This window comes from Pseudomonas sp. PsB, from assembly GCF_043658375.1.
Lineage (GTDB): Bacteria > Pseudomonadota > Gammaproteobacteria > Pseudomonadales > Pseudomonadaceae > Aquipseudomonas > Aquipseudomonas putida_Z.
On sequence record NZ_JBIGLU010000013.1, the window covers coordinates 1 to 114,628 of the forward strand.

At 59.8% G+C, this 114,628-nt stretch carries 95 protein-coding genes, 1 tRNA gene and 5 pseudogenes (1 of these 101 cut by a window edge); 52 read left to right on the top strand and 49 right to left on the bottom strand.

Features of this window, described 5'->3' with window-relative positions; all coding sequences use genetic code 11:
• Positions 1–92: 92 nt before the first annotated feature.
• Positions 93–1,709, bottom strand: coding sequence for an inorganic phosphate transporter (locus ACGLHT_RS16695; protein ID WP_137164429.1), 1,617 nt, complete (start codon positions 1,707–1,709; stop codon positions 93–95).
• A 125-nt stretch (positions 1,710–1,834) separates the two neighbouring features.
• On the opposite strand from ACGLHT_RS16695, the gene ACGLHT_RS16700 reads away from it, so the two are divergent.
• The 7 genes from ACGLHT_RS16700 (at position 1,835) to ACGLHT_RS16730 (ending at position 6,600) form a co-directional block, all read left to right on the top strand.
• Positions 1,835–2,221, top strand: a complete 387-nt coding sequence (locus ACGLHT_RS16700; protein WP_015271039.1) for a DUF488 domain-containing protein — start codon at positions 1,835–1,837, stop codon at positions 2,219–2,221.
• Positions 2,222–2,405: 184 nt separating this feature from the next.
• On the top strand, positions 2,406–2,837 hold the full coding sequence (locus tag ACGLHT_RS16705; RefSeq protein WP_025339910.1) for a GNAT family N-acetyltransferase: 432 nt from the start codon (positions 2,406–2,408) through the stop codon (positions 2,835–2,837).
• Between the two features lie 117 nt (positions 2,838–2,954).
• A complete protein-coding gene (locus ACGLHT_RS16710) occupies positions 2,955–3,344 on the top strand; it encodes a helix-turn-helix domain-containing protein (RefSeq protein WP_025339909.1) in 390 nt (129 codons plus the stop codon).
• A gap of 63 nt (positions 3,345–3,407) precedes the next feature.
• On the top strand, positions 3,408–4,037 hold the full coding sequence (uvrY, locus tag ACGLHT_RS16715) for a UvrY/SirA/GacA family response regulator transcription factor (protein ID WP_274121176.1): 630 nt from the start codon (positions 3,408–3,410) through the stop codon (positions 4,035–4,037).
• A 6-nt stretch (positions 4,038–4,043) separates the two neighbouring features.
• The gene (gene uvrC, locus ACGLHT_RS16720) at positions 4,044–5,867 is read left to right on the top strand and encodes an excinuclease ABC subunit UvrC (protein ID WP_013973365.1); all 1,824 of its coding nucleotides are present in this window, start codon (positions 4,044–4,046) and stop codon (positions 5,865–5,867) included.
• Positions 5,868–5,899: 32 nt separating this feature from the next.
• Positions 5,900–6,460, top strand: a complete 561-nt coding sequence (gene pgsA / locus ACGLHT_RS16725; RefSeq protein ID WP_025339908.1) for a CDP-diacylglycerol--glycerol-3-phosphate 3-phosphatidyltransferase — start codon at positions 5,900–5,902, stop codon at positions 6,458–6,460.
• Between the two features lie 64 nt (positions 6,461–6,524).
• Positions 6,525–6,600 (top strand) — tRNA-Gly (locus ACGLHT_RS16730).
• Between the two features lie 439 nt (positions 6,601–7,039).
• On the opposite strand, the gene ACGLHT_RS16735 is transcribed toward ACGLHT_RS16730, so the two are convergent.
• The 25 genes and pseudogenes from ACGLHT_RS16735 to tssB all read right to left on the bottom strand — a co-directional run bounded on the left by ACGLHT_RS16735 (position 7,040) and on the right by tssB (position 35,187).
• Positions 7,040–7,471 carry a hypothetical protein gene (locus ACGLHT_RS16735; RefSeq protein ID WP_274121177.1) on the bottom strand — a complete coding sequence of 144 codons (432 nt, stop codon included), beginning with the start codon at positions 7,469–7,471 and terminating at the stop codon, positions 7,040–7,042.
• 345 nt (positions 7,472–7,816) lie between these two features.
• On the bottom strand, positions 7,817–8,422 hold the full coding sequence (locus ACGLHT_RS16740; protein ID WP_274121178.1) for a hypothetical protein: 606 nt from the start codon (positions 8,420–8,422) through the stop codon (positions 7,817–7,819).
• Between the two features lie 154 nt (positions 8,423–8,576).
• Positions 8,577–8,765, bottom strand: a pseudogene (locus ACGLHT_RS16745) (hypothetical protein); the annotation flags it as partial.
• A 100-nt stretch (positions 8,766–8,865) separates the two neighbouring features.
• On the bottom strand, positions 8,866–9,363 hold the full coding sequence (locus ACGLHT_RS16750) for an Imm26 family immunity protein (RefSeq protein ID WP_274078695.1): 498 nt from the start codon (positions 9,361–9,363) through the stop codon (positions 8,866–8,868).
• Between the two features lie 470 nt (positions 9,364–9,833).
• Positions 9,834–10,247 carry an SMI1/KNR4 family protein gene (locus ACGLHT_RS16755; RefSeq protein WP_274078696.1) on the bottom strand — a complete coding sequence of 138 codons (414 nt, stop codon included), beginning with the start codon at positions 10,245–10,247 and terminating at the stop codon, positions 9,834–9,836.
• Positions 10,248–10,766: 519 nt separating this feature from the next.
• On the bottom strand, positions 10,767–11,294 hold the full coding sequence (locus ACGLHT_RS16760; protein ID WP_274078697.1) for a hypothetical protein: 528 nt from the start codon (positions 11,292–11,294) through the stop codon (positions 10,767–10,769).
• 9 nt (positions 11,295–11,303) lie between these two features.
• Entirely contained in the window at positions 11,304–15,896 is a 4,593-nt protein-coding gene (locus ACGLHT_RS16765) for an RHS repeat-associated core domain-containing protein (RefSeq protein WP_274121179.1), read from the bottom strand.
• Between the two features lie 52 nt (positions 15,897–15,948).
• The gene (locus ACGLHT_RS16770) at positions 15,949–16,380 is read right to left on the bottom strand and encodes a DcrB-related protein (protein WP_025339904.1); all 432 of its coding nucleotides are present in this window, start codon (positions 16,378–16,380) and stop codon (positions 15,949–15,951) included.
• A 48-nt stretch (positions 16,381–16,428) separates the two neighbouring features.
• On the bottom strand, positions 16,429–18,414 hold the full coding sequence (locus ACGLHT_RS16775; RefSeq protein ID WP_394519810.1) for a type VI secretion system Vgr family protein: 1,986 nt from the start codon (positions 18,412–18,414) through the stop codon (positions 16,429–16,431).
• Between the two features lie 141 nt (positions 18,415–18,555).
• A complete protein-coding gene (icmH, locus tag ACGLHT_RS16780) occupies positions 18,556–19,431 on the bottom strand; it encodes a type IVB secretion system protein IcmH/DotU (protein WP_394519812.1) in 876 nt (291 codons plus the stop codon).
• A gap of 265 nt (positions 19,432–19,696) precedes the next feature.
• Positions 19,697–20,692, bottom strand: coding sequence for a hypothetical protein (locus tag ACGLHT_RS16785; protein ID WP_274121224.1), 996 nt, complete (start codon positions 20,690–20,692; stop codon positions 19,697–19,699).
• Positions 20,693–20,715: 23 nt separating this feature from the next.
• The gene (locus ACGLHT_RS16790) at positions 20,716–21,888 is read right to left on the bottom strand and encodes a hypothetical protein (protein WP_274121225.1); all 1,173 of its coding nucleotides are present in this window, start codon (positions 21,886–21,888) and stop codon (positions 20,716–20,718) included.
• A 3-nt stretch (positions 21,889–21,891) separates the two neighbouring features.
• Positions 21,892–22,248 carry a DUF4150 domain-containing protein gene (locus ACGLHT_RS16795; RefSeq protein ID WP_274121226.1) on the bottom strand — a complete coding sequence of 119 codons (357 nt, stop codon included), beginning with the start codon at positions 22,246–22,248 and terminating at the stop codon, positions 21,892–21,894.
• Position 22,249: 1 nt separating this feature from the next.
• Entirely contained in the window at positions 22,250–23,608 is a 1,359-nt protein-coding gene (locus ACGLHT_RS16800) for a DUF2169 domain-containing protein (RefSeq protein WP_274121227.1), read from the bottom strand.
• A gap of 15 nt (positions 23,609–23,623) precedes the next feature.
• Complete coding sequence (locus ACGLHT_RS16805; RefSeq protein WP_394519816.1) at positions 23,624–25,690, bottom strand: type VI secretion system Vgr family protein; 2,067 nt, start codon at positions 25,688–25,690, stop codon at positions 23,624–23,626.
• A 73-nt stretch (positions 25,691–25,763) separates the two neighbouring features.
• Positions 25,764–26,279: an Hcp family type VI secretion system effector gene (locus tag ACGLHT_RS16810; protein WP_025339902.1), complete on the bottom strand. Its 516-nt coding sequence runs from the start codon at positions 26,277–26,279 to the stop codon at positions 25,764–25,766.
• A gap of 133 nt (positions 26,280–26,412) precedes the next feature.
• Positions 26,413–27,282: a type IVB secretion system protein IcmH/DotU gene (icmH, locus tag ACGLHT_RS16815; protein WP_137164421.1), complete on the bottom strand. Its 870-nt coding sequence runs from the start codon at positions 27,280–27,282 to the stop codon at positions 26,413–26,415.
• 1 nt (position 27,283) lies between these two features.
• Positions 27,284–28,621 carry a type VI secretion system baseplate subunit TssK gene (gene tssK / locus ACGLHT_RS16820; RefSeq protein ID WP_025339900.1) on the bottom strand — a complete coding sequence of 446 codons (1,338 nt, stop codon included), beginning with the start codon at positions 28,619–28,621 and terminating at the stop codon, positions 27,284–27,286.
• Positions 28,622–28,673: 52 nt separating this feature from the next.
• Positions 28,674–29,468 carry a type VI secretion system lipoprotein TssJ gene (gene tssJ, locus ACGLHT_RS16825; protein WP_247846213.1) on the bottom strand — a complete coding sequence of 265 codons (795 nt, stop codon included), beginning with the start codon at positions 29,466–29,468 and terminating at the stop codon, positions 28,674–28,676.
• Entirely contained in the window at positions 29,465–30,022 is a 558-nt protein-coding gene (locus ACGLHT_RS16830; protein WP_274120732.1) for an FHA domain-containing protein, read from the bottom strand. The genes tssJ and ACGLHT_RS16830 overlap by 4 nt, the downstream gene beginning before the upstream one ends.
• Positions 30,019–31,035, bottom strand: a complete 1,017-nt coding sequence (gene tssG, locus ACGLHT_RS16835) for a type VI secretion system baseplate subunit TssG (RefSeq protein WP_274120733.1) — start codon at positions 31,033–31,035, stop codon at positions 30,019–30,021. Before tssG ends, ACGLHT_RS16830 begins: the two co-directional genes overlap by 4 nt.
• Positions 30,999–32,765 (bottom strand): type VI secretion system baseplate subunit TssF, encoded by a 1,767-nt coding sequence (gene tssF / locus ACGLHT_RS16840; protein ID WP_274120734.1) that lies wholly within the window; start codon positions 32,763–32,765, stop codon positions 30,999–31,001. The genes tssG and tssF overlap by 37 nt, the downstream gene beginning before the upstream one ends.
• 3 nt (positions 32,766–32,768) lie before the next feature.
• The gene (gene tssE, locus ACGLHT_RS16845; protein WP_025339895.1) at positions 32,769–33,179 is read right to left on the bottom strand and encodes a type VI secretion system baseplate subunit TssE; all 411 of its coding nucleotides are present in this window, start codon (positions 33,177–33,179) and stop codon (positions 32,769–32,771) included.
• On the bottom strand, positions 33,176–34,666 hold the full coding sequence (gene tssC / locus ACGLHT_RS16850) for a type VI secretion system contractile sheath large subunit (protein WP_025339894.1): 1,491 nt from the start codon (positions 34,664–34,666) through the stop codon (positions 33,176–33,178). Before tssC ends, tssE begins: the two co-directional genes overlap by 4 nt.
• A gap of 17 nt (positions 34,667–34,683) precedes the next feature.
• Entirely contained in the window at positions 34,684–35,187 is a 504-nt protein-coding gene (gene tssB / locus ACGLHT_RS16855; RefSeq protein ID WP_025339893.1) for a type VI secretion system contractile sheath small subunit, read from the bottom strand.
• A gap of 299 nt (positions 35,188–35,486) precedes the next feature.
• On the opposite strand from tssB, the gene vasI reads away from it, so the two are divergent.
• Genes vasI through tssM form a run of 3 tightly spaced genes read left to right on the top strand, consistent with a single transcriptional unit; the run spans position 35,487 to position 41,180 of the window.
• Complete coding sequence (gene vasI / locus ACGLHT_RS16860; protein ID WP_274120735.1) at positions 35,487–36,119, top strand: type VI secretion system-associated protein VasI; 633 nt, start codon at positions 35,487–35,489, stop codon at positions 36,117–36,119.
• Positions 36,107–37,597, top strand: a complete 1,491-nt coding sequence (gene tssA / locus ACGLHT_RS16865) for a type VI secretion system protein TssA (RefSeq protein WP_274120736.1) — start codon at positions 36,107–36,109, stop codon at positions 37,595–37,597. Before vasI ends, tssA begins: the two co-directional genes overlap by 13 nt.
• Positions 37,572–41,180 (top strand): type VI secretion system membrane subunit TssM, encoded by a 3,609-nt coding sequence (gene tssM, locus ACGLHT_RS16870; RefSeq protein ID WP_274120737.1) that lies wholly within the window; start codon positions 37,572–37,574, stop codon positions 41,178–41,180. The genes tssA and tssM overlap by 26 nt, the downstream gene beginning before the upstream one ends.
• 30 nt (positions 41,181–41,210) lie before the next feature.
• On the opposite strand, the gene ACGLHT_RS16875 is transcribed toward tssM, so the two are convergent.
• From ACGLHT_RS16875 to ACGLHT_RS16890, 4 genes and pseudogenes are all read right to left on the bottom strand, one after another.
• Positions 41,211–42,497: a methyl-accepting chemotaxis protein gene (locus ACGLHT_RS16875; protein WP_394519861.1), complete on the bottom strand. Its 1,287-nt coding sequence runs from the start codon at positions 42,495–42,497 to the stop codon at positions 41,211–41,213.
• Positions 42,471–42,800 (bottom strand): annotated as a pseudogene (locus tag ACGLHT_RS16880) (PAS domain-containing protein); the annotation flags it as partial. The gene ACGLHT_RS16875 and the pseudogene ACGLHT_RS16880, both read right to left, overlap by 27 nt.
• Positions 42,797–45,043, bottom strand: a complete 2,247-nt coding sequence (locus tag ACGLHT_RS16885; RefSeq protein ID WP_137164414.1) for a bifunctional diguanylate cyclase/phosphodiesterase — start codon at positions 45,041–45,043, stop codon at positions 42,797–42,799. The pseudogene ACGLHT_RS16880 and the gene ACGLHT_RS16885, both read right to left, overlap by 4 nt.
• A 116-nt stretch (positions 45,044–45,159) precedes the next feature.
• Entirely contained in the window at positions 45,160–45,471 is a 312-nt protein-coding gene (locus ACGLHT_RS16890; protein WP_025339888.1) for a hypothetical protein, read from the bottom strand.
• A gap of 244 nt (positions 45,472–45,715) precedes the next feature.
• On the opposite strand from ACGLHT_RS16890, the gene ACGLHT_RS16895 reads away from it, so the two are divergent.
• The 3 genes from ACGLHT_RS16895 to ACGLHT_RS16905 all read left to right on the top strand — a co-directional run bounded on the left by ACGLHT_RS16895 (position 45,716) and on the right by ACGLHT_RS16905 (position 48,659).
• Positions 45,716–46,726 (top strand): aldo/keto reductase, encoded by a 1,011-nt coding sequence (locus ACGLHT_RS16895; protein WP_137164413.1) that lies wholly within the window; start codon positions 45,716–45,718, stop codon positions 46,724–46,726.
• Positions 46,727–46,797: 71 nt separating this feature from the next.
• Entirely contained in the window at positions 46,798–47,208 is a 411-nt protein-coding gene (locus ACGLHT_RS16900; RefSeq protein ID WP_075045688.1) for an SRPBCC family protein, read from the top strand.
• A 260-nt stretch (positions 47,209–47,468) separates the two neighbouring features.
• The gene (locus tag ACGLHT_RS16905; protein ID WP_137164412.1) at positions 47,469–48,659 is read left to right on the top strand and encodes a Bcr/CflA family efflux MFS transporter; all 1,191 of its coding nucleotides are present in this window, start codon (positions 47,469–47,471) and stop codon (positions 48,657–48,659) included.
• A gap of 204 nt (positions 48,660–48,863) precedes the next feature.
• On the opposite strand, the pseudogene ACGLHT_RS16910 reads toward ACGLHT_RS16905, so the two are convergent.
• Positions 48,864–49,025 (bottom strand): annotated as a pseudogene (locus ACGLHT_RS16910) (transposase); the annotation flags it as partial.
• Positions 49,026–49,093: 68 nt separating this feature from the next.
• Here ACGLHT_RS16910 and ACGLHT_RS16915 point away from each other — a divergent pair.
• From ACGLHT_RS16915 to ACGLHT_RS17045, 27 genes are all read left to right on the top strand, one after another.
• Entirely contained in the window at positions 49,094–49,969 is an 876-nt protein-coding gene (locus tag ACGLHT_RS16915; RefSeq protein WP_249352852.1) for a helix-turn-helix domain-containing protein, read from the top strand.
• Between the two features lie 106 nt (positions 49,970–50,075).
• Positions 50,076–51,632: a type III secretion system outer membrane ring subunit SctC gene (gene sctC / locus ACGLHT_RS16920; protein WP_394519827.1), complete on the top strand. Its 1,557-nt coding sequence runs from the start codon at positions 50,076–50,078 to the stop codon at positions 51,630–51,632.
• 1 nt (position 51,633) lies between these two features.
• Positions 51,634–52,737: a type III secretion system gatekeeper subunit SctW gene (sctW, locus tag ACGLHT_RS16925; RefSeq protein ID WP_137164411.1), complete on the top strand. Its 1,104-nt coding sequence runs from the start codon at positions 51,634–51,636 to the stop codon at positions 52,735–52,737.
• 21 nt (positions 52,738–52,758) lie between these two features.
• Positions 52,759–54,810, top strand: a complete 2,052-nt coding sequence (locus tag ACGLHT_RS16930; RefSeq protein WP_274120740.1) for an EscV/YscV/HrcV family type III secretion system export apparatus protein — start codon at positions 52,759–52,761, stop codon at positions 54,808–54,810.
• A gap of 11 nt (positions 54,811–54,821) precedes the next feature.
• Entirely contained in the window at positions 54,822–56,123 is a 1,302-nt protein-coding gene (gene sctN, locus ACGLHT_RS16935) for a type III secretion system ATPase SctN (RefSeq protein ID WP_038408217.1), read from the top strand.
• Positions 56,107–56,562 carry a hypothetical protein gene (locus ACGLHT_RS16940; protein WP_025339850.1) on the top strand — a complete coding sequence of 152 codons (456 nt, stop codon included), beginning with the start codon at positions 56,107–56,109 and terminating at the stop codon, positions 56,560–56,562. The genes sctN and ACGLHT_RS16940 overlap by 17 nt, the downstream gene beginning before the upstream one ends.
• Positions 56,559–57,548, top strand: coding sequence for a hypothetical protein (locus ACGLHT_RS16945; protein ID WP_137164409.1), 990 nt, complete (start codon positions 56,559–56,561; stop codon positions 57,546–57,548). Before ACGLHT_RS16940 ends, ACGLHT_RS16945 begins: the two co-directional genes overlap by 4 nt.
• Positions 57,545–58,453, top strand: a complete 909-nt coding sequence (locus ACGLHT_RS16950; protein WP_025339848.1) for a FliM/FliN family flagellar motor switch protein — start codon at positions 57,545–57,547, stop codon at positions 58,451–58,453. The genes ACGLHT_RS16945 and ACGLHT_RS16950 overlap by 4 nt, the downstream gene beginning before the upstream one ends.
• Positions 58,446–59,108 carry an EscR/YscR/HrcR family type III secretion system export apparatus protein gene (locus ACGLHT_RS16955; protein WP_274120741.1) on the top strand — a complete coding sequence of 221 codons (663 nt, stop codon included), beginning with the start codon at positions 58,446–58,448 and terminating at the stop codon, positions 59,106–59,108. The genes ACGLHT_RS16950 and ACGLHT_RS16955 overlap by 8 nt, the downstream gene beginning before the upstream one ends.
• 9 nt (positions 59,109–59,117) lie before the next feature.
• On the top strand, positions 59,118–59,372 hold the full coding sequence (locus ACGLHT_RS16960; RefSeq protein ID WP_025339846.1) for an EscS/YscS/HrcS family type III secretion system export apparatus protein: 255 nt from the start codon (positions 59,118–59,120) through the stop codon (positions 59,370–59,372).
• Between the two features lie 6 nt (positions 59,373–59,378).
• Positions 59,379–60,158, top strand: a complete 780-nt coding sequence (sctT, locus tag ACGLHT_RS16965) for a type III secretion system export apparatus subunit SctT (protein ID WP_137164406.1) — start codon at positions 59,379–59,381, stop codon at positions 60,156–60,158.
• Position 60,159: 1 nt separating this feature from the next.
• Entirely contained in the window at positions 60,160–61,191 is a 1,032-nt protein-coding gene (locus ACGLHT_RS16970) for an EscU/YscU/HrcU family type III secretion system export apparatus switch protein (protein ID WP_274120742.1), read from the top strand.
• Between the two features lie 138 nt (positions 61,192–61,329).
• Positions 61,330–61,827: a type III secretion system translocator chaperone SicA gene (sicA, locus tag ACGLHT_RS16975; protein WP_025339843.1), complete on the top strand. Its 498-nt coding sequence runs from the start codon at positions 61,330–61,332 to the stop codon at positions 61,825–61,827.
• Positions 61,827–63,584, top strand: a complete 1,758-nt coding sequence (gene sctE, locus ACGLHT_RS16980; RefSeq protein ID WP_274120743.1) for a type III secretion system translocon subunit SctE — start codon at positions 61,827–61,829, stop codon at positions 63,582–63,584. Before sicA ends, sctE begins: the two co-directional genes overlap by 1 nt.
• 19 nt (positions 63,585–63,603) lie before the next feature.
• On the top strand, positions 63,604–64,632 hold the full coding sequence (locus ACGLHT_RS16985) for a hypothetical protein (protein ID WP_137164403.1): 1,029 nt from the start codon (positions 63,604–63,606) through the stop codon (positions 64,630–64,632).
• A 14-nt stretch (positions 64,633–64,646) separates the two neighbouring features.
• Positions 64,647–65,600 carry an IpaD/SipD/SspD family type III secretion system needle tip protein gene (locus ACGLHT_RS16990; protein ID WP_137164402.1) on the top strand — a complete coding sequence of 318 codons (954 nt, stop codon included), beginning with the start codon at positions 64,647–64,649 and terminating at the stop codon, positions 65,598–65,600.
• Positions 65,601–65,638: 38 nt separating this feature from the next.
• Positions 65,639–65,902 carry an acyl carrier protein gene (locus ACGLHT_RS16995; protein ID WP_137164401.1) on the top strand — a complete coding sequence of 88 codons (264 nt, stop codon included), beginning with the start codon at positions 65,639–65,641 and terminating at the stop codon, positions 65,900–65,902.
• Between the two features lie 249 nt (positions 65,903–66,151).
• Positions 66,152–66,790, top strand: coding sequence for a winged helix-turn-helix domain-containing protein (locus ACGLHT_RS17000; protein ID WP_274120744.1), 639 nt, complete (start codon positions 66,152–66,154; stop codon positions 66,788–66,790).
• A gap of 238 nt (positions 66,791–67,028) precedes the next feature.
• The gene (locus ACGLHT_RS17005; RefSeq protein ID WP_249352884.1) at positions 67,029–68,195 is read left to right on the top strand and encodes a PrgH/EprH family type III secretion apparatus protein; all 1,167 of its coding nucleotides are present in this window, start codon (positions 67,029–67,031) and stop codon (positions 68,193–68,195) included.
• 16 nt (positions 68,196–68,211) lie between these two features.
• A complete protein-coding gene (locus ACGLHT_RS17010; protein WP_025339837.1) occupies positions 68,212–68,472 on the top strand; it encodes an EscF/YscF/HrpA family type III secretion system needle major subunit in 261 nt (86 codons plus the stop codon).
• A 112-nt stretch (positions 68,473–68,584) separates the two neighbouring features.
• A complete protein-coding gene (gene sctI, locus ACGLHT_RS17015) occupies positions 68,585–68,848 on the top strand; it encodes a type III secretion system inner rod subunit SctI (protein ID WP_337993877.1) in 264 nt (87 codons plus the stop codon).
• Complete coding sequence (locus ACGLHT_RS17020; RefSeq protein ID WP_137164398.1) at positions 68,845–69,567, top strand: EscJ/YscJ/HrcJ family type III secretion inner membrane ring protein; 723 nt, start codon at positions 68,845–68,847, stop codon at positions 69,565–69,567. Before sctI ends, ACGLHT_RS17020 begins: the two co-directional genes overlap by 4 nt.
• On the top strand, positions 69,551–70,123 hold the full coding sequence (locus ACGLHT_RS17025) for a hypothetical protein (RefSeq protein WP_137164397.1): 573 nt from the start codon (positions 69,551–69,553) through the stop codon (positions 70,121–70,123). The genes ACGLHT_RS17020 and ACGLHT_RS17025 overlap by 17 nt, the downstream gene beginning before the upstream one ends.
• Entirely contained in the window at positions 70,095–70,814 is a 720-nt protein-coding gene (locus tag ACGLHT_RS17030; RefSeq protein WP_170978860.1) for an oxygen-regulated invasion protein OrgB, read from the top strand. Before ACGLHT_RS17025 ends, ACGLHT_RS17030 begins: the two co-directional genes overlap by 29 nt.
• Positions 70,804–71,250, top strand: coding sequence for a hypothetical protein (locus ACGLHT_RS17035; protein WP_137164396.1), 447 nt, complete (start codon positions 70,804–70,806; stop codon positions 71,248–71,250). The genes ACGLHT_RS17030 and ACGLHT_RS17035 overlap by 11 nt, the downstream gene beginning before the upstream one ends.
• Before the next feature lie 272 nt (positions 71,251–71,522).
• Positions 71,523–71,957, top strand: coding sequence for a hypothetical protein (locus ACGLHT_RS17040; protein WP_137164395.1), 435 nt, complete (start codon positions 71,523–71,525; stop codon positions 71,955–71,957).
• A gap of 29 nt (positions 71,958–71,986) precedes the next feature.
• On the top strand, positions 71,987–73,333 hold the full coding sequence (locus tag ACGLHT_RS17045) for a hypothetical protein (RefSeq protein ID WP_274120746.1): 1,347 nt from the start codon (positions 71,987–71,989) through the stop codon (positions 73,331–73,333).
• An 89-nt stretch (positions 73,334–73,422) separates the two neighbouring features.
• Here ACGLHT_RS17045 and ACGLHT_RS17050 read toward each other — a convergent pair whose 3' ends face one another.
• The gene (locus ACGLHT_RS17050; protein ID WP_137164394.1) at positions 73,423–74,703 is read right to left on the bottom strand and encodes a hypothetical protein; all 1,281 of its coding nucleotides are present in this window, start codon (positions 74,701–74,703) and stop codon (positions 73,423–73,425) included.
• A 118-nt stretch (positions 74,704–74,821) separates the two neighbouring features.
• Between ACGLHT_RS17050 and ACGLHT_RS17055 the strand changes: the two are divergent.
• Positions 74,822–75,056: pseudogene (locus ACGLHT_RS17055) on the top strand (IS5/IS1182 family transposase); the annotation flags it as partial.
• A gap of 71 nt (positions 75,057–75,127) precedes the next feature.
• Here ACGLHT_RS17055 and ACGLHT_RS17060 read toward each other — a convergent pair.
• The 3 genes from ACGLHT_RS17060 to ACGLHT_RS17070 form a co-directional block, all read right to left on the bottom strand.
• Positions 75,128–76,633, bottom strand: a complete 1,506-nt coding sequence (locus ACGLHT_RS17060; protein WP_274120747.1) for a hypothetical protein — start codon at positions 76,631–76,633, stop codon at positions 75,128–75,130.
• A 453-nt stretch (positions 76,634–77,086) separates the two neighbouring features.
• On the bottom strand, positions 77,087–77,602 hold the full coding sequence (locus ACGLHT_RS17065) for a DUF4880 domain-containing protein (protein ID WP_137164392.1): 516 nt from the start codon (positions 77,600–77,602) through the stop codon (positions 77,087–77,089).
• Positions 77,603–78,039: 437 nt separating this feature from the next.
• Positions 78,040–78,351, bottom strand: coding sequence for a DUF6124 family protein (locus tag ACGLHT_RS17070; RefSeq protein WP_025339827.1), 312 nt, complete (start codon positions 78,349–78,351; stop codon positions 78,040–78,042).
• Between the two features lie 130 nt (positions 78,352–78,481).
• Here ACGLHT_RS17070 and ACGLHT_RS17075 point away from each other — a divergent pair, with 130 nt between their 5' ends.
• Together ACGLHT_RS17075 and ACGLHT_RS17080 are read left to right on the top strand one after the other, a co-directional pair.
• The gene (locus ACGLHT_RS17075) at positions 78,482–79,147 is read left to right on the top strand and encodes a LexA family transcriptional regulator (RefSeq protein ID WP_137164391.1); all 666 of its coding nucleotides are present in this window, start codon (positions 78,482–78,484) and stop codon (positions 79,145–79,147) included.
• A gap of 88 nt (positions 79,148–79,235) precedes the next feature.
• A pseudogene (locus tag ACGLHT_RS17080) lies at positions 79,236–79,610 on the top strand (S24 family peptidase); the annotation flags it as partial.
• Positions 79,611–79,747: 137 nt separating this feature from the next.
• On the opposite strand, the gene ACGLHT_RS17085 reads toward ACGLHT_RS17080, so the two are convergent.
• The 4 genes from ACGLHT_RS17085 to ACGLHT_RS17100 are packed head-to-tail and all read right to left on the bottom strand — an operon-like array spanning position 79,748 to position 85,306.
• Positions 79,748–81,700, bottom strand: a complete 1,953-nt coding sequence (locus ACGLHT_RS17085; protein WP_274120748.1) for an acetyl/propionyl/methylcrotonyl-CoA carboxylase subunit alpha — start codon at positions 81,698–81,700, stop codon at positions 79,748–79,750.
• A complete protein-coding gene (locus ACGLHT_RS17090; RefSeq protein ID WP_189121252.1) occupies positions 81,697–82,512 on the bottom strand; it encodes a gamma-carboxygeranoyl-CoA hydratase in 816 nt (271 codons plus the stop codon). The genes ACGLHT_RS17085 and ACGLHT_RS17090 overlap by 4 nt, the downstream gene beginning before the upstream one ends.
• A 3-nt stretch (positions 82,513–82,515) precedes the next feature.
• Positions 82,516–84,123 carry a carboxyl transferase domain-containing protein gene (locus ACGLHT_RS17095; protein WP_013973340.1) on the bottom strand — a complete coding sequence of 536 codons (1,608 nt, stop codon included), beginning with the start codon at positions 84,121–84,123 and terminating at the stop codon, positions 82,516–82,518.
• Positions 84,124–84,142: 19 nt separating this feature from the next.
• Positions 84,143–85,306, bottom strand: a complete 1,164-nt coding sequence (locus ACGLHT_RS17100; RefSeq protein ID WP_025339821.1) for an isovaleryl-CoA dehydrogenase — start codon at positions 85,304–85,306, stop codon at positions 84,143–84,145.
• A gap of 323 nt (positions 85,307–85,629) precedes the next feature.
• On the opposite strand from ACGLHT_RS17100, the gene ACGLHT_RS17105 reads away from it, so the two are divergent.
• Positions 85,630–87,312: an AMP-binding protein gene (locus ACGLHT_RS17105; protein WP_085692355.1), complete on the top strand. Its 1,683-nt coding sequence runs from the start codon at positions 85,630–85,632 to the stop codon at positions 87,310–87,312.
• A 140-nt stretch (positions 87,313–87,452) separates the two neighbouring features.
• On the opposite strand, the gene ACGLHT_RS17110 is transcribed toward ACGLHT_RS17105, so the two are convergent.
• Positions 87,453–87,614, bottom strand: coding sequence for a hypothetical protein (locus ACGLHT_RS17110; RefSeq protein ID WP_003251307.1), 162 nt, complete (start codon positions 87,612–87,614; stop codon positions 87,453–87,455).
• Positions 87,615–87,754: 140 nt separating this feature from the next.
• Between ACGLHT_RS17110 and ACGLHT_RS17115 the strand changes: the two genes are divergently transcribed.
• The 3 genes from ACGLHT_RS17115 to glgB all read left to right on the top strand — a co-directional run bounded on the left by ACGLHT_RS17115 (position 87,755) and on the right by glgB (position 95,473).
• Positions 87,755–89,773, top strand: a complete 2,019-nt coding sequence (locus ACGLHT_RS17115; RefSeq protein ID WP_137164387.1) for an alpha-1,4-glucan--maltose-1-phosphate maltosyltransferase — start codon at positions 87,755–87,757, stop codon at positions 89,771–89,773.
• Between the two features lie 171 nt (positions 89,774–89,944).
• Positions 89,945–93,262, top strand: a complete 3,318-nt coding sequence (gene treS / locus ACGLHT_RS17120) for a maltose alpha-D-glucosyltransferase (protein ID WP_274120749.1) — start codon at positions 89,945–89,947, stop codon at positions 93,260–93,262.
• Complete coding sequence (gene glgB / locus ACGLHT_RS17125) at positions 93,263–95,473, top strand: 1,4-alpha-glucan branching protein GlgB (protein WP_075045676.1); 2,211 nt, start codon at positions 93,263–93,265, stop codon at positions 95,471–95,473.
• Between the two features lie 117 nt (positions 95,474–95,590).
• Here glgB and ACGLHT_RS17130 read toward each other — a convergent pair whose 3' ends face one another.
• From ACGLHT_RS17130 to ACGLHT_RS17170, 9 genes are all read right to left on the bottom strand, one after another.
• Positions 95,591–96,667, bottom strand: a complete 1,077-nt coding sequence (locus ACGLHT_RS17130; RefSeq protein WP_085692357.1) for an autotransporter outer membrane beta-barrel domain-containing protein — start codon at positions 96,665–96,667, stop codon at positions 95,591–95,593.
• A gap of 300 nt (positions 96,668–96,967) precedes the next feature.
• Entirely contained in the window at positions 96,968–97,777 is an 810-nt protein-coding gene (locus ACGLHT_RS17135) for an endonuclease/exonuclease/phosphatase family protein (RefSeq protein WP_025339815.1), read from the bottom strand.
• A 179-nt stretch (positions 97,778–97,956) separates the two neighbouring features.
• Positions 97,957–100,110 carry a glycogen debranching protein GlgX gene (gene glgX / locus ACGLHT_RS17140; protein WP_274120750.1) on the bottom strand — a complete coding sequence of 718 codons (2,154 nt, stop codon included), beginning with the start codon at positions 100,108–100,110 and terminating at the stop codon, positions 97,957–97,959.
• A gap of 143 nt (positions 100,111–100,253) precedes the next feature.
• Positions 100,254–100,502, bottom strand: a complete 249-nt coding sequence (locus tag ACGLHT_RS17145) for a DUF2934 domain-containing protein (protein ID WP_025339813.1) — start codon at positions 100,500–100,502, stop codon at positions 100,254–100,256.
• A 14-nt stretch (positions 100,503–100,516) separates the two neighbouring features.
• Complete coding sequence (locus ACGLHT_RS17150; RefSeq protein ID WP_274078701.1) at positions 100,517–103,291, bottom strand: malto-oligosyltrehalose synthase; 2,775 nt, start codon at positions 103,289–103,291, stop codon at positions 100,517–100,519.
• Complete coding sequence (malQ, locus tag ACGLHT_RS17155) at positions 103,288–105,357, bottom strand: 4-alpha-glucanotransferase (protein ID WP_137164381.1); 2,070 nt, start codon at positions 105,355–105,357, stop codon at positions 103,288–103,290. The genes ACGLHT_RS17150 and malQ overlap by 4 nt, the downstream gene beginning before the upstream one ends.
• Positions 105,354–107,096 (bottom strand): malto-oligosyltrehalose trehalohydrolase, encoded by a 1,743-nt coding sequence (treZ, locus tag ACGLHT_RS17160; protein ID WP_137164380.1) that lies wholly within the window; start codon positions 107,094–107,096, stop codon positions 105,354–105,356. The genes malQ and treZ overlap by 4 nt, the downstream gene beginning before the upstream one ends.
• A gap of 14 nt (positions 107,097–107,110) precedes the next feature.
• Positions 107,111–108,670 (bottom strand): glycogen synthase GlgA, encoded by a 1,560-nt coding sequence (glgA, locus tag ACGLHT_RS17165; protein WP_075045668.1) that lies wholly within the window; start codon positions 108,668–108,670, stop codon positions 107,111–107,113.
• 594 nt (positions 108,671–109,264) lie between these two features.
• Complete coding sequence (locus ACGLHT_RS17170) at positions 109,265–109,432, bottom strand: DUF6026 family protein (protein WP_015270996.1); 168 nt, start codon at positions 109,430–109,432, stop codon at positions 109,265–109,267.
• Between the two features lie 164 nt (positions 109,433–109,596).
• Here ACGLHT_RS17170 and gnd point away from each other — a divergent pair, with 164 nt between their 5' ends.
• From gnd to ACGLHT_RS17195, 5 genes are all read left to right on the top strand, one after another.
• Positions 109,597–110,619, top strand: coding sequence for a phosphogluconate dehydrogenase (NAD(+)-dependent, decarboxylating) (gene gnd / locus ACGLHT_RS17175; protein WP_170978902.1), 1,023 nt, complete (start codon positions 109,597–109,599; stop codon positions 110,617–110,619).
• Positions 110,616–112,121, top strand: a complete 1,506-nt coding sequence (gene zwf, locus ACGLHT_RS17180; RefSeq protein WP_137164378.1) for a glucose-6-phosphate dehydrogenase — start codon at positions 110,616–110,618, stop codon at positions 112,119–112,121. The genes gnd and zwf overlap by 4 nt, the downstream gene beginning before the upstream one ends.
• Before the next feature lie 144 nt (positions 112,122–112,265).
• A complete protein-coding gene (locus ACGLHT_RS17185) occupies positions 112,266–114,062 on the top strand; it encodes a glycoside hydrolase family 15 protein (protein WP_274078704.1) in 1,797 nt (598 codons plus the stop codon).
• A gap of 116 nt (positions 114,063–114,178) precedes the next feature.
• On the top strand, positions 114,179–114,457 hold the full coding sequence (locus ACGLHT_RS17190; protein ID WP_025339799.1) for a type II toxin-antitoxin system RelE/ParE family toxin: 279 nt from the start codon (positions 114,179–114,181) through the stop codon (positions 114,455–114,457).
• A 15-nt stretch (positions 114,458–114,472) separates the two neighbouring features.
• Positions 114,473–114,628, top strand: partial view of a HigA family addiction module antitoxin gene (locus tag ACGLHT_RS17195; RefSeq protein ID WP_025339798.1) — the 5' portion only. 132 nt of this gene lie beyond the right edge of the window; the window shows 156 of its 288 coding nt (coding positions 1–156); the start codon lies at positions 114,473–114,475; the stop codon falls past the right edge of the window.

A 114,628-nucleotide genomic window follows, 5' to 3' on the forward strand; every position in this document is an offset into this window, starting at 1 on the left:
TCGCTGCCGTTGGCTTCTTAGAACGCCACCGTGGCACTGTGATGCCTCGGCGGGGGCGAGTCCATCGATTACAAGGGGCGTATCCCAGCTTTTCAGAAGATGTGGTGCAGCAGCCAGTACAGGCTGCCGGCCAACAGCATCGCTGCCGGCAAGGTCAGCACCCAGGCCATCAGCAGGTTGACCAGCGTGCGCTTCTGTATCCCCGACCCGTTGGCCACCATGGTCCCGGCCACCCCGGAACTCAGCACGTGGGTGGTCGACACCGGCAATCCGAACATGTCCGCCGCACCAATGGTGCACATTGCCACCACTTCGGCCGAAGCCCCCTGGGCATAGCTGAGATGGGTCTTGCCGATCTTCTCGCCTACCGTCACCACGATGCGCCGCCAGCCGACCATGGTGCCCAGCCCCAGTGCGATGGCCACGGCCACTTTCACCCACAGCGGGATGTAGCGGGTGGCGTCGTCCAGCTGGGTCTTGAACAGCAGCACCTGGCGGCGCGTGCCTGCATCGAACACCACCAGCTGGTTCTTCTCGATCAGGCGGATGGCTTCGCTGGTCAGGTACATGTCGTTGCGCACGTTGGCCATGGCTTCGGCCGGTACCCGCTTGAGCGAGCCATAACCTTTGACCTCTTCGCCGATCATGCCGGTCAGTGCCGCCAGCGCCGGTATCAGTTGCGGGTTGGCCCTGGGCTCGGCAATGAACGTGGTCAGCACCTGGCGTGGGTCGGCCGGTGCCGCTTGTGGGGCGCCGCGCACCAGTGCCTGGCGGGTTACCTCGGCGACCGCGGAAAACTGCATGGCCTGTTCATTGGGCATGGTCTTGTTCAATGCGTAAGCCATCGGCAGGGTGCCAACCAGAATCAGCATGATCAGGCCCATGCCTTTCTGGCCGTCGTTGGAGCCGTGGGCAAAGGACACCCCGGTGCAGGTCAGGATCAGTACGCCGCGAATCCACCACGGTGGTGGTGTCTGGCCTTCCGGCGCCTGGTACAGCGCCTTGCGCTTGACCAGCGCGCGCAGTGCCAGCAGCAACAGGGCAGCACAGGCAAAGCCGATCAGTGGCGAGAACAGCAGGGCATAACCGACCTTGCTGGCCTGGGCCCAGTCCACGCCGCTGGTACCGTCGCGCCCGTGCATCAGCGCATTGGCCACGCCTACGCCGATGATCGAACCGATCAGGGTGTGCGAGGATGAGGCCGGCAGGCCCAGCCACCAGGTGCCGAGGTTCCAGATGATCGCCGCCAGCAGCAGGGCGAAGACCATGGCGAAGCCGGCCGAGGAGCCGACCTGCAGAATCAGCTCTACCGGCAGCAGGGCGATGATGCCGAACGCCACCGCGCCGCTGGAAAGCAACACCCCGAGGAAGTTGCACAGCCCGGACCAGACCACGGCGACGGGGGCAGGCAACGAGTGGGTGTAGATGACGGTGGCCACTGCGTTGGCGGTGTCATGGAAGCCATTGACGAACTCGAAGCCCAGGGCAATCAGCAACGCCAGGCCCAGCAGCAGGAATGGCGTGACCGTGGTGATTACCGTGCCGCTGGCCGTCACATCCTGCTTCAGGCTCCAGGCGGTGTAGGCGATACCGGCCAGCAGCAGGCCGAAGAACAACACCAGGGTGGCTCGCCCGGGCTTGTGGGCAAGTTGCGGGCGGGCATCGCGTTGGGCCAGTTGCGGCAGGCTGGCCAGTGAAGGGGTTGCCATGGTGGCTCCGGTCGGGGGGCAAGGGTGCCGAAGGCCTTGAGCATAGAAACAATTCGTAACCCGGCCGTGACCTCGATCAATGATTTATCTAGGCTCAAGACGGACGGTAGTAGCAGGAGAAACCCATGATTCGCTGCAAGCGTGTCTACGATGCGGTTGAGCAAGACGACGGTCAGCGCGTGCTGGTCGATCGCCTTTGGCCGCGTAACAAGCGCAAGGAAGACCTGCACGGGCAGTGGTTGCGCGAAGTTGCACCCTCGGATGAGTTGCGCAAGGCGTTTCACCAGGGTGAAGTGGATTTCGCCGGCTTCACCCAGCGTTACCAGCAGGAGCTGGCAGCCCACCCCGAGCACTGGTACCCGCTGCTGGACCTGGCCGGAAAGGGCACGCTGACATTGCTTTATGCGGGCAAGGATACCGAGCACAACAATGCCCGGGTGTTGGCTGAATGGCTGGAGGACGAACTGGATCGCCGTGGGCCCGGCAGTTCGCCCGTGTGCTACGCCCAATGAGCGATAATGATTTATCGGGACTGTGCTGACCCCTGTAGGAGCGGCCTTGTGTCGCGAAAGGGCCGCAAAGCGGCCCCAGCAATTTTGCAGGAATGCGAAGACCCTGGGGGCGCTTCGCACCCCTTTCGCGACACAAGGCCGCTCCTACAAACGACAGTGCAAGAGCTGCCAGACCAGAGAACCCATGCCTCTACAACTGACCCCCGCCAACGACTCCCACCGCACCTTCGCCCGCGACCTCACGCGCCGCGCCATGCTGCCGTACTACCGCGAATACGACCTGCTGTGGCTAGAGGAAGCCTTCGACGAAGCCTGGGGCTGGCGCGAGCAGTGGCTGGTGACCGAAGGCGACGCGGTACTCGGCTTCTGCAGCCTCAGCCAGGACCGCCAGGCGCTGTTCATCCGCGAGTTGCACCTGCTACCCGAACACCGTGGGCGTGGGGTCGGCAGCTGGGTGCTGGAGCAGTTGGCACTGTGGGCCCGCCAGCGGCACCTGCCGCTGCTGCGGCTGATGGTGTTTCGCAGCAACCCGGCGCGCGTGCTCTACCAGCGCCACGGCTTCGTCGAAATGGGTGAGGACGAATGCTTTGTGCGCATGCAGCGCACGATCGACTAATAGCTCAATGATGGCTTGTCGCGACTGGTGAGCATCGGCATAGTGAACCCAGGCGTTCACGGCCGCCTGCAGGTGGGTAGGACGTACATGAGTGTGATCAGGGATAAGGAGCCCCCCATGAATGGAATCGGTCCGCGGCTGCGGGAAGAGCGTGAGCGTCTGGGGATGACCCAGCGCGTGTTTGGCGATATCGGCGGGGTCGAACCCAATGCCCAGGGTAAATACGAGAGTGGTGAACGCTCGCCGCGGGTCGATTACCTGGCGGCATTGGCAACCCGGGGCGTGGATGCACTCTATGTGCTCAGCGGTATCCGCACCCCGGCACCGCTCGAGGGGCTGAGCGCCGATGAGTCCGGTTTGCTGGGGGCTTTCCGGCAGTTGTCGTGCGACGATCAGGCGGCACTCTGGCACTTGTTGCGGCGTTTGACCAACAACGACAAATCCCGGCAGACAGTGAGGCCGCTTACGGTTGAACGTCAGGTGTTTCTTACAGAAGGAATGCGTTAGGTCCGCCGTGAAAAATTTTGTTAAGGTGGCGGGATCCAATCGCCCTGCTGACGAGGTGTGTGCTTGATTAGGGTCTTAGTGGTCGACGATCACGATCTGGTACGAACCGGTATTACACGCATGCTGGCCGACATCGATGGCCTGCAGGTGGTGGGTGAGGGCGAGTCGGCGCTCAGGCTGGCCCGTGAACTGAAGCCGGATGTGGTGCTGATGGACGTGAAAATGCCCGGCATCGGCGGCCTGGAGGCCACCCGCAAGCTGCTGCGCAGCCACCCGGACATCAAGGTGGTTGCCGTGACCGTGTGCGAGGAAGACCCGTTCCCCACGCGCCTGCTGCAGGCCGGCGCTGCTGGCTACCTGACCAAGGGCGCCGGCCTTGACGAAATGGTCCAGGCCATCCGCCTGGCCTTCGCCGGCCAGCGCTACATCAGCCCCCAGATTGCCCAGCAGATGGCGCTGAAGCCATTCCAGCCACAGGGCTCGCCGTTCGATGCCTTGTCGGAACGGGAAATCCAGATTGCCCTGATGATCGTCGGCTGCCAGAAAGTGCAGATCATCTCCGACAAGTTGTGCCTCTCGCCCAAGACCGTCAATACTTACCGTTATCGGATCTTTGAAAAACTCTCGGTCACCAGCGACGTCGAACTGACCTTGCTGGCCGTTCGCCACGGTATGGTCGACGCAAGCCTGTAAAACCTCATGTCCCAAGTTTTCGATGCCAGCGCATTCCTGGCTACCTGCAGTGGTCGCCCGGGCGTCTACCGGATGTTCGACGGCGAAGCCCGGCTGCTTTACGTGGGCAAGGCCAAGAACCTCAAGAAGCGCCTGGCCAGCTATTTCCGCAAGACCGGCCTGGCGCCCAAGACCGCCGCGCTGGTGGCCCGCATCGCCCAGGTCGAAACCACCATCACCGCCAACGAAACCGAGGCGCTGCTGCTGGAGCAGAACCTGATCAAGGAGTGGCGGCCGCCGTACAACATCCTGCTGCGCGATGACAAATCCTACCCCTACGTGTTCCTTTCCGACGGCGAGTTCCCGCGGCTGGGCATTCACCGTGGGGCGAAGAAGGCCAAGGGCCGCTACTTTGGCCCGTACCCCAGCGCCGGCGCCATTCGCGAAAGCCTCAGCCTGCTGCAAAAGGCCTTTTCGGTGCGCCAGTGCGAAGACAGCTACTACGCCAACCGCACCCGGCCATGCCTGCAGTACCAGATCAAACGCTGCAAAGGGCCCTGCACGGGCCTGGTGACCGCTGAGGAATATGCCGAGGACGTGCGCCACTCGGTGATGTTCCTCGAAGGGCGTAGCCAGCAACTGGGCAACGAGCTCAATGCCGAGATGGAGAAGGCCGCCATGGCCCTCAATTTCGAGAAGGCCGCCGAATTGCGCGACCAGATCGCCTTGCTGCGGCGCGTTCAGGACCAGCAGTACATCGAAGGCGGCAGCGGCGACGTCGACGTTATCGCCGCCTTCGTCAACCCTGGTGGCGCCTGCGTACACCTGATCAGCGTGCGCGGCGGGCGGGTGCTGGGCAGCAAGAATTTCTTCCCGCAGGTGGGCATCGAGGAGGAGGTGGCCGAAGTGATGGCCGCGTTCCTTTCCCAGTACTACCTGGGCAATGCCGAGCGCGAATTGCCGGGTGAACTGATCGTCAACGTGGTGCACGAAGACTTCGCCGCCATCAGCGAAGCCCTGCAGACCTTGCGCGGTCGCGAGCTGACCATCAGCCACCGGGTACGCGGTACCCGCGCCCGCTGGCAGCAGCTGGCGGTGACCAACGCCGAGCAGGCGCTCAATGCCCGCCTGGCCAACCGCCAGCACATGGCCGCACGTTTCGAGGCCCTGGCCGAGGTGCTGGGCCTGGACGAGGTGCCGCAGCGCCTGGAGTGTTACGACATCAGCCATTCCAGCGGCGAAGCCACCGTGGCCAGCTGCGTGGTGTTCGGCCCCGAAGGCCCGCTCAAGTCCGACTACCGCCGCTTCAACATCGAAGGCGTCACCGCTGGTGACGACTACGCCGCCATGCACCAGGCCCTGACCCGCCGTTACGGTCGCATCAAGGATGGCGAGGGCAAGCTGCCCGACGTGCTGCTGGTGGACGGCGGCAAAGGCCAGCTGAACATGGCCCGTGACGTGATGCAGGAGCTGGGCTTCAGCGACTTGACCCTGCTTGGCGTGGCCAAGGGCGTGACGCGCAAGGCCGGTTTCGAAACCCTGTACCTGAACGACGTGCACCATGAGTTCACCCTCAAGGGCGACTCACCGGCCTTGCACCTGATCCAGCAGATCCGCGACGAGGCCCACCGTTTCGCCATCACCGGCCACCGCGCCCGCCGCGGTAAGGCCCGCCGGGTGTCCAGCCTGGAGGATGTGGCCGGGGTAGGGCCCAAGCGCCGGCGCGACCTGCTGAAACATTTCGGCGGCCTGCAGGAGCTCAACCGCGCCAGTGTCGATGAAATCGCCAAAGCACCCGGCATCAGTAAAAAGCTTGCCGAGTCGATTTATGCCAGCCTGCATAGCGAGTAGAATGCGGGCTCAACTTGCGGCCAGTCGTACCGATGAATATTCCAAACCTGCTCACCGTTCTACGCGTCCTGCTCATCCCGATCTTCATCCTGCTGTTCTATGTGCCCTATCACTGGAGCTACATGGCCGCCAGCAGCGTGTTCGCCGTTGCCGCCGCCACCGACTGGCTGGACGGCTACCTGGCGCGCCGCCTGCAGCAGAGCACGCCGTTCGGTGCCTTCCTCGACCCTGTGGCCGACAAGCTGATGGTGGCGGTGGCCCTGGTGCTGCTGGTGCAGACCCACGCCAACTTCTGGCTGACCCTGCCGGCCGCGGTGATCATCGGCCGCGAGATCGTGGTTTCGGCGCTGCGCGAGTGGATGGCCGAGCTGGGCGCGCGGGCGCATGTGGCGGTGTCCAACCTCGGCAAGTGGAAAACCGCGGCACAGATGCTGGCGCTGGTGATCCTGCTGGGCAACCCGCCAGCGGTGACCTTCTGGGTAATCCTCGGTTACGCGCTGCTGCTGGTGGCGGCGGGGCTGACCCTGTGGTCGATGGTGCACTACCTGCTGGCCGCCTGGCCGCACCTGCGCGAAGGCTCTGAGCAGAAATAAAAGTTTTTTTGAATCAAGGGGTTGACGCTGTTTTAGAAATCGCTAGAATGGCACCCATCACGACGCGGGAATAGCTCAGTTGGTAGAGCACGACCTTGCCAAGGTCGGGGTCGCGAGTTCGAGTCTCGTTTCCCGCTCCAAATATAGATTTACAGGGTTCCATGGGAGTCTGTAAATCATTGAAAAAAGACGCTTCGGCGTCTTTTTTCGTTTCAGTCAGATCCATCAGGATCCGTGGGCATTCGGGCCTTTCCAGGCTTTGTACGAAATCCCAAATAACCCAATCACCGCCCCGAACGCTGAAACTTTGCAGAATTCCCCGGCATCGACGGAAAGGCATTCTGTGATGGCTAAGCGTTACGAATACTCGGACGAGGTGTGGGGTGTGGTCTCCGAGCTCTTCATCAAGCCCTAGCAGCTACCGGCTGAAGGTGGGGGGGCGCCTGCAGCATCCACGAACTAGGGCAAAGCCCTGGTTTGGAGGCGATCGATGCCTGAAAATCGACTTTGCTGCGTCAAGAAGTTGCTTATTGCAGCTCGGGGAAATTTGTTAGAATTTTCCCGGTACAGCAACTTTGGTCATGAGGGCTTGGTTTCAGTGAATATTCTTTCAATTTCCCTTGCGTATTGTCTGGGGTAGGGTATTCGGATCTTTATTATGTATTCTGGTGGTTCGATTTTTCTCTTCGATATCATGTAGTATTCAATAGTGTGGCCGATTGGGAAATTTACCTTGGGGGCGTGATTGATTATATTGTCTCTGCCTCCATTTGGCTCTCTGTAGGTGGCTTGTTTTTTTATAATGTAAGCAATTAAATGTTTTTGGTGGTTTGATATGGTGTGCAGCAAATCTTCGCAAGAAAGCGAGGCATGTTGCATCCATTTTTCCATTAGATTTATAATGGGTTTGTGGACTTTTGAACTTCTATCTATTTTCTCAGGGATGTGCTTGTCTAAGTCGTCAAGGAAGGTTGTGTAGGTGTCGGACTGCATAAGTTCGGGAAGTTTCATTTAAAATCCTTTGTAATTCTTAGATCTTGCAATACCTCAATTAACTCACTCCCTGGGTGTCTGTAGGGATCTTTGGCTGCATGCTTCCAAGCTGTTACTTTTTCAAGGTTGTATGGGGTGTGAATGTGTTTGCCGTCGCGTTGAGGTCAGTGGCGGTGGTTTAGCTCGATCGAAACGTTTCTAGTTCTTTCCTCTTGGGTTTTGAAATGAAACTCTCTGACTCGAATTCTTGGGGCAAGGCCTAGGCGCACTCTGAACATATTTACTGGTGAGTACATGCCCTTGGCGCTGCTTTGAGGTGACAACTGTTGTCGTCATGAGATGCTTTTCCTGAACTCGTTAGGGTCATTTGATATCGGGTTGCTTTTTACTTGCTACGAAATATGCAAAGGCGTTATTCGTGAGGTACTTTCCATTTTGTCCGCTGTAATAACTAGCAGCGTCTGGCCATGCAAGGAAATTATTTTCTGGTTTTTCGGAAATGTTGCCGCTTTTGCGGTCAATTGAAAAAATTTGCATCGCTCCCTTCCTAGCTATCTTAAATACTGTTTTTACAAACAAATCGGTTGCCGGGTCTTTCTTGGGGTCGTATGAAGCAGATAGTCTTCCATTTCGAAGGCAGGTGGGATCGTAGTCTGCTATGTTGGGTCTGATGTACTGGATGAGACCAGGGCCGACCGTCGCCCCGAAGTAGGAGTTTCTATCCTCGTTGGGGAATATATAATTTTTGCTGTATATGTGCTCTGGTAGTATTAGTTTGTTCCATATGGAGTGCTGTGGGCTGTCATTGTGGCACTCATTTAACGTGGGCATTGTTTTGGGTGATCGCTCCTCCCATTTTTCCGTCTCGATAAATGTTATCTCGGGAAGTTGAGATAGCAGTTCTTTGGAGAAGCTAAGTTCATCGGCTTTCGTCATAAATATTAGGAGTGTTGGTGTTTTGTTGGCCATTATTGATTACCTTATTATGATTTGCCCTCTCTAAGTTCAATGGGCTCGTATACATACAGGCTGGGCAGCCCGCTCTGCACTTTCTGCAGCAAGCGCAATCCCTGCCAGTGAAACAGCGTCCGGTATATCGGCTCGGCTTCGCCTGGCTTGTACACCGCTTTGCTGATCCGTCGCCCCAGCTGCCACCGGCCCAGCCTTGCGACACACGCACCCAGCAGGAGCTGAACTCGTTGTTCTGGCTTTCACGGTCTCAGGGAAAGCTGACCTTCACCCGGCCCCACTCATCGCAATAGATTTCTTCTCCCTTCGTGCCGACCACGGTAGCCTCGTGTGCTCCTCCGATGTGACGATGAGGTCCATGGTATTTTTCGTGCACGAACTGCATGGACATCTCATTGGTCGAAAAGTCCGGTTGCGTACACTTATGCAGGTGAAATTATGGTTTACCAGTTTAGCTTTAGTTCTTCGTTTATTGTTTCCCAGAATCTATGATTGCTAAGAGCTTTAAGCAAGGGGAGCGTTAGGGCTTCTGTATTTGATATTTCAACTTCCTCATTGAGGATGTTGACTTTTTTCCAGTTGTTGTGTGTTCCGTACAGGAAATAGTAGTTTCGATAGGGTTCTGTTGATGATATGTCTTGATGGCCAATTATTCTCCAGTCGCCACTTTTGTCAATTTTCTTGTCGAATAAAGCGTAACTATCTAGCAGCAGCGGTCGGCCTGCTAAGGCTGATTGTTCAAGTTCTTGCTGGGTGATTGATGGGCTGTCTTTAGTGATATTTAATATTTCGACTGCGTGCCCGACAATCATTTTTGACAAGATTTTACCGAAATGATAGTTGCTGTTGTCTTTGGTGAGGCAAAATATATTTCCAGGAGAGATTTTTCTCAGCATTGTTCTCTCTTTATCTTCCCACTTCCAGGTTTTTAGTTCTTTCAAGGGTAAGCTCCAATTTTTCTGTTCTTGTTGGCTTAATTGATGCTGGGTGTATGTCAAGTTCATCCGGTGCTGGCCTCTCTGTAATATCTACCGAAATACAATGCCCTGTCATCGGTTCTGCCGAGGTCAAAGGAAAGCCCAGTGGCGCAGATAGCTTATGCGTTCGCTTTGCCCAAGCGGGTCACGTGTCTCGATCAGACGCCCGATACCCTGTCGATCAGTTCGTTTGACCAACTAGCCGGCGACGACCTCTGCTTGCCAGCAGTTCCCAAGTGCATCGACATGCTTGTAAACGTCGTACATATGGATCTCGATAGCGGTGAACTCCAGGCTTCAAATAAACTGTAGGAAAACAGCCTTCTGTTTGAAGTTCGTCGTCATATCGCCCCAGGTATCCTACATGTGTTTGCACAAATGCCTGTAGATAGAATGTTTCGAATTATTAAATTTTGTTATTCATGGTGGCCCCTTCATGTAGAGCTGAGAATGTGAAGAAAACTATTGAATGTGTCAGAAATTGGGAGTTTCTCGCTCTCGCTTGGTAACCATAGGTAAATGCAGCCATTATCGTCGCTGTTTGTTGATAGTAGGAATAGGTTGCCGCAGTCGTCATAGGCAAATGGTATGAGTCCGGCTAGCGAAGGGGTGCTTTTGACTAGTTGTTTGTAGACGTTTTCTATCGTGGATTCACCATATTTTATTGATAAAAAGCTATTTATTAGAAGCTCGGATTCGGTGTGTTGTTTATCATCAATGAATCCGCCGTTATTGGTCAGATAAAAATTCATGAATTCACTTGTTGGGTGTGCATTTATTGATTTTGTGAATTCAAGAAAGTCGCTTGTGGATATGGGTTGTTCACTTTCTATTAATTTTGCGGGCACGGTTTTGCTTCTTTAGAAAATCTGGCTACCCAGTTACTTCCAATCCTTTTTTCGCACAGTCGCCCAAATCGGTCTAGCGGTAGCGCTTGTCCTGATAGACCAGTACGCGGTTATGTTTGAACAGGCCCTTGAGCTTCGGTCCGTCAAGCAGGTTGCCGGTCTTTTCATATTCAATTCTTGTAATCTTTGGTGGAACAAGATATGTCTGTTGGTTTTATGTGATTTAGTAGGGTCCTGGGCTTCTTGATCCAAAGTGAGTTTATTGTTGTTTTCAAGGGCATGGTCCTGTTTTTGTGTATGGACTGGCAGGGTTAGTGGGCGATCTAGCTTTTATTTGGTTGTACGCCTGCTTGAAGTACGCAGCCGCTTATCGGTCACTGAAGTGACTGAAAGAATTGTATTTGTGGCCTCTGTTGTTGGGTGTTGGTTCACCGATTGCCCGTTCGTGTTTAAAAGTTCTCTATGAAGTAGTGCCTTGTCCCCGAACTTGTCCGTGTGTGAGATTGCTAGTTGTGCTTGCTATAGTGATTGGTAGAGCTTTATTCTCGAGTCATCCAGCGGAAAAAAATCTTCTGATAACTCATAGAGGCGCATGACCCAAAAGTTATTCTCATCAGCCATGGCTCTGCTGTCTATCTCGGAATAAAGCTTTTCAAGTGCGGCGATTTGCTTGTCGGCATCTAATATTTCAATGCTAATTATTCTAGTTATTAGGTTTATAAATAGGTTGTGAAAGATTATGAAGAGATTTATTGTGGAGTTACAATATACAGTGTTGGTAAGTCCGTCGCTTTCAAACATGTATCCGATGGATGAGTCCTCTTTGTTGACAAAGAAACATCCGGTGAAGTCGTGCCCAAAGAAAGCAAAGTGCTTATTCAGAGCTGGGATGTGGTATAGCGTATTATAGAACTCTGTTTTGTTGTTTTTGTAGGGTGGCAATAGACAGGCTTTGCTCCGTACGTCGGAAAGTACGACGGAATTATCAATTGCACCATTTTCCATGTTGGTGTATTGGGCTTGAAATTTCACGAAAGGAAGCTCCATGTTTTTCTCCTACGGGCAAGTGGTTTTCTTTATGCTGTTCAAGGCTTGCTGCAATAGGCTTCTGCCAGAGCTGCTGTATTGGAAGCTGTATGTGTTTTTAGCGGAGTAGCGATTCACAAGAGAATTGCAGCCGGTACAGGGTCGTCTTTCAGAGTATATTTCAATAATTTTCACCTCTTTCCTGTTGGCGTATTTTGAGATGAGTCTTTCTTCTGAGTGGAGTGGTCCGTGATTTCTCATTACTTCTACGTACTCCTTGTCGTTAATAGTGTATCTGATGGCTGCATAATTTGTCTTTGCTGCGGTGTGGTTTCCGTCGATAGCTCTTTGGTTGATTACATTTTGACTTAATCCGCTTCCGTATGGAATTTGCTCTACGGCCAGCCCTAGCGGGTCGATATGGGTTAGTGTGTTTGGGGCGTATATATTAAGATTTATGCCGCCAGCCAAACCTATGGGGTCTACCTGCGTAAACCTGCCTATATCCGGATCATAGAATCTAAACGTGTTGTAGTGAAGCCCCGTCTCTCGGTCCAGGTATTGCCCTTGGTATCTCAGATTCTGCTCACGCTCTTGTCGTGGACTGTGCCATTCATCCCGTATGGCGCCCGAACCCTGATAGTCACTGCGCCAGAGTGTATGGCCCTGTTCATCCGTCAACTGCTCGGGCAACTCGGCCAAGTTGGTGTGGAAATACTGTATGTCTTCCTGACCCGGTTTCCCGTCTATGCGTACCAACGGCCCATAGCCGTACAAACTCGCATGGACAAAAAGGCTGGGCAGCCCGCTTTGCACCTCCTGCAGTAACCGCAACCCCTGCCAGTGAAACAGCGTATGGCGTACCGGCTCGGCTTCGCCGTGCCTGTACACCGCCTTGCTGATCCGCCGCCCCAGAGGGTCGTAGCCGAACACAATGCGTTCGGTCTCCCCGTATCGCGCTTGCTCCACGCATACCAACCGCTGCTCGGCGTCATACTCGAAGCGCTGCACTAGATGGCTGCCGATTCGTTTTTCACACATACGCCCAAATCGGTCATAGCGGTAGCGCTTGTCCTGATAGACCAGCACACGGTTGTGCTTGATCAGGCCGTGGAGCTTCGGTCCGTCGAATAGGTTGCCAGCCTTGTCGTACTTGAAATCCTCAACCTGTGTCGCTCGCCAGTTGGGGCGAGACTGGTGAGTACTCTGTAGCTGCTCGTTCGGGTCGTAGCCATAACGGTTGCTACCGGTGTAGCTCTTGCCTGTGTTAGGTGAACGATGAAAATGGCCAATAATCTGCTCAAGATGCGCGATGTCATCAGCTGCAATGTCGCCAAAGCTACTACGTTGGGTCTGGGTCAATACCTCAGCAATCAGGTTGTCTCTGTTGTCATAGCGGTAACTCTTCTCCAGCAACGGCAGCACTTCAACCGAAGCATCGCGATAGTGAATGGCCTTGCTGCTCAGTCGCCCGCTCTGGTCATAGCGGGTACGTGTGATCAGGCTTCCCTGGGTGCGCAATACTTCGTCGTGCACCGCATCGCGCTCGAAGTCACTGATGACCCGGCCGTTCAGGTTGATCTGATGAAGGTGCCCACTGCCGTAGTGCAGGTAGTTCAGTTGTCGCTGGTCAGGCAGTGTCAACGTCTGCAGATTGCCCAGTTCGTCATAGCGGTATTGCAGCAGCCCGGCACTGTTGGTTTCGCTGAGCAACTGCCCGTTCGCGTCATAGGTGTAATCAAGCTGCTGTTGCTCACCCTGGTTGTCCGTGAACGTGATGGACAACAGGTTGTCGGCGGTGTCGTAGCTGTAGTCGGTGATGCCATCCTCGGTGCGTTTGCTCAGCAGGCGGCCAACGGCATCACGTTGGAAATCATGGCGAATCGAAGTGGCCCGTGTCGGCGGGGCGTTGTCGGAGAGGGGTGGCTGTTCGTATGAAGAGGGGACATGGGTTAGGCTGGTGACACCGTCGAGTGTGTCGTACTCGTATATCCGGCCACTTCCATCCAGATCTTGTTGTGCCACCAGGCGGTCAAGTTTGTCCCAGCCAAACGTGTAGGACTCTTCATTCTCGTTGGTGAGTTGCAGCAGGCGACCATAGGCGTCGTAGCGAAACTTCACGCTGTACCCCATGGCATCGGTGCGCTTGACCAGGCGGCCGCTGCGGTCATAGCGAAACTGCAAGATCTTTTGCGCAGGATCGATGTAGCGCGTCAGCTGGCCGGCGGTATCAACTTCGTAGCGGTCGATACGACCATCGGGTCGTTCGCTTTCTATGAGATAGCCGCGAGCGTCATAGCGGAAGTGGGTCTGCTCTCCCCGGGCATTGATGCTTTCGCTCAGGCGGCCATGCAAGTCGTAGTGGTACAGCGTCTGGTTGTTGCTGCAGTCGCGATAGCTGAGCAACTGGCCACGGGTGTTCCAACCCAGGTGCTTGGTCTTTTCGAGGGCATCGGTGACGCGGGTAACACGACCTTCCGGGTTGTATTGATACTGCGTGCTCCGGCCCAGTGGGTCCTGCTCCCACAGCAAATTGCCATGAGCATCGTAGCCGTAGCGCCGGGTACGTCCTGCTCCGTCTGTGACCTGAACGGGCAAGGCCCAGTGGCGCAGATAGCTTATGCGTTCGCTTCGCCCAAGCGGGTCACGTGTCTCGATCAGACGCCCGATATCGTCATAGCTGTATCCCCACTCGCCGCCCTGCGGATCAGTTCGTTTGACCAACTGGCCGGCGACGATCTCTGCTTGCCAGCAGTTCCCAAGTGCATCGACATGCTTGTAAACGTCGTACAGCGGGCCCCAGAAATAGTGGTCTATACGTCCCAGTCCGTCTGTTACGAGGGTTTCGCCTTCTTCGAGGTTATACTCGAACTTGTACTCCTCCCCATCGCTACCCCAGTGGCGAACCACCCGCCATTCGTGGTCAGGTTGCGGCTCAAGCAAAGGCGGCAGGCGATAGGGTGTTCCGTCCGCCCGTCTTGGTGTAGGACGTTTTTCAGGAATGGTGTAGCGTGCCCATGCGTACTCGCGGACGGCGCCGCTGGCCAGTTGGTGACGCTTCAGATAGCCCTCTTCGGTATAACCGAAGTTACGCACCACCTGGCCCGTTGCATCCAGAACCTCTTGCAACTGCCCACTGTCGGTATAGCCGTAGCTGACCAGCAGCTCGTTCCGCTCGATAGCGGGCTCACCGTTATTTGACAGGAAGAGCCGCGACACCTTGCATACGCGCCTTGTATGCGCAGCATCATAGTGAAGCTGGACAACCGTCTGGCCGTACTTGTCATAGAGTGCTTGAAGGCGACCTTGTTTGTCGTAAAGCACATCTATGTAATTGAGATTGCGGTCGCTCAGCCTGATGAGTCTTGAACGACTGGGCTCGTGCGGGTCGACATCAAAAACCTTGTAGCGCCCCTCATGAATGTCCTCGACAACCGTTTGGCCATCCTCCAACTGGAAGAAAGCCAAGCCGTCCACAACACTGACAAAGGCATCGCCGGCGCGCAGGCGCCCGAGTTCCAGGCGATTGCCTTCTTCATCGACGTAAATCCACAACTCGCCGCCTTCAGGATGCGGGACGCGGACCAGTTCAACTTCATAAGGAACACTCCAGCCCTTTCCGAACAGGCCGCCGGTGCGTAAGTCTCTACTGTCGTAACTACGAGCCCATTGGATTCCCAGCAAGCCAGGTAAGTTGAAATCAACATCCTCTGGACCGTCCTGGAACTTGCTACCCGTGGCGACCGCAACGGGGTTGCCCAATTTACAACCTTTGATGCGCCCAAAACGTCGTGAAATGAGTATGCCCGCAATAATCCCGGTAAACATCGCAACCTTGCTCTTGCCATTGCGAATATCCCGAACCGTCGCCGTCCCGCCGCCAATGCGTACATTCGGCGATACCTTCTCATTCACATCGATCGTGGCGTCGCAGGTGGTCTTGTCACCCGATCGCGCTGCAGGCTGGCCGTTGATGAAGACCTTGTCCGACCCTTGCGCAATATGGTTTTCGGGCAAAGGCGGGTGGCGGCTGCATGAAATCTTGTCCTGCTCTTTGGATTCCGCGCCAGGGTCCTTTGGTGTAGTGACGGGCGGGTTGAAGATGTCGCGTATCGCCATGCCCAGCCCCACCACCGGGAACAGGTAGGGCACCGCCGCCATGGCCATGGAACCCACGTTCTCCAGAATCGAAGGCTCTGCTTGCTCTGCATCGGCCGCTCCCTCTCCTGGCGGCCCTGTGATACCGGCCGCGCGAGCGGCGGGCTTGCTGTTGACGAACACGTTGTGTGACCCGCTTTCGATCTTTCCATAGGGGTCGGGTGCATCCACGCTGTTGCCAAGGCTGTCGCAAAAGCGGGAGATGGCATCGCCGACAGTCTGGTCTTCACCGACCGAAAGGGTGCTCATCGCACCGACCGCCACCCCCGCAACGGCGGCGATGGCGATCCCAGCTGCGCCCCCCGTCGCGACAGTACCGACAACGGCCAGGCTGATAGCGGCAGCCACGGCGGCGGTGGCTGCGGCATAAATGACGGCCTCTGCAACTGCACTGACCATTTCGGCGATCAGGGACGGATGCAGTATTTCATCGCCCATGCGGGCGGCGTGAACGATCTGCGCCATGGCTTGCAAGCTCCAAAAGTTCTGAATGAGGTTGACCTGGGTGGTGAAGGGGTCAGGTGAACCGGAGCTGTTGTTTGATTGCGCGCCAGTGCTCGATGTCGTCGCTGCTCAAAGGGCTTGGCTTGCTGTAGTTGATCACCAGCAGCCGGTGCTGACCTGGGATCATGCAGGCGGCCTGGAGCTGGAAATTGGGCTTGTCCCCTACCTTGAATTCAATGGCCATTTCGCGGGCTTCGACGGAGTGTTCACCGCCCCCCAAACGCGCGATCTTCGTGGGTGTGATGGTCATTGCCCCGGACTTTTTTCGCAGCATCCGCAGTTGGTCATCGATAGCTTGGTCCAGGGTCTTGTCATTGGCGACAGGGCTGCGCGCCATTACCAACGTGGTGTCCCGGGCACGAAAGCGCAGCATGTTGAGCGTGAGGTCTTCAGGTGCTTCCTCGCCTAGATTGAGGATCAGGTCGTGAGTCAGGTATTCCGTCATTGTGGGAGTCCTTTCAGGAGTTTTTTTTGTACGGGCAAGTGCAAGCAGCTACTTGAAATGCCCATCCACATCGGCTTTCAGTGCACTGCTATCGCGTCCATCCGCTGCGGCACCTGCCGCTCCGCCCTCAGGGTTGAGGTCGAGCTTCGCTGCGGGCGTGTTGATCTGTCCGGTCTGTTGCCCGGTGAGGTTGAAGGTCTCGCAGGTGATATTGAGCGTGCCGTTGGCCTGCATCTCGATCAGTGTCTTGCCGCACTTGAGGCGCAGGGTGTTGCCTGCTTCGATCTCGTAGTCGCCGGCGATGAGGTCGTTTTTGCCGCCGCCGACTTTCAGGGTGTCGTTGGCTTTCACCACGCGCAGGCGATTGCGGCCGATGGCAACGGACTCGTCCTGGCCAATGCTCTGGGTGCGATCAACACCGACGGTGAGAGACTGGTTGTTGTTGACTTGGGTGTTCTGGTCCTTCTGGGCATGGATGAACACCTCTTCCTTGCCCAGTTCGTCCTCAAAGCGCAATTCATTGAAACCATCCCCCTTGTGGGTCTGGCTCTTGATGGTCATGCGGGTCTTGTGGTCGGGCAGGTCGTAGGGCGGGAGCTGATCGCCGCAATAGGTGCGCCCGGTAATCATCGGCTGGTCGGGGTCACCGTTGACGTACTGGATGATCACGTCCTGGCCGATGCGCGGGATCGCCATCGCGCCCCAGCTGCCACCGGCCCAGCCTTGCGACACGCGCACCCAGCAGGAGCTGAACTCGTTGTTCTGGCTTTCACGGTCCCAGGGAAAGCTGACCTTCACCCGGCCCCACTCATCGCAATAGATTTCCTCTCCCTTCGGGCCGACCACAGTAGCCATGTGCGGGCCATCAACGCGTGGTTTTGATAGTGGGGCAGGGCGCCATTCGGTCCGGCCGGGGACCAGCACGGCGGTCTGCTGGTAGTGCGTGCTTACATCTGCGCCGGCGGCTTCTTCCTGCAGGCTGGTGAATTGTTTGCCTTTGTGGGTAACCGTGTTCACTCGCCAATGCGCGTTGAGGTCGTCACGTGAGTGACCTGTCAGGGTGAAGCTCAGGCCCGGTTGCAGGCGAACATCGTCACCCTCAACCTCGGCAATACGCACATCGTGGCGCAACGCAGTGATGCGGTTTTCGGTGAACGGCTTGCCTACCGCATCGCGTTTGTAACGGCCTGGGTAATCGAAGAATTCGTACTCTTTGGACTGATGCTCCAGGAAGGGCCCGGCAGCTCTGTGTTCCTGGCGGTAGGCCGGGTTGGTAAAGGTGTAGTCGCGCTGTACCTGGCGAGCGGTGCGCACCTGTTCGCTGTAGCGCAAGCGGCGAAGGCACGGCATGGCTTGATCGCCACCGCCGGTGGCTTGGTACAGCACGCTGTCAGGGTCTACAGGCTCGTCGGCATCAAAGAAACCCTCGTCGTCATCCTCGGCCTTGATGGTCCCATGGCTGACCAACCCGAATGATTGCAGCCGATCGGTAATGATCAGCTTGTGCAGCTTTTCACTGTGCGCAAAGCGGTAGACGAAGCCTTCTTCAGCAGCCAGGCGGGTGATGAACGCCAGGTCCGTCTCACCGGCCTGAACGCAGAACTCGCGGACCTGATGGTCCATGCTGGCGCGCAGTTCGTACTGGTTGATGCCCTGGCGCTGGAGCATCAGCTCAAGAATTTGCGGAACGGTCTTCTGCTGGAAGATGCGCCAGTTCGAGCGCAGGTCGGCCCGGGCCAGCTGGGGCTCGACCAGCGCGTGATAGTAGGTGCGGTAGAAGCCACTTTCAGCCTGGCTGAACCGGCTGACCAGGCCGTGCACGTAGCGCACCGGGCGTTCGCCGTCCCAGATGGTAAAAAGTACGGGCTTGTCGAGCAGGTGGCCGAAGTCGATATCGTTTTCGAAGCTGATGAGTTTCAGCTCCAGCTCGAAGGGCATGCTGATCCCCTCTCGGAGTTCGAACGACACCACTTCGAATTCAGCTTTTCCAACTAAGGGCTGGAAGCTGAAACGCAAATCAGATTGGCTAGGCATAAGCAATCCTTGTCCGCCGTCTGAGGTGACACCATAAAGCACGTGCACTCAGGGTGGCGTGGCCATCGGGAACGATGGGCTTGTCAACGAAGCAAACGCCTCGCTAATTCGTTGAAATCCGTGGCGACATGCGCCGATCTGCTACTGCTGCAAGATGCCGTTCAGCGACTCCAGCACCTCGGTGGTAATGAGGTGCAGTCGGTAGCTGTAGATGCCGTAGGCCACCGCCATGGCGAGGGCGGAGATAACCAGCGGACTCCACCACGGCCATTGCCGGTTCATGCGGAAGTTGCGCGGGGCGACGTTGGTGTAGGGATCGCAAACGGTCTCCGGTGTCGGGCCGCGCAGTTCTCGGATAATCCCGTGGAGTTGATGTATCAGTGCGTTGAGGGATTCTTCGCCCTTCGGGGCGATGGCGTACTTGCCTTTCAAACCAAGGCACAGCGCGAAGTACATGAACTCCAGCACGTCCTGATAACGTTTGGGTTCCTGCATGAGGCGCGACAGTATGGTGAAGACTTTCTCTCCACCCCAGGTTTCGTCGTGGAAAATGCTGAGCAGGGGTTCCTGGCTCCAGCAGCTGGTTTTACCCCAAGGCCTGTCCATGACAGCTTCATCGATGAAAAGGCAAAGACCGTATGAGTACGCCAGCAACTGAGCGGGCTCGTAGCCGTGCTGGCGCATCTCTTCCCGCACGTTTTCGATCTGGTTACGCACTTGCTGATGCACGTCCTTGATGTTGGGCAAGGCATCTAGGGTACGTAGGCGTATTACCAGGCCGAATAGAGGGGCGGCGGCATCCAGCATCAGGTTGTCGTAGCCGCCACGCAGTTGAAAGTCTGGGTCTGACGTATATCCCGGAGATTCGTCCTTTGCAGTGCTGGCTTCCTCACTCTCACTCTGTTTGGGCTCCTTATGGGCGCGAACTTGTGCTTCTTCTGCCTTCTTCTTGGCTCGTTGAATCGACGCCACCACGCTCTCTGTGACATCTTCTTCACTGCTGTTATATTTTGTCATGATGTTCGCTCCTGATGGCCCAGGGCGGGATAAAGAACCTGGGGATGCCTCGGCCATTTGAATGCCGAAGCGATTAAACGCAGGTCTGTGCGGCCTGAGCTGGGTTGGTGAACTGATTTTCAAGGTAACTATTCTTTTAATCGAGAGGTCAAGCAGGGCTTGATGTGATCGAAGTCCATGAGGTTGTCCGTTGATCCTGCTCGGGAGTGCCAAGGCTCGCCATTTATAAGTTCAAGGCGAGGCTCTGGTATGTGTTTTCTGTAACTTATAGGTTGTCTGGGTGTTCTATTAGTTCCCATTGATCCTTTTGAAGTCGCAATATGAATCTGTCTGCTGTTATCCAAAGAGTGCTTTGGGTTGAGCTTAAATTTTCTATGCTATATTGGTGAGGGATTGGTAGCGTAGAGGGTATGGCTTTTTCAAATTTCTTGTTTTTTAGCGTGAGTAAGCCTGTGGTTGTACCAATGTAGATTTGTTCATTAAATTGCTTGATGTACCAAAAATTTGTATCTGTCTTTTCTGTGGATATTCGTTTGAAGCCCAGTTTGTAATTGCCTCTTACAATTGTTCCGTTGTGGCCGCAAATCAGGATATCATCAGCTGAAATGCAATGAATATTGTGCAGATGTTGTTTAGTGCCGCTTTTGCAACTTGTCCATGAGGCCCCGTTCCAGTGATAAATTGTGCCGTTGGTTCCGCAGGTGTAGACATCTTCTTTGGATAGACCGTCAATGCATTGCAAGGTTGTAATTGATCTAGCTTGTCGAGCAAGCTCTTGAATTTTATTTGAAGTGTCTGAGCTAGCTAGTTCAAGTGTCTTTGCTAAGGTTGATGTTGTTTCTTTTGCTATCTGATAACCGGTTTCTGTGCAGCGGTTTTGGTCTAGTTGGTATATTTGGCCTTCTTCGCCACAAACAAAAAAAATATTGTCAATCACGGTGAGTGAAGTAAGTTTCGCTTCGCTTCTTTTCGGGATTACTAAAATTTCAATGCCGTCGGAGTTGTATATTTCAATTTCACCATCTGCTGTGAGAGAGCATCCTGCTCTTACGGTTTCAGCGTGCGGAGGTCTTAGGGCAGTCGAAATTACTGTTTTGTGGTTAATGTCGTGATAAAACCACTTTTCAGGCAGGCCGAGGTTTAGAACGAACACTCTTGTGTGATCTATGTTCTCAAGTTTGTCCGCAAAGGACGCGACATATAACATGTCGTCGTTTATCGCGCATGCGCTCCCAAATGTTATTTTGCTGCTGGTGTTCAATTTGCTTTCCTCTTGTTGGCAAGTTATAAGCCGCCTGAGCCTTTTTGAGTGTTGGACCCGAGCTTTGTAATGTCGCCAGGGTTTAGAAGATTTGTTTTATTATAAGCGCGGTAGCGATCGCTGGATCTCAATCCCATGCTGGCGTGGTATGCGTGTAGTTCTGCAAGCATCCTTGTAGGGTTGCACCCGGTTATAGCTGAAGCTGCCATTACGCCAATGAGTTCTAGCTCACCTAATGTGGCTGTTCCCTGAGGTGTGCCTCTTCTACCTAACTCCCTCTCAGCAGGGTCATAAATAGCGTGGATCAGACCATGTTCGTTTGCTTTGCTACCTTTCTTGGTTGGGGTTCCCCCGTCGACACAGATAGTGTAGCCGTTTGCATGTGAGAGCCCGCCAGGTAGTCGTGGTCCTGGGGTTTTATTTTTGTTGGGGAGCCTAAAAGCACGATCTGCTACTATATGGTGCCCTGTTTTTCCAGATGGGCAATTATTTCCATTGCCGTATCTGCGAAGTCGGCAATTTCTTTTCTCGCCTTTAGACTTTCCCCCGTTGTTCTTCGGCTTGTTCGGCTTTCTCTCTGTCGGTGGGGAGGGTTTTGGAGGAGTGGCATGGCTGTTTTTTAGAGATTTGTTCACTTTGCCTGCAGCCTTGCCCACAAGTACACCGCCTTTAGCTGCATCGCCGAAAACCGGGATCGCGGCAAAAGCAGCAAGGCCCGCGTTCTCAATGTCCCCTTCCAAGACATAAATGAACGCGCTGATTCCGTCAGGAATAGCACCCAAGCCTGGTACGAACCCGAGTCCGTCTAGTGTGCCATGCACCCACGGGCTGGCTTTTTTCCACAAACTTTCCTTTTCTGTTTCAGCCTCCGGTGGGGGGTTGGAAGATGAAGCTGGTATTTTCGCTTTCGTAGTTTCGCCGACGACACGGCCTATCGTGTTACCGTTGGCGGTTGTCCCGTCTATGTCTTTATTTTTGTAGTCCTTGGGTGGTGGGTAGTTAGGTAGTCCATATTCAGGGACGCTATCTTTGAATGTTAAATACTCCTCATAGGTAAGGGCGTCATGGTAAAGTCGAGTTTGCCCTTGCCACATTTGTACGACGACAAGATCACCCTGTTGGTAAGTGGCGATGCTCTTAGTGGCGCTGATGGGCCTCTGAAATTTACTTATTTCGATGTTGAGTGGCTCGTCCATAAATCACGACCCATTCATCCAGAAAAGATCGTTATGGCGTATTACCAGCTTTCCTTCGGCCCGGACGGTGCTGCTTCTCTCGTGCGGGTAACATTTCCCTCCAACCGTATTGCTTTTAATGCCTTTGGCCGCACCCGCTTGGTCACCGTCTGTCTTGGGTATCAAACTCTTGTCATAGACAACTATGGGGTGTCCATTAACGCGCACTGACTTCGCGACGCCTGTTGCAGCTTTCAGCTCTGCAGAGACTGGGTAGGGTACGGGTGGCGCGGCTCCCCCCATGGGTGTTTTACAGACATCTGGGGCAATGCTGACGACTATCCATTTGTCTTGTTTACGTGCAAGAACGTTCTCCGCCATTTCAGAGCACCTCGTGGATCAGGTGATCTGTTGAGGCGCGCTTGATGAGCGGAGCACGTGGGTTAACTTCGAATCGGGCCTCCAACACACGAATGGGATCTGCTGAGGGAAGGCTCACCCGATGAGTCATCGACAACGTCATTGTGTCGGTGTCGATCGAGAGGGTGTCGGTCAGCAACGGTAGAGGGACCATCGCACCACTGTGTAGCCGAGCGAGCAGGAATGGGCGGTGCCCTGGTAGCTCTATGCATGACTGGCCGTTGTGGTTCCAATCGGGCGGGGTGAGGTTGAACAACTCAATGCAAGTATCTGGTCGAAAAAAGGTGGTCTGCTGGTCCGCAGGTGCGCCGTTCCAATAGCTGAAATCAAAGTCGTCGGGCAGACCTGGCCAGCGTCTGTCTTGCCAGTCACTGTCGTACGTGCCGGCCAAAGCCAGGCGGGGTGCCCACGCTCGTCCTACAACCCCGAACCCGACAGGCTGGTGGTCCAGGGCGCTCGAAATTTCAGCCATTTCAACGGCACTGATATCCCCGTCTGGCTGGGAGATTTTCAGCAGCCTTTCGATAGGCCTATCAGTCGGCTCAATCTGCGGGGCGGGTAGTTCCTCAAGGAGCAGCTCAAGTGAGCTGGCCACTTCAAAATGGCGACGCTCAATCCAGCCTCGCCCCAGAGGGTTGCTATAACAGACCTGATTAAGTAGGTAGGGCTCAGGCGTGTGCTCGGGGTAGTGCGGATTCCCAAAGACACTCGATCCGCCAAATGCGTATTCCCATTGTAATGGTACATGCTTGGCCAATTCGGCTTCAGTTAGATGCCAGCCACCCAAGAAGCCTTGCCTAAATACTCGCGGCCCTGTGAAACGTAGTCGTTTATCTAAAAGAATATTGCGAGTGGGTGCGTTCGCGCGGCGTAGGTTTGCTTCGGCTTGCGCATCACGCCAGGCATAGAGTTGCTGTTGCGTAAGTGGTTCGCCTGTCTTCCATGGCTTAGGCTGCTCGACCGTGATCTTCAACGGCGCTGCTGGTTCGCTCAGGCGAATGCCAGCTACCCAGTCGCGAGTGGGAGTGCCATTGGGGGCGTGGGCGTGCCCGTTGATGATGACATCACAGCGAGGTTTGAAGGGTGCTAAGTCGCTTTCCTCTTTTACGCTGCTGCGCCCTTCCTCACCGAAGTACTGATCAGCCAAGCAGAGTGCTACGGGCTCATCATCTATTACTTGGGCGCTTAGGTGCCCAGGTCTTTCGGCGATTGCCTCTAGCCGATAGCCTACCTTCATCACGATCACTGGATGCTCGACATCCTGTTTATCGAGCGCGCTGAAGCACATGACGTCAAATGGCGTCAGGTTGCGAAATTCCATGTCGGGTTGCCCCCTTCAGTTGAGATCGACATCCACGCCGTTGATTTGCACAGGCCCTGTGGCACTGAAGTCAAAGTTGCTGCCATTGATCAGCACGGTGCCGTCGGACTTCATCACCAGACTGGCCTTGCCGACTGTGATGCTCAGTTCGTCACCTGCGCTGATGCTGAACCTGTTGCCGACCACCACTGACTTATGAATCCCCACCTGTTCGCTCTGGCTAAGCCCAACAGTGGTGTTCATGGCCGCGCCCACGCTCACCTGGTATCCCGCACCGATGGTCAGGGCCTTGGCCAAACCGATGGTTTCTGCCTTGGCCAGCTTGATGGTTTCGGTCTTGTTGGCGCCGATGGTCACGCTGCGGTTGGCGCCAATGCTGATGGTTTCGTTCTTGCCAACGTCTTCGGTGCGGTGGTCGCCGATGGAGATGGTTTCGTTGTGATCGACTCGCTCACTGCGGTCGTTGCCGACAAAGGTGGTTTCGTTGTGCTTGACGACGTTGTTCTGGTCCTTCTCGGCATGGATGAATACCTCTTGCCGACCCAACTCATCCTCGAAACGCAACTCGTTGAAGCCATCCCCCTTGTGGGTCTGGCTTTTGATGGTCATGCGGGTCTTGTGGTCGGGCAGGTCGTAGGGCGGGAGCTGATCGCCGCAATAGGTGCGCCCGGTAATCATCGGCTGGTCGGGGTCACCGTTGACGTACTGGATGATCACGTCCTGGCCGATGCGCGGGATCGCCATCGAGCCCCAGCTGCCACCGGCCCAGCCTTGCGACACACGCACCCAGCAGGAGCTGAACTCGTTGTTCTGGCTTTCACGGTCCCAGGGAAAGCTGACCTTCACCCGGCCCCACTCATCGCAATAGATCTCCTCTCCCTTCGGGCCGACCACAGTAGCCATGTGCGGGCCATCAACGCGTGGTTTTGATAGTGGGGCAGGGCGCCATTCGGTCCGGCCGGGGACCAGCACGGCGGTCTGCTGGTAGTGCGTGCTTACATCTGCGCCGGCGGCTTCTTCCTGCAGGCTGGTGAATTGTTTGCCTTTGTGGGTAACCGTGTTCACTCGCCAATGCGCGTCGAGGTCGTCACGTGAGTGACCTGTCAGGGTGAAGCTCAGGCCCGGTTGCAGGCGAACATCGTCACCCTCAACCTCGGCAATACGCACATCGTGGCGCAACGCAGTGATGCGGTTTTCGGTGAACGGCTTGCCTACCGCATCGCGTTTGTAACGGCCTGGGTAATCGAAGAATTCGTACTCTTTGGACTGATGCTCCAGGAAGGGCCCGGCAGCTCTGTGTTCCTGGCGGTAGGCCGGGTTGGTAAAGGTGTAGTCGCGCTGTACCTGGCGAGCGGTGCGCACCTGTTCGCTGTAGCGCAAGCGGCGAAGGCACGGCATGGCTTGATCGCCACCGCCGGTGGCTTGGTACAGCACGCTGTCAGGGTCTACAGGCTCGTCGGCATCAAAGAAGCCCTCGTCGTCATCCTCGGCCTTGATGGTCCCATGGCTGATCAAGCCGAATGATTGCAGCCGATCGGTAATGATCAGCTTGTGCAGCTTGTCATTGTGCGCAAAGCGGTAGACGAAGCCTTCTTCAGCAGCCAGGCGGGTGATGAACGCCAGGTCCGTCTCACCGGCCTGAACGCAGAACTCGCGGACCTGATGGTCCATGCTGGCGCGCAGTTCGTACTGGTTGATGCCCTGGCGCTGGAGCATCAGCTCGAGAATTTGCGGGACGGTCTTTTGCTGGAAGATGCGCCAGTTCGAGCGCAGGTCGGCCCGGGCCAGCTGGGGCTCGACCAGCGCGTGATAGTAGGTGCGGTAGAAGCCACTTTCAGCCTGGCTGAACCGGCTGACCAGGCCGTGCACGTAGCGCACCGGGCGTTCGCCGTCCCAGATGGTAAAAAGTACGGGCTTGTCGAGCAGGTGGCCGAAGTCGATATCGTTTTCGAAGCTGATGAGTTTCAGCTCCAACTCGAAGGGCATGCTGATCCCCTCTCGGAGTTCGAACGACACCACTTCGAATTCAGCTTTTCCAACTAAAGGCTGGAAGCTGTAACGCAAATCAGATTGGCTAGGCATAAGCAATCCTTGTCCGCCGTCTGAAGTAATACAAAGTCCGGGCAGGTATACCCACCCGGAGCATTCGTAAATATCAGGCGGCGGGTGCGCGCCAGTCGTCAGACCCTTCGGTATTGGCCACATCGTGCGCCCAAGTGATCTTTCGATAGGTCAGCGCAACCTCGATCAGCTGTGTGTAGTTTTCGTTCTCCTTGTCTTGAGCGTGGGGTAACACGGTATTGATGCTGACGATGGTGGCGTCTTCGAGTTTGGTCGTGAAGAAGTGCTCCTGTTTGCCTTCCATTGAAGTGCGGTACCAGTTGACTTCAACGGTCGGCAGCATTTCGCCAGTGGCCAGTGCTTGATACATCAGAGGCGTGGCCTTGTTCAGCGAACTGGTGAACTTGAGCGGCTTGTGCACGCGCTGACCGGTGGGTTGGCCGTTCTGCGGGTCAGTAGGCGTGGTCACCTCATGCTGGATTTCCTGAACCAGGATTTCATCTTCATGGCCTTCCTGGTAAACATTGCCGACGGACTCAGCGGTAAATGCGCCAGCAGTGATGTTGCCTTGAGTTTGACCAATGATCTTGATGTAAGCGGGTGTTGGCATGGCAGTTTCTCCTGCGTCCATGTGGATAAAACACGCGCACCCAGGGTGGCGTGGCCATCGGGAACGATGGGCTTGTCAACGAAGCAAACGCTTCGCTAATTCCTTGAAATCAGTTGAGCCGTGTGTGGGCTCGCTACTGCTGCAAGATGCCGTTCAGCGACTCCAGCACCTCGGTGGTAATGAGGTGCAGCCGGTAGCTGTAGATGCCGTACGCCACCGCCATGGCGAGGGCGGAAATGACCAACGGGCTCCACCACGGCCATTGCCGGTTCATGCGGAAGTTGCTTGGGGCGACGTTGGTGTACGGGTCGCAGACGGTCTCCGGAGTCGGGCCGCGCAGTTCTCGGATAATCCCGTGGAGTTGGTGTATCAATGCGTTGAGGGATTCTTCGCCCTTCGGGGCGATGGCGTACTTGCCCTTCAAACCGAGGCACAGCGCGAAGTACATGAACTCCAATACGTCCTGGTAACGTTTGGGTTCCTGCATGAGGCGCGACAGCACGGTGAAGACTTTCTCTCCACCCCAGGTTTCGTCGTGGAAGATGCTGAGCAGGGGTTCCTGGCTCCAGCAGCTGGTTTTACCCCAAGGCCTGTCCATGACAGCTTCATCGATGAAAAGGCAAAGACCGTATGAGTACGCCAGCAACTGAGCGGGCTCGTAGCCGTGCTGGCGCATCTCTTCCCGCACGTTTTCGATCTGGTTGCGCACCTGCTGGTGCACCTCCTTGATGTTGGGCAGCGCATCCAGTGTGCGCAGGCGTATCACCAGGCCGAACAGCGGCGCGGCTGCATCCAGCATCAGGTTGTCGTAGCCGCCACGTAGCTGGAAGTCTGGGTCTGCCGGGTAGCCTTCATACACTGGTTCTGCCTTCGGCTTTCGCTCAGCGCCATCAGCCGCTGTCGGTGCGGGTGAGTCGTTGGACAAAGACGCCTCGAGCATTGCGTGCAGTTGCTCGCTTTCGACCTGTTCGGCATCAGTTGGGGGGCTGTTTTCTTGTTTCATTTCATTCACTCCTGATCGCCCAGAACTGCAGTTCCAGCCCCGGGAACTCCCCCGCGACGTGGATACCGAAGCCACTGGATGCCTCCATGCCCGCCCAAGCCGGGGAGCGACGGTCCAGCTCGAAGTAGGTGAAGCCTGCATGGAAGGGCAGATCCCGAGGAGCCACGGGCAGCGGCACCAGTGGAATACCTGGAAGCTGCAGCGGCACTACCTCGTTCAACGACTCCAGCGAGACGACCTTTGCCTTCTGCACGAACATCCGACGCAATGTCTGAGGCGGCATGTGGGCTCGCACTGCCAGAATGAAGTCGGCCTCGTCGATCAGGCGGCGATCCTCCAGCGTGGTTGTCAGCAAGCCGTACTCCAGCGTCTCCAGCGGCAGCGAAACGGCGCGGGGTTGCAGCACCGTGCTCAGTGCTCGGCGTAGCGTGTCCTCCAGCGGCTTGAAGGAGGTGCGCAGCGCGGTATGGTGATAGGCGGGGTATTCCTGCGGCAGCCGGCTCTCGTCGGTAAACGTCACGAACTCGCCACAGGCCTGGCTCATGCACAGGTACAACTGTTCGGGGTGGGTCTGCCCTTGCCTGGCCAGATGCTGGAAGCATGGCCACCAGCGGTTCATGGCCTGCAGCAGGTTGAAGTCGCGAATGTCGGCGATGCCGGACTGCCCTGAGGCGCCAATGCGGGCGGCGAGGTTGCGCGCACGCTCGCGCAGGGAGTTGGTGATTTCTTCCAGATACCGTTGCAGCGCGGGTACGGCGCGCACTGAAACGCTGGTGGGATAGAAGCCTTCATCCAGTTGCAGGCTGCCATCGGGGCGCCGTTCCAGAATGCGCGTCACGGCCAGGCGGGTGTAGGCGCTGCTGTCGTCGGCCTTGCGTTTGAGCTGCAGGTTGGGCACCGCCAGGTCAACCTGCACCAGGTCACCGTCGGCGCTGTGCGTGTCCTTGATTTCCAGGGCCTGGGCGCTGTATCGGAAGTTGGCGGGGTTATCGGGCCAGCTCACCTCACGGCCACCTTCGGTGCGCAGCGGCAGGCACAGGTAGATCTCGCTGTCCTTCGCGCCGTCGTCTTCGATTTCCAGCGGTGGCGGTGGTGGCAGGTCTGCAGGGATATCGAACACCGTGCCGTCCGGCATGATGCCCCGTGCACGGGTGATGGCGACCTTGCCCAGGCTCAGGTACTCGTCGTTCAACTGCAATTCGCTGAAGCCATAGAAGGCTGCGTTCAGGCTGCCAAGACGTTGATGCAGGGCCGCTTCGGCGGCACGGGCGGCCTGTTGGAAATGCTGCGGTTTGACGAACAGGCCTTCCGGCCACAGCACAGGGTTACGTGAACTCATGAGCGCTCCATGTCAGCGTGAGTAAGCGAGAAGGGCAGGGTTACAGGCGCCATCAGTCTTCCTCCTTGAGCAGGAGCTGCGTGTCGTTGAGCAACACCGACAGGATGATCTGGTGCCCGCGGGGCGGAATGCGCAGCACCTGGCTCCAGGTGGCGTTTTCCTGATTCCGGTAGTCGGCGATCACCGCGACGAAGCGGGTTTCGGCCTCGATGGGCGCAAAGGGGATGAACTTGAACTGGCCAGGGCGCAGCAGGTAATCGTCATCGCGTATGTAGGTGCTGCGCAGCGCCTCGGCAGGGTCCTTGTCCAGCAGTTCGTAAACACTGTTGCGCAAGAGAGAGTCGTCGCGCAGTTGCAGGATCTTCACGGCCATGGGCGTAGCGACGGGCTCGGCGGCCACGGTGGTGGTGCGCGGCAAGGTCAGCACCACGGTCGGGTCGTCGTAGCTGCCCGGGGTACTTTCTTCCATGGGGGAGCGCGCCGGATCCTCGCCATCGTCAACTGGCGAATCGACGGGCGACATGGCCGGGAATTGTTCCTGCAGGTACTCGAACAGGGCCCCGACTTTCTCGGTCAGCACGTAGGGGTCGCCTGCACTCAGGCTGACCGCGTAAGGGCTGGGCTCCACAACCGGCCCGGGCTCGGGCGCCACCTCAAGGCTGTTCGGGTTGCCATTGAGCGTTGGGCTGGCGTTGATGCTGAACGCGACCTGGGTGGGGTGTTCCCCGGGCGGTCCGATGGGCAATGAGGGGTCCATCACCACCTGGCCAATCTTGCTCAGGGACGTGCAACCCGAGAGCCCGATCAGCGCCGTCAGCAGGCCGGCCACGCATGTTGGACGCATCATAGGCGTTCTCCTGCAATCAGGCGTTCCAGTGGGCTCTGCTGCGTTGGCGCTGCCTCGGTGTCCAGTGCCGCCAAGGGGTCGTTGCCCATGCCCGGTTCGAATGCCGAGCAGATGTCCGCGACTGTCTCGGGGGCGGCTGCAGCGGCATGACAAGCCTCGGGTGGAACATCCAGCAACCAGTGATCAAGGGTTCTCTGTTCAGGGCTGAACAGGTCCTCCACTGAGCGTGCGTCGGCCTGCGCAAGCTGGGCCTGCAGCCGATAGGCGCCAATGCGCAACTGGTCACCCTCGAGCAGCCGCCTGGCGGTAAGCGACCCCAGGCTGTGGAGGCTGTCGTTCAGGTAGGTACGCTGACAGCGATCGATGACGCAGAAGCTGCCCTCGATCCAGCGGATCTCGCAATGGATCGGTGCAACGGTCTGCTCACGGTCGTTGATCTGCCAGGTGGCCTTCGCGCTGCCGATGGTGCCGCCTGTGCGATCGAACTGATGTCGGGCAGCGACGTTGTGTTGCAACTGATCCAGGTTGGTGATGCTCAAGGTCAAAATGCTCATGAGCGCCCCCGGAACCGCACCACAGGGCAGCTCTGGCCGTGACGGTCATCGACGAAGCTGGTCCAGCCCAGGTAGGCACCCAGGCTACGGTGCAGGCAGAAGGGCGGCAGTGCGTTCTGCTTCAGGCGCAGCTCCAGGTCGTAGGCCAGGCCATCACGCAGCAGGAAGTCGATCAATGCCCGTAACCGGCCGAAGTTGATGCCGCTGGGCAGCAGGTCACGCAATTGCGCTGGGTCGAGTTCGCTGATCACGATGGTGAACTTGCTGCTGCGTGTTCGGGTGCGGCTGCCCACCATGAAAGTGCTGCCCAGTTCGCCGTTGCTGCGGCCAAGGCTGACCAGTTGCCTGGCGGCAGTAGGGACCGAGCGGGTTTCGAACTCGCGGATCTGTACCTGCTTCAAGTCGAAGCAGTGGGCGATGATGCCGGCGACCGTGCCCGGCGCACGGCTGCGGCTGGCAATGACGCCGGCGAAACTGAGCAGCCGGCTCCACGGCAGTGCCGTGTCCCCGCGCAACTGTCTGTCATTCAACCCGAGCAGGGCAAAGATGTACTGGGAGAACCCATCGGTAGCTCCCGGCTGAAAGCGGATGTAGTAGCGATATTTACGCCAGATGCGATGCAGCAAGCTGAGGAGGTAGTGGTTGAAGAAATCGAAGAACGCCGGCCGCACACCGATGCCCTGTGCATGCTCGTATGCCACCTGCTCCAGGTAATAGGTGGGCAGCGGCGAGTCGGTGCCATGCAAACCCATGAAGGTGGTGCACACGCGATAGCGGTCAGCTTCCCCTGGCATACGTTCGACCTTGGATATGTCGGAAACCGGGAAACTCAGCCGCGGGTCACTGGCAAGTCGCACCCTCAACCGGGTGGCCTGATCTGGCCAGCGTGGTTCCAGGTCATCCCCGTGCAAGCCGTGCAGGCGTTCCAGCAACTGGAAGAAGTTGTACTGGTGCGCCTCGGCGAACAGCTTGTCGGCTAGATCAGCGGTTGTTTGCCGGTCTGGATTGGCCATGTGTAGTGCTCGTTGTTGGTGGTGTTGATCACTTCCAGTTGGTGGAAGGAATTGATGCTGGCGTACAGGGCGAAGAAGTGCGCGAGCACGCAACCGAACAGGTACAGGTCGCCTTCGCAGAGGAATGCGCTTTGATCCAGCTTCAGCCGCGTGCGCAAGCCACGAATGGGCTGGCCCTTGATCAGCCAGTCCAGCGGCTCCGTTTGCACATCACGGATGCCATCGAGGCGTTTGCGGGTGGTGCGTGTCTGCTGGATGTCGTGCAAGGCCGCGAAGTCGTAAGCGCGGATGACCGCTTTCAGCGGCTCGGCCGAGAGCAGCGACAGGTAGTTGAGCGACATGTTGGAGATCAGGGCCCATTGCAACTGGCCATCCAGCACCGGCCGGTAGGGGCGGGTGGGGGCGCGGATGTTGGTATAGGTGGCCAGGGGCGGCGTGATTTCGGTGAGCACGTTGATGTCATCGATGCCCAACGCCAGCGGCAGGTCGCGGTTGGTGCAGGTCAGGTCGATGGACGCTGTTTCCAGTTCGCCGATGTAGGCGTTGGCATCGGCGCGCACGAAAGCGATGCGATGGGTGACGCCATCGCCGCGCAGGGAGTCCTCGAGTGTGTAGCGGTAGTACAACGCCGTGCGCCCTTGCACATGCTCGATCTCATGGGCGAACGACTCGAAGGGGCGGAAGGTTCTCAGGTGTTCGCCGGTACTTCCGTCAGTCGTGGTGCGGGTGCTGATGACCCGGTCGACACTGAAGATTTCATAGGCGTGCCGCTCCTTGCCTCTGGGCACAAGCTCGACCTGGGCGGGCCGGTTGGACAGGTCGATGGGCTCGGCGCTGTGGCTGAGCAGGTTCACTGCCGGGGTGCAGAACAGGCTGAAGTCTGCTTTGCCGACACGCAGCGAATCCGGTAACTGTCGGGTGAAGTGAAACTCGAGGTCGACCCGCTGAGACGCTTGAGCAGGCCAGATTTTCTCCAGGCCGGTGATGCTGACGAAGTGGAAACGCTCGGGAAATACGAAGTACTCCTGCAGGATCCGGTAACCGTCAAAGACGTTCTGTGGGTAAGGCAGCAGCGCTTCGTCCGGGCTGAAGCCTGGGAACACGATGCTGCTGGCCGGCAGCCGGCGTACCCCACCATTGACTGTCACGCAGACATGCTTGAGGTATTGAGCGATCCACAGGTACAGCGTGCGGGCAGTTTGGGTGTCACCGCTCAGGTGAAAGTCGAGGCTGGCGCAGCCCAGGGTGTTCAGCGGCCGCTCGACCAAGGTTTGCAGGCCGATGCGAACTACCGAACTGTCGAGTGTCTGGGTTGCATTCACCGACTCGATCTCGAACGGGTGAATGTCCACCGCCGTGCAGGTGCGGAATTCGCAGGGCACCCCATCCACGGGGCTGGAGAACAACCGCGAGCCTTTGGCGATGGGTTGCGACTGGCTGAGCGCTTGCTTGCGCGGCGTGAACTGGATGATCGTGGCGCTCGGCAGGGGCCGCAGGTAGTTGGGCCACAGCAACTGCAGCATGGGGTGCGTCAGCTCGGGCAGGTCGTCCTCCAGCTTGAGCCGCAGTTTGGCCGTGAGGAATGCAAAGGCTTCCATCAGGCGTTCGACATCCGGGTCGCTGCCACCCTTGCCGAGCAGGCGGGCAAGTTGTGGGTTGTCTTGGGCGAAGTCGTTCCCCAGTTCATATAGGTAACGCAACTCTTCGCTGAATCGGTCCTTGAGTGACATAGGTCACCTCACTCGGGTGTGGCGGTTATGGCCATTGACCAGCAGCTCCAGTTGCAGCTGCTCCGTGTGGTTGTTGACCTGCACGTGGCAGTCCAGCCTGAAATGCAGTTCCAGCGGGGCATGGCAATCGGGGACGGCCTTGAGCGCGCGCACATGCACACGCGGCTCAAAGCGCTGAATGGTGCGGCGGATGTCCGCGCTCACCTGTTTCAGCAGGTCGCCACTGCTTGCGTCGTGCCCGTTGAAGTCACTCAGGCCCAGCTCAGGGCTGCTTTGCGAGCAACCCTGGCGAGCATTGAGCAGCGTTTCCAGATGGCGCTTGATGGCGGCGAACTTCTGGGTAGCGTTCTCTTGCCTGGAGGGCACCCGGCTTGCGAGTTGATCCGTCACCAAACGGTCGAAAAATCCACTCATTGGGTATCAAGCCGACCGACCAGGGAGATTTCGAAATTCGCCCCCATGTACTTGAAGTGCGGGCGCACGGCGAGCGAGACCTGATACCAGCCCGGGTCACCGGCAACGTCCGACACCTCGACCCTTGCAGCACGCAACGGGCGACGGCTGCGCACATCGGCTGACGGGTTCTCCTGGTCGGCGACGTACTGCCTGATCCATTTGTTCAGTTCGGACTCAAGGTCCTTGCGCTCTTTCCAGCTACCGATCTGCTCGCGCTGCAGCACTTTGATGTAGTGGGCCAACCGGTTGACGATGAACAGGTAGGGCAGCTGGGTGCCGAGCTTGTAGTTGGTTTGCGCTTGCAGGCCTTCCGGGGTCTTGGGGAAGTTCTTCGGCTTCTGTACCGAGTTGGCCGAGAAGAACGCGGCGTTGTCGCTGTCCTTGCGCATGGTCAGGGCGATGAAGCCCTCTTCGGCCAGCTCAAACTCCTTGCGGTCGGAGATCAGGACTTCGGTCGGAATCTTGGCCTGCAGCTGACCCAGTGACTCGTACAGGTGCACCGGCAGGTCTTCGACGGCACCACCCGACTGCGGGCCGATGATGTTCGGGCACCAGCGGTAGCGGGCAAAGCTGTCATTGATGCAGCTGGCCAGCAGGAAGGCGGAGTTGCCCCACAGATAGTTGTCGTGCCGCCCTGCGATGTCCTCGTCGTAGGTGAAGCTCTGGACCGGGTTTTCTTGCGGGTGATAGGCAGAGCGGAGCATGAATCGCGGCCCGGTCAGCCCCGTATGACGGGCATCCTCGCTTTCGCGGAACGCACGCCACTTGGCATGCCGGGGGCCGGCGAAAATGTCCTTGATCTCCTTCAGATTGGGCAGCTCTTCAAAGCTGCTCAGGTTGAAGAACTCAGGAGAGGGCGCCGCGAGAAAAGGGGCGTGTGCCATGGCACCGACCGAGGCCATGTAACTCAGCAGTTTTATATCGGGAGAAGAGGGGCCGAAGCTGTAGTTGCCAACCATCGCTGCAACGGGTTCACCACCAAATTGGCCATAACCTGCGGTGTAAACATGCTTGTAGATGCCGCTGCAAGTGATATCGGCGGCATTCTCGAAGTCATCGAGCAAGTCATCTTTGCTGACATGCAAGACCTCGAGCTTGATGTTCTCGCGGAAGTCGGTTCGGTCGACCAAAAGTTTGAGGCTGCGCCACGCGGATTCAAGTTGCTGGAACTCGGGCTGATGCAGGATGGCATCCATCTGCCTGCTGAGCACCCGATCCAGTTCAGCGATCATCTGGTCGACGCGATGTTTGTTGATGAGTTGATCAGGGTCATGGCTTTTAAGGATTTCGGCGATAAAAGCAGATACACCCTGGCGAGCGACTTGATAGCCCTCTTGAGTAGGTACCAACTTGGTTTCTGCCATGATCTGGTCGAGCAGGGTGGCGTTGCTCAGTGTTTCGGTTGTTGTTTCAACCGCGACGGTCGTGCTGTTTTGCTTTGGCATGGGGACGCTCCGTTGTCTCAGTCTTCTTTTGGCGCCTCGAGCACCAGGTCAAGTTCTTCTGCCAGTTGTTTGCGTGCCTGTTCGTTGTTCAGCAGGTGCTGCAGTTGCTTGCGGAACGTGGGCACGTTGCCCAGTGGGCCTTTCAGTGCGACCAATGCCTCGCGAAGCTCCAGCAGCTTGTTCAGCTCCGGTACCTGGCGGGCGATGCTGTCTGGCCCGAAATCGTTGATGGACTTGAACTGCAGGTTGACCGCCAGCTCTGCGTCGGGGGCAGTGCTGAGCATGGATGGCACGGACATGGCGAGGCTGACATCGGCGTCGTTCAACACATTGTTGAAACTGTGTTTGTCGATTCGCATGATCGAACGGTCTTCCAGCGCGCGGGCATCATCCAGGCCGAAATCGCCTAGGACCAACATCTTGTGCGGCAGCTCTACCTCGGCTTGTTCGCCGTCGGTGGCCGGTACGTACTTGATGTTTATGCGTTCTTTGGGTGCAACAGAGCCTGAGCTTTTACTCATGAGTTTCAGCCTTCGTGAAGTTTGAATATATGTAGGAAACGTCCTACAAAGTTATGTTTAAATTTAAACGTAATTGGCTTCTCGCTATGTGCGTGTAAAAAACCATGCACCGAAAAAATATTGTGCGTCGAGCGTGAAAGTGTAAGGAAATATTTGGTTGTGAATATTGTTTTGTCTGTACTAGCCTTTGTTTCGTTTCGATGCTCCACTATCCAGTAATTGTATTTGATGACTACTGTTGAGGCGTGACTGGCCAGTCGGGTAGCGCTGTTGCCGTATTTGATGAGTGAGTGAAACCAATGATTGTCCGCTATGCATATGGCGTTGGGCTTTCGATGTTGTTCTCCCTGGCGCCAAGTTTGGCGAGCCAGACCAGGGACTGCCCGCAGATAGTCTCCAACGTCGAACGTCTGGCTTGTTTCGACCAGGCCGCTGGCACCCCGGCGCATGTGACGAAACTGCAATGGTCCGCGCCGGAGCAGGATTCGCCCACGCTGCGTCGTGTGATGACCCATGAGGCGGGGCGGCCGCCGGAGGAGCTGACGTTTCGCCTCGAAAAAGGGGATGACGGGCTGATGATCTCGGCGCCCGCAATCGCTTCGGTCGCACCGTACCCCTACCTGGTGATCAGTTGTGTGCAGAACATTTCCAGGTTGCAACTGGTTACCGCACAACCCATCGATGCCGGCCGGGTGATGGTGCGATTGCAGGGGGAGCGTGGCTCCACTCTCGCTACCCCCTGGCAGGTGACGGAGAACGGCCAGGTGCTTGACGCTGGCAGGGGCTTGCCGGGCATCGAGCAGATCAAGCCACTGATCGGGGCCCATCGCATTCAGGTCGAAAGCGACAACCCAGCCGTTGATGGGCTGGTTTTCGACGCTCAGGGGCTGGACCCACTCATCGATGAGGCGCGCAAGGCATGTCGCTGGTAGCAGAGGTCACCGCACAGGAAATTGCCCGGTTGCTTGCGCCCATCGACGCGCAGAACCCTGCCGGCCTGTTCGATGTGGAGAACGAAACCTACCAGGCCATCGACCAGGAAATGGTCAAGCTGGGTGGGTTGCAGGAGCCTTCCATCGACTGGGCGTATATCGAAGAAGCGTCCCGCCAGTACCTGGGCCAGGAGTGCAAGCACCTGCGCATCGTCGCCCACCTGGGTGTCGTTTGGCTGCGCAGCCAATGCTGGGAGCGCTGGGGTTTTACCCTCGCACTGCTGGCCGGCATGGTCGAAGCCTATTGGGAAAGCGCATACCCGAAACCGGGCCCCAAAGGGTTCCTCGGCAAGCGCAAGCTGGTTGGTCTGATGCTCAACCGTTTGCTCGTGGCGTTGCCGCGCCTGGACCGCTTCACGTTCAGCCCCGCGCACGCCGCGGCGGCTCAAGGCGCGCTGCAACGCCTGCAACAGCAGCGGGAAGCAGCGCAGCTCGATGAAGCGGCCGTTGGCGAACTGGAGCGCCTACTACGCAAGCACACGGAACTTTCAAACGGCCTTGCCGAGCCCACCACGGACAAGCCCCCTGCAAAAGGCATCAAGGCTGCGCCACTGGCCGAGGTCATCGCCACGCCAATGCCCCGTGTGTCGTTGGGCAACGAGCGGGAATCACGAAGGGCCATGCTGACCATGGCCGAGCTGATCAACCAACAGGACCCGTACGATCCTGCTGGCTACCAGTTGCGTCGGTTCGGCTTGTGGGCGCACATCCAGACGCCGCCTCAAACCAGGCAGGGCAACCGCACGGAGCTGATGGCGGTGCCGCAGGACATTGCCGGGGACTACGAAGATGCCATTGCCGCTACTGCAATCGACGCGGCCCTGCTGCAGCGGATCGAAAAGAGCGTGACGGCTTGCCCCTACTGGATTCGCGGCAGCTTTCTGGCCGCGAGCGCTGCCACGCGGCTGGCGATGGGCGAGGTGGCTGAGGCCATTCGCGCTGCGACCGCGCGGTTCGTGCAGCGCATGCCCGCGCTGCAGCAGTTGTGCTTCAGCGACGGCAAGGTATTTGTCGATGACCAATGTCTGGCGTGGCTCAGGGGGGCGCAAGGGCAATCCGATTCGGACGCGGCCTCTCAGGAATTCGCCACGTTGCGAGAGGAGCTGGCCTGCCAACTGGAAACCAGCGGCGTGGAAGCGGTGTTGCTCAGGCTGCAGGGCATGCAGGCGGACTTCCGCAGCCTGCGTGAGCGTTGCCATACCACGGTGATCGCGGCTGATCTGCTGGCTGCTCGGGGCGTGTCCTGGTTGGCCCAGGACTTGTGCGCAGGCGTTGCCCGAACGATGCAGGAAACCACCGCCAGCGCCTGGGAGCCTGAGGTGTTTCAACGCCTTCAGCAGTACGCGTGCACGGTCCATCACGGGCTGATTGGAACAAGGAACGGGAGTCAGGATGAATCAACTGTGGAAGCATCTTAAACGTTGGGGCTTGCCCCTGCTGGCCCGCATCGGCCTGGCCATGCCGCTGCTGCTCGGGCTGGGTGCCGCATTGATGCTGGTTGCAATCTGGTGGCTCGGCCCGCAATGGGTCTGGCGCGAGCAGCAGCCGCTGGCTAGCGTGGCGCATCGTGGCTTGGCCAGCCTGGCGCTTGTATTGGTGCCGCTACTCTGCTGGCTTGTGGTGCTGCGCAGGCGTTTTCGCCGTTTGCAGGCCGAACGCAAGCAGGCGGTGGACGCTGAACTGGACAACGTGTTGCCTTTCGTCCAGGCACAGGAGAAAGCCTTGGACCAAGGGCTGGCACGCTATCTGGACAATGCGGGTGGCAGGCGTGCCTTGTACCGGCTGCCGTGGTATCTGGTGGTGGGCGACCAACAGGCCGGCAAGACCAGTTTCATCGACCGTACCGAACAGAGTTTTTCCCTGACCCGCATCGACAAGGCACAAGCGCGAGGCAGGCAAGCGCAGGTGCTGGCTTATCCGATAGGCTGGTGGGTCAGCAACGATGCGGTGATCATCGACCCGCCGGGCGCTTTCGTCCGTCAGGAATCGTTGGCAGGCTCATCAGCCGAGGAGTCGGACACGTCGAAAGCACCACCCGCCACCTCGGCCAGGTTGTGGGAACACATGCTGGGCTGGCTGGTGCGTAACCGAAGCCAGAGAGCACTCAACGGCTTGCTGTTGGTCGTTGACCTGCCTGCGCTATTGCATGGCACGCCTGAGCAACGTGTCGCCTTGGCGCATGTGCTACGCACGCGGCTGTATGAAGTGAGCAGTCAGTCGGGCTCGCGCTTGCCGCTGTATGTGGTACTGGCCAAATTCGATCTGCTGGACGGTTTCGACCAGCTTTACGCTGGGCTTCCCGCCGCCATGCGGGAAAACATGCTGGGCTTCACCTTCAAACTGGATGCGGTCGGCACGTTCGATGCCTGGCTGGATGAATATGGCGATCATTACGATCGGTTGATCAGGCAATTGTTTGAACAGGTAGTGGACCGGCTCGATGTATTGGGCGGTGCGCCATTGCGAGTTCGCTTGTTCTCGTTGCATGCCCAGTTGATCGGGCTGCGTCCGATACTGTTGGCCTTCCTGAAAGAAACCCTCGCAAGTGACCGCTTCACCACGCCTGCCTTGGTACGCGGCGTGTACTGGTCTTCGGTCTTGCAGCAGGGCGACATGCTCAATGCGTTCGTGCGTGAGGCGGCACAGCCGTACAAGACCGAGTTTCCGCTGCGTGAAGGCAAGGCGCAGGGGCAGGCGCTGGTCTACTTCATTCAGCACGCCTTCCGGCGAGTCATCTACCAGGAGGCCGGCCTTGCCGGGGACAACATCAGGGTAGCGCGCAACAAACGTCGGTTGCTCTGGGTGGGTTCTGCAGTAGGCGTGCTGGCCTTCAGTGTCTCCATCGCCAGTTGGCAACGCTACTTTGACATCAATGGCACCAAGGCCGCCAATGTGCTCGCCAAGAGCAGAGAGTACAGTCATCACGAAGTGGACCAGCGTCTGGACCCCACCGGGCGCAACCTGCTGGAGCCGCTGGACCAGATACGCGATGCCGTGTCGGTGTTTGGCGACTATCGTGCCGCGTGGCCGGGTGTTTCCGACCTTGGCTTGTATCAGGGGCGCGCCATTGGCCCTCGCGTCGACGAGGCCTACCTGAGCCTGCTCTCCAGGCGCTTCCTGCCAGCCTTGGCCAGCGGTGTGATCGATGCCATGGACGCTGCGCCGCCGGGCAGCGAACAGCAGATGGCTGCGCTTCGGGTTTATCGAATGCTGGAGGACCGCCAGAGCCGCCGCCCCGAATGGGTCGAGGACTGGATGGCCCGCCAGTGGCAACAGAAGTTCCCCGGGCAGGGGCAATTGCAACGCGACCTCATGCGGCACCTGAAGTATGCCTTGGCCTATGCCGATACCGAACTTCCGCAGTACAGCCAGCGTATGGCACAGGTGCAGCAGGTGCTGCGCAAGGTACCACTGCCAGAGCGGGTCTACGCGAGCCTGAAACAGCAGGCTGGCGAGCAGTTGAATGCCGGCCTGGACCTGCGTCATCAGGTGGGGCCAGCGTTCGATGTGGTGTATCAGTCCTCACCCGGCTTCAGGCAGGGGGAGGGTGTCCTGATAGCGCCAATGCTCACCGCCAAGGGCTTCAAAGAGTACTTCGAGCCACGTAGTCAGCGGTTTGCAGAGATGGCGATGATCGACCAGTGGGCACTGGGCGAGCGCGACCAGCTCGATTACTCGGATGCCGACCGGGAGGCGCTGGGCGAGCGGCTACGTAACCTGTACAGCGCCGATTTCATTGACAGTTGGCGCCGTGCCTTGAACGCCTTCTCGGTGGCCGACTTCCGCGACCTGGATCATGGTGTCGCGATCATGCAGCAGTTGACCGGGCCAGCAGCACCCCTGCATCGGTTGCTGGACACAGTGAGGGACAACACTTCGCTTTCATCAGCCGTTGTCGCTGAGGCAGCCGGGGAGGTCGAAGCGTTGCAGCCGACAAGTGGCAGGCCTGATCAACAACAGGCCTGGGCCATTCAGCGGGCCTTTGCCGGGCTGAGTGCCATGCTGCAGGCAACCGGTGAGAAACCCAGCTACTACGACGAGACCCTTGCTGCCATCGCGGCCGTGCACGACTACGCCAAGGCGGTGCAGGACAGCCCCGACCGAGGCAAGGCCGCGCTGCAGGCCGTGCATCAGCGATTCTCGATGACAGGGCAAGACCCCATCGGCACCCTGCAGCGGGTGGCCACCGGCTTACCGGAACCGATCAACCACCAGGTCAGAAAAATGGCCGATCAAACAGCACAAGTGCTGAATGTCGAAGCCCTGCGCGAATTGGAGCGACGCTGGGACGCCGAGGTGTACAGCTTCTTCCAGCAGCGCCTGGCAGGGCGCTACCCCTTCGTCGTGAAAGCTCCCGACGCTTCGCTGGACGACTTTGAAGCCTTCTTCGGGCCGAAGGGGCGGCTGCAGCAGTTCCATGATCAATACCTGAAGGTCTTCCTGAGGGATAACCTCGAAGCCCTGCAGGCCGGCCAGCAGGGGCAGTCACTGATCCGCAGTGATGTGCTCGAACAGCTGGAGCGGGCAGATCGTATCCGTGAGACCTTCTTCGATCAGCGCGGCAACCTCAGTGTGCAGTTCAGCATCGAGCCGTTGGGCCTGAGTGCTAACCAGCGTACAAGCTTGCTGGACCTGGACGGTCAATTGATTCCCTACACCCATGGCCCGAGCCAGATCACCGGTATCGTCTGGCCCAATACCTTGGGGCAGCAGGTGCGCAGCAACCTGACCTTGCTCCGGCAGAACGGGAACAGCAGCAGCCTTGAGTACCGTGGCCCCTGGTCGATGTTCCGCTTGCTCAGCCGTGGCTCGCTCAATGGGCGCACGGCGACCAGCGTGGACCTGAGCTTCAGGGCCGGCGATGGCGTGATGCGCTACAGGCTTAACGCGCAGAAAGCCTTCAACCCTATAACGCAGGAGCCTTTCAAAGGTTTCCAGTTGCCACGAGGGTTGTTGCAGAAGTCGCCCAAGCTGGGGCCGACCACGCAGGCCGGCTTGTGAGGGTTGGCTTGGGAGTACGGTGCGAACCCGTCACCCATTGCGCTGGCGCCGCCAAAGTTGCGTCGACAGCAGTTGAAGGCGTTCGGCCAGCTTGGCGACGTGGGCGGCAGTGGTGCGACTCTGGTTGCTGGCAAGCACGCTTTTCTGGGTGGTTTGACTGATACCGGCGAGGTTGCACTGGATGCTGTCACCCACCGCGCTCTGCTCCTCTACAGCGGCAGCGATCTGCACACTCATGCCGCTTATCTCATCGACGCGCTGGGTGATCCCGTCCAGCGCCCGGGCGGCCAGCAGTGCCTGCTCGACGCTGACACCGGCCTTGCTGTGGCTGCGCTGCATCGCAAGTACGGCATCCCCGGTGGAGCGTCGCAAGGTATCGATGGTGCCCTGGATGTGCGCGGTAGATTGCTGGGTTCGCGAAGCCAGCCCGCGCACCTCGTCGGCGACCACTGCAAAACCGCGGCCGGCCTCGCCGGCGCGGGCAGCCTCGATGGCGGCATTGAGGGCAAGCAGGTTGGTCTGTTCGGCGATGCTTTGAATCACCTCGAGTACGCGGTCAATTTCATTGCCATGCTGTTCCAGTTGATGAATCACCATGCTGGTCTGTTGCACCTCGTTGGCGAGGCTATCAATGTGCTGGCGGGTCTGCTCGACCAGTTGGTGGCCGCGGTCGGATTCCTGGTTGGCCAGGTTCGCGGCGCTGGCGGTGAGCTGAGCGTTGCGCGCCACCTCCTGCACACTGCTGGCCATCTGGGTTATGGCGCTGGCTACCTGGGCAGTTTCCCCCTGCTGGCGGAGGGTCGCGCAATTGTTGTTGTCCACTGCAGACACTAGCTCTTCGGCTTCCTTGCTCAACTGGCGGGACGAATCGGCAATGCGTCCGACTATTGCCCGGGTCTCGGCTTCGAGCATTTGCAAAGTGAAATCGATCTGGCCAAATTGGTCGCGGCGGCCACTGTAGAGTATCTGGCTCAGAGGGTTGTCGGCGATATTCCTGGCTTTTCGGGCAAGGGCGTCGAGGGGGCGCAGGCTGAAGCGCAACAGGCCGCCGAGCAGCAAGCTCGATAGCAGCATGGAGAGGGCAGCATGGCTCCAGGACAACGCGCCCAGCAAGCCCAAGGCCGCAAAGCACAGCAGGTTCACGCCAGTGCTGACAAGTGCCAGGCGCATGCCGACGGACAGCCGTGACATACGCAGGCAGTTGGTCTTTCTACCACTACGCAACTGTGCATAGAGATGTTCAGCAGCCTCCACCAGCGCTTTGGCCGGTAGCGTGCGAACCGATTGGTATTCCACTGTTTCGCCATTGCGCTGCATCGGCGTGACGTAGGCGCTGACCCAGTAGTGGTCACCGTTCTTGCAGCGATTCTTTACCAGCCCCATCCACGAGCGCCCATCCTTGAGTGTTTGCCACATATGCGCAAAAGCTTCTGGGGGCATGTCCGGGTGGCGCACGATGTTGTGATTGACGCCGAGCAATTCGGCTTCACTGAACCCGCTGATGTTGATGAAGTCGGGGTTGACGTAGGTGATGGCGCCCTTGGGGTTGGTTGTTGAAAGAATGTTCGCGTTTGCGCTGAATTCGACGGCACGACCACTGACCGGAAGATTGGTTTTCATTGTTTTTCTCCTGAACTGATGGGTACCCGCCGGGTAACTGCGCTCCCCTCGAAACGGTCTTCTGTGCTGAGCAGATGTTGTACCTGGGCGGCAGGTTGTGGCCGACTGAACCAGTAGCCTTGGGCGTAATGGCAGCCTTCACCAACCACGAATTCGAGTTGTGCCGAACTCTCGATGCCTTCGGCCACTACTTCCAGGCCAAGGCTACGGCCGAGAACGATGATCGCCTGGCTGATCGCGCTCTGTTTGTTCTCGTAAGGAACGCCGGTGATGAAGCTCTTGTCGAGCTTGAGGATGTGCAGCGGAAAGCGTGTGAGGTAGCCAAGCGAGGAGTAACCCGTGCCGAAGTCGTCCAGCGCCAGCAGAACACCAAGGCTGGTCAACTCATGCAGGCAGGCCAATGTGCCGATGTCGTCATGCATCAATTGGCTTTCGGTGATCTCCAGGATCAGGCTGGCGGGAGGCAGGCCGCTTTCTTGCAGGATATCGATCAGCCGGAGGGTGAAGTCGGCTTGTTGCAATTGGGTGCTGGAAATGTTCACCGAACAGCGCAGGCGCTCATGCCCGGCCAGTTGCCAGGCTCGGGTCTGCTGACAGGCCTGGCGCAGTACCCATTCGCCGACGCGGATGATCTCTCCCGACTCCTCCAGCGCAGGGATGAACTCCAGTGGCGAGATCAAGCGTTCGCCATGGCGCCACCGCAGCAGCGCTTCGACCCCGGTCACCAGCGGTGTCCCTTGGTCCAGGCGATAGATCGGTTGGTAGTACAGTTCGAATTCATTCTGTTGCAGTGCCTGGCCTAGCGCGGACTCCAGTTCCAGATGCTGCTGTGCGGTGTCTTGCAATGTTTCGTCGTAGTGGGCGAAGCGCGCCTTGCCGGCAGACTTGGCTCGGTAGAGGGCAAGGTCGGCAGCCTGCAGCACATCCAGGGCTTTGCCATTGTCGTGCAATGGCGCGATACCGATGCTGGCGCTGACCACCAGGGTACGACCGTCCATGTGCAGCGGTTGATGCAGGTTGTCGAGGATGCGCTGGGATATCTGCTCGGCGTCGCGGTCGCAGGTGAGGTCGTGAAGCAGGACGATGAATTCGTCGCCGCCGAAGCGGAACAGTTGGTCAGTGGGGCGCAGGGATTCTTTCAAGCGCACAGCCACTTCCACCAGCACGCGATCACCGACGTTGTGGCCGAGGCTATCGTTGATCAGCTTGAAGCGGTCCAGGTCGATGAACAGCAACGCCTCGTAGTCACCGCCCTTGCGCTGCTTCCTGAAGGTCTTCTGCATCTGCTCGTCAAGCCGGATGCGGTTGGCCAGGCCGGTCAACGGGTCGTGCTGGGCGGTATGTTGGAGGCGCTGCTCGGCATCCTTGCGTGCACTGATATCGGACTGCGAGCCAGCCATGCGTAGCTCGCCAGGGGTGGTCATTTCGGCGACCCCTCGCACGAGGACCCAGATGTAGTCACCGTTGTGCTTGCGGATACGGTACTCATGGTGAACGGACGATGTCTGCCCTTGTAGATGGGCATCGATGGCATGGCGAAAATCCGGCAGGTCATCCGGGTGCACGCGGCCGAACCAACTGGAACTGCTCTCGCCGATGCTATCCCGGCTGAGGCCGAGCATGCTGGCCCAGCGCTCCGAGACGTAAAGCCGATCCTGGTCGACGTGCCAGTCCCACAGCCCGTCGTTGGCACCGCGTAGCGCGCGGGCAAAGCGAGCCTCGCTATCTTCCAGCGCCTTGTGCTGGGCCGCACTGTAGGTATCGATGGCCAGCGTCATGTCGAAGAACACCGCCTTCAACAGGCTTGAATAGAGCGTGGCATCCGGGCTGTTGCCAAACACGCTTTCCAGCATGTCGTCGAGGTACAGCCGATAGCTGCCGAGGTACCACTTCAACTCCAGGCCGATCTGCTGGTGGATCACGCCGATACGCAGGCGGCCGTTGACGTAGGTTTCATCGTAGGGGCCGCCCCACAGGCACTGGTAGTACTCGGCCTGGCTCTGCTTCAAACGGGCGGTGACCTCCGGCGTGCGAAGCAATGCAGACGGCGTGGAGAATTCCGCCAGGTGACGGTACAAATGGTCGACGAAAGCCTGCTGGGACGGGGCCATATACTGAGCTGCCGCGCCTAGTCGCCTGGCGTCTTCGGCGCTCCAGTCGAGAAAGCGAAAGCGTTCGGCAATCTCTGCGTGATCGAGACGGATACGCTTGAGTAATTCCTCGAGGTCTTTTGTCACCTTCATTCGCATCCCCTGGTATTGGTGAAGATTCCTTTCCGCTGAACCAAAAAAAAGCGCCTATTATCCTGCTCGGCAAAGCCGGTTCCCGCAGGGCGGAACCTGGTGATGGCACATTCACATCATTGGGGATCTTCCGACAATTTATCCAGCAATGCAACCAAGCGTCGCCGCAGCAGCCCCAGTTCGCGGGATTTGAAGGCGTGCCGGGTCTGTTCGAGAACCTCGGTGGCATCCAGCAAAGCGGCCTGTACCTGCCCAGCCGAGCCCAACTTTGCTTCACCGAGCCAGCGGCAAAGCGGTACGGCGCTGCAATTGCCAGGCGTACTCAGCACCTCGCAATCGGGTGCTATGGGCGCCAACAGCTGGCGCAATTGATCGGCCAGTTCAAGATTGTTGCAGATAATTCTGGTTGCCGGGTTGGACTCGCTCATCAAACTGCATTCCCATATGTTTGGTGTGCTGTTTACAACACCGCCTATGGTGTTTGATTGATTCAGGTCAATGCTGAAACCTTTCCACTTTCAATCCTGAAGCCTGCGCTGCAGGACGAGTTGTGCGGGTGTTGCACAAAAGGTCTCAAGTCTTTCGAAATATGACTTGGACGGTCTTGTTGGGTGGCGCATAGCATTGCAGCCACTGGAGTTCACAACCGACTCCCCCATCAGGAAAATGCATATGAACCTCAAATCCCTTATCACCAACCCGCTGGGCTTCGGTACCGCCCCACTAGGCAACATGTTCCGTAATGTGCCTGAAGACGAAGTACAAGCTACCGTCGATGCCGCCTGGAACAACGGTGTGCGCTACTTCGACAGCGCCCCGTTCTACGGTGCCGGCCTCTCTGAAATTCGTCTGGGCAATGCCCTGGTTGGTCGCCCACGTGACGAGTACGTGCTCAGCACCAAGGTCGGCCGCATCATCCTCGACGAACTGGAAGACCCGGCAGCCCGTGAACTGGGCGAAAAAAGCGGCCTGTTCGAGCACGGCAACCGCAACCGCATCGTCAACGACTACAGCGCCGACGCCACCCTGCGCTCCATCGAGGATAGCCTGCGCCGCCTGAAGACCGACCGCCTGGACATCGTCTGGATCCACGACATCGCCCAGGACTTCTACGGTGACGAATGGCTCAGCCAGTTCGAAACCGCCCGTACCGGTGCCTTCCGCGTACTGACCCGTCTGCGTGAAGAGGGCGTGATCAAGGCCTGGGGCCTGGGTGTTAACCGAGTCGAGCCGATCGAGCTGACCCTCGACCTGGACGAAGCCCGTCCGGACGGCTTCCTGCTGGCCGGCCGCTACTCGCTGCTGGACCACGACCGCGCACTGCAACGCGTCATGCCGCAAGCGGTGGAGCAGGGTGTAGGCATCGTCGTGGGTGGCCCGTACAGCTCGGGTGTCACCGCCGGCGGCGAGCACTTCGAATACCAGAAGGCCAACGCGACCGTGCTGGCCAAGCTGGAGCGCATCCGCGCCGTGGCCCGTGCTCATGGTGTGGATGTGAAGGCGGCCGCCCTGCAGTTCGCCCTGGCCCACCCGGCCGTGGTCTCGGTGATCCCGGGCTCCACCCGTCCGGCGCACGCCAACGAAGACCTCGCCGCCCTGAGCAAGGTGATCCCGATGGCCTTCTGGAACGACCTTCGCCAGCAAGGGCTGATCAACGCCCAGGCCCCGGTACCTGCTGTTTAAACCGATGTTGCAGGGCCGCTGCGCGGCCCTGCCTACCCGAATCAATGGGGCCACGCCCCGGGAGAATCATCATGGCAACTGCACAAGCTTCCATCACCCTGGCAACCGATGCCAACCGCGTTTGGCAACTGATTGGCGGTTTCGACGCGCTGCCCGACTGGCTGCCGTTCATCCCCGAAAGCGCCCTGAGCGAAGGCGGCCGCGTACGCACCCTGAAGAGCGTGGCTGGCGACACCATCATCGAGCGCCTGCTGGACTTCAACGAAGCCGGCCGCAGCTACAGCTACACCATCCTCACGGGCCCGGCGCCGGTGCGTGACTACCAGTCGACCCTGCGCGTGGTGGCTGAAGGTAGCGGGTCGCGTGTGGAATGGTCCGGGTCGTTCGTGCCGGTGGGTGTCAGCGATGCTGAGGCAACTGCGTTGTTCGCTGGCATCTATGAAGATGGCCTGGCGGCGCTGAAGAAAGGGCTGGAAGGCTAAGCGTTTTTCTGGAAGGACTTGCCCGGCGATAGTGTCAGGATTCGAATCCCGAGACGTCGCTGGGGTCCGGCTATCAAGTCAGCAGAAGGCTGGATATCACCAGAACTCAATGACAAGGGAAAAGCCCTACAACTCTATCGGAAGTTTCGCTGCCCGGTTCGGGTTGTACATCTTCAGGGTGTCGCTACCATCAGGGCTCGGCGCTTCCATGGAGATTCCAGTGACTATTTCCGGCAATACAAGAAGGCGGGGTTGGTAGCGTGAATCAGCCCTTGGGTTCGCTCAGTAGCTTTCTGCGCTCGGCCTTGCTGATTCTATTGTGTCTATTGGGCGTATTCCCTCTGGATGTGATCCTGCCGTCATTCCCGGCGCTCGCAGGCGAGTTTCACGTCGAGCCACAGCAGATAGCCTACTCGGTGAGCTTCTTTGCGTTTGGTGTCGCCTTGGCGCAAATCGTGATCGGGCCATTGTCGGATGGCATGGGGCGCAAGCGGTTGTTGCTCGCTGGGCTAGGGGTGTCCATTGCAGGGGCAGTGGGTTGTGTACTTTCAACCCGCTATGAGACGTTCATGGCGTTCCGTTTGTTGCAGGCCCTGGGTTGCGGGAGTTTCGTGCTGGGCCAGGCGCTCGTGCAGGATCTGTATAGTGGTAGGCAGCGCAATGCCATGCGTATCCTGCTGACCAGCGCAAGTGGGCTGTTCATCTCGTTGTCACCGGTCGCAGGCGCTTTTCTCCAACAATCCTTTGGCTGGAAGGGCAGCTTTACGGTATTCGCTTTCATCGCCGTGATCGTTTCATGCCTGTCATATGCATTGCTGCAGGACACGCCTGAATCGCGAGGCCGTACTTCGGGCATGCGCAGCTATTGGGTCATGCTGCGTGATACGACCTATCTTGCGCACTCCCTGCTGGCCAGCCTCGCGTTTGCCTGCCATTTTTCCTTCATCGTGGTCGCGCCATTGGCGTTGATGGACCGCCTGGGGCTGACGCCATATCAATTCTCGGTGGTATTTATCGCCTATGGGCTTGCGTATATCGCTGGCGGAGCAGCTGCGACCTACTTGAACAATCGTGTAAGCCCGCAGGTTCAGATCAAGACAGGATTCCTGCTCATAGCTGCCGGGGGCATCACGCTGTTGGTCTGGGAGCAGGTAGCGGGACTGACGGTGGCGGGTCTTCTGCTGCCGATGATCATCTGCACGACCGGGACAACGCTGGTGCGTCCTGCTGCGACGACCCAAGCCCTGGCGCGTTACCCGCAGCAAGCCGGTGCGGCAGCGTCGCTGAATACGACATTGATGTTTGCAGGTGGTGGTTTGGCTGGCAGTCTTGTTGCTGGTGTCGAAAGCGAACTGCCGATGAGCCTGGGGCTTCTGTTCCTGGGTGTCAGTTTAGGCGGATGGCTACTGCTTGCATGCCTGACGGAAACGCTGACCAGCACTCGAACGTGATAACAAACGAGCCATCCGCGGTGAAAACGATAACGGTGTAGCGCAGGTGTTGATCAGGCCCAGAAACCAAACAGCACCAACGCCGCCACGCCTAGCCCGACCGCAACCGAACAGCTGCCCAACGTAAAGCACGCCAGCCGTATAACAATTTCTCATCAAGTCTTTTCCGGAAATGTCGCTGTATACAGCTTGAATTCCTCCGTACTGACGCTGCTCTTGGGGTTTGCTGTAGAAGCTCGATCCAGGCGTAGAGGCTGTGAACAGACATGCCCAGGCGCTGGGCAACATCGGCGACAGGCTTGCCTTTCTCGGTCCTTGCTTGACCGCTTCGATCTTGAATTCTTCAGGGTAACGCTGACGACTCATGGCACCTCCTCTTTGGGTCTCATTATGAGGCTTGGAGGTGTCTACGAAACCAGGGGTGATTCAGTTTGATGGGCGCTCGTTCCCATCGAATTGGCAGTTGTCATCAGTTTCTCATCAAGATTGTTCGGTGGGTCTTCAGCATAGTGACTGAGAATCTATTCCGGGTGATTGTGATAGTGGTAGCTGAAGTGGGGGCGGGCGAAAAACCAGACTCGATTTTAACCCTGAGGGATTGGTGTGCCCTTGTGCAGTCTGGTGAGCAAGTTATTCGTATTAGCAATGGCTCTGACGTTCTGTGTCTGGCGCATCGAAAGGGTTCGGCTTTCTTGTGTCTGGCGCCAGGGTGGCAGGGCTTGCTGGTTCTACGCCCGGGGTTGCAAGTGCTCAGTGGCAGTGCCTGGGTGCTGCCGTTGTCGCAAACGAATCTTTTCAAATTGCAGCTGTTCATCGACCAGGGGGGCGTGCCTGAGGTGCGACCTGCTCCAGGCGAGCCCTGGGCCGCGTTGAGCGAAGGTCGTGGCCAACGGCGAGCGGCGCCGGCACTGGAGTCCTGGTATCTCACCCTTGCGTTGCAAGATGACGCTGCCTATCGGGCTTTTGCCCGTCATCTGCGCAGCAGTGAGCATTATCAGTTGCTTGGTTTTTTGCTGGAGCAAAGTTACGGCGGTGAAAAGCTCCAGGACCTTGCTGGTCGCTATGGCGTATCGGTCTCACACTTTAGAAGACTTTGCCGTCAAGCCCTGGGTGGTGCAGCCAAGTCCGAGTTGCGGGGGTGGCGTACGGCACGAGCGCTTTTGAGTATGGCTGAAGGCGCGACCTCTCTGACCGACGTTGCCTTGGAGTTTGGCTATGCCTCTTCCTCGCATTTTTCTAAAGAGATTCGAGAGCTGGTCGGAATTGCGCCGAGTAGTTTGATCGATATAACCGGCCTGTCCGGCGAATGAACTCATGAAGTTTAAAAGTATGTGTCCGCGAGCTGTCACGCTCGTGCTTTGTTGCATGTTGCCGATGGCTTCATCGGTTGCCTCTGTTCGTGCTGGAGAGGGTTATGTGGCTCGTCAGGAAGGCCTGCGCACGTTCTTCGATGCACTGTCAGCGTCCTTGGGTAAACCGGTCATCCTCAGCAAAGCAGCCGCTCGGCGCACCATCAGTGGCGATTTTTCGCTCGCCGCACCGCAGCAGACGCTGGAGCGCATTGTTCGTCAAATGGCGCTGATCTGGTACAGCGATGGTCAGACGTTGTATGTCTATGAGGCGGCCGAAGCGAAGAGTACCGTCATATCGTTGAATACCATCACTGTCCAGAAGCTGGAGGCCTTCCTGCGCAACTCTGGTTTGCGCGATGCCCGATACCCTTTGCGCCACGATGGATTGCGGACCTTTTACATTTCCGGCCCGCCGATCTATGTCGACCTGGTGGCGCAGGCCGCGCAATTCATGGACAACCAAAGTGCCGGCTTGCAACTCGGACAGCAGCGCATTGGCGTTATCAATTTGCGCAATACCTTCGTTGCAGATCGCAATTACGAGTTGCGTGACCAAAGCATCACGGTACCAGGCATTGCGACGGCTATCGAAACGCTGCTCAAGGGGGAGAAACGTGGTGTCGACGCGGTGATCAACAAGGACGGAGAAGGGCGTCCGGGTGGCATGCCGAGCTTTCCATTGGAGGGGTTGGGTGTTCCCGAGTCCGTATCTTCCGACACGACTACGCCGCGGATCATCGCTCGTGATCTGGCTGTCGGGAATATCCGCGTAGTAGCCTATCCCGATACCAATAGCCTGTTGGTCAAGGGGCTCCCGGAACAGGTGCTTTTTATCGAGAATCTGGTTGCTGCGCTCGATGAGCCAAAGCGCCATGTCGAGCTCTCCCTGTGGATCATCGACCTGCAGAAGGACGATCTCAATGAGTTGGGCGTCGACTGGAAGGGGTCGTTCAAGGTTGGCTCGAAGGTGGCAGCATCGCTCAACGGCGGCTCGCTGAGCACGCTGGATAGCACTTCGTTCATGGCTGCCATTTCGGCGCTGGAAACCGACAACCGCGCCCGGGTGGTTTCGCGGCCAGTCGTGCTGACCCAAGAAAACGTTCCGGCGATTTTCGACAATAACCGTACGTTCTATGCGCGGCTGATCGGTGAGCGCAGTGTTGAGCTCGAACACGTCACTTACGGCACCTTGATCAGCGTCTTGCCACGGATATCAGCTTCCGGAGAAGTTGAAATGGCACTCAATATCGAGGACGGCAGTGTGGTCGACTCGACCACGGAGTCGTCCGCGATCGACGCGTTGCCGACGGTTGGCCGAACGCGTATCAGCACAGTTGCCCGGGTGCCTCGAGGCAAAAGTCTGCTGGTAGGCGGCTTCACCCGTGACGAGAGTGGAGAGGTGATCAAGCGTATTCCGGTACTGGGGCATATTCCTTATCTGGGGAGGATGTTCAGCTATCGCCAGACCCGTGAATCCAACACGGTTCGGGTGTTTCTGATTCAACCTAAAGAGCTCGACAGTCCGTTGGAACCAGGCGCTATGCAGATTGGTTCGCAGGTGATCGGCAAGGTGGCCCGTGACCCGGCCGACCGCGCGGTGCTGCGCGCGCTGGAGCGCTGATATGGCTGCTATTGGCGCAGTGCTGCCGCGCATACAGATGCCGCGCACGCATCAGGGCAGCGAGCCCCAGGCAAAGGTCGTTGAAGCGCCAGACGACGATGCTTCTCCAGCAGCCAGCGTCCAGCGATTCGTTGAAAACAGCGATGAGATGGCGGCGTCCCTGCGTTCGCAGTTTCGCCGTAGAGGCGATTTCGGCGACAAGTTCGAAGGCTTGGCAGATAGCTTCGAGCGGGTTCTGGATGAAGATGTGATTCCCAAGGCTCGGCAAATACAGTCGCTGGCCAAGCTTGCCGAGCGCAGCATCGAATGGCTGCTGGCACAGGCCCGGGGGCTGTTTCCCGATGACAGCGATCTGGTGCTGGTACTGCGCCAACTGTTGCGGGAAAAAGTGATGGCCGAGGCGACTCGCTGGCGTCTGGAGGCGCTACTGCAACAGGTGCTCGTTCAGTCGCCACCCAGGCGTTTGAAGGCTGGTATCAATTCGGCACTCAAAGCCAAGATGTTTGGCAAGGTGCTGGTGTTGCGGGCGGCCTTGTTGCGTGACACCTATCGCGCGTTCCTGGAGTCCGAAGGCGGCCCGGTCGAGTCCTATGAGGACTGGATAGCCCTCTACGGTTATCAGCACCGTGGCTCTGTCCTGGAGTTCATCGAGGCTGCGTTACTGACGGACATCGATGCCCAGGACCCCAGTTGTTCACGCGACGAGTTTGGCCAGTTGCTGAAAAAACTGGGTGACCTCAAGCGTCTGCGTTCGGTTGATGTCGTGTTCATCCACGGGCTGCTCGTACACGAGCTGGTTTGCCAGCATAACGCCAGCGAGCCGGACTGGTTGGTGTTCTTGTTGGGGCTGTTGCAGTTTCCCGACGAGCTCGACTCGTTGCTGTCAGGTCTCTTTGGGGAGCGCTTGTTGTTGGTTGAACACCAAGAGCGCGCGCAACTGCTGCAACTGTTGCGACTGGCCTGCCTGGCGCTGCCGCTGGAGCTGTTTGGCGATGACGAGGCACTGGCGCGCATCGCAGCGCAATTCACGCATTTGGCCGACCTGGTGTTTGCCCATGAAACCATCGAGCGACATGCCGCATTGACGGCTCGTTTCGCCTCCTGATCTTGAAGGTCGGTACTTATCATGCTCGATAAATTCCTGCGCAATGTCACTTCTCGCCCCGAGCTGCTGATCCTGGCCCTGATGGTGATGATCATCGCCATGCTGATCATTCCATTGCCGACGCCGCTGGTGGATTTTCTGATCGGTCTGAACATCGTCATTGCGATCCTCGTCTTCATGGGGTCGTTCTACATCGAGCGGATCCTGAGTTTTTCCACCTTTCCCGCGCTGTTGCTGATCACCACGTTGTTCCGTCTGGCGTTATCGATCAGTACCAGCCGGCTGATCCTGGTGCAGGCCGATGCTGGTGAAATCATCGCGTCTTTCGGCGAGTTTGTGATTGGCGACAGCCTGGTGGTGGGCTTCGTGATCTTCGCGATTGTCACCATCGTGCAGTTCATCGTCATTACCAAGGGTTCCGAACGCGTGGCGGAAGTGGCGGCGCGGTTTTCCCTCGACGGCATGCCGGGTAAGCAAATGAGCATCGATGGCGACCTCAAGGCCGGTGTCATCGATGCCAAGGAGGCGCGTGAGCGGCGCAGTACGCTAGAGCGCGAAAGCCAGTTGTACGGGTCCTTCGATGGCGCCATGAAGTTCATCAAGGGCGATGCGATCGCCGGGATCATCATCATCTTCGTCAACTTTCTGGGGGGGATCGCAATCGGTGTCGGGCAACTGGGAATGGACATGTCCGAGGCGCTGTCGACCTACACGTTGCTGACTATCGGTGACGGCCTGGTAGCGCAGATTCCCGCGCTGTTGATCGCCATTGGTGCAGGTTTCATCGTGACCCGTGTCAACGGAGACGAGGCCAACCTGGGGCGCAACATGATGACCCAACTGCTGGGGCATCCTTTTGTGCTGGGTATCACTGCCTTGCTGGCGGTCGGTGTGGCGATGCTGCCAGGGTTCCCGGTTGCGGTGTTTCTGATCATCGCCAGTGCGCTGGTGGCATTGCTGTTCTTTCGCTACCGGCTGGAGAAGAAAAGCTCGGGTACTGCCCCCGTTGTGTCTTTGGCGGGTGAAGAGGGGGAACCCGAAAGCGAGTTGGGCCTGATCGAGAACGTCGATGACATGGCCACCGAAACCGTCGCCTTGATGCTGCTGGTGCCAAGCGCTCGCGTCGAAGCGCTACGCGAGGCTCGATTATGTGAGCGTTTTCGCAGCCAGTTCTTCATCGATTACGGTATCCGGATCCCCGAACCCCGATTGCGCGGTGCCGACTCACTGCCGATTGGGCAAGTCGCGGTGTTGATCAACGAGGTTCGTGCAGACCAGTTCGATATCCACTTCGACCAGCTACGTGTTGTCGATTACAAGCCAGAGCTTGAGCATCTCGGCCTGGACTTGACCAGGGGCGTCGACAGCAATAAGCAAACCAGCGTATGGGTGCGCAGCAGCGAGCGCGAAAAACTGCAGAACCTGGGGCATCATTTGCGTACGGCTCATGACGAATTCTATCGCTGTCTGGTAACCCTGCTGGCTCGCAATATTTCGGAGTTTTTCGGGGTGCAGGAGAGCAAGATCCTGCTCGACGAGATGGAAGCGCGCTACCCGGACCTGGTCAAAGAGGTCTATCGCCATGCCCCGGTACAGAAAGTCGCTGAGCTCCTGCAACGCTTGGTCGCCGAGCGTATCTCGGTGCGCAACATGAAACTGATTCTTGAAACGCTTGCTCACTGGGGCTCGCGCGAGAAAGACGTGATTGTGTTGGTCGAGCATGTGCGCGGCGGCCTGGCGCGCTACATCAGTAACAAATTTGCCAACGGCAATGAACTGCGCGTTCTGCTGCTCTCGCCGGAGTTCGAGGACGTGGTGCGCAAGGGTATCCGCCACACCTCTAGTGGAAGCTTCCTCAACCTGGAACCCTCCGCCAGCGAAGAGCTTATGGACCGATTGGCAGTCGGGCTCGATAGCCTGCACATCCCTCAGAAAGACATGGTCATCCTGGCCTCGGTGGATGTGCGGCGCTATATCAAGAAACTGATCGAGGGCCGTTATCGGGAACTGGACGTGGTGTCGTTTGGCGAGATTTCCGACGCCATTTCAGTGACTGTGCTCAAGACCCTTTAGGAGAATGCACTATGCAACTGCCAATCAGTCGGCCATCGCTGGAACGCCGTGCTGCCCACCCGTTGCGTTTGAATGGTCCCCTTCTCGAAGCGGCACTGCACGATGTGGTGATCGGCGAAGTATGCGAGGTGCGCGGAAACTGGCGGGACACTGCGGTGAGCGCTCGCGCGCAAGTGATCGGCTTCAGCCCCGATGCGGTATTGCTCAGTTTGCTGGGTGATGCGCGAGGGTTGTCCCGTGAATCGCTGATCGTGCCTACCGGTTCATTGCTCAGCCTGTATTGCAGCGCTGCCATGCTCGGTAGTGTGATCGACCCCCAGGGGCGGATAGTCGAACGTTTGGCCCCCGGCGATGCATTCGATGGTCGCGATTGTGCAGTGGATGCCGCTCCTCCGGCCTACCACGAGCGTCGCCCGGTAAGCCAGCCGATGGCCACCGGCGTACGGGCGATCGATGGCCTGTTGACGTGCGGCATTGGTCAACGCATCGGCATCTTTGCCGCGGCGGGATCAGGCAAGACGTCGTTGATGAACATGTTGATCGCCCACAGCGAAGCCGATGTGTTCGTCATCGGGCTGATCGGAGAGCGGGGGCGGGAGGTCACCGAGTTTGTCGAGACGTTGCGTCATTCGGATAAATGCACGCGGTGTGTGGTGGTGTACGCGACCTCGGACTTCTCCTCGATCGACCGCTGCAATGCAGCATTACAGGCAACGGCAATCGCCGAATATTTCCGTGATCAAGGCCGGCAGGTGGTTTTGATGCTTGATTCGATGAGCCGGTATGCCCGTGCTCGCCGCGACCTCGCGTTGGCGGCGGGTGAGGCGCCGGCGCGGCGCGGTTATCCCGCTTCGGTGTTCGACTCCCTGCCGCGTTTGCTGGAACGTCCGGGCGTGACCGTCAACGGGAGCATCACCGCGTTCTACACCGTACTGCTGGAAAGCGACGATGAACCTGACCCTGTTGCCGAGGAGATTCGCTCCATTCTCGATGGGCATATCTACCTGAGCCGCCAGCTGGCCGCCAGCGGTCATTTCCCGGCAATCGATGTGCTCCGTAGTGCCAGTCGGGTGGCGCATCAAGTCACCGGACACGATGTTCAGCAACTGGCGGCCAACACCCGCAAGGTGTTGCGCCGCATCGAGCAGCTGCAGGTATTGCTCGATTTGGGGGAATACCGATCCGGGGAAAATGCGGCTAACGATCAGGCCATGGCCTGTCGCGAAGCGTTGATGGCGTGGCTTTGCCAGGATTTGAGCGAGAGATGTGCGCCTCAGGCCGCGCTGGAGAGCCTGCATGGTCTGCTTGGCTAGTGTCCGGCGGCTGCTGGAATTCAGCGACTACCAGCAGCAGGCGTGTGAGCGAGGGCTCGATCAGGCCTTGCGCGCATTGGCTTCGCTTCAGCGTGAGTTGCAGGCGATCGAGCAGCAGGCTCTGGGGCTCGATGAGCTCATGACAAGTCAACGTCCCGAGGACCTGCGGTTGAGCCATGCGCAGTTGCTGGCCCTGTTGCGGCGTCAGGCTGTCATTCGGCGGCAGATCGGTAACCTGGCGCTGGAGCGCATCCGCGTGATGGACCAGCACCAAGAGGCGGTTCAAGGGGTCGAGCGTTTGCAACGGCATATCAAGGCGCTGCAGAGAAAGCATATGAAGTACCAGAGTCTGGAGCAACGTTTGCTGGGCGAGCGTCGTTCACGTCTGTGGCGCCAGGAAGAACGTGACATTGATGAACTATTGGTGAATTGGAAATGAGCGTAGTGCGCCCTCTTGTAGTGGCAGTCCGCCCGGTCAAAGATTTTTTACCCTCCGATGAGCTCGGCCATGAAGTTCAACCGCACGTCTCTGAAGACCGTAAGGCACTGGACGACTTGCCGCAGGGCGCGCTTGTAATGTTGGCGCAGTTGCAGCCACTGCGCGAGCTCCCGCTAAAGCCATCGCTGGCAGCGCTGCGCCCAGAGGCCGAGACTGAGTCCAGGTCGGCCAAAGTATCGGTGGAACAGACGATACATGTGTCAATGAAGCAGCCTTCCGTGCCTTCATCGCCGGCACGGGTTGATGCTCGACCTGCCTTGAAGGCTACGCGTTTACCGATCGCTGCGCAGGTGCTTGTTCAGGCGTCCGTTGCCACTGCGCTCGCCACACCCGTTCAGGCTGCCATCGATGCGTCGGCCCAGCAGAAAGTTCCATCGTCGTCTACCCGCTTGCCGGTCGCCATGCGGACACAGGAGCTTGATCGGACCACTGTTGTCAGTGCGCTCTGGGCCTGTGATCGAGCTGTCGCCGACAGAGCGGTCAAGCAGGAAACGCCTCAAGCCTTACCGGCGCAACCACTGCCTTTGCTGGAAAAGTCACTGCATTTGCACCGCGTAACGCACTCGGCGGTGGCTGCCAACCCGACATCTGAACCGAAGCCGGCGCCTGAAGCCAGCACTGCCCAAGAGGGTAGGGGCTATCTTCAGGTGCCCTTCAGCAAAGGTAATGCTGTGGGTCTGATCACGGTCAGCAAGGCGGGCGGCGAACGCCCCGAGCAGTTGTTGCTCAATCCAGACAGCTCGTTGGTTTCCAGCTATTTGAGCGACAACCTGGCGCAGGTGCCGGATCCGCGTTGGCGTTTGGCTGATCAGCAGAGGCATGAACACCGTGACCGTCATCAGCAGGAGCGAGCGGAGGAGGAGTTCGAAGAGGAGAGCCGTCAAACGCTTGGAGATACAGGGGAGCAGGGAGGGCAGCAGGCGTGACCTCCACCCTGTTGTTGCGCTGCGTTGCGCCACTTGATTATGAGCGGCGCCATGCCGTGGCCCGCTGGCAGCGTGAGGGGCACCCTGTGCGGTTGAGCCAACCCTCGCCACAGACACGTTATCTAGCCTTCTGGGCCCAAGGTTGCCACGGCCTCTGGCAAGGCATGATCGGGGCTCGCGAGTGGTTGCACGCCGTGGCTCCGCAGTGGTCGCAATGGCTGCTTCAAGAGGGCACAGGCCAGGAGGCTCTGGAACTGTTCTCGGCGGTCAGCCGGCCCGTCGAAGTTGCGCCCGAGCTGCTGGACTACCAGCGCCTGTTCGCGTTCGAGCTCATTCAGGGAGAGGCGCTGCAAGGGGCTTGTCTGCCCTGCATTGCAACGCCCCAGAGCGACGTGTGGGTCGTGGAAGGGCCGAGCCAGCGCAAGGAGGCTTCGCGCCCGCTGCAAGCCTGGTTGCAGGCCGTGCCGCAGGTCCTGCGAGTCGTGCTCGGTAACAGCGAGCTGGCTCGGTTGCCCTATCGGCAACTGGCGATGGGCGATGTGCTGGTCATCGCCGAGCAAACCCGACAACTCTTCATGGCCGACCTGTGTATCGGCCAGTTCACCTTTGTCAAGGAAGGTCTGCACATGCAACTCCCCCCTCCGGATAACCTTTCGCCGGCCGCTCCCAGCGTGCTATCGGAGCTGCCGGTCAAACTTGAATTCGTACTGGGCGAACTCACCCTGAGCCTGGCTGCGCTCAACGCATTCATCGAGGGCCAGGTGCTGCCCCTGGAATCCACGGCCTTGAGCAACGTTGAAGTTCGTGTCGCTGGCAAGTGCATTGCTGTGGGTGAGCTGGTCCAGCTAGGCGATCGCCTGGGCGTCGAGCTGCGTGAGGTGGGGCGGGGCACGGGTAATGAATGACGTTTCAATGATCGGGCTGTTGGCAGTGGCTTCGTTGTTGCCATTCCTGATTGCCGCGGGCACCTGCTATATCAAGTTCTCGATTGTCTTCGTTATCGTACGCAACGCTCTGGGCTTGCAGCAGGTGCCATCGAACATGACCCTCAACGCCGTTGCACTATTACTGGCGATGTTCGTCATGAGCCCCGTGGTGCAACAAGGTTATGACTATTACAAGGAAAACCGGGTTGAGTTCACCAATATCGATGCGGTGGTGGCGTTCCTCGATAACGGCCTGGGCAGTTACCGCGAATACCTGACCAAGTACACCGACCCAGACCTGGCGCAGTTCTTCGAGCGGGCGCAGATCGCGCGCGAGAACCCGAATGCCGTCGATGGCGCGTTCGATGAAAAGCTGAAACCCTCGTTGTTTGCGCTGCTGCCAGCCTATGCACTGAGCGAAATCAAAGCCGCCTTCAAGATCGGTTTCTATCTGTATCTGCCCTTCGTCATCGTCGACCTGGTGGTCTCCAGTATCTTGCTTGCCCTGGGCATGATGATGATGAGCCCGGTGATCATCTCGGTACCTATCAAGCTGGTGCTGTTCGTTGCGCTGGATGGCTGGGCCCTGCTTTCTACCGGACTGGTTGGGCAGTACCTGTCCCTTGCTCAGTGAGGATCCGCGATGAATGATCTGGTGTTTGCCGGCAACAAAACCCTGTACCTGATATTGGTTCTGGTGGCCTGGCCGATCATCGTCGCCACGCTGGTGGGGTTGCTCATCGGCCTGTTTCAGACCGTGACCCAGCTTCAGGAGCAAACCTTGCCCTTTGGCTTCAAACTGCTGGCGGTGTCGGTCTGTCTGTTTCTGCTTTCTGGCTGGTACGGTGAGACGTTGCTGGGTTTCAGTCGGGAAGTCATGCGCCTGGCCCTGAAGTGAATCGCGATGAACGTAAGCCTTTTTTTTGACCTGCATGGCTGGCTGGCCGGTGCAATGGTTTGCTTCGCTCGCCTGGCACCGGTTTTTTTCATGTTGCCGTTTCTCAACAGTCGCGCACTGACCGGAGCACCGCGAAATGCCGTGATCGTGCTGGTTGGCATGGCGCTCTGGCCTTATACCGCTGGCACGTTGCCGCGCCTGGACTCGCTTGGCTTCTACGGGTTGTTATTGCGAGAGGCCGGCGTGGGCGTGATTCTCGGCTGCCTGTTGTCCTGGCCGTTCTGGGTGTTGCACGGCATGGGCAACCTGATCGATAACCAGCGCGGAGCGATGTTAGGGAACACGATCGATCCGGCCAACGGCGACGACACCTCGGAATTGGCGAATTTTCTCCAGCTGTTCGCGGCAGTGATTTACCTGGAGGGTGGGGGAATGGCCTTGCTGGTGGAGACTCTGAGCCACAGCTACCAACTCTGCTCGCCGGTATTCGGATGCGAACTGCGGATTGAGCCGTTGCTCGGCCTGATCGATCCGTTAATCAGCAAAATGCTGATTATCAGCGCGCCGGTGGTGGCGACCTTGTTGCTCACCGAGGCGCTGCTTGGTCTGCTGGCGCGTTTTGCACCGCAAATGAACGCGTTTTCGGTGTCGCTCACTGTCAAGGGAGCCATCGCGTTACTAGTGTTGCTTCTGTATTTCAGTGCACACCTGCCTGACGAAATACTGCGCTTGGCCTCCAAGCCGGATCAGCTGGTGGACTGGATCGTACCACCGCAGGCCCGCTGATATGTCCAGCGCCTCGAAAACTGAAAAACCCACGGCCAAGAAGCGTCGCGACGCGGCGAAAAAGGGCCAGACCTTCAAGGCCAAGGATCTCTCCAGTTCCTGCCTGATGCTATGCGCGATCATCTACCTGACGAGCAATGGCACCTTGCTGGAGCTTATAGAGGTTTATCGGCGCATCATCGCTTCGGGTTTTGCTGCCGATCAGCAGCGTTATGCCGCTGAACTCGGGGTGCTGTTGCTCAAGGTCGTGGCCCCGCTGATCGTTGTGTGCTTTCTCGCCAGCGCCTTGCCCACGTTGCTACAGACCGGTCTGGCTATTGCCAGCGAGGCCCTGAAACTTAACTTCGGAGCACTGAACCCGGTTAACGGTTTCAAAAAGCTGTTCAGCCTCAGAACAGTAAAGGATTCCATTAAATCCCTGTTATATCTGGGTAGTTTTGTCATTGCCTTCTGGATGGTCTGGCTGACCCAGCGGCATTTACTGTTTGCACAACTCCATGCGAAACCTGTCGACCTGTTCCCGATCTGGGGGCATTTGTTGCTGGTGCTGGCGCTGGCTTTTCTGGGCTGCATAGTGCTGGTCGTCTTGCTCGATGCGCTGTGTGAGTACTGGCTGTACATCAAGGATCTGAAGATGGACAAGCAGTCGGTCAAGCGCGAGCACAAGGAGCAGGAAGGCAATCCGGAAATCAAGGGGCGGCGGCACGCGCTGCACCAGGAACTGCTATCCGAGCAAATCAAATCCGACATTCGTGGTTCGCGAGTAATTGTCGCCAATCCCACACACATCGCCGTGGGTATTTACTTCCGTCCGGAAGTCACAGTGATGCCGTTTATCTCACTGATGGAAACCAACCAGCGGGCATTGGCCGTGCGCAAGTACGCGGCTGAAGTAGGCGTGCCGGTGATCAGTGACATTGCCCTGGCCAGACGCATCTTCAAGACCCATCAGCCCTACACCTTCATACAGATGCAGGAAATCGAAAACGTCCTGCGACTGCTGGTCTGGCTCGAGCAGGTCGAGCAGGCCTGAGGGGCTCCTGCGAAGCCGAATGCAGGCATGAGTGATTCACGTACACCACGATGAGCGGTTTGTGACGGCGCCCCTTGCCTTCAGCTGGCTCAATAGCCCTGTCAGCACCGCTGAAGAAACATTCAGGAGTAAGTAGTCATGAGTAGTCGAAAACATACAGAGCAGGAAGAGGACCGGATTGCCGAGCATGTGATGCAGGCCGTACTTGATGGTGCATCGCTCAAAGAGCTGCGCGGCGTCAGTACCGAGCAGATGGATGGCCTCTACGCCTTTGCCTATGAGTTCTATGAGCAGGGGCGTCTGGACGATGCGGAAAAGTTTTTCCATTTTCTCTGTATCTACGACTTCTATAACGCGCAGTACTGGATGGGGCTGGCGGCGGTGCATCAGCTCAAGCAGAACTATCAGAAAGCGGTCGATCTGTATGCCGTGGCTTTTGCCCAAGGAAAAAATGATTACCGCCCGATGCTCTATACCGGCCAATGCCAGCTGGCGCTGGGTAAAGCCGGTAAGGCCAAGTTGTGTTTTGAGTATGTCATCGAGCATGTTCAGGAGCCGGGTATGCGCGAGCAGGCTCAGGCTTACCTGAATGCGTTGACCACTATCGACGCTGATCATGCGGAGAAAGAGTTGTAATGGATATCAGGGCTTTGTACTCACGCCTATCCCCAGAAACGCTGGCCCGTCAGGCCGGCAGGGAACGTTATGCCGAAGCGGCGAGTAAAGCGGCCAACACCAAGGCCTGGCAGCGCGCTGCCGATACGGCATTGGCCAACCTGCAAGGTGTGAGCTACGCCGCTCAGTCGCAAGGTGGCAACACTGCTGCGCCAGGGAGGCCGCTTCTGGCTTCGCCACTGCCAAGTGCTGAGCGTGCGAAAAAGGGGTCTGAAGACAGGTTCACCTTGTTGATGGCCTCGCTCATCAACCTGCTGGGTGACGTCAGCCTGGAGTCACTCAAGTCGCGCATGGAAATCCTCAGGTCGGCAGCCAAGGCCAGCGCTGAGGGCAACAAGGCATTATCAGACGATTATCTGAGTGCGCTGGCGGAATTGAACGCGGCTGTCGCCTATGCGAGCGCATCCGAGGAAGAGCTCTCCGCAGCCAAGGCTAAAGTCGACAGCGCGCAAAGGGCGCTGGCCGATGCTGAAACGGCGCTGTCGAAAACCGAGCCGGGTACGCCCGAGCATGCAAAAGCCTTGGCGGCCCGTGATCTGGCGCAAGGCAACTTGACCGCCACCCAACAATTACTGAGCAAGGCCGAGCTGAAGTATCTGGCCGCAGTCAAGGTGGCTGGAGAGGCGGGCAAAAAGGCTGAGGCCCTGGCCAGGTCGGTGGAAAACGCGGGGCTGGGCGACAAGCCGGTGCTCGATGGCATGAAGCGTCAGCTGAACGCGGCTGCGACCATGGTGTTGCTGATGACACGTTTTGCAGAGTTGATGGGCGAAAGCGCTGAAAACAAGATTGAAGCGGAACTGGAGTTGTTCCGCAGCATGCAGGCGGCACGTCAGGAGTACCTGGAGAAAAAGTCTGAAGAGTACCTGGAGCAAGTGCGTAAAGCCGAAGCTGCCAGCAAGGCGGCGGGGTGTATCGGCAAGATTCTGGGCGCTGTGCTGACCGTGGTCAGTGTTGTCGGGGCTGCCTTTACGGGCGGAGCCAGTCTGGCGCTGGCAGCGGTCGGTGTGGGATTGATGGCAGCGGACATGGTAGTCAAGGAGTTGACCGGGGTGTCGTTCATGGAGAAGGCCATGAAGCCTCTGATGGACAATATCCTCGGCCCGATGATTCAGGGCATCGGTAAGGGGATTGCCGATCTTCTGAAGAAGGCCGGCGTCGATGCGGCGTCGGCCGATATGGCGGGGATGATCATGGGCGCAATCGTTGGTGCCGTGGCCATGGTCGCGGTACTGGTGGTTGTCGCGGTCGTTGGCAAGTCCGCTGCGGGCCGGGTCGCCAGTGCGATGGGCAACATGTTCGGCAAATTGGCCAACAAGATGACGCCACAAATGCTCAAGCAGGCAGCACGGGCGGTGAGCAATGGTTTTTCCAGTGTCATGACCAAGGCCCGTTCCAGCATAGGCCTCAAGTCGGATGCAATCTCCCTGGATATGTATGCATCGCGTCTGGCTGCTTCAGTGGCAGTCGTAGAGGCGGGTGGTGTCGCTGCCCAGTCCGCGTTGGAAACCAAGTCGGGTATTCACCAGCGCAACGCGGCGCAGCACCTGGCCGACTTCCAGTTCGCCAAGGTTATCTCCGAAGAGCTGAAGAACTATCTGAACGACATGGTCCAGCTCTTCGAACAGTCCATGAAGGCCAAGGATAACGCCATCAAGCAAGCCTTCAGCATCCAGGACAGTATCAACAGCAGCAGCTTGAACATGGCACGCAACATTTGATTCAACAGGGTCAGCACTCATGGATTTTTCAATCAGTAGTCGTTCCACATCGGTAAGCAGCCTTGAGGTTGCAGAGGTCGCAGGTAAGGTCGTCAATCAAAAGCAGCCGTTGTCGATCAGCAGTATCAGTGGACGGCTTGATGCGCAGGTGTTGATGTCTCGGCACACTCAGGCTGTCGAAGCAATGACGGCTCAGCAGTTGAATCAGCACCTGGCTACCTCGGGGTTCAGCGAGAGCGAAAGCCAGGCGATGATGGGCTTGTTTTTTGCCACTGTGCTCCAGCAGGAGAAAGAGGGGGCCGAAGGTGCGGTGAAAGATCCGGTGGCGGACCTGTTGTCGTTCGATCCCGCCGCGTGGGAAAAACATATCGGTGTGTTGGTGGCGTCGATTGTCGCGCTCAATGTCGCACGCAAATCGAGCGCGGAAATGAGCGGCAAGTTCACGCAGATGGCTTATGAGGCCGCCACTGCACAAGGTGTTGCAATCATGGCCGGTGGTGAGGCCGCGATGTGGGCTGCGGTCAGTGGTGCGGTCGTTGCCACCACCATGGCCGTCGCAGGTGCCGGGTTGTCCTTGCGCGGGCAGAGCCAGAAGCATACTGATATCAAGATCAAACAGTCGGCTGCGGCGAAGTTCGATGCGCAGGCCCACCAGATGCGCGTTGACTTGGAAATTGACCCGAGCAAGCGGGCAGTCCTTGAGTCGAAGATTCGTGAGGCTGTGGACCAGGCCACGGAAGCGCGCATGAAAAGTGCTCTGCAGGCAAAAACATACGAGCGCAACCTGACTGTTGGCGGTGCCACCAGTTCCATGGCGATGATCATCAGCTCCGGGTTGTCCGCCATCCTGCGTTTGCAAGAGTATTCAGAGCGTCAGCGCGAAGTGCTGCATCAGTCCGAGCAGGGGCTGAACAAGGCGGTCAGTGATGTTGCCAACCAGAGTGTCAATGAAAATACGGCGCTGCTCAGCAAGATACTCGACGCCATCCAGCAGTTGGTCGACAGCCGTGGCTCTACCCTGAGCGCAATCGCCTCTGTACGCGCCTGAGCAGGAGATGAATCATGGAAATTGTCACTAGGTCCTGCCCTGCCATTGCGCTGCGTATCGATCAGCCTGCGGATGAAAAGGTTGGCGGTCATGAGGTCGATCATCGTCCGCTGCCGTCGGCGGCTGAACGTTTTACGCAGTCGTTGGTGTCTCGGTTAGGTGGAACGGTGCTCGGGAAAGTAAAGCCCAGTCAGGTTCAGGGGCATTTGCTGGAAGCCGAGTTACGCAAGTGGGCAGCTCTTGCGCACCCTGCTAGCCCCAACATCCAACAGTGGAAGGATGAAACGCTCAAAAAACTAGGCGATTTGCCGTTGGCGCCAGAAGCTGTTCGGAATACGTTGAGCCCGTTCAGTGGCAGCGCCGATTTCTTTGAGCAGTTGCTGGCGATGATCGGTTTTATCAAGGGCGAATACCTGGAGATCTACGAAGCGCTGCTGACCAAATACTCGGACTTCTACAAGGCATTCAACGAAACCATCATGGCGAAGATGGGGGACTGGATAACGGGCAAGTCGGACGGTAAGGAGGTCGAAATCAGCGGGGAATTGCGCGCTGCGTTAGAAGCGCTGCGTAATAAGTATCAGCAAGCCCCGGATGGCGTCCTCTATCCTGTTTCGGGGTCTGCGACACAGGAACAGGCACAGAAGTGGGCCAAGGCCTTGGGGTTGCCCGATTCATGTGTGCAGCCTGATGGCCAGGGTGGTTATCGAGTGATGATGGACTTGTCACCGCTGGATGCAATGATCGCAGCAGCCCCCAACGGTACCGTGAAGTGGGATACCGCGAAATTCCAGGCTTGGCAAACCGGGTTTAATAGCCAGGAAGGCGATTTGAAGAACCAGCTACAGTTATTCACTACCAAGTATGGTAGCGCCAACTCGTACCACGAGAATTTCAACAAGATTCTCTCGTCACAATTGAGCCAGTATGCAGAGATGCTCAAGGCGATCGCGAGCGGAATTGGTTGACAACGACGTAAAGGTGACCTTGGCTATGGCAATGCGAAATGAAGCGAATGATGAAGCTTGAAATAGACGCCCTCATCATCGCGATACTCGCCGATACACTCGTGGTCGATGTCGAGACCGTTACCTCAAACGCTCGCTTGGTGGAGGACCTTGGTGCGGATTCGTTGAATTTTCTGGAAATTGCTCTGGAGATCAACCACTTTCTGGGTGTTGAGCTGTCTCCAGAGGGCTTAACCGGTATTCGTGAGGTGGAGGATCTTTATCGCTTGGTTCATCAGGCAATCGCTCAGGCATCCGTCTAGTCCCGCTCTGTAAGTACGTACCGGTAAAGGCGCGTAGTTATTGCTCGGCAACATTACCGTATGGCATGCGCTGCCGACTCAATGATGAGCAGGGCGTTCGCTTGGGTATTGCTGGTTATTCTCCAGTGAATTGTAGAAAAATCGTAAATATCATTGGGATCAGTTTCCCTATAGTTGATCACTCACGCCGGGGCGCGGGTTTGATTTGCCAATGTCACGGTATATCCAACGCATTGGGGGAACTACGTTATGGAAGGGGGAACTGATCAATGGCCAAAGCGCTCGTTTGCTTTTGGCCAATGCATCCTGCAGGAAGATGGGTTGCTTCTGCGTGACGGTACCGGGCTGCACATTCCACCCAAGGAGTTGCATGTACTACGGCTATTGCTGAGTACGGCGGGTTCGCTGGTGCTCAAGGACTGGTTGCTCGACCAGGTGTGGCCCAGCTGCAACGTGGCCCAAGAGTCCCTTACCCGCTGCATTTATGCACTGCGCAAGTTGCTGGGGCGTGAGAATGGCTACATCAAGACGGTCTATGGCAAGGGTTATCGGTTTGTAGGGGAGGTGGTCGAACGAACGGTCTTGCCATCCTCCCCGTCATCGGTGCCCGCGTCATTGGCCTTGCCGTTGCAGGTGCAGGATGATGAGCGTGGCCTGGAAATGCAGTGCGAACTGGTTCGCCGACTGGCCGCCGCATTCGGCGAAAGCCTTAGTGTGATGCCGACGGGACAGACAGCTAATGCGCAAGCTTCAGATGATTGCCAGGCCATAGTCGAGCGAATGACGCCTGATTGTTATCTCAGTGTTCGTTGTATTGACGGGGCCGACCGCAGGGCGTTGTTGGTCGAGTTGGTTCGTGGTCGCGATCATGGATGTCCGTGGAAGTAATGTAACTCATCTTGGTCTTGACCTTTGAATTTGTTGTTTAGTTGATCAGGGACGACAGTTTTTCCCGTGGATTGCGGGATCGAGGCTGGTCAGCGACTTTTATATAGCCGGGTTCTGATTGTCTGTATCAGGCTTTCCTCATAATCTGATCAGGATTGTCTATATGCTACTCCCTATGATCGCTTGCAAGTAGAAGCGTTAAGCACTTTTTATTTTGATAGACCGGGTGGTGAACAGCATGCAGGACTCTCCTGCAACGCAATGCGTCCTGAGGGTGTTCAGTGGCCCGCTGCAGGGTTGTGAATTTGTTCTGGCGCAGCGGCGTACTCTTTTCGTCGTGGGTCCCGAGGCAAGGTTTTGCACAGCCGAGCATCCGTTGAGTGTTCCGGAAGATGCGATCTACATTCCGCTGGAGTGCGATGGCCGCAACTTTGAGGTTTTGCTTGACGATAATGACTGCTCGGGATGTGTCGTTCGCATCTTGGGCGACGAAGGTGCGGTTGAGCGCCTCATTCCATTCCAGTCACTGGAAAATATATCGGGGCTGCCAATCGCCGTGCGCCCATTCGATGAAGTGTGGCGTGGCGAGTTGCTGGAACAGAAACCGTTTGTGCTCGCAGAGCCCGAGCAGGCTCGAACGTCCATTTTCGTCTCGCGGCGAGTGGTTGTTGGGGCGGTGCTGGTGATAATGGTCGGGTTGGCGATTTTCGGTGGGTACGCTTCTCGGCATACACCTGTGTCGAATGTTGAGGCGCTGATTGCCGGGGGCAACAGCAGCATGGTCGTCATTTACGGCCGCGACCGGGCGATTTACGTCTTCGCCGACTCCGAGCGTGATGCCGCGTGGGGAAGGCAGGTATTGGTGCGCAATGGGTACTCGGCGACACAGGTGATGACCACATACGACGAGCGCCGCCGTTTGGAGAGTCTGGTGTCCAACCTTGCTCCGCAACTCGCCTATCACCGTATGGATCTCAGTGATCCGGTTGTTCCGCGATTGTTGATCAGTCGTCAACGCAGCCTGCTGGCACCCGGATTGCGGCGTCGCCTGGAGAGCGCTTTGATCGCAGTCGCACCCTACGTTCGCGAAATAATGATCGTACAAAGTGACGATGACGAACTCCTGCATCTGGCCGAGCAAGGCTTGCAACGCTTGGCATTGCCCTTTACTCGGCACAAACATGCTGACGGTGTGACCTTTACAGTCGAGGGCAGTCTTGAGGACGCTGAGTTACAGGCCCTGGGTGACTTTGTCGCAGCGTTCGATCGGCAATGGGGTGAGCGGTACGTTCATTTCGCGATCGAGCTCAAAGATGACTGGCTCAAGGGCAAGTCGTTCCAGTATGGCCCCCAGGGCTACATCAAGATGACGCCGTCATCCTGGTACTTTCCTAAACCTCTTTGATAATAACGGTTGATATATGAGTACGGTTTCAAATCCCATTGAGTTTCATGATGATTTCCTGGGCCGACAGGCTCAGAGCTTCGAGGACGGCGCTACCGGTCTCAAAACCAAACTCGATGAGGCACTGGCCGCATTGCATGAAGATGCGTCGGACCCCACGCTATTGGCGGCCTATCAGGCTGCATTCTCTTCCTACAATGTGTTCCGTAACGCTGCGACCAATACGATCAAGGGCTTCAAGGAAATTGACACGGCGATAGTTTCCGCCGCGCGTTAAGTCTCGCGTTTCCGCTCGGCTGGCAGGTATTTCGTATGTCAGCCGGCACTGTTCTTGTGGGGTTCCTATGTTTGTTTCTTCCCTGACGTCAGTGAACCTGAGCCCGCTTCGGATGGCCGAATTGGCGCGTCCCGAGCCTGGCTCAGTGGTTTCCCTGGAGGGTCGTTTGATCGAGAGTTTCGCCAGCTCCGCTGTGGGCACCGAGCGTGATCATGCAAGGATCAATGCCATGCTCAAACGCCCGGATATCACCAACCCGGAAGTGTTGAGCGAATTGCAGCTGCTCACTGCGCAGTACAACATAGATGTCTCTTTACTCAACGTCCTGGTCCGTAAAACGGTGACTACGGCCGAAACCTTGTTGCGTTCGTCATGAGGGTTTTTGCCTGGCTTGCGCTGATCAGCCTGATGCTGGTTGGCTGTCGACAACCGAGTTTGCTCGAAAGGCTTGACCAGCAGCAGGTCAATGAAGTGATTTCGGTACTGCAGCGCAATAACATCACTGCGACCAAAGTGGATAACGGTAAGGCCGGATACTCGGTGCAGATCGCGCAAGCGGATTTCGCGGCGGCGGTCGACCTGTTGGCCCTGTATTCGCTGCCCTCCAAGCCGCGTGTCGAAATCGCCCAGATGTTTCCTGCGGACTCTCTGGTCGCTTCGCCGCGAGCCGAGAAGGCGCGTCTGTACAGTGCGCTGGAGCAGCGCCTGGAGCAGTCGTTGAATACCCTGGAGGGTGTGGTTTCAGCACGGGTACATGTGAGTTACGACCTGGAGACCGGAGAAAGCGGGCGCAAGGTTGCGCCCATCCATGTCTCGGCGTTGGTGGTGTATGAGCGTGACAGCGAGCCACAGCTACTGATTAGCGATATCAAGCGTTTTCTCAAGAACAGTTTCTCGGCCGTGGACTACGACCATATCTCGGTGGTCTTGTCCAAGCGGGCTTTAATTCAGCATACCGCCCCCTTTCCGGAGCCTCGCGCCTACGCGTTTACCTGGCTCTATGGCGTTTTCGTCTTAGGCATCCTGGCTGCGCTAGGGTACTGGGTCATGCGGTATCGACAGTCGAAAGAGATCGAGCATGCTTCGCGGAACTGAAGCGCTGCGCGCCGTCCTCCAGCAGCCGCTGGACTATCTGCATCCTCACCGGGGTGTTATGCCAGCGCTGTTTGGCGAGCCGGCAGCCCGGGCGTTGCTCAATCAATCGTTGCTAAAAGGCTTGAAACTCAGTTGCCCCGACCCGCAGCAGATCGAGCGCAATCCATGGACTGATTGTTGGGTCGCGCATTGGCGGGATTTGCCAGCAATCGCTCGCCTCATGGGGGCGCATCTGCTGTGGCCGCAACTGGCTCGCGGGGCGCGCATGCGTCAGCTCGATGCGTCGACAAGAGCCTTCGCCCGTATCGAGCTGGGTAATCGGCCAACGGTCGCGATCTGCGAAGCGCAAGCACTTGAACCGTCGCTCGACGCCCTGGGACTCGCTGCCTTGACAGCCTGGCGTCACTACATCCCGGAGGCGCTCATGCAGCGTCTGTTCTTGCAGTTCTCGCCGCGAGTGGTCGAGGTGCAGCAAACCTTGCCGATACTGGCGCCGAATTCGTCACTTTTCATCCTGGCGGTACAACATGCTCGAATCCATCAGAACGCTTGCTGACATTCCTTCGACGGATGCCCTCCTGCTGAGGCATGAAGAGCGCACTGCTGCGCGCAATTGCCGGTTGTTGATGCAGCAAGCCCGCGAACGAGCCAAGGCCTGTATGGCAGAAGCGCAACAAGACGCAGACAGTGTTCGTGCGAACGCCTTTCAGGAGGGGTATGCCCAAGGCGTGCTGCAAGCCGCTGCTGGCGTGAGCGGGCTTTTAATGCAGTCGCGAGTGATGGCAAGCGCGCTACAGGCGGAATTGGTACAGGCCGCCCGGTCATTGCTGGGGGATTTGCTGATGGACGACCGTCTGCTCGATGAACTGCTGCAGCGCTGGCAGGCGGAATGGGCAGGTCAAGGGCGAGAGCCGCTGCAGATTATCCTGCCACTGCGGTGCAAAGCCCAGCAGGTGGAGCTGAAAAGCAAGTTGAAGGGCTTGGGAGTCGACAGTGTGGATATCCGTTTCCATGCCCAGGAACGTTACCTGTTTCGCTTGGCGGATCAGGTGGTCGAGCTCGACATCGGCGCCACACAGGAACGCCTGTCGCCGCGCCTGATCGCCCAGCTCAAGCAGTTGCCGGAGAGCGTGCGCCAGCTCGACGAAGCGTCGAGAAGCTTTTTTATCAGTTGGGCTGCCGCCCTCGACAAGGAAGGTTCTAGCCCGCTTCATGTTTTGGAGTTGGATAACGGCAATGATCATTGATAACGCCTCGCCCACAGGCGCCGGCCAGGCCCCGCGCCGAGGCACCGAGACGATTGTGCCCCTGGATCGGCGTATGGGGCTTCAAAGCGCGGAAACCAGCGCTGATCCGGATCCTGAGTTTGCTCAGTTCTACGATGAGTTCATGAAGTGGATAGCGTCCACGACACCCTCGCCGGGCGGTATTCAGGGTTACTTGAAACAATACGCGAATGCCGGTGGGGAGTTGCCTTATAAAACTACGCAAAAGCAGATGGATGTATTGACGCAGGTGATGGTGCGGATGAAAGAGCAGGGCTTGGAAGAAAGTGCGACTTACAAGGAAATAAGAGTTGCGCTGGTGTCGGTTGCCTCAACCGGTATGTTCGTCAAAGAGTTTATGCAGGAGGTGTTCAAGCCTTCTGAGGATGACGACAGTCGCGAGAATATCGGTTGGTAATGATAGGTTCGTATATTAAGTGAGTGATCAGCCGTTTAAGGATTCTTCGAACAAGTTGCAGTTAAAAATCGCCTGACCACCTGATCCGGGTCGCCCACGAGCCAGATGAGCGTTTCCGACTTCGAGTAAAGATGGAGTGAGTCGCAAGTCCTCGCTAGCTACCTGACCTAGCTTGGGGGATGGTACTCAATACCTAACGGAAGGTAACAGGTTCGTGCGGTGGGGGTGATACTCGTTATCTATGTGAATATAAATGTAATGGTGGGTGGGTAATGGAACATTTAAATGGCGTGTATGACCCTGTGCGGGTGGAAGTAGAGTGCGAAATCAGTAAGCTGTTGGATGTTCTAAAAGAGCAGCATCAATTGAGTAATATTAATTTCTATGATCTCAGTGAGGTTGCTCTGCGCTTGGAAAGTGGGGATTTTTTTTATCTGAAGTATGAGTGTGATCTAGAGAAGCTAGTGCTTTTTTTTAAAATAGTAATGCCGATGCCTCTTACTGATAAGGAGTTGGGCGAACTGGCTGAGCTACCTTGTTACTTCGAAATAAATTCAAGTGGTGATGTACTGTCTCTTGAAGATAATGTTCTGGTGTATTACAGAATCATTAATTCAAGCGATATTTGTACTGGTCTGCTGGGTGAGGTGTTTATGGGCTTGTTGAAGGGGTATATAAGTTTAAATGCTTGTCTTGGTCGTCGTTAATGTTGGGATTAAAGTAGAGGGTGATGTCTATGTATGGTATCAATAGAGCTGCAGTTGTTATGTGTGCGCTCTCCGCTAAGAGTTCCGAGGCGGAAGACAGAGGCGTTCTGAGAAATGCTAGCGTAATAACATCTGCTCAAGCCAAAGAACTGAGGCAGGTGATGGATAGGTTGAATTTACATACCTCAAGTCCGCGTGAGGGAAGGCCTGTATTTTTACAACCTGTTTCGTTCGCCAGCGTATTGCCGTCTAAAAGTATGGAGGCGATAGTTGGGCGTGGTCAGGTTAACGTGGAGGCGAATGTTTTTGACCAAGATCCCTATAGAACAACGGCAGAAAAAAATAGAATTATTGAGGTGGCCATTGGCAAGGGGTTGGCGACCAGTGACAGGCTTAACGCGATAGCCAAGGCGATTAGGTTGAATTCTGGTGCGCCTATGAGGTTTGGGGATTTTACGCCTGAACAGCAAGAAAGGATTCGGCATGAAAGTAAGAATATTGGTGGGGCAAAGGAACTCATTGCTGATAAAGACAATTTGGACGCCCACGTGCTAGCGACACTGATAAAGGCTGAAGACGAGATCTATAATGTCCCAGGGATGGAAAGGCGGCAGTGCATGTTTAATCATGTGCGAACTCCAGATAATCCAATCTTTCCTTGGAACTCGCATCGGTTTGATTTGGAAATATGGAAGGTCAACAATCCCATTCAGTATCCGGCAGGTGTGGCCAACTTGATAGCGGATAGATGGAATGACTTGGTTGCCAGCAAAGGCGATGAACCAAATTACTTTAAAGACACATTCGGAATTGCTGATCATCGTGACGGGATTCTGCACATTTTACAGGGCATGGAACCGTCCGCGCGCAAGGCCTTGTTTGAAACCCTGAATGTTAGTTGGAGCACAGAGACATTCACCGATGACGAGGCCAACTCTAGGGACAGTAACCCCTTGGGAAGTCAGTTTCGTCAACATACTACAGGGGGGTTGTCCAATGTGGTTAGGTGGTCAGATACAGAGGACAAAAGTGTCAACCAATGGGTGCTTGATGCAGTCGCACACGGCAAGCCTGTTCTCTCTGGTCCTAGCGGGCATACCCTACGGTATTTGAATCACTACGCCATGTGTCGTGAACTGTTGAGCTATGACAAGGATATTGATATCAGTCAGATTCCCACACTTGAAGAGGCTCGACTGGTGATGTTGGGCAATCTACTTCCTCCGAAGAATCATCACTCTTACCATGAAATCATGCTCGCTTCTGTCGGTGTCTTTGATGGTGAGGCAGCATTGGGGTATAGCAATAAGTTAAACTACGATGACCTGAAGTCAACATCCATCGGTAGTGAAATTTTAGCCAGTGTCTTGAAGTAGTGCTGTATAGTTAAAGGGGCGCTGGCGTGACCGGAGTCATGCCAGTCCCGGACTTGTAAAATATGATGGGTTTTCTGCGGGTGGAGATTTTAATCGTTCCCTTGGTCGTCTGAGCTTTCGCTGTCTGTGTCAAGCGAAAAGCAGGTTACTACCGGTGCTCCATAAGACTGAAGTGTTTCTTGGTGTAGTATAAAACCATCTCTGATTTTTAACGCCTTTTTCAATGCTTCATGAGCGTCGCGACTGTGTAAGGCATGCAGTGCCAGGTGTTGTACTTCGTGTTTGAATGCCATCCCAATCCGCTCGGAACTACGCCATAATACAAATTTGTTATTTTTGGGGTCGAAAACGCCACCGTTGGTACTGCTGTGTTCAACTTCTTTGCATACGGCGCAGGGCACAAATCTTCCTGCCATATTTACAATTATGTGTTGTCCTGCTTGCAAGTCTAATTTAGCAATAGCTTCGTCGTAGATGATGTCGGCAGATTTGGCTAAGTATTCTTCAATGGTCTGTTCTGCATGCATCGTCTCGGTTACACCTTCTGGTAGGTAGGGCTTCGATTCCATGTTCTGGGGAGGAGAATGGACCATGATGTGGCTAGAGGCGCCGAAGCGTTTGATGTCTTCGAAAACCTTGAAAATCGTCAAGAAGCCGGCTTTGCATTGTAATGCGATGGTTGACTTGGTCAAATTGGTGCCAGGGCGGATACCTCTGTCGTGAATAATTTCCGTATGAGCCTTGCTTATTGTCGTGAGCACAGAGTCGAGGGAGGCGAAGGTCTCCATAAGCTTCCTATGGTGTCTGGCACGTCTGGCGCTTAACACTTTATCCCAGTCTTCCCTTTCATGAGGTTGAACGCGTTCCTGGGCAGATTTAAATAGGCCGCTGTCTGTCAAGGCAATGCGGAGCGCTTCTTGAATCTTGTCTGTGTGGAAATTGGATGAAAGATGCAGTAAATTGCAGAATACACTTGCCTGAACTTCAAGCGGGTTGCTGTTTAGTTTCAGGTTCATCGCAGTGTTCACTGCGAGTGATATTTGCCGCAATGCTTGGTTTAAACGGTCATACCCTTGATATTTTTTGGGGGGAGGCGGGGAGATATTTTTGCGAATTAACGTGTTCGCCACCGTATGATTTATATAAAAGGCTGGGCGACTCTCAGCGATGTTGTGGTGTTTTAGGTTTGTGCTCAGATCTCCTTTTTCTCCAAATACAATTAATGTAGTAATGTCATTCAGGTTAGTTTTTTCTTGATCCGATACCATCGTGGTATTGGCGAATACGCTGATAGGCGTCTTGCTCCTTGTTGTCGCTTCTGTGAGCGAGGCAGAGCGTTGAGTAGCTATGGTATTGAGCATGCTTTGCAAGGGAGGCTCCAATATTATTGTGTGGGTATAGCTATCTAGGCTCTGTACGAAAACCAAAGAAACCCAATTGGCGCCCTCCGGAAGCTGAAATTCTGTAAGGTTCCTGGCCATCTACGGACAACCCGTCATCCCGATGCGCTCAATGAAGGGCAAAACTCACCCCTGGCTTACCCAGACTGTTTGATCGGCCCAAATACCGACAGCACAACATCATTGAGCGCATGTTTGGCTGGCTGAAAGAGAACCGCCGCATCGTGACACGCTTCGACAAGCTCGCAAAAAGCTATGCAGCAATGGTCTCACTGGCTTGTTCCATGCGGTGTTTGCGACATCTCTTTTCGTACAGAGCCTAAGCAATAACTCAGCATCGTGCACAGGTCGGCATTCGACATGCTTTGGCCATGCCGATGGCTTGATCCGAGGTTTAATTACGAGTGCGCCAATCCGCTATCTGTTGCGCAGAGGCGTGGAACTCGACGCTAGGTGCAGGCGATTCCACATCGGGATGTTGCTGGCGTAGCGTCTCAAGGACCTGCGCATGGCTCTGACGGAACTGCGCGAGCTTCTCAGAACCCTCTGGGCTGCAGCGCTCCGCTACCTTCTCCATCCGTTGGTACAGGTCAGGCTGATGCGTCGCGACGGAATTGCTGGGGACATAGGGGGTGTTGGCTGCGGCAGCCTCGGCAATAGGGAAGGTTTCCGCAAAAGTGTGGTACCCGCCAAAGTTCATGAAAGCGGCAATACCCAAGCCGGCAGGCAGTGCAAGTGCCGCATTGCCGTAAATGGATTCCGGGTTCAGCGTATTGAGCGCCAGCAGAATATCGCAGGTACCTCCTGATTGTGCCCCCGCAGAGGGTAGCCCTTGAAGATTACTCTCCATCGCGAACGTGCCAAAGACCTGCCAGCGATTAATGCCGGTGCCATGTAGCATCGCGTATTGGTCCAACATGTCGGTCAGGCCTAATTGTGTATAGGCTTCAGGCACATTTTCCATATCTGTCTCCGACATTGTGAAGGGACGGGTCAGGTCGGCAATCGGCGCCCCTTCACGAGCTATGGCATTAATATTCTGATTGCGCTCGCCTAGCACTGCACGCAAGGCAGCTTGCTCGACGCCATCAGGATCGGCGGTATTTTGCACTACCAGACCAAAACCCAAGCCCAATTTGGCCGCATCCTCATATACCCCCTTAACCGGGCGTCGCACTCCGCCTACTTCCACCATCGGCATCCGTTCGCTGCGGGCTCGACTTAGCGGGCTGTCGAAGGCTGGTGTACGGGTCTTGCTTGAAAACTCCTTAAACCGATCGGCGAAGTCGTTTGCCTGGGCATCAAAGCCTGCTTCCCGCAGCAGGGCCGCGCACGCCGCGCTATTGGCTGCCTTATGCTGCGCATGAAGTTCAGGCTGCTTAAGGTGTTCTACTGGGTTCATCAACTGCCAGACGGTAGTGCCAAAAGCGCTCAGGGAGCGGATCTTCGTCAGAAACTCGACATGACTCTGTTTGCCGGTTCCATTGAGCAGGCCCTGTAGTGGCGTGCTCAAAGTGTCCAGCAGCCATGGCTGCAGCGCTTGGTCGGAGCTCATCATTCGGCCGATCTGATCGGACTGCGCCGACAAGGGCGCGATAGACGCCTGCAATACGTCGCGCAGAAGCTGCTCCCGTCCCTGGTAATAGACGAGCGTTCCTCCAGCTTGGCTCTGCTCGCTAAAACCATGCCGCAACAAGGTGGCGAGCATCAGGGCTTGCTGGTCGAACACATCGCCTACCTTGCCCGGATGGCCCAGCAAAGACATGCTGGCGCCCGCCTCAAAGAACTTGCTGTTGCTAATCGCTTGCTTTTGCGCATCTGATAAGGTCACGGCTTGCGGGCTGCTCTTGGCCACGCTTTCCGGTTTGCCTTGGGAGTCCATACCAAAGATGGCATTCAAAGATGGGCCGGATCTGCAAATAAACATGAGAATTTTTCTTATCGGAAGTGAGCTTCACATCCTGTCTTGAAGGGAGCGGTCGCGCTTGCAAAATGCGCCCATCCTATTTTGTGACACTTCAAGGGGGAGTAAGGTCTTGACCCGAAGTCACGATGTGTACGAACCAGGGAGAAGAGGTTGGCACAGCGGTTGGATTGGATATGTCACAGCGGGCGATCAATACCGTGCTGTTGAACCTGAGTCGGGAACGCAGCGTTCCTTCTGTCCTGATGTTTTGCCCTGTGTAGACGAGAGTGCCCTCGAGCACTTCGACGGCAGTGTGGTAACCCAGCCCAACTAAAAGGCACTGGCACCTGCCGCACGAGCATAGCGCTGCGCTTTGGTTTGCCAATTAGGTTTCACGTGAAAACCTGAGACTCTGAGGTTGGCGGCCCGCTTTCCGTCGAGTGGTGATCAGGCCCACAACCCGAACAGAACCAACGCTGCTACACCAAGCCCGAGCGCAATCGAGCAGCCGCCCAGCGACAGCGCTGCCCGGCCTTGCCGGTACCAGCCGTCATGGCCCAGTTGCCGTGCCGGCGCCAACAGGCTGCGCCAACGCAGTTCAGTTTCGTGAAACGCCTGCAGGTTCGCCGTATCCGCATCCAGCCAGCGACGAAAGTCGATCCGCTCACAAGCAGTCACCTGCGGGCTCTGCAAGCGCACATACCATTGCCCGGCAACACTCGCCAGCACATCCCGGCGCGAGCGACCGGCCTGCAGTGCCTGGTCCATGTGCCGCTCGATGCTCGCCAATGGCAGGTCCAGGCGGGCGGCGATGCTGGCGAAGTCCAGTTGGTCGAGGCGGTTGAGCAGGAATACCTGTTGCACACGCCGTGGCAGGCGTTTCAGGGCGTGCAGCAGGGCGTCGTCGGCATGATGTTCGGCAGCAGGGGTTGGGTGCTCAAGGGGCAGCAGCAGACGGGTCATGGACAGCTCCTTGCTCTATGGAGGGGGAGGGATGGGGGCATCTTCCGTGATGCGTGATCAGCGTAGGCGAAACGAGATTGATTCTCAAGTGCTGATTCCGCAAAGTTTTGTAATGAGCGTTCACGCCCTGAAACACCTTTGCTATCATGCGCGCCATCACGATCTTCATTAGCCTGAAGAGCCAAAAAAAAGACCCAGCAAAAAGCTGGGTCAAAAACCGTGATTAGCCTGATGAGGAGATAATCTGAGAGCGACCTAAGCTCCAGGTTATCCAGCAGATCTCGCGATCAGCTGAGTGCAATAATAATCGTTATCATTTGCCAGTCAAATGAATTTTCGCTAATCCGGTAAAAAAGTTTTACCGGTGCGCTTCCTTGTCCCGGCAATCGGGGCCTTCGCCGTTACCCGGCCATCACGTTCTCTCCCTTCCTTCTTGCTTACAAACCCGATTCCACGGTGCGTTTGTGCTCGAGCAGTGCGCGCGCCATGTCCATCATGTGCATCAGGGCAAAGGTCAGTTCGCGCTGGCTGCCGTGCTGGTGGGTGGCGGTTTCCTGCGCGGTGGCGGCGGCACAGCGCAGCAGGGCGATGGCGTGTTCCTGGGCCTGGTCGCCGGTTACACCCTCGTGCAGGGTCCAGATCCTGTTGTCCAGGGTGGGGCGCGGCGGGTTGGGGTTGAGGTAGTAGTCGAGGGCGCGGCGGGCGGCTTCGCTGTCGAGATCTGTTTCGTCGTTTTTCGGTGGTTTCATCCTGATACCTGCTAACACCAATAGGGAAAGGGTTCAGGTCGATACTAATACCTAAAGTATTTTTGTGCTTTCCGATAAATAATACTGAATGTTTATTGAGCGCTAGAAGGCAGTCCGTATCGTGCCAGCGATGAATATGGATAAATGGATTGCCCTCGTCCGTGACCGGATGGAGGAACTAGGACTCACTCAAGAACAGCTTGCCGAGCGCGTTGGCGTGTCGCAAGGCAGCGTGGGGCATTGGGTGAACAAGCGGCGTCAGCCGAAGATCGAGTCGATGAATCGCACATTCGTCGAGATTGGCATGCCCCATTACAACGTCAGCCTACAGTTGCGCATTGTTGGTCAGGTTGGCGAGGAGCGTGGCATTTACGAGGTCGATGACTCTGATGATGACTTGGACCTCATGCAATACATCGTGTGCTTCCGCTACCCGGTGCTGGGCTGGGATGAGCTAGGTATCGCAGATGGGGAGGAGCCAGGTGTGTTCGAGCAGACGGACTACCTGGCCCAAGGCAAGGCGTTCTGGCTGACTGTCGAGAATGATGCGATGAGTGCCGCCAGTGGCCGCAGTGTGCCGCAGGGCATGCGGATGTTGGTGGACCCTGGGGTAGATGCCGAGCCAGGGCGTCTGGTTATCGCTCGTCAGCCGGGCAAACCGGCGATTTTCCGTGAGCTGGCGGAGGAAGGTGGGCAACGGTACCTGAAGGCACTCAACAGCAACTACCCGGCGCTGTTGTGTGAGGAAGGCTGCGAGTTTCTGGGTGTGGTCGTGCGAGTGCATGGCTCCTTCTAGATTGCCGGGGCTGCTGCGCAGCCCTTTCGCGACACAAGGCCGCTCCTACAGGGATGGCGCAAGTCTTGGAGCCGCAGGGGGTAGTACGAGCTATCGTTTCCCCGTGCTGAGCTGGGCTGATTTGCAGGGGCCTTTGCCTGAGGCGAGCAAATCCCATGACCAGACGGACTATATGCCCGCCGGCAATGCGTTCTGGCTGGTGGTGGAAAACGACTCGGTGAATGCCGCCAGTGGCAGGAGCATACCTGAGGGTATGCGTGTGCTGGTGGATACTGGCCTGCCGGCAGAGCCTGGTCGGTTGGTGATTGCGCGGCAGCCCGGGCGGCCGGCAGTGTTGCGGCAGTTGGTCGAGGAGGGCGGAGACAGGATGCTCAATCCGCTGAATACGCGCTATCCGACAGTCCTGTGTGAGGAAGGCTGCGAGTTTTTGGGTGTGGTCGTGCGAGTGCATGGCTCCTTCTAGATTGCCGGGGCTGCTGCGCAGCCCTTTCGCGACACAAGGCCGCTCCCACAAGTACCGCACCAACCTCAGGGCATGCACCGTACCTGTAGGAGCGGCCTTGTGTCGCGAAAGGGCCGCAAAGCGGCCCCCCAGGAGTCTTACTCCGCCAGTTCGACCAGCACCGTCCCTTCGCTGACCATATCCCCTTCCTGGCAGAACAACGCCTTCACCGTGCCGCCATGTGGCGCGCGAATGCTGTGCTCCATCTTCATGGCCTCCAGCACTACCAGCGCCGTACCTGCTTCCACCACCTGCCCAGGCTCCACCAGCACCCGCACGATGCTGCCGTTCATGGGCGCGCCCAGGCCGCCCTGGTGGCTGTGGCTGGCCTCGGCCTCGGCAATCGGGTCGAAGGCTTCGATGGCATGCATCTCGCCATCCCACTGCAAGTACAACGTGCCACCGCGGCGGATCGCCAGATGCTGGCGTCGCACACCCGCCTGGTCATGCACCAACTGCTCGCCCACCAGTTGCCAGGTAGACGCAGCGCTGCGCTCCAAGGCAACTGCCTGGTCCTGCCCGCCACTCGCCAGGTGCAGGCTGCTGCGCGCCGGCAGGCCCAGGCGCAAGCCGTTGCGTTCGGCCCACGGTGAACTGCGGTCGTCCTCCCGCTGATGTGCGGCCTGGCCCTGCAACCAGGCCTCGGCCGCGGCTTCCCAGAAGCCTGTCGGCAGCGCTTGAGGCGCGGGCAGCAGAACCTCCTGGTGACGCGGAATGAAGCCAGTATCCAACTCCGCTGCAGCAAACGCCGGGTGGGCGAGAATGCGGCGCAGGAAGGCGATGTTGGTCTTCAACCCGCCAATGGCAAACTCGTCGAGCATGGCCAGCAAGCGCAGGCGTGCCTGTTCGCGGTCTTCGCCCCAGGCGATCAGCTTGCCCAGCATCGGGTCGTAGAACGGCGACACCACATCACCTTCGCTGACCCCGCTGTCCACCCGTCGCCCTTCGCCGGCTGCCGACTCGCGGTACAGCGCCAGCTTGCCGGTCGCGGGCAGGAATTCGTTGGCCGGGTCCTCGGCATACAGGCGCACTTCGATGGCATGGCCGATCAGCGGCACCTGTTCCTGGGTGATCGGCAGGGCCTCGCCGCAGGCCACGCGAATCTGCCAGGCCACCAGGTCGAGCCCGGTAATTGCCTCGGTGACCGGGTGCTCCACCTGCAGGCGGGTGTTCATCTCCATGAAGAAGAACTCGCCACGGGCATCGAGCAGAAACTCCACGGTGCCGGCGCCCACGTAGCCGATGGCCTGGGCCGCGCGTACCGCCGCTTCACCCATGGCCCGGCGCAATTCGGCCGACAGGCCTGGCGCAGGGGCTTCTTCCACCACCTTCTGGTGACGGCGCTGGATCGAACAGTCACGCTCGTTGAGGTACAGGCAGTTGCCGTGCTGGTCGGCGAATACCTGGATTTCCACATGGCGCGGCTTGAGCACGTACTTTTCCACCAGCATGCGCGCATCGCCGAACGACGACTGCGCCTCACGCTGGGCCGAGGCCAGGGCGTCGGCCAGCTGGCTTTCTTCTTCGACCACTTTCATGCCCTTGCCACCGCCGCCGGCGCTGGCCTTGAGCAGCACCGGGTAGCCGATGCGTTCGGCGGCGGCACGGAAGGTGTCCAGGTCCTGGGCTTCGCCGTGATAGCCCGGCACCAGTGGCACGCCAGCGGCTTCCATCAGTGCCTTGGCCGCCGACTTGCTGCCCATGGCGTCGATGGCGCTGGCCGGTGGGCCGAGGAAGATCAACCCGGCCTCTTCGATGGCACGGGCGAACCCTGCATTCTCGGACAGGAAGCCATAGCCCGGGTGGATGGCCTGGGCGCCGCTGGCCTTGGCTGCGGCCAGCAGCTTGTCGATCAGCAGGTAGCTTTCGGCAGCCTTGGTGCCGCCGAGGTCGACGCGGATATCGGCTTCGCGGCTGTGCCGGGCATCACGGTCGGTGGCGCTGTGCACGGCCACGGTAGTCAGGCCCATGGCCTTGGCGGTGCGCATCACCCGGCAGGCGATTTCGCCGCGGTTGGCGACCAGCAGGGTGGTCAAAGCGGGGCGGCTCATGGGCGCGGCTCCTTCTTGTCGTCGGTTTGCCAGGCGGGGCGGCGTTTTTCCAGGAAGGCGCGCAGGCCCTCCTGGCCTTCGGCGCTGACGCGGATGCGGGCGATGGTGTTTTCGCAGTAGCGGCGCAGGGCCGGGCTGAGTTCGCCGTCGTCCACCTCACGCAGCAGGTCCTTGGTCGCGCGTAGCGCTTGCGGGCTGTTTTGCAGCAGGTTGCTCACCCAGGCTTCGACCTGGGCGTCCAGTTCGCTGGCCGGGTAGACCTCGGCCAGCAGGCCCAGCTCGCGGGCCCGCACGCCGCTGAAACGCTCGGCGGTGAGGGCATAGCGGCGCGCGGCACGCTCGCCGATGGCCTTGACCACGAACGGGCTGATCACTGCCGGGGCCAGGCCGATGCGCACTTCCGACAGGCACAGCTGAGCGTCTTCGGCACCGATGGCCATGTCGCAGCAACTGATCAGGCCCAGCGCGCCGCCAAAGGCCGCGCCTTGCACCACGGCCAGGGTCGGCGCCTTGAGGCGGTGCAGAGCGTACATAAGCTCGCCCAGCTCGCGGGCATCATCCAGGTTGGTGTTGAAGTCCAGCTGCGCCGACTGCTGCATCCAGGCCAGATCGGCGCCGGCGCTGAAGTGCCGGCCGCGGCCGCGCAGCAGCACGAAGCGCAGGCTGGTGTCCTCGGCCAACTGGTCGAGGGCGACGATCAGCTCGCGGATCATCAAGGCGTTGAAGGCGTTGTTCTTGTCCTCGCGGCTCAGCCACAGGGTGGCGAAGCCGCGCGGGTCGCGGATCACTTCGAGGGTGCTGAAATCGCTCATGGGTCACATCCGGAAAATGCCGAAGCGGCTCTGTTCGATCGGTGCGTTCAGCGCGGCGGACAACGCCAGGCCGAGCACGTCGCGGGTCTGTGCCGGGTCGATGACACCGTCGTCCCACAGGCGGGCGCTGGAGTAGTAGGGGTGGCCCTGGTGCTCGTACTGGTCGAGGATCGGCTGCTTCAGCCGGGCTTCGTCTTCGGCGCTGAACGGGTGGCCACTGCGCTCGCTCTGTTCGCGCTTGACCTGGGCCAGCACGCCGGCGGCCTGTTCGGCCCCCATCACGCCAATCCGCGCGTTGGGCCACATCCACAGGAAGCGCGGGTCGTAGGCACGGCCGCACATGCCGTAGTTGCCGGCGCCAAAGCTGCCGCCAATGATCACCGTGAACTTCGGCACCTGGGCGCAGGCCACGGCAGTGACCAGCTTGGCGCCGTGCTTGGCGATGCCGCCTTCTTCGTACTTTTTGCCCACCATGAAGCCGGTGATGTTCTGCAGGAACAGCAGCGGGATGCCGCGCTGGCAGGCCAGTTCGATGAAGTGCGCGCCTTTTTGTGCGGCCTCGGCGAACAGGATGCCGTTGTTGGCGAGGATCGCCACCGGGTAGCCGTGCAGGTGGGCGAAGCCGCACACCAGGGTGGTACCGAACAGCGCCTTGAACTCGTCGAACACCGAGCCGTCGACCAGGCGCGCGATCACCTCGCGCACGTCGAACGGTTGCTTGGCATCGGCCGGCACCACGCCATACAGCTCATCGGCGGCATACAGCGGTGCCACCGGAGCCAGGCGCTGCAGCTTGCCCAGCTTGTGCCAGTTGAGGTTGGCCACGCTGCGTCGGGCCAGGGCCAGGGCGTGTTCGTCGTTGTCGGCATAGTGGTCGGCCACGCCGCTGGTGCGGCAGTGCACATCGGCGCCGCCGAGGTCTTCGGCGCTCACCACTTCACCGGTGGCGGCCTTTACCAAGGGGGGGCCGGCGAGGAAGATGGTCGCCTGCTGGCGCACCATGATCGCTTCGTCGGCCATCGCGGGCACGTACGCACCGCCGGCGGTGCACGAGCCCATCACCACGGCAATCTGCGGAATGCCCAGTGCGCTCATGTTGGCCTGGTTGAAGAAGATCCGCCCGAAGTGTTCGCGGTCGGGGAACACTTCGTCCTGGCGTGGCAGGTTGGCGCCGCCGGAGTCCACCAGGTAGATGCACGGCAGGCGGTTCTGCAGGGCGATGGTCTGCGCACGCAGGTGTTTCTTCACCGTCAGCGGGTAGTAGGAACCGCCTTTGACCGTGGCGTCGTTGGCCACGATCATGCATTCCACGCCTTCGACGCGGCCGATGCCGGCGATCACGCCCGCAGCGGGCACGTCTTCGCCATATACCTCATGGGCAGCCAGTTGGCCGATTTCGAGGAACGGCGAGCCCGGGTCCAGCAGGCGGTCGATACGCTCGCGCGGCAGCAGCTTGCCACGCGAAGTGTGCCGCTCCTGAGCCTTGGGCCCACCGCCCTGGGCCACTTGGGCGAGCAGGCCACGCAGGGCCTGGACCTGTTCGAGCATGGCCGCGCTGTTGCCGGCGAACTCCGCCGAACGCGGGTTGATCTGGGTGTGCAAGGTAGCCATGTGCGCCCGTCCCTTGTGCTCAGCGGGTTTCGTTGAACAGTTCGCGGCCGATCAGCATCCGGCGGATTTCGCTGGTGCCGGCACCGATCTCGTACAGCTTGGCGTCGCGCAGCAGGCGGCCTGCCGGGAATTCGTTGATATAGCCATTGCCGCCGAGAATCTGGATCGCCTCCAGGGCCATTTGCGTGGCGCGCTCGGCGGTGTACAGGATCACCCCGGCGGCGTCCTTGCGGGTGGTCTCGCCACGGTCGCAGGCCTGGGCCACGGCATACAGGTAGGCGCGGCTGGCGTTGAGCTGGGTGTACATGTCGGCGATCTTGCCCTGGATCAGCTGGAACTCGCCGATGCTCTGGCCGAACTGCTTGCGGTCGTGAATGTAGGGCACCACCAGGTCCATGCAGCTTTGCATGATGCCGGTCGGGCCGCCGGACAGTACCACGCGCTCGTAGTCCAGGCCGCTCATCAGCACGCGCACGCCACCGTTGAGCTGGCCGAGGATGTTTTCTTCCGGCACTTCGACGCCGTCGAAGAACAGCTCGCAGGTGTTGGAACCACGCATGCCCAGCTTGTCGAACTTGTTGCTGCGGCTGAAGCCTTTCCAGTCACGCTCGACGATGAACGCGGTGATGCCGTGCGCGCCCTTGTCCAGGTCGGTCTTGGCGTAGATCACGTAGGTGTTGGCGTCCGGGCCGTTGGTGATCCAGGTCTTGCTGCCGTTGAGCACGTAGTGGTCGCCGCGCTTTTCCGCGCGCAGCTTCATCGACACCACGTCGGAACCGGCGTTGGGCTCGCTCATGGCCAGGGCGCCGATGTGCTCGCCGCTGATCAGCTTGGGCAGGTACTTGAGCTTCTGCTCGTGGCTGCCGTTGCGGTTGATCTGGTTGACGCAGAGGTTGGAGTGGGCACCGTAGGACAGGGCCACCGAGGCCGAGCCACGGCTGATTTCTTCCATCGACACCACGTGGGCCAGGTAGCCCAGGCCGGCACCGCCGTATTCTTCCGGCACGGTGATGCCCAGCAGGCCCATGTCGCCGAACTTGCGCCACATGTCGGCCGGGAACAGGTTGTCGTGGTCGATTTGCGCGGCGCGCGGGGCCAGTTCGGCGGCGACGAAGGTGCGCACCTGGTCGCGGAGCATGTCGATGGTTTCGCCCAGGGCGAAGTTCAGGGTGGGGTAATGCATGCTGGGGCACCTTGTTGTTCTTGAAATATGGGAAACACCCTGGCTCAAGGATCTGGCGCCGGACCCTGTGGGAGCGGGCTTGCCCGCGAATGCGTCAGCAGGACCACCGTCATTGCCTGAGTGATCGCATTCGCGGGCACGCCCGCTCCCACAGGGTTCGGCGTCATGCCTGAGGGGCGGTGTCGTTCATCACCTTTACGTTAACGTAAACCTGCATGCGCTCACTGTCAATCGACTCATCACCTTTACGTAAACGTAAATCTGCGCCAGAGTATTCCCGCTTGCTTCAGTCGTGCCCAGAACAACCACAAGAAGGGACACCCATGAGTCAACCAAGCTATACCCGCGGTCGCCAGGACCAAGCCTTGCTGACCCAGACCATCGGCCAGGCCTTCGACGCCACCGTGGCCCGTTGTGCCGACGGCGAGGCCCTGGTGTCGCGCCATCAGGGCCTGCGCTACAGCTGGCGGCAGTTGGCCGAGCAGGTCGAGGTGCATGCTCGTGCCCTGATGGCCCTGGGCGTGAACACCGGCGATCGGGTCGGCATCTGGTCGCCCAACTGCGCCCAGTGGTGCATCCTGCAGTTGGCCAGCGCCAAGGTCGGCGCGATTCTGGTCAACATCAACCCGGCCTACCGCGTGGGCGAGCTGGAATACGTGCTGCGCCAGTCCGGTTGCCGCTGGCTGGTATGTGCCGATGCCTTCAAGACGTCCGACTACCACGCCATGGTCCAGGAACTGGCGCCGGAGCTGGCCAGCGCCACCCCGGGTGAAATGGCCAGTGAACGCCTGCCCGACCTGCGCGGTGTGGTCAGCCTGGCCGCCAACCCGCCGGCAGGCTTCCTGCCTTGGCAAGCGCTGGCCGAGCGGGCAGGGCAGACCTCCGTCGAGGCTTACGCGAAGCGCCAGCAAAGCCTGCAGTTCGACCAGCCGGTGAACATCCAGTACACCTCCGGCACCACCGGCGCACCGAAGGGCGCCACGCTCAGCCACTACAACATCCTCAACAACGGCTTCATGGTCGGCGAAAGCCTGGGCCTGACCGCACGTGACCGCATGGTGATCCCGGTGCCGCTGTACCACTGCTTCGGCATGGTCATGGCCAACCTCGGTTGCATCACCCACGGCAGCACCATGATCTACCCCAACGACGCCTTCGACGCCGAGCTCACCCTGCGCGCCGTGGCCGAAGAGCGCGCGAGCATTCTCTATGGCGTGCCAACCATGTTCATCGCCATGCTCGACCACCCCGCGCGCGCGCAAATGGACCTGTCGACCCTGCGCAGCGGCATCATGGCCGGCGCCACCTGCCCGATCGAGGTAATGCGCCGGGTCATCGACCAGATGCACATGGCCGAAGTGCAGATCGCCTACGGCATGACCGAAACCAGCCCGGTGTCGCTGCAGACCGGCCCGGACGACGACCTGGAGCTGCGCGTGACCACCGTCGGCCGCACCCAGCCGCAGCTGGAGAACAAGCTGGTGGACGCCGACGGCTGCATCGTCCCGCGCGGCGAGATCGGCGAGCTGTGCACCCGCGGCTACAGCGTGATGCTCGGCTACTGGGACAACCCCCAGGCCACGGCAGATGCCATCGACCCGGCCGGCTGGATGCATTCGGGCGACCTGGCGGTGATGGACGAGCACGGCTATGTGCGCATTGTCGGGCGCAACAAGGACATGATCATTCGCGGCGGCGAGAACATCTACCCGCGTGAACTGGAAGAGTTCTTCTACACCCACCCGGCGGTGGCTGATGCGCAGGTGATCGGCATCCCGTGCAGCCGTTATGGCGAGGAGATCGTCGCCTGGATCAAGCTGCACCCGGGGCACAGTGCCACGGTCGAGGAACTGCAGGGCTGGTGCAAGGCGCGCATTGCCCACTTCAAGGTGCCGCGGCATATCCGCTTTGTCGACGAGTACCCGATGACGGTGACCGGCAAGGTGCAGAAGTTCCGCATGCGGGAGATCAGTGTGGCGGAGATATCGGCGGTTACTGCTGGTTGATGCATTGGCTGTTCCGGCCCTTTCGCGGGCACGCCCGCTCCCACAGGTACTTCAGTGCCCTCGGGCTCTGTGGAATACCTGTGGGAGCGGGCGTGCCCGCGAAGAGGCCGGCCCTGCCAGCACAAGATCCTGGTCTACCCTTAAGCCTTCACCGGTGGTTCCTGGCTCGGCGGGTCGCCCACCGTCGGCGGTACGGTCGGCTTGATCGGCAGCTCGTCCGGGTCTTCCTCCGGCACGGGCGGCGGCAGGCTCGGGTCGTCGATGTTGGGATCGGGAGTCTCCGGTGGAATGGGAATGTTCATGGCCTGACCTCGCTTGGGTAATTGAAGAGGTGCTGCAGGCTTCGACCCCTGGCAGCTGCCGTTCGCTCAATTTTTTTGAACCCCACGCCTGTGCCCGGCTCTGAACCCTTACCGCCACCAGCCTGAGGGAGCAAGGTCCGATGTCACGAAACGAGCCCTTCGAAAGCGTGCCCATGGCCAACGATCACCCGGACCAGGCCATCAGCCTGTCCCAGGCGCTGCTGGCGCCGCGCATCGTGATCGAAGACACCCAACCCGTGCTCGAAGCCGGCACCTTCGCCGCCAAGGCCATCAGTGGCCAACCGGTGGCGGTCAGCAGCAAGGTCTACAGCGACGGCCACGACCGCCTGGCCGTGATGCTCAACTGGCGCCAGGCCCACAGCCGGCGCTGGCATTGCATACCCATGCACTCGCCGGGCAACGACCTGTGGCTGGCCGAGTTCACACCCACCGAACTGGGCCCGCACCTGTTCAGTATCGAGGCCTGGATCGACCCGTTCGCTACCTATTGCCACGACCTGGAGAAGAAGTACCACGCCGGTGTCGAGGTTCGGCTGGAGCTGGAGGAAGGTCGATTGATGCTGGGCAAGGGCATCGAGCTGTGCAACGGTGCCCTGCGCGAGGAGCTCCAGGCCTTGCAGCAGCGCCTGCCCACGCTGAATGCCGACGATCAGGTGGCGCTGTTTCTCGACCCCGCCACCGCCCGCCTGATGAGCGATGCCGAGCACCGCAGCTACCTGGCCCGCAGCCGTGAATTCCCCGTCGATGTCGACCGCCCGGCCGCGCAGTTCGCCAGTTGGTACGAGCTGTTCCCGCGCTCGATCACCGACAGCCCCGAGCGCCACGGCACCTTCAATGATGTGCACGAGCGCCTGCCGATGATCCGCGACATGGGCTTCGACGTGCTGTACTTCCCGCCCATCCATCCCATCGGCATGCAGCACCGCAAGGGCCGCAACAACGCCCTCACGGCGGAGCCCGGCGACCCGGGCAGCCCGTATGCCATCGGCAGCGCAGAAGGCGGCCACGAGGCGATTCACCCGCAGCTGGGCAGCCGCGACGACTTCCGCCGCCTGGTGGCAGCAGCGGCCGAGCATGGCCTGGAAATCGCCCTCGACTTCGCCATCCAGTGCTCCCAGGACCACCCCTGGCTCAAGGAGCACCCCGGCTGGTTCAGCTGGCGACCGGACGGCACCATCCGCTATGCCGAGAACCCACCGAAGAAGTACCAGGACATCGTCAACGTCGATTTCTATGCACCCGAGGCCGTGCCGTCGCTGTGGCTGGCCCTGCGCGACGTGGTGGTCGGCTGGGTCGAGGAGGGGGTGAAAACCTTCCGCGTCGACAACCCGCACACCAAGCCACTGCCGTTCTGGCAATGGCTGATCGCCAATGTGCGCAGCCGGCACCCCGAGGTCATCTTCCTCGCCGAAGCCTTCACCAAGCCGGCGATGATGGCCCGCCTGGGAAAGGTCGGGTACGCGCAGAGCTATACCTACTTCACCTGGCGCAACCACAAACAGGAACTGCGCGAGTACTTCGAGCAGCTCAACCAGCCGCCATGGAGCCAGTGCTACCGGCCCAACTTCTTCGTCAACACCCCCGACATCAACCCGTACTTCCTGCACACCTCCGGCCGTGCCGGCTTCCTCATCCGCGCGGCGCTGGCCACCATGGGTTCGGGGCTGTGGGGCATGTACTCGGGCTTCGAACTGTGCGAAGGCACACCGCTGCCGGGCAAGGAGGAGTACCTGGATTCGGAGAAGTACGAAATTCGCCCACGCGACTTCAGCCAGCCCGGCAACATCATTGCCGAGATCGCCCAGCTCAACCGTATCCGCCGGCAGAACCGCGCCTTGCAGACCCACCTGGGAGTGGCGTTCTTCAACTGCTGGAACGACAACATCCTGTACTTCGCCAAGCGCACGCCCGAGCGCGACAACTACATCCTGGTGGCAATCAGCCTCGACCCGCACAACGCCCAGGAGGCGCATTTCGAGCTGCCGCTGTGGGAGCTGGGGCTGGATGACAACGCCGAAACCCTGGGTGAAGACCTGATGAATGGGCATCGCTGGTCGTGGTACGGCAAGACCCAATGGATGCGCATCGAACCCTGGCATCTGCCGTTCGGTATCTGGCGCATCGAAAAGGCCCGTTAGCCAGGTACACGCCATCCCCTGTGGGAGCGGGTTTACCCGCGAAGCAGGCGCCGCGGAGCATGGCACCGGCTTCGCCGGTGTTCGCGGGTAAACCCGCTCCCACAGGGATCGTGTCAAGTCAGTTGCTTGTGCATCAGGGCCAGAGCAACCAGGAATTGAAAGGAGTCGCACATGGCCAAGCGTTCCCGCCCGGCAGCCTTCATCGACGACCCGCTGTGGTACAAGGACGCCGTCATCTACCAGCTGCACATCAAGTCGTTCTTCGATTCGAACAACGACGGCATCGGCGATTTCGCCGGCCTGATCAGCAAGCTCGACTACATTGCCGAGCTGGGCGTCAACACCCTGTGGCTGCTGCCGTTCTATCCCTCGCCACGCCGCGACGACGGCTACGACATCGCCGAATACAAGGCCGTGCACCCCGACTACGGCAACCTGGCCGATGCCCGCCGCTTCATCGCCGAGGCGCACAAACGCGGCCTGCGGGTGATCACCGAGCTGGTCATCAACCACACCAGCGACCAGCATCCCTGGTTCCAGCGCGCCCGCCATGCCAAGCGCGGCAGCAAGGCACGGGACTTCTACGTGTGGTCGGATGACGACCAGAAGTACGACGGCACGCGCATCATCTTCCTCGATACCGAAAAGTCCAACTGGACCTGGGACCCGGTCGCCGGCCAGTACTTCTGGCACCGCTTCTACTCGCACCAGCCCGACCTCAACTTCGACAACCCGCAAGTGCTCAAGGCTGTGATCGGGGTGATGCGCTTCTGGCTGGACCTGGGTGTCGATGGCCTGCGCCTGGACGCCATCCCCTACCTGATCGAGCGCGACGGCACCAACAACGAGAACCTTGCCGAAACCCACGACGTGCTCAAGGCGATCCGCGCCGAAATCGACGCCAACTACCCCGACCGCATGCTGCTGGCCGAGGCCAACCAATGGCCCGAGGACACCCGCCCGTACTTTGGCGAAGGCGAGGGCGACGAATGCCACATGGCCTTCCACTTCCCGTTGATGCCGCGCATGTACATGGCCCTGGCCATGGAAGACCGCTTCCCGATCACCGACATCCTGCGCCAGACCCCGGAAATCCCCGCCAACTGCCAATGGGCGATCTTCCTGCGCAACCACGATGAGCTGACCCTGGAAATGGTCACCGACCGCGAGCGCGACTACCTGTGGAACTACTACGCCGAAGACCGCCGCGCCCGTATCAACCTGGGCATCCGCCGCCGCCTGGCGCCGTTGCTGCAGCGTGACCGGCGGCGCATCGAACTGCTCACCAGCCTGCTGCTGTCGATGCCCGGCACGCCCACCCTGTACTACGGCGACGAACTGGGCATGGGCGACAACATCTACCTGGGCGACCGCGATGGTGTGCGCACGCCCATGCAATGGTCGCCGGACCGCAACGGTGGTTTCTCCCGCGCCGACCCGCAGCGCCTGGTGCTGCCGCCGATCATGGACCCGCTGTACGGCTACCAGACCGTCAACGTCGAAGCCCAGGCCAACGACCCGCACTCGCTGCTGAACTGGACCCGGCGCATGCTGGCGGTGCGCAAGCAGCAGAAGGCCTTCGGCCGCGGCAGCCTGCGCACCCTAACGCCGAACAACCGGCGCATCCTCGCCTACTTGCGCGAGTACACCGACGGCGATGGCAATACCGAAGTCATCCTGTGCGTGGCCAACGTTTCCCGCGCCGCCCAGGCGGCTGAACTGGAATTGTCACAATACGCCGACAAAGTACCGGTGGAGATGCTCGGCGGCAGCGCCTTCCCGCCAATCGGGCAACTGCCGTTCCTGCTGACCTTGCCACCCTACGCCTTCTACTGGTTCCTGCTGGCCAGCCACGACCGCATGCCCAGCTGGCACATCCAGGCCACCGAGGGGTTACCCGAATTGACCACACTGGTATTGCGCAAACGCCTGGAAGAACTGCTGGAGGCCCCCTCCAGCGATACCCTGCAAAGCGCCATCCTGCCGCAGTACCTGCCCAAGCGGCGCTGGTTCGCCGGCAAGGAAGGGCCGATCGACCAGGTGCGCCTGTGCTACGGCGTGCGTTTCGGCACATCGACCACACCGGTGCTGCTTAGTGAAATCGAAGTGCTCAGCGACGGTGTGGCCAACCGCTATCAACTGCCGTTCGGCCTGCTGCCCGAAGAGCAGATCAACAGCGCACTGCCACAACAGCTGGCCCTGTCACGGGTGCGCCGTGCCCATCAGGTTGGCCTGATCACCGATGCCTTCGTCCTCGAGCCATTCATCCGCGCGGTGCTGCGTGCCTGTGAGGGCGGTATGCATCTGCCTTGTGGCAACGGCGAGGGCGAGCTGCGCTTCGAAAGCACGCAGCAGTTGGCGGGCCTGGCGTTGAACGATGAAAGCAGCGTGCGCTACCTCAGCGCCGAGCAGTCCAACAGCTCGGTGGTGATCGGCGACCAGGTGGTGCTCAAGCTGATTCGCCGGGTCAACCCGGGTGTGCACCCAGAGCTGGAAATGAGTGCCTACCTGACCGCCGCAGGCTTTGCCAACATTTCGCCGCTGCTGGCCTGGGTCAGCCGGGTGGATGAGCAGGGGGCGCCACACCTGCTGATGATCGCCCAAGGCTACCTGAGCAACCAGGGCGACGCCTGGGCCTGGACCCAGAACACCCTGGAGCGGGCCATCCGCGACCAGATGGAGCCTTCCAGCCTCGACGCCGATGCGCACACCGATGCACTGGCCGAACTCACCGGCTTTGCCGCCTTGCTCGGCCAGCGCCTGGGCGAGATGCACCTGCTGCTGGCTGCACCGACCAATGACGAGGCCTTCCAGCCACGCCCGAGCGATGCCGACGACAGCGAACGCTGGAGTGCGCAGATCGGTGCCGAACTCACCCATGCCCTCGACCTGCTGGCCCAGCACCGCGACAGCCTCGACAGCGAAAGCCAGGCGCTGGTCGACGACCTGCAGCAACAGCGCGACGGCCTGGCCCAGCACATCGCCAACCTGACCCGCCAGGCCCAGGGCGGCCTGCTGATGCGCGTGCACGGCGACCTGCACCTGGGCCAGGTGCTGGTGGTGCAGGGCGACGCCTACCTCATCGATTTCGAAGGTGAACCGGCCCGGCCGCTGCAAGAGCGTCGGGCAAAACACAGCCCGTACAAAGATGTCAGCGGCGTGCTGCGATCCTTCGACTATGCTGCTGCCATGATCTTGCGCAGCGCGTCTGCGGTCGACCTTTCCGACCCGGCGCGCCAAGCCCGGCAACGGGTTGCCAGGCAGTACCTGCACCAATCGCGGCATGCCTTTGTCGAAGCCTATGGCCTGGCCACCGCGGCCATGCCTCACGCCTGGCAACAGGCCGAGGGCGAGCGCGCCGCACTGGAGCTGTTCTGCCTGGAAAAAGCTGCCTACGAAATCACATACGAAGCCGAGAACCGTCCGAGCTGGCTGGCCGTGCCTTTGCATGGCCTGCATGGACTGATCAGTACCTGGGGAGAGTCATAGATGAATGCAACCACGCGTGAAAACGGCGGCCTTCGGCAACGGGACCTCGACGCCCTGGCCCGCGCCGAGCACGCCGATCCATTTGCGGTACTCGGCCCCCATGGCGACGGCGCGGGCGGGCAGGTGGTCCGCGCCTTCCTGCCCACTGCCCTGAATGTGCGCATCCTGGCCCGGCATGACGGGCGCGTCCTCGCCGAAATGGAGCAGGGCAGCCTGCCGGGGCTGTTCACCGCGCACCTCGATGAGGCACACCCGTACCTGCTGCAGATCGGCTGGGCCGGTGGCGAGCAGATTACCGAAGACCCCTACAGCTTCGGCCCGCAACTGGGCGACATGGACCTGTACCTGTTTGCCGAAGGCAACCACCGCGACCTGTCCGGGCGCTTCGGCGCCCAGCCTATCCAGGTCGATGGTGTCGACGGCGTGTGTTTCTCGGTGTGGGCGCCGAACGCGCGGCGGGTGTCGGTGGTGGGTGACTTCAACAACTGGGATGGCCGCCGCCACCCCATGCGCCTGCGCCACAGCGCCGGGGTGTGGGAGCTGTTCGTGCCGCGCCTGGGCGTGGGCGAAACCTACAAGTTCGAGGTGCTGGGCAAGGACGGCATACTGCCCCTGAAGGCCGACCCGCTGGCGCGTGCCACCGAACTGCCGCCAAGCACCGCCTCCAAGGTAGCGGGGGCGCTCAGCCACGACTGGCAAGACCACGACTGGATGGCGCAACGCGCGCAGCGCCATGCCTACAGCGCGCCGCTGTCGATCTACGAGCTGCACCCGGGGTCGTGGCGCTGCGAGCTGGACGAGGCGGGCGAGGTGGGGCGCTATTACAACTGGCGCGAGCTGGCCGAGCGCCTGGTGCCGTACGTTCAGGAGCTGGGCTTTACCCATATCGAACTACTGCCGATCATGGAGCACCCGTTCGGCGGCTCATGGGGCTACCAGCCGCTGTCGCTGTTCGCGCCCACCTCGCGCTACGGCAGCGCCGAGGACTTCGCCGCCTTCATTGACGCCTGCCACCAGGGCGGCATTGGCGTGCTGCTCGACTGGGTGCCAGCGCATTTCCCCACCGATGAACACGGCCTGGCGCGTTTCGACGGCACCGCCCTGTACGAATACGACAACCCCCTGGAGGGCTACCACCAGGACTGGAACACGCTGATCTACAACCTTGGCCGCAACGAAGTGCGCGGCTTCATGATGGCCTCGGCGCTGCACTGGCTGAAGCACTTCCACATCGATGGCCTGCGTGTCGATGCAGTGGCCTCGATGCTGTACCGCGACTATTCGCGCAAGGCCGGCGAATGGGTGCCCAACCGCCACGGCGGGCGCGAGAACCTGGAGGCCATCGACTTCATCCGCCACCTCAACGGCGTGGCGGCCCACGAGGCCCCGGGCGCGCTGATCATCGCCGAGGAATCCACCGCCTGGCCCGGCGTCAGCCAGCCGACCCAGCAGGGCGGCCTGGGCTTTGCCTACAAGTGGAACATGGGCTGGATGCACGACACCTTGCATTACATCCAGAACGACCCGGTGCACCGCACCTATCACCACAACGAGATGAGCTTCGGGCTGATCTATGCCTATTCCGAGCACTTCATCCTGCCCATCTCCCACGACGAAGTAGTGCACGGCAAGCATTCGCTGATCGACAAGATGCCCGGCGACCGCTGGCAGAAGTTCGCCAACCTGCGTGCCTACCTCACCTTCATGTGGGCGCATCCGGGCAAGAAGCTGCTGTTCATGGGCTGCGAATTCGGCCAGTGGCGCGAGTGGGACCACGATGGCGAGCTGGACTGGTACCTGCTGCAGTACCCTGAGCACCAGGGCGTACAGCGCCTGGTCGGCGACCTCAACCGCCTGTACCGCGAGGTGCCGGCGTTGCATGAGCAGGATTGCCAGCCGCAGGGGTTCCAGTGGCTGATTGGTGACGATGCGCAGAACAGCGTGTATGCCTGGCTGCGCTGGAGCAGCAGTGGCGAGCCGGTGCTGGTGGTGGCCAACTTCACCCCGGTGCCGCGCGAGGGGTATCGCATTGGCGTGCCGTTCGGCGAACGCTGGCAGGAGCTGTTGAACAGTGATGCAGAGCTGTATGCCGGGTCCAATGTCGGCAACCTGGGGGTGGTGGAGAGTGACCAGATAGCCAGCCATGGGCAGCCGCAGTCGCTGGCCCTGAACCTGCCGCCACTTGGGGTTCTGATAATGAAACCAGCCTGATGTGTTGCTTGTACTGGCCTCTTCGCGGGTAAACCCGCTCCCACAGGTATTGCACAAGCTTCAGACCCTGTGCGGTCCTTGTGGGAGCGGGTTCACCCGCGAAAGGGCCGACCCTGCCTACCACCGCATCCGCACCCCAAGGCTGCCAATCAACCCATTCAGATCATTGTCGTCCACGTCACTGCTGTAATCGGCACTGACAAACAGCGCCACCGAAGGTGTCACCCGCGCCACCAGCCCCAACCCCAGTTCCACCGTGGTCGAGTAGCGCGAGCTGGAGATCTTGTCGACCTGGTCCAGCTTCACCTCATCGGCATTGCTGAAGTCATACCACACGTTGGTCCGCACATAGGGTTCGATCGGCATGCCGCGTACTTCATAACGCCCGGACAGCCTGGCGCCGACCCGGCCGCTCCAGCTCGGCTGGCTGTCGAAGGCCTGCAAGGTCTCTTCCTGCGCCCGGCTGCCGGGGAAGAACTGCTGGTTGATCAACTGCGCCTGCGGTTCGATCACCCAGCCGCCACCCAGGCCGATGGGGATGCCGCCTTCCAGCGAGAAGGTCATCGCGTGGCCGCTGTCGTCCAGTCGCTGGCCGTTCTCGCCACGGCCATTGACGTCGATGCGCGAACCCATGGCCACGGCATCCAGGTGCCAGCCCTGTTCATGGGTCATGCTCCAGTAAACCCCCAGGCTTTCACCGCTGAGGTTCACGGCGTTGCGTTGCTTGTCGCCCAACAGCCGGCGCATGCCGTTGAAGCTGGTCTGCAGGTTGTTTTGCCCCACGAAGATCCCCGCGCGGTGCACATTGCCCGCTGCAGTTTCGCGCACGAACAGGTCCGGGCCGATCGTCAGTTGCTGGCTGGGTGCCTCCAGCTGGTCCGGGGGCTGCGCGCCACCGCGCGTGGTGGTGGGGAAGAACTGCGCCCACTGGCTGGCGACCAGGTCCGGTGCAGCCTGCCCATGGCGCTCGCTCATCTTTTGCGAGAACGCATTCAAGGTACCGATACTCAAGCCACTGGCGCTGACCGGGTCGAGCGACAGCTGTGGTACTGCCGGTTGCTGCAGGAAACCGGGCGAGGCCGGGTCGTCCTGCAGTTCATACGCGATAGTTTCCACCGGGGTTGCCAGAAGCAGCGACGTGGAAACCGCGTAGAAAATGCTGTCGAAGCGCAAGAGGTTCGAGGTGCTTTTCATGGCGGATCTCCTTTGTTTTTGTGTTACAGCCCTAGGACCTGGCCTGTTGTCACGAGCTGTACGGCAAAAACAGTGGGCGACCCAAACCAGCACGCCAGGCTTTCGCCAGCGCGCACGAAGGCGCGAGCTAGAGGCCCGGCGCGAGATCTTTACTGCTTGATATGTTCAGCTAAGGAGAGGCCGCCGCTTGCGTCAAGAAAGTGTGAAGGAAGTGTTCAGGATCCGTGGTTTTGTTCAACGTGTTGAATCCTTTGATAAATCTGCGATGTATAGCGGGGTTCGCTATTTGTCGTGGCGTGGCTATGAAGAATGATTGCTAAGCCTGACTTCGACCGACAACGGCAGGTGGTCCGACAGGTGCGACCAAGGTTTGTGCCCCAGAATCCGAGGTCCATGGCTTTCGGCGTTGCGCAGGTAGACACGGTCCAGGCGCAACAGTGGCAGGCGCGCAGGATAGGTGCGGGCCAGATGCCCATGGTGGCGCTCGAAGGCCTCGTGCAGGTCACGCTGCAGGCCCAGGGTGCGGTTGCCGTGGGATTTCCAGTCGTTGAAATCGCCGGCGATGATCACCGGGGCCTCGGCGGGCAAGGACTCGAGCAGCTTGCGCAGCAGTTGCAGTTGTTTCTGGCGATGGCTTTCCAGTAACGACAGGTGCACGCAGATGGCATGCACCTGGTGCTGGCCGGGCACGTCGAGGATGCAGTGCAGCAGGCCACGTCGTTCGGGGCCGGTGATCGACACGTCGAGGTTGCGATGTTCGATGATCGGGTATTTGGACAGTAGCGCGTTGCCGTGGTGGCCGTCGGGGTAGACCGCGTTGCGGCCGTAGGCGAAGTCGCTCCACATGCTGTCGGCGAGGAACTCGTACTGAGAAGTCTGCGGCCAGCCGGGGTAGCGCGCGGCGTGGCGGTCGTGGCTGCCGAGCACTTCCTGGAGGAAGACGATGTCGGCCTGGGTGCTGCGCACCGCCTCGCGCAGTTCCGGCAGGATGAAGCGCCGGTTGAAGGCGGTGAAGCCCTTGTGGGTATTCACCGTCAGCACCTGCAGCCGCTTCACGGCCGGGGCCTGATTGACACTGGCGAAACCTTTACTGCCGGCTTCGGGGTTCACGGTTACTCCTCGGTCAACGGGTTTGCGCGGATCCTTGTAGGAGCGGCCTTGTGTCGCGATCGGGCCGCGCAGCGGCCCCGTTTGTCAGCACCAAGGCAATAATAGCTGGGGCCGCTGTGCGGCCCGATCGCGACACAAGGCCGCTCCTACACAAGGGACACATACCAGCGGGTTCAGGTTCACTCCTCATCACGCTGCAACACCATCAGCAGCAACGATCGCCCCTTCACCTCGAACGTGCTGTCGAACTGCAGATGCTGCCCCTTGCGCAGCTCTGGCCGGTCGGTATCGACCAGGCAGCTCCAGTAATCCCCTTCGGGCACCGTCGGCAACTCGAACGGAACGATGTCATGGTGGGCATTGACGATCAGCAACACGGTGGCCTCGGCGCCTGGCCGGGCAATGCCGCTGACCTGGGCACGGCCATCGATCAGCATGCCCAGGCAACGCCCGTGCGGGTCTTCCCATTGATCCACGCTCATCTCGTTGCCATCCGGTGCCAGCCAGGTCACGTCCTTGACGCCGATCGCCTCATTGTAGTCGCCCACCAGAAAGCGCGAGCGGCGCAGTACCGGGTAGGCCAGGCGCAGGCGGGTCAGGCGCTTGACGAAAGCCAGCAGCTCTTTGCCCTCCTGGTCCAGGTCCCAGTTCACCCAGCCGATCTCGCTGTCCTGGCAATAGGCATTGTTGTTGCCGTGCTGGGTGCGGCTGAACTCGTCACCAGCGACGATCATCGGCGTGCCCTGGGCCAGCAGCAGGGTTGCGAAATAGTTGCGCATCTGGCGCATGCGCAGGGCATTCACGGCCGGGTCGTCGGTTGGCCCCTCGACACCGCAGTTCCACGACAGGTTGTTATCGGTGCCGTCCTGGTTGTTCTCGTCGTTGTCTTCGTTGTGCTTGTGGTTGTACGACACCAGGTCGCGCAAGGTGAAACCGTCGTGGGCGGTGACGAAGTTGACCGAGGCATAGGGGCGCCGGCCACGGTTGTTGAACATGTCCCCCGAGGCGGTCATGCGCGAGGCAAAGTCGGCCAGTTGGCCTTCGTCGCCTTTCCAGAAGGCGCGCACGGTGTCGCGGAAGCGGTCGTTCCACTCTGCCCAGCCCGGGGCGAAGTTGCCCACCTGGTAGCCGCCCGGGCCGCAGTCCCAGGGCTCGGCAATCAGCTTCACCTGGCTCAGCATCGGGTCCTGGCGGCAGGCGACGAGGAAACCGTGGCGTTCGCTGTAGCCGTCGTGGTAGCGGCCAAGGATGGTCGCCAGGTCGAAGCGGAAGCCGTCCACGTGCATTTCGCCGGCCCAGTAGCGCAGCGAGTCGGTGACCAGCTGCAGCACGCAGGGGTGGCTCAGGTCCAGGGTGTTGCCGGTGCCGGAATCGTTGATGTAGTAACGCTTGTCATCCGGCATCAGGCGGTAGTAGGAGGCGTTGTCGATACCGCGCATCGACAGCGTCGGGCCGCGCTCGTTGCCTTCGGCGGTGTGGTTGTAGACCACGTCGAGGATCACCTCCAGCCCGGCGTCGTGCAGGTGCGCGACCATTTCCTTGAATTCGGCGATCTTGCCGCTGGCCAGGTAGCGCGGGTGGGGGGCGAAGAAGGCGATGCTGTTGTAGCCCCAGTAGTTGTTCAAGCCCTTGTCCAGCAGGTGCTGGTCGTTGACGAAGGCGTGAATCGGCAGCAGCTCGATGCTGGAAACGCCCAGCTCCTTGATGTGCTTGAGCAACTCGTCATTGGCCAGGCCGGCGAAGGTGCCGCGCAGTTCTTCCGGTACCGCCGGGTGGCGCATGCTGATGCCACGGGTGTGGGCCTCGTAGATGATCGTGCGCTCCCAGGGGATCAGCACGCGCTGGTCGCGGCCCCAGGTGAAGGCAGGGTCGATCACCTTGCACTTGGGCACGAACGGCGCGCTGTCGCGCTCGTCGAACGACAGGTCGCCGTCGGGGTGGCCGATGGTGTAGCCGAACAGTGCTTCGGACCACTGCAGGCTGCCGACCAGTTGCTTGGCATACGGGTCGATCAGCAGTTTGTTGGGGTTGAAGCGGTGGCCGTTCTCCGGCTCGTACGGCCCGTGCACGCGGTAGCCGTAGACCAGCCCTGGGTGCGCGTCGGGCAGGTAGCCGTGGTAGATCTCGTCGGTGTATTCGGGTAGCTCGATGCGTTCGATTTCGTGCTCGCCGGTGGAGTCGAACAGGCACAGCTCGACCTTGGTGGCGTTGGCCGAGAACAGGGCAAAGTTGACCCCAAGGCCATCCCAGGTGGCGCCGAGGGGGAAGGGCAGGCCCTCGCGGATACGCGACGGGGCGACAGAGCGGGTTTTCTTCGGGGTGCGGGGGCTCATGGCGGTCCTCTGTGGCCGTGGTGGTGGAGGGAGCTGCGTAGGCCTGTACCGGCCTCTTCGCGGGCTTGCCCGCTCCCACAGGTACGGGGCCAGACTCAGGCCTGGGTGGGAGCGGGCAAGCCCGCGAAGAGGCCGGTACAGGCTCAACCGGCAGCCGGCTTTTTCACCGCCCGGGGTTTCTTCACAGCCACGGCCTTCTCAACCGGTTCAGCGGCTACCTTAGGCTTGGCCGGCGCCCGCTTGCGCGGCGCCGCCTTGGGTGCCAGCGCCTCGGCTTCGGCCAGCTTGCGCGCCATGTCCCAATGGCGTTCTTCCTGGCCAGCGGGCTTACCCTCAGATTCCCAGATCTGGTAGGCAAATTCGCGGATACGCTTTTCATCAACACTCATCATGACGCTCCTGATGCTCAAGATTGTTGTATCAGCAGGTTGACCGGAAACTCCGCCAGCACGGCGCTCAACATCAGCTCCTTGGAAGAGCTGACCGCAGCACTGGGGAAAAGTCCCGTCGAGTTGGCAGGCGACAAGGCAAACGGCAGGCTTACCCGGGTGTCGTCCCAGTTCTGTGCCGGGATCAGGGGTGTCGGTGCACCTGCCAGCAGGGTACTGGCCAGGCGTGGCGCGATGATGACGGCCCGTTCGCCTTCGCCAAGGCGGGCGAACGCCACCACCTTGTCGGCATGCCGGCCATGCACGGTCAGCGGCAGGTAGGCGCCACGACGGAACAGCTCGGCATGGGCCTGGCGGCAGTCCAGCACCCGGGCGATCAGCGCCTGCTTGAGGCGGCCGTCGCGCCAGTGTTCCAGCAGCTCGGCTACCGGCGTTGCATCGTCCAGGGTGCGACGCCGGCAAGCGTAGTCCACGGCGCGGCGGTTATCCGGGTCGACCAGGCTGAAATCCCAGTATTCGTTGCCCTGGTACAGGTCCGGCACGCCCGGCGTGGTCATGCGCAGCAGGGCCTGGACCAGGCCGTTGAGGGCACCGGGGCAGGCCAGCAGATGGGCGGCATCGGCCAGCGATTTGCGCAGCTGCTGGTTCTCGCCGTCCAGCAGCAGGCCGTCGATGTAGCCGGCACAGGCGTTTTCATATGCTTCGTTCGGCGCGCTCCAGCTGCTGCGCAGCTTTGCCTCGCGCAGGGCCTTCTGCTGCCACTGGCGGATGCGTTCGGCGTACTGTTGCAGGGCGTTGTCATCGTGCAGGTCGAGGTCCAGCGGCCAACTGCCAAGCAAGGTCTGCAACAGCATCAGCTCGTCGCCGGGGCTGGGCGCCGGGCCGTCATCCAGTTGCGTGCGCAACGGCGTGGCCAGCTCGCGCCAGTGTTCCATGCGGCTGGCCAGCCACGGGCCGCGCTCGCTGAGCACGGCCAGGCGCGCACGGGTGTCTTCGCCGCGCTTGTGGTCATGGGTGGCGCTGGCCAGCAGGTTGTCGGGGAAGTCACGCAGGCGCCGCTGGGCCTCGTTGTGGAAGTGCTCGAGCGGGGCGCTGAAACGCTCGGCATCGAAGCCCACATCGTTGCGCGACAGCAGCCGCGCGCTGCGGTAGAACGCGGTGTCTTCCACGGCCTTGGCGGCACTGGGCGCGGTCAGTTGCTGAAAGCGCACGCAGGCGTGGCGCAGCTGCTTGCGTGCCCGGCCTGCTGGCAGGCTGCGCCAGGCTTGCCCGCCCAACCATTGTTGCAGGTGCTCAAGAAGCGGCCAGTCGGCTTCGCCCAGGTCCTGCCGGGCATTGGCCAGGGCCTGCTGGAAAAACCCTTCGTCTTCTGCCGGGCGCCCGCAGGCACTGAAGTAGGTGCGGTACACCGGGTAATGCGCCACCAGTGCCTGCAAGGCACGGCGGATCGCGCCCAGGGTCAGGTCGCGGGTCATCAGGTCGTTGCGCGCCACCTGCAACAGCGCCTGGGCCACCGACTCGCAGTCGCCGGCCAGGCTGGCATTGAGAACCAGGTGGCGGGCCTGACGCACTTCTTCGGGGAAGTCGGGGCGTTCGCTCACACTGGCCCACAGCTCGGTCAGGGCTGCTTCGCCCGCCGGGTCGTGCTGCAGCAGCGAAACCTGGTTCATGAATTCATAGCCGGTAGTGCCGTCGGTAAGCCAGTCGCGGTGCAGGTGCTCGTTGGCGCCGAGGATCTTCTCCACGTAGATCGGGAAATGCTCCAGGGCAGCGTTCAACGGCCGCCGTGCCAGCAGGCCATCGACCCGCCGGCGCAGCTTGCGGCAGTAACCGCGCGGGTCGGCCAGGCCGTCGATATGGTCGATGCGCAGGCCGTCCACCAGGCCGCGCTCGATCAGTTCGAACAGCTTGGCGTGGGTGGCCTCGAACACCACCGCGCGTTCCACCCGCAGGCCGCCCAGCTCGTTGATGTCGAAGAAGCGCCGCCAGTTGATGTCGTCGGCGGCGGTACGCCAGCTGGCCAGGCGGTAGGTCTGGCGCTCCAGCAGCAGGTGCAGGCGCTTGAAGCCATTCTCGCTACGGCTGTCGAAAGCCACCAGGGCCGATTCGAGGTCGGCGCCTTCACCTGCCAGGCGCGCCAGTTCGGCTTGCAGGGGCAGGGCGTCGGCCAGCGGCGTGGCCGATGCGTTCAACGCGGTGAAGCGTTCGGCCAAGGCCTTGAGCGCCGGCTCCGGGCTGAGGGCGAGAATCCAGCCATAGTCGACCGGGCAGATCGGGAAGCGGTGTTGGTAGTGGGCGACCTGCAGCAGCCCATGGTGCTTGTCGAACTCAAGCGGTATCTCGCCATTTTTCAGCGCCACGCCATAGTCGCTGGCGAGGAACGGCAACAGCAGCTGACCGGCCAGCAGCGGGTCGCTGGAGTGCCACTGGATGTCGAAGAATTCTGCATAGGGGCTGCGCCGGCCCCAGGCCAGCAGGCTCTGCCACCAGGGGTTGTCGGCACCGCCCACGGCCATGTGGTTGGACACCGTGTCGAGGATCAGCCCCATGCCGTGCTGGCGCAGGGCGGCAACCAGCCGTTCCAGCGCCGCTTCGCCGCCCAGCTCGGGGTTGACGCAGGTCGGGTCGACCACGTCGTAGCCGTGGCGCGAACCGGCGCGGGCCTTGAGGATGGGCGAGGCATACAGGTGGCTGATACCCAACTGGGCGAAGTACGGCACCAGCGGCACGGCGTGATCGAGGGTGAAGTCACTGTGAAACTGCAGGCGCAGGGTCGCGGTCAGCGCTTTCATCGGTCACGCTCCCAGGCTTGTTCGCGGGCCTGGGCCAGCAGTTCCAGGCGCCGCGCGGCGTCTTCGTCGTCGAGCAGTTCACGTACCGGCCGGGCGAAGCGTCGGCGCCAGTTGGGGTGGCCGGAGGTGGTGCCCGGCAGGTTGGGTTGCTCGTCGCAACCCAGCAGGTCTTCCAGCGGTACCAGCACCAGCGGTGCGCGGGTGTGGCCAACGTAGCGAATGGCGGCGTCGATCAGCGCGTCGTTGTTCGGCAGCGTGCCGTAGTTGGCCTCTAGGGTGCGGCGCAGGCCATCGTGCTCCTTCTGCCGCTCGTGGCGCCAGTGCAGTTCGGTGGCCGCATCGATCAGTTGCAGGCGGTGGCTCCAGTCGATGTCGCGGTTTTCCAGCCAGCCGGCCAGCGGCGCCAGGTCGTGGGTGCCGGTGGTGGCCAGGGCGTTGTCCGGCCAGTCGAGAATCGGCTTGAAATGGCCGGGCTGGGTCTGCTCGAAGGGCAGCACACGCATGCCCAGCACGGCCTTGGCCGCCAGTTGCTCGCGCAGGCCGTCCGGCACGGTGCCCAGGTCTTCGCCGAGGATGATTGCCTGGTGGCGCACCGACTCCAGCGCCAGCAGGCGCAGCAGGTCGTCCAGCGGGTAGTTGAGGTAGGCGCCTTCGCTGGGCTTGGCCCCCTGCGGGATCAGCCACAGCCGGCGCAGGCCCATGACATGGTCGATGCGCAGGCCGCCGGCGTGGGCGAGGTTGGCCCGCAGCATTTCGATGAAAGCGCGGTAGCCGTTGCGCTTGAGGCCTTCGGGCGAGAAGGCGCAGATGCCCCAGTCCTGGCCGGCACGGTTGAGGATGTCGGGCGGTGCACCCACCTTCAGGCCTGCCAGCAGCTCGTCCTGGCGGCTCCAGGCCTGGCTGCCGGCACCGTCGGCGCCCACCGCCAGGTCAGCGATCAGCCCGACCGCCATGCCGTTGCCGCGCGCTGCTTCCTGGGCGCGTTGCAGGCCCCGTTCGGTCAGCCATTGGCAAAAGGCATGGAACTCGACCTTGGCCGGGTAGGCATTGGCGAAGGCCTCCACTTCCGGGTGGTACGGGTCGTGCCAGGCCTTGGGCCAGTGGCGCCAGTCGGCGCCCAGGCCATGCTCCACGGCCTGGGCCTGCAGCACCTCGAAGCGGCAATGGTGCTCCAGGGCCTGGCCACCGGCTTCGCGGAAGCTGTCGAAATCCTTGCGCAGCGGGTGGTCGCCCTGGCTGAAGCCCTGGTACAGGGCTTCGAGCAGGCGCAGGCGGGCGCTGGCGGCACGCGGCCAGTCAACCAGCGGGCCTTGCTCCAGGTCTTCCAGCTGTTGCTCCAGGCCGCAGGCTTCGATGGCCACGCGCACCTCCCGCTCGCCCAGCAGCGCGGCAGGGCTGGCGTAAAGGGTGTTGAGCAACAGGCGGCTGGAGGGCGAGTAGGGGCTGTAGTGCGTCTGGTCGATGGCCGACAGGGCGTGGATCGGGCTGATGGCCAAGGCATCGGCACCGCGCTCGGCGGCCGCGCGGGCCAGTTGTTCCAGGGCCAGGCAGTCGCCGTAGCCGCCATCGCCGGGGCGGCGCAAGCTGTACAGCTGCACCGCCAGGCCCCAGCAGCGCGGTGGCGGCTGCTGCACGCGGTCTTCAAGGCTGTGGCAGCGTGGCGGGGCCACGGCCACGGTGAAGCGGCGGCTGTCGATTTCCACCTGGTGGTAGCCGATGGGCAGCGCACCGGGCAGGCGGGCCTGGTCGTCAAGGCTGAGGGTGAGGGCGCTGTGGTCCTCCAGGGTGCAATGCGCGACGCTGGCGGCGCTGAAGTAGCGCGCCAGTGCCAGCGGCTGGCCGAGGTCGGCGGTCAGCAGCGGCGGCAGGTGCTCGCTGTCTTCGGCAGCGTCCACGGCGCGCAGGCTGGCGGCAATGGCGGCGTCATCGCTGGCCGGGTGGCCAAGGCCTTCAAGGATGTTGCGCAGTACCTCGTCGCTGACACGCTGGGGCCGGGCATTGGCGTCGATCCAGTCGCGGCTCAGCCCGACGCGGGTCGCCAGGCGGTGCAGGGCGGTTTCGCTCATGGGCGCTCCAGGGCAGGGGGAAGCAGGCTGACCACGCAGCTGTAGGCGGCCAGGTGGGTATCGGGGTGCCGGGTGTCGCTGCTGTCGAACAGGCGGTTGGCCGGCGCGGGCAACTCGACCTCCTGCGGGGTGGCGGCCAGGTTCAGGTCGATGCGCAGGGTGGTGCCGTTGCCCAGGCACCAGCGTGCGGTCAGGGCCTTGTCGCCGTGTACTTCGGCGCCCAGCGCGCGGCTGCCGGGCAGGTGCGGGATCACATGGCGGCGGCGCAGTTCGAGCAGGTGCTGGTACAGGCCGTGCCAGCCGGCGATCACTTCCTTGCCTTGCGGGCGGGAGGCCTCGAAGGTCTGTTCGGCGTTGGGGTCGGGGATGCGTTGGCGCTGCTCGGGGTCGGCGAAGGCGGTGAAATGGGCGAACTCGCCGCGCCGGCCTTCGCGCACGGCGTCGGCCAGTTGGTCATGGAAGTCGGTGAAGAACAGGAACGGCCGGCAGCTGCCATCGTCATCGCCCATGAACAGCAGAGGGATCATCGGTGCCAGCAGCAACAGCCCGGTGGCCGCCCGCAGCGCCTGCGGTGGGCACAGGCGGGTCAGGCGCTCGCCCAGGGCACGGTTGCCGACCTGGTCATGGTTCTGCAGAAACAGCACGAAGGCGCTGGGTGGCAAGTGCGCGCTGGGCTCGCCGCGGGGCGTGCCATGGCGGTTGGCCTGGCCCTGGAACACGAAACCTTCGGCAAGGCAGCGGGCCAGCTGGTCGATGGGGCGCTGCTGGTAGTCGGCGTAGTAGCCTTCGGTTTCGCCGGTGAGCAGCACATGCAGGGCATTGTGGCCGTCGTCGTTCCACTGGGCGTCGAAGCCTTGCTCCAGCAGGAAGGCCTGGTTGTGCTCGTTCTCCAGTACCAGCCATACGTGGCGGCCGGGTTCCACCGCCGCACGTACCCTTTGCGCCAGCTCGACCAGGAAGTCGGGCTGGTCGATGGCGTGCACGGCATCCAGGCGCAGGCCGTCACAGCGGTAGTCGCACAACCACATCAGGGCGTTCTGGATGAAGTACTCGCGCACCTGCGGGCGACGGAAGTCGATGGCTGCGCCCCAGGGGGTCTGCCGGTCTTCGCGGAAGAACGGGCTGGCGTACTGGTGCAGGTAATTGCCGTCGGGGCCGAAGTGGTTGTACACCACATCGACCAGCACCATCAGCCCGTGGCCATGTGCCTGGTCGACCAGCGTACACAGCTGCTCGGGGCTGCCATAGGTGTTTTGCGGCGCATAGGGCAGCACGCCGTCGTAACCCCAGTTGCGCTCGCCAGGGAACTGCCCCAGCGGCATCAGCTCGACGGCGCTGATGCCCAGCTCGGCCAGGCGCGGCAGTTGCCGGGCGACCCCGGTGTAACCGTCGAGCAGGCCGACATGCAGCTCCTGGATGACCGCTTCGTGCCAGGGCCGGCCTTGCCAGGGGTGTTGCCAGGCATAGCTGGCCACATCCACCACCTGGCTCGGCCCCTGCACGCCATCGGGCTGGTAGCGCGAGGCCGGGTCGGCCACCTGCAGTGCACCATCGATACGGTAGTGGTAACGGTCACCGGCCTGGCACGGGGCCACGCCGGTGAACCAGCCATCATCGTCGGGCAACAGCTCGATGGCCGGCTGCTGCTCCAGTTCCACGCTCACGCTGCGCGCATCCGGGGCCCAGAGGGCGAAGCGCGCCGACGTGGCGTCCAGCAGGTGTGCGCCATGTCTGTGCATCTTCGATTCCCCGTTCAGTAGTGGCTGTGCTGTGCCTGCTTGACCAGGTCTTCGTACAAGCGTGCGTAGGGTTCCACGGCCTGGCACCAGTTGAACGGTTGGGTCATCGACAGGCAGCGCATGGCGTTCAGCAGGTCCTTCTTGCCATATACATAGAAGGCGCGGCTGAGTGCCTGGCGATAGCTCTCGACGGTGGACTCGTTGAACAGGAAGCCGGTGACGCCGCACTCGATGGTGTCGGCCAGGCCGCCAGTGTTGCGCGCCACCGGCAGCGAGCCGAAACGCTGCGCGTACATCTGGCTGAGGCCGCATGGCTCGTAGCGTGACGGCATCAGCAGGAAGTCGCTGCCGGCGAACATGCGCCGGGCATCGGTCTCGTTGAAACCGATGCGCACGCCGATACGGCCCGGGTGGCGTAGCGCCAGTTCGCGCATGGCCTGCTCTTCTTCCGGCTCGCCACGGCCGATGATCGCGATCTGCCCGCCTTGCTCGACGATGTAGTCGGCCACACCCAGGGTCAGGTCCAGGCCCTTCTGGTAGACCAGGCGCGAAACCACGGCGAACAGCGGGCCTTCGGAGGGCTGCAGTTTGAACAGCTCGCGCACTTCCTGGGCATTGCGCGCCTTGCCTTCCCAGTCGTTGATGCTGAAGTTGTGCTGCAGGTGCTTGTCGGTGGCCGAGTCCCAGCTTTCGTCGATGCCATTGGGAATGCCGCCGAGCAGGCCTTGCTGGGCCTTGCTGGCGAGGAAGCCGTCCAGGCCGCAGCCGAATTCCGGGGTGGTGATTTCCCGGGCATAGGTGGCGCTGACCGTGGTGATGTGGCTGGCGTAGGCCAGGCCGGCCTTGAGGAACGACAGCTTGCCGTAGAACTCCATGCCTTCTTGCTGCATGGCGTGCTCGGGGATCGCCAGTTCCGGGCTGCAACCGCGGCTGTACACGCCCTGGTAGGCCAGGTTGTGGATTGTGAACAGGGTTGGCGTACTCAGCCCGCGCCAGTGCATGTAGGCCGGAGCCAGGCCGGCGGGCCAGTCGTGGGCGTGCACCACTTCGGGCTTCCAGTGGATCCTGCCTTCGCCGGCGGCGATTTCGGCGGCGGCCAGGCCCAGGCGGGCGAAGCGGATGTGGTTGTCGGGCCAGTCGCGGCCGTTGTTGGCGCCATAGGGGGTGCCGTCTCGCTGGTACAGTTCGGGGCAGATCAGCACATAGATGACCAGGCCGTCGGCCATGTCCATGCGCCCGATCTTGCACGGCGGCAGGGCGGCGTGGCCACCCAGTTCACCGACGATGTGGATGGGGTTGTCGCTTTCCATCACCTGGCGGTAGCCGGGGATCAGCACCCGCACATCGTGCAGGTGCGCCAGGGCACGGGGCAGGGCTGCAGACACGTCACCCAGGCCACCGGTTTTCACCAGGTCGGCGATTTCCGAGGTCACGAACAAAATCTTGCGCTTGTTGCGGTTGTGCTGGCGCTGGGCGCCGGGTGCCTTGCCTGTCGTGGCGAAGTCCGGGGTGAGCGGTTCGCGGTTGTCCGGGTTGAATGAATCTACGTGAGGCTCGACAGCGGCACTGATCATACTTCTCTCCGTCCCTATGCTTGGCCGGGTGCTGGCACCCGTGGCGATGTTTCGTGTTGGTTCTCTCTGATTCTGGATTCTGCGTAGTGCGTTCCATGCCCCAGGGTCGTGCGCGCAGGCACGGCGCGATCGGCATTCCGGCCGAAGGCGATTGCGCTGGTTGGGGTGTGTGGGCCGATGCTGGGAAGTCCCTTTGCGTTTGGCCTACTTAGTTCCTGACCTGCCCGCGTTCCGGAAAGTTCGACTTTTTTTTGTCACTCTTCCGTTGAGCAAATGGCGGGCCGAAACCCGAGTGTAGGAGAGAAAGAGATAAAAAGGTGACCCGCTGGTCACTATTGTCATGCCGCGGAATAGACGCAAACGTTGGCGTTTGTGACCGGAGGTGAAAAGGGGCGGACGGGGGATGGGGATGGTGCGCCAAATTGTGGCTTTCAAGTGCTGATGCACCAGAGTTGGGCGCAAGGCAGATATTGGACTCTTTCGCAATCTTCGTGGGAGCGGGTGTGCCCGCGAAGAGGTCGGGCCTGGAAAAGAGGATTCAGAGAGAGACAAGCAGGGTGGGAGCCATTCAGCCCCCACAAGAAGAAGGTAGAATCAGAGGCTGACAGCTTTGTCTTCAGCGCGCTGTTGTGCCAGCAGCAGGTTCAGTTGAGCGACCTGCTGGCGCAGCTGGTCACGTTCGTCCTTCAGTTTACGCAGCTCATCACGGCGCACGGAGACATAGAGGGTCTGGGTTGGGGTTGCAGGCATCAAGGTACCCATGAGCACACCTCGCGGTTTTGGCTGGTGACAAGTTAAAGCGTAGACGCTTCACGCGGGCGCATTCTGAATTCTTTTGCAAGTCTTGGGAACTTTTTTGTTTATCGTGGTCTCGCCGTTCGTCGCTGAACCCTCGATCGGTTCGCTGGACTAATCTGAAAAGCTGGATTGTGTTGTCATTTATTTCGAAAGGGGAGCATCGGCTCATGCAACTGGGAATCATCGGGCTGGGCCGCATGGGCGGCAATATCGCAAGGCGCCTGATGCGCGCCGGCCACCGCACCGTGGTACACGATCGCAACCGTGAGGCCATCGTTGGCCTGGAGGGCGAGGGTGCCCAGGGTGCGCACGACCTCGGCGCACTGGTGCAGAAGCTGAAAGCACCGCGCGCGGTGTGGGTCATGCTGCCCGCCGGCGAGCCCACCGAGCAGACCATCGCCCAGCTGGCCGAGCTGCTGGAGCCGGGCGATGCGATCATCGACGGCGGCAACACCTTCTACAAGGACGACATGCGCCGCGCCGCCGAGCTGGCCAAGCGCGGGCTGCATTACCTGGACGTCGGCACCTCGGGCGGTGTGTGGGGCCTGGACCGTGGCTACTGCATGATGATCGGTGGCGAAAAGGACGTGTTCGAGCGCCTGGAGCCTCTGTTCAAGGCGCTGGCCCCGGGCGTGGGTGACATCCCGCGTACCCATGGCCGCAGCGGCGAGCACCAGCGTGCCGAACACGGCTACATCCACGCCGGCCCACCCGGTGCCGGGCACTACGTGAAAATGGTGCACAACGGCATTGAATACGGCCTGATGCAGGCCTATGCCGAAGGTTTCGACCTGCTGCGCAGCAAGGGCGGCAACGAACTGCCGGAAGACCAGCGTTTCGACCTGAACGTGGCCGAAATCGCCGAAGTGTGGCGGCGTGGCAGCGTGGTCACCTCGTGGCTGCTCGACCTCACCGCCGATGCGCTGGTGGCTGACCCGCAGCTGTCGCAGTTCAGTGGCTCGGTGTCCGACAGTGGTGAAGGCCGCTGGACCATCGACGCCGCCGTCGAGCAGGCGGTGCCGGTACCGGTGCTGTCCAGCGCGCTGTTCGCCCGCTTCCGCTCGCGCCAGCAGCAAGGCACCTATGGTGACAAGATTCTCTCGGCCATGCGCCTGGGCTTCGGTGGCCACGTCGAGAAAAAAGCCGAATGACCAAACAGAGCATTCCGGCCGCTCCGCCATGTACTCTGTTCCTGTTCGGCGCCAATGGCGACCTGGTCAAGCGCCTGCTGATGCCGGCGCTTTACAACCTCAGCCGTGACGGCCTGCTGGACCGCAACCTGCGCATCGTCGGTGTCGACCACAACCCGGCCACTGCCGAGGAATTCGCCGAGCGCCTGCATGCGTTCATGGTCGAGCGTGACAAAGGTGGCGAGGGCACGGCCAAGTGCCTGGATGAGAAGCTCTGGGCACGCCTGGCCAAACGCCTGGATTACCAGACCGGCGATTTCCTCGACCCGGCCACCTACCAGGCCCTCGCCAGGCGCATCGACACAACCCGCCACGGCAACGCCATCTTCTATCTGGCGACCTCGCCGCGCTTCTTCCCCGAAGTGGCGCAGCGGCTGGGGCAGGCCGGGCTGCTCGACGAATCGGCCGGCGGCTTTCGCCGGGTCGTGGTGGAAAAGCCCTTCGGCACCGACCTGGCCAGCGCCGAGGCGCTCAACGCCTGCCTGCTGAAGGTGATGGGCGAGCGGCAGATCTACCGCATCGACCATTACCTGGGCAAAGAGACGGTGCAGAACATCCTGGTCAGCCGGTTCTCCAACGGCTTGTTCGAATCGTTCTGGAACAACCACTACATCGACCATGTGCAAATCACCGCCGCGGAAACCGTCGGCGTCGAGACCCGTGGTGCGTTCTATGACAGCACCGGGGCGTTGCGCGACATGGTGCCCAACCACCTGTTCCAGTTGCTGGCGATGGTGGCCATGGAACCCCCGGCCGCGTTCGCCGCCGATGCCGTGCGCAGCGAAAAGGCCAAGGTGGTCGGCGCCATCCGCCCATGGTCGGTGAAGATGGCCCTGAAAAACTCCGTGCGTGGCCAGTACAGTGCCGGCAAGCAGGGGCGCAAGCAGTTGCCCGGCTACCGCCACGAGGCCAACGTCGCGGCGGATAGCCAGACCGAGACCTATGTGGCGCTGAAGGTGATGATCGACAACTGGCGCTGGGCTGGCGTGCCGTTCTACCTGCGCACTGGCAAGCGCATGAGCGTGCGTGATACCGAAATCGCCATCTGCTTCAAGCCGGCGCCTTATGCGCAGTTCCGCGAGTCGGAGCTGGAGCGGCCCAAGCCCAATTACCTGAAGATCCAGATCCAGCCCAACGAAGGCATGTGGTTCGACCTGCAGGCCAAACGCCCCGGGCCGGAGCTGGTGATGGAGAACGTCGAGCTGGGCTTTGCCTACAAGGACTTCTTCAAGATGACCCCGGCGACCGGCTACGAGACGCTGATCTACGACTGCCTGACCGGTGACCAGACCCTGTTCCAGCGGGCTGACAACATCGAGAACGGCTGGCGCGCGGTGCAGCCGTTCCTCGATGCCTGGGCCCAGGGCGGCGAGGTGCACGAGTACCCGGCCGGTGAAGACGGGCCCGAGGCCGGCAATGAATTGCTGGCGCGGGACAAGCGCGAGTGGCACCGCTTGGGGTGAGTTTTTTGTAGAGCCTGTGCCGGCCCTTTCGCGGGCACGCCCGCTCCCACAGGTATTGCACCGCCTTCACGGGCTGTGGTGCACCTGTGGGAGCGGGCATGCCCGCGAAGAGGCCGTCACAGGCAACCACACAAAGGAGCCCCAATGCCTGCCCACATCGAAGACTATGCCCTGCTGGGCAACTGCCGCAGCGCCGCCCTGGTCAGCCGCGATGGCTCGCTCGACTGGCTGTGCCTGCCACGCTTCGACGCCCCCGCGGTATTCGCCGCACTGCTGGGCAACGAGGAAAACGGCCGCTGGCGCCTGGCCCCCTGCGACCCGGTCGAACACAGCAGCCGCCAATACCTGGACGACACCCTCGTGCTGGAAACCACCTGGGTCACCGCCACCGGCCGCGCCCGTGTGCTCGACTTCATGCCGCTGGGCGAGGCCAACGCGCTGGTGCGCATCGTCGAGGGCCTCGCTGGCGAAACCAACTTCGAAATGGACCTGGTCATGCGCTTCGACTACGGCCGCAGCGTGCCCTGGGTGGAACGGCTCGACCCGCTGACCCTCAGCGCCGTCGCCGGCCCCGACCGGCTGATCCTGTGCAGCACCGTCCCCCCGCATGCCCGTGACCAGCACACCGTCGCGCGCTTTCGCGTTGGCGCGGGCGAACGTCAGGTGTTCAGCCTGCGCCACCAGCCCTCGCACCTGCCAGTGCAGCCCGGTTGTGATAGCGACGAAGCGCTGGCGCAGACCATCGACCAATGGCAGGCCTTCGCCGCCCGCTGCCCACAGGTGGGCCCATACTCCGCCCTGGTGCGCCGCTCGCTGCTGACCCTCAAGGCCATGACCTACGCGCCCACCGGCGGCATCGTAGCCGCCGTCACCACCTCACTGCCCGAGCGCATCGGCCACGAGCGCAACTGGGACTACCGCTTCTGTTGGCTGCGCGACGCGACCATGACCCTGCTGGCCTTCATGAACCTCGGCTACTTCGACGAAGCCCAGGCCTGGCGCGAGTGGCTGTTGCGCTCGGTGGCCGGCAACCCCGAGCAGATGCAGATCATGTACGGCCTGGCCGGTGAGCGCGACCTGCAGGAATACACCTTACCGTGGCTGGCCGGTTACGAACACTCGCAACCGGTGCGGGTGGGCAATGCAGCGTCAGCGCAGATGCAGCTGGACATCTACGGCGAACTTGCCGATGCCATGACCCAGGCAATCAAGGGCGGCTTGCCCCGCCACCCGCGCAGCGCCGCCATCGCCCGCTCGATCCTGCCTTACGTAGAGCGCATCTGGCGCCAGCCGGACGAGGGCATCTGGGAAGTGCGCGGCGGTCGGCAGCAGTTCGTGCACTCCAAGGTCATGGCCTGGGTGGCCTTCGACCGTGCCGCGGGGCTGGCCGACACCACCGAGGAAGGCCGCGAGCGCGGGCGGCATTACCGCCAGGTGGCTGACGAGATTCGTCGTGAAGTGTGCGCGCAGGGCCTGGACCCCAGCGGCCGCTTTTTCGTCCAGGCCTATGGCTCGACCGAGATGGATGCCAGTTTGTTGCACATCGCCCTGACCGGCTTCCTGCCGGCGGATGACCCACGCTTCTTGCGCACGCTCGAACAGGTCGAGCAGCGCCTGCTGAAAAACGGCCTGCTGCTGCGCTATGACAGTGACCGCTGCAGCGACGGCCTGACACCCGGGGAGGGCACCTTCCTGGTGTGTTCGTTCTGGCTGGCCGATGTGTATGTATTGCTGGGCCGCCAGGCACAAGCGCAGGCACTGTACGAACGCCTGACCAGCCTGTGCAACGACCTTGGCCTGCTGGCCGAACAGTACGACCCGGCGGGCCAGCGCATGCTCGGCAACTTCCCCCAGGCGTTCAGCCATATCGGCATCATCAACACCGCACTGAACCTGCACCGCGCACAGTGCCCGGTGCGTGATCGGGCGAGTTGTGGATAGAGTCGCATCCTTCGGTAATTAATGTGTGACGCATTGCGTCACACATGATACTTTGCTTCGTGTGATGCATGGGGTCACACTTGGCTCGTCTCCCAAATGGACACGGCGAGCTACCCATGATCATCAGTTTTCGACACAAGGGACTGCGAATTTTTCATGAAACGGGCAACACCCGAGGGATCCAGGTCTCTCACGCAAAGCGCTTGAAGCGGCAACTCCAGTTTCTTGATTGCGCCATGTCTGCGCAAGATTTGAGCGTTCCAGGCTGGCAGTTGCATCCGCTCAAAGGGGAGTTATCGGACTTCTGGTCAGTCAGTGTCTCTGGTAACTGGCGGCTGATCTTTCGCTTCGTGGGTTCGGATGTCGAACTGGTCGATTACCTTGATTACCACTGAATAGGAGAGCTGAGCATGCCTTTGCACAATCCGCCACATCCAGGCGAAACCTTGCGTGAAGATGTTCTGCCCGCGTTAGGTCTGACGGTGAAAGCCTTCGCATCGCATCTTGGGTTCTCTCGAGAAGCGCTTTCGCGGGTATTGCATGGTCGCGCGGCGATGTCTCCAGAC

What these genes read in the sequence shown, in the direction of transcription:
- ACGLHT_RS17010 (WP_025339837.1), top strand. Translation starts at nt 68,212, where the DNA reads ATGAGTACGGTTTCAAATCCCATTGAGTTTCATGATGATTTCCTGGGC.
- ACGLHT_RS17075 (WP_137164391.1), top strand. Translation starts at nt 78,482, where the DNA reads ATGAATATGGATAAATGGATTGCCCTCGTCCGTGACCGGATGGAGGAA.
- ACGLHT_RS16760 (WP_274078697.1), bottom strand. Translation starts at nt 11,294, where the DNA reads ATGGAGCTTCCTTTCGTGAAATTTCAAGCCCAATACACCAACATGGAA.
- treZ (WP_137164380.1), bottom strand. Translation starts at nt 107,096, where the DNA reads ATGCACAGACATGGCGCACACCTGCTGGACGCCACGTCGGCGCGCTTC.
- ACGLHT_RS17110 (WP_003251307.1), bottom strand. Translation starts at nt 87,614, where the DNA reads ATGAACATTCCCATTCCACCGGAGACTCCCGATCCCAACATCGACGAC.
- tssM (WP_274120737.1), top strand. Translation starts at nt 37,572, where the DNA reads ATGAATCAACTGTGGAAGCATCTTAAACGTTGGGGCTTGCCCCTGCTG.
- ACGLHT_RS17085 (WP_274120748.1), bottom strand. Translation starts at nt 81,700, where the DNA reads ATGAGCCGCCCCGCTTTGACCACCCTGCTGGTCGCCAACCGCGGCGAA.
- ACGLHT_RS16775 (WP_394519810.1), bottom strand. Translation starts at nt 18,414, where the DNA reads ATGCCTAGCCAATCTGATTTGCGTTTCAGCTTCCAGCCCTTAGTTGGA.
- glgA (WP_075045668.1), bottom strand. Translation starts at nt 108,670, where the DNA reads ATGATCAGTGCCGCTGTCGAGCCTCACGTAGATTCATTCAACCCGGAC.
- ACGLHT_RS16800 (WP_274121227.1), bottom strand. Translation starts at nt 23,608, where the DNA reads ATGGAATTTCGCAACCTGACGCCATTTGACGTCATGTGCTTCAGCGCG.
- sctW (WP_137164411.1), top strand. Translation starts at nt 51,634, where the DNA reads ATGGCTGCTATTGGCGCAGTGCTGCCGCGCATACAGATGCCGCGCACG.
- glgB (WP_075045676.1), top strand. Translation starts at nt 93,263, where the DNA reads ATGAATGCAACCACGCGTGAAAACGGCGGCCTTCGGCAACGGGACCTC.
- vasI (WP_274120735.1), top strand. Translation starts at nt 35,487, where the DNA reads ATGATTGTCCGCTATGCATATGGCGTTGGGCTTTCGATGTTGTTCTCC.
- sctE (WP_274120743.1), top strand. Translation starts at nt 61,827, where the DNA reads ATGGATATCAGGGCTTTGTACTCACGCCTATCCCCAGAAACGCTGGCC.
- uvrC (WP_013973365.1), top strand. Translation starts at nt 4,044, where the DNA reads ATGTCCCAAGTTTTCGATGCCAGCGCATTCCTGGCTACCTGCAGTGGT.
- sctI (WP_337993877.1), top strand. Translation starts at nt 68,585, where the DNA reads ATGGCCGAATTGGCGCGTCCCGAGCCTGGCTCAGTGGTTTCCCTGGAG.
- ACGLHT_RS17185 (WP_274078704.1), top strand. Translation starts at nt 112,266, where the DNA reads ATGCCTGCCCACATCGAAGACTATGCCCTGCTGGGCAACTGCCGCAGC.
- ACGLHT_RS17100 (WP_025339821.1), bottom strand. Translation starts at nt 85,306, where the DNA reads ATGCATTACCCCACCCTGAACTTCGCCCTGGGCGAAACCATCGACATG.
- ACGLHT_RS16955 (WP_274120741.1), top strand. Translation starts at nt 58,446, where the DNA reads ATGAATGACGTTTCAATGATCGGGCTGTTGGCAGTGGCTTCGTTGTTG.
- ACGLHT_RS16915 (WP_249352852.1), top strand. Translation starts at nt 49,094, where the DNA reads ATGGGCGCTCGTTCCCATCGAATTGGCAGTTGTCATCAGTTTCTCATC.
- ACGLHT_RS16875 (WP_394519861.1), bottom strand. Translation starts at nt 42,497, where the DNA reads ATGCAGCGCAATGGCGAAACAGTGGAATACCAATCGGTTCGCACGCTA.
- sctN (WP_038408217.1), top strand. Translation starts at nt 54,822, where the DNA reads ATGCAACTGCCAATCAGTCGGCCATCGCTGGAACGCCGTGCTGCCCAC.
- ACGLHT_RS16830 (WP_274120732.1), bottom strand. Translation starts at nt 30,022, where the DNA reads ATGAGCATTTTGACCTTGAGCATCACCAACCTGGATCAGTTGCAACAC.
- ACGLHT_RS16945 (WP_137164409.1), top strand. Translation starts at nt 56,559, where the DNA reads ATGAGCGTAGTGCGCCCTCTTGTAGTGGCAGTCCGCCCGGTCAAAGAT.
- ACGLHT_RS16790 (WP_274121225.1), bottom strand. Translation starts at nt 21,888, where the DNA reads ATGGACGAGCCACTCAACATCGAAATAAGTAAATTTCAGAGGCCCATC.
- ACGLHT_RS17025 (WP_137164397.1), top strand. Translation starts at nt 69,551, where the DNA reads ATGCTTCGCGGAACTGAAGCGCTGCGCGCCGTCCTCCAGCAGCCGCTG.
- ACGLHT_RS17040 (WP_137164395.1), top strand. Translation starts at nt 71,523, where the DNA reads ATGGAACATTTAAATGGCGTGTATGACCCTGTGCGGGTGGAAGTAGAG.
- ACGLHT_RS17145 (WP_025339813.1), bottom strand. Translation starts at nt 100,502, where the DNA reads ATGATGAGTGTTGATGAAAAGCGTATCCGCGAATTTGCCTACCAGATC.
- ACGLHT_RS16810 (WP_025339902.1), bottom strand. Translation starts at nt 26,279, where the DNA reads ATGCCAACACCCGCTTACATCAAGATCATTGGTCAAACTCAAGGCAAC.
- ACGLHT_RS17065 (WP_137164392.1), bottom strand. Translation starts at nt 77,602, where the DNA reads ATGACCCGTCTGCTGCTGCCCCTTGAGCACCCAACCCCTGCTGCCGAA.
- tssE (WP_025339895.1), bottom strand. Translation starts at nt 33,179, where the DNA reads ATGAGTGGATTTTTCGACCGTTTGGTGACGGATCAACTCGCAAGCCGG.
- ACGLHT_RS16930 (WP_274120740.1), top strand. Translation starts at nt 52,759, where the DNA reads ATGCTCGATAAATTCCTGCGCAATGTCACTTCTCGCCCCGAGCTGCTG.
- ACGLHT_RS16890 (WP_025339888.1), bottom strand. Translation starts at nt 45,471, where the DNA reads ATGAGCGAGTCCAACCCGGCAACCAGAATTATCTGCAACAATCTTGAA.
- ACGLHT_RS16970 (WP_274120742.1), top strand. Translation starts at nt 60,160, where the DNA reads ATGTCCAGCGCCTCGAAAACTGAAAAACCCACGGCCAAGAAGCGTCGC.
- treS (WP_274120749.1), top strand. Translation starts at nt 89,945, where the DNA reads ATGGCCAAGCGTTCCCGCCCGGCAGCCTTCATCGACGACCCGCTGTGG.
- ACGLHT_RS17035 (WP_137164396.1), top strand. Translation starts at nt 70,804, where the DNA reads ATGATCATTGATAACGCCTCGCCCACAGGCGCCGGCCAGGCCCCGCGC.
- ACGLHT_RS16895 (WP_137164413.1), top strand. Translation starts at nt 45,716, where the DNA reads ATGAACCTCAAATCCCTTATCACCAACCCGCTGGGCTTCGGTACCGCC.
- ACGLHT_RS16960 (WP_025339846.1), top strand. Translation starts at nt 59,118, where the DNA reads ATGAATGATCTGGTGTTTGCCGGCAACAAAACCCTGTACCTGATATTG.
- ACGLHT_RS16985 (WP_137164403.1), top strand. Translation starts at nt 63,604, where the DNA reads ATGGATTTTTCAATCAGTAGTCGTTCCACATCGGTAAGCAGCCTTGAG.
- sicA (WP_025339843.1), top strand. Translation starts at nt 61,330, where the DNA reads ATGAGTAGTCGAAAACATACAGAGCAGGAAGAGGACCGGATTGCCGAG.
- ACGLHT_RS17170 (WP_015270996.1), bottom strand. Translation starts at nt 109,432, where the DNA reads ATGGGTACCTTGATGCCTGCAACCCCAACCCAGACCCTCTATGTCTCC.
- tssA (WP_274120736.1), top strand. Translation starts at nt 36,107, where the DNA reads ATGTCGCTGGTAGCAGAGGTCACCGCACAGGAAATTGCCCGGTTGCTT.
- ACGLHT_RS16770 (WP_025339904.1), bottom strand. Translation starts at nt 16,380, where the DNA reads ATGACGGAATACCTGACTCACGACCTGATCCTCAATCTAGGCGAGGAA.
- ACGLHT_RS17095 (WP_013973340.1), bottom strand. Translation starts at nt 84,123, where the DNA reads ATGGCTACCTTGCACACCCAGATCAACCCGCGTTCGGCGGAGTTCGCC.
- tssJ (WP_247846213.1), bottom strand. Translation starts at nt 29,468, where the DNA reads ATGATGCGTCCAACATGCGTGGCCGGCCTGCTGACGGCGCTGATCGGG.
- icmH (WP_137164421.1), bottom strand. Translation starts at nt 27,282, where the DNA reads ATGAAACAAGAAAACAGCCCCCCAACTGATGCCGAACAGGTCGAAAGC.
- ACGLHT_RS17030 (WP_170978860.1), top strand. Translation starts at nt 70,095, where the DNA reads ATGCTCGAATCCATCAGAACGCTTGCTGACATTCCTTCGACGGATGCC.
- ACGLHT_RS17190 (WP_025339799.1), top strand. Translation starts at nt 114,179, where the DNA reads ATGATCATCAGTTTTCGACACAAGGGACTGCGAATTTTTCATGAAACG.
- glgX (WP_274120750.1), bottom strand. Translation starts at nt 100,110, where the DNA reads ATGAGCCCCCGCACCCCGAAGAAAACCCGCTCTGTCGCCCCGTCGCGT.
- tssG (WP_274120733.1), bottom strand. Translation starts at nt 31,035, where the DNA reads ATGGCCAATCCAGACCGGCAAACAACCGCTGATCTAGCCGACAAGCTG.
- ACGLHT_RS16995 (WP_137164401.1), top strand. Translation starts at nt 65,639, where the DNA reads ATGAAGCGAATGATGAAGCTTGAAATAGACGCCCTCATCATCGCGATA.
- ACGLHT_RS17150 (WP_274078701.1), bottom strand. Translation starts at nt 103,291, where the DNA reads ATGAAAGCGCTGACCGCGACCCTGCGCCTGCAGTTTCACAGTGACTTC.
- ACGLHT_RS16940 (WP_025339850.1), top strand. Translation starts at nt 56,107, where the DNA reads ATGGTCTGCTTGGCTAGTGTCCGGCGGCTGCTGGAATTCAGCGACTAC.
- ACGLHT_RS17005 (WP_249352884.1), top strand. Translation starts at nt 67,029, where the DNA reads ATGCAGGACTCTCCTGCAACGCAATGCGTCCTGAGGGTGTTCAGTGGC.
- ACGLHT_RS17020 (WP_137164398.1), top strand. Translation starts at nt 68,845, where the DNA reads ATGAGGGTTTTTGCCTGGCTTGCGCTGATCAGCCTGATGCTGGTTGGC.
- ACGLHT_RS16710 (WP_025339909.1), top strand. Translation starts at nt 2,955, where the DNA reads ATGAATGGAATCGGTCCGCGGCTGCGGGAAGAGCGTGAGCGTCTGGGG.
- ACGLHT_RS17045 (WP_274120746.1), top strand. Translation starts at nt 71,987, where the DNA reads ATGTATGGTATCAATAGAGCTGCAGTTGTTATGTGTGCGCTCTCCGCT.
- ACGLHT_RS16695 (WP_137164429.1), bottom strand. Translation starts at nt 1,709, where the DNA reads ATGGCAACCCCTTCACTGGCCAGCCTGCCGCAACTGGCCCAACGCGAT.
- ACGLHT_RS16705 (WP_025339910.1), top strand. Translation starts at nt 2,406, where the DNA reads ATGCCTCTACAACTGACCCCCGCCAACGACTCCCACCGCACCTTCGCC.
- ACGLHT_RS17000 (WP_274120744.1), top strand. Translation starts at nt 66,152, where the DNA reads ATGGAAGGGGGAACTGATCAATGGCCAAAGCGCTCGTTTGCTTTTGGC.
- ACGLHT_RS17130 (WP_085692357.1), bottom strand. Translation starts at nt 96,667, where the DNA reads ATGAAAAGCACCTCGAACCTCTTGCGCTTCGACAGCATTTTCTACGCG.
- ACGLHT_RS17105 (WP_085692355.1), top strand. Translation starts at nt 85,630, where the DNA reads ATGAGTCAACCAAGCTATACCCGCGGTCGCCAGGACCAAGCCTTGCTG.
- ACGLHT_RS16795 (WP_274121226.1), bottom strand. Translation starts at nt 22,248, where the DNA reads ATGGCGGAGAACGTTCTTGCACGTAAACAAGACAAATGGATAGTCGTC.
- ACGLHT_RS16805 (WP_394519816.1), bottom strand. Translation starts at nt 25,690, where the DNA reads ATGCCTAGCCAATCTGATTTGCGTTACAGCTTCCAGCCTTTAGTTGGA.
- sctT (WP_137164406.1), top strand. Translation starts at nt 59,379, where the DNA reads ATGAACGTAAGCCTTTTTTTTGACCTGCATGGCTGGCTGGCCGGTGCA.
- icmH (WP_394519812.1), bottom strand. Translation starts at nt 19,431, where the DNA reads ATGACAAAATATAACAGCAGTGAAGAAGATGTCACAGAGAGCGTGGTG.
- ACGLHT_RS16885 (WP_137164414.1), bottom strand. Translation starts at nt 45,043, where the DNA reads ATGAAGGTGACAAAAGACCTCGAGGAATTACTCAAGCGTATCCGTCTC.
- tssK (WP_025339900.1), bottom strand. Translation starts at nt 28,621, where the DNA reads ATGAGTTCACGTAACCCTGTGCTGTGGCCGGAAGGCCTGTTCGTCAAA.
- malQ (WP_137164381.1), bottom strand. Translation starts at nt 105,357, where the DNA reads ATGAGCGAAACCGCCCTGCACCGCCTGGCGACCCGCGTCGGGCTGAGC.
- ACGLHT_RS16740 (WP_274121178.1), bottom strand. Translation starts at nt 8,422, where the DNA reads ATGGCCAACAAAACACCAACACTCCTAATATTTATGACGAAAGCCGAT.
- pgsA (WP_025339908.1), top strand. Translation starts at nt 5,900, where the DNA reads ATGAATATTCCAAACCTGCTCACCGTTCTACGCGTCCTGCTCATCCCG.
- ACGLHT_RS17115 (WP_137164387.1), top strand. Translation starts at nt 87,755, where the DNA reads ATGTCACGAAACGAGCCCTTCGAAAGCGTGCCCATGGCCAACGATCAC.
- ACGLHT_RS16735 (WP_274121177.1), bottom strand. Translation starts at nt 7,471, where the DNA reads ATGAAACTTCCCGAACTTATGCAGTCCGACACCTACACAACCTTCCTT.
- ACGLHT_RS17070 (WP_025339827.1), bottom strand. Translation starts at nt 78,351, where the DNA reads ATGAAACCACCGAAAAACGACGAAACAGATCTCGACAGCGAAGCCGCC.
- ACGLHT_RS16900 (WP_075045688.1), top strand. Translation starts at nt 46,798, where the DNA reads ATGGCAACTGCACAAGCTTCCATCACCCTGGCAACCGATGCCAACCGC.
- tssB (WP_025339893.1), bottom strand. Translation starts at nt 35,187, where the DNA reads ATGAGTAAAAGCTCAGGCTCTGTTGCACCCAAAGAACGCATAAACATC.
- tssF (WP_274120734.1), bottom strand. Translation starts at nt 32,765, where the DNA reads ATGTCACTCAAGGACCGATTCAGCGAAGAGTTGCGTTACCTATATGAA.
- ACGLHT_RS17090 (WP_189121252.1), bottom strand. Translation starts at nt 82,512, where the DNA reads ATGAGCGATTTCAGCACCCTCGAAGTGATCCGCGACCCGCGCGGCTTC.
- ACGLHT_RS16700 (WP_015271039.1), top strand. Translation starts at nt 1,835, where the DNA reads ATGATTCGCTGCAAGCGTGTCTACGATGCGGTTGAGCAAGACGACGGT.
- tssC (WP_025339894.1), bottom strand. Translation starts at nt 34,666, where the DNA reads ATGCCAAAGCAAAACAGCACGACCGTCGCGGTTGAAACAACAACCGAA.
- ACGLHT_RS16990 (WP_137164402.1), top strand. Translation starts at nt 64,647, where the DNA reads ATGGAAATTGTCACTAGGTCCTGCCCTGCCATTGCGCTGCGTATCGAT.
- ACGLHT_RS16765 (WP_274121179.1), bottom strand. Translation starts at nt 15,896, where the DNA reads ATGGCGCAGATCGTTCACGCCGCCCGCATGGGCGATGAAATACTGCAT.
- zwf (WP_137164378.1), top strand. Translation starts at nt 110,616, where the DNA reads ATGACCAAACAGAGCATTCCGGCCGCTCCGCCATGTACTCTGTTCCTG.